The sequence below is a fragment of the Bradyrhizobium sp. HKCCYLS3013 genome (assembly GCF_051167615.1).
In the GTDB taxonomy this organism is placed as follows: Bacteria; Pseudomonadota; Alphaproteobacteria; order Rhizobiales; family Xanthobacteraceae; genus Bradyrhizobium.
Genome location: NZ_JBNPTK010000017.1, coordinates 1 through 114,132 on the forward strand (window position 1 = coordinate 1; position 114,132 = coordinate 114,132).

The following is a 114,132-nucleotide window of genomic DNA, read 5'->3' on the forward strand; positions in this document are numbered from 1 at the left end:
CTCAGATCCAGCGACGGGCGGTTGGTCAGAACCGCCCGTTCGCACATTCTGGCAGGTTTCGAACACACAAGAGTGCGTATAAGGCGTAGAGCCGTCGTGCAGGGAATGCCGGTTGACCGGCTGGACCTGTGGTGACTGCCGCCTGCTTTTTTTCTGCAGGCGGGCCATGGGTTGCGGCCAGCACCCGGCATTCCCTGCGCCCTCGACCTGAACGAGGGTGAAAATGGACGATCATGACTCGGGCACATCGTGCCGCGGGAACGACGAGTTGCATCCAGCCCTGTCAGCGCGCGCATTCGGAGGTGCCGTAATTCTACGGGCGGAACAATTAACGTGGCTGAAGCAGCCGATCGGGCATGGCAAGGGATCACAAGGAAGGTTCTGCGCGCTCATGAATTGGCCTGGGGATCCCACGCGCTCGAAGCGAACGGCCGGCGGCAGCCCGCTGGGGGCCTTCTTCCTTTGGATCGGCGGCTTCGGCGCCATCGAGGGTCTCGACGACGAAGCGCTGACCGAGCGCGATCGCCGGCGCATCCGGGCGCGGCAGGTCGATGCCGTCGCGCGCCTCGTCCCCGTGACCATCGGCATCAACTTCGCCAACGCTGCCATCATCCTCGGCGTGTTCTGGAACACCGTCTCCAATCTCTTTCTCTTCGCGTGGGGCGCCGCGATCGCCGTGGCCGGCGGCATGGCGCTGCGCGGCTGGTGGCGCGCGCGCAAGTCGCGGCCGCAGGAGGCGTCCGAACGCGCCATCTCCCGGATGACGCTGCAGGCGTTTTTCCTGGCGACCATCTGGGGATCGCTGCCGCTGATCGTGATGCCGCAGGTCGATCCGCATCTGCAGATCATCGTGGGCTCGCTGATGACCGGGATGATCTCCGGTGGCGCGTTCGCGATGTCGAGCGTGCCGCGGGCTGGTCTCGCCTACACCTGGACCCTGATGCTCGCCTCGGTGGGCTCGCTGTTCCTTTGCGGCGGCGCGACCTATCTCGTACTCGTCGTGTTCCTGCTGCTCTACACCTCGTTCATGGTCCGGCACCTGGTGTCGCACGGCAACGTGTTCCTGGAAAACCTGAAGGCGCAGATCCGGCACGAGCGCCAGAACGAGACGATCTCGCTGCTTCTGAAGGAATTCCAGGAGAACGCCGCGAGCTGGCTGTGGCAGACCGATGCCGAGGGCCGTCTGATCGACGCGCCGCAGCGCTTCGCCGACGTGGCCCAGCTTCCGCTCGATCAGCTCAAGGGCGAGCGGCTGATCGATACGCTGAAATATCTCTGCCCGACGGATACGGCGACGCTCAAGACGTTCGCCGATCGGATGGCGCAGCGGCTGTCGATCCCGGAGATCCTGATCCACGTCGTGGTCGCCGGCGGCGAGCGCCGCCGTTGGGCGCTGACGGCGCGGCCGGCGCGGGATCACGAGGGCAAGTTCGCAGGCTATCGCGGCTTCGGCCGCGACGTCACCGAGCGCTGGCGCGCCGAGCAGGCGGAAGCCGAAAGCCGCGCCAAGTCCGACTTCCTGGCGATGATGAGCCACGAGATCCGCACGCCGATGAACGGCGTGCTCGGGCTCGCCTCGACCTTGCTGGAGACCAAGCTCGACGACGAGCAGCGTCATGCGGTCATGACGATCCGCGAGTCCGGCGACAACCTGCAGCGCATCCTCAACGACATCCTCGATCTGTCCAAGCTCAACGCCGGCAAGCTCGAATTCGAGACGGTGGATTTTTCGCCGGCGGCGCTGGTCGAGGCGGTGACCGCCATCATGGGCGTCAACGCGAAATCGAAGAGCCTGCTGGTCAACGCGGATATCGATCCGAAGCTGCCGCCGGCGCTCAAGGGCGACGTGGCGCGCATTCGTCAGGTGCTGATCAATCTCGCCTCCAATGCGGTGAAGTTCACCGAGCAGGGAGGCATCACCATCGCCGTGGCCTGCCGCGCGCGCGACGATCAGAAGGCGACCATCGAGTGGCGCGTCTCCGACACCGGCATCGGCATTCCCGCCGATCGGGTCGGCAAGCTGTTCACGGATTTCGCCCAGGCCGATGCCTCGATCAACCGCCGCTTCGGCGGCACCGGGCTCGGTCTGGCGATCTCCCGGCGGATCATCGAGCAGATGGGCGGGGTTATCGCGGTGTCGTCGGTGCAGGGCGAAGGCTCGACCTTCCGCTTCAGCCTGACCTTGCCGTGGAGTGACAAGCAGGTGTCCGATCAGCGCGCCGACCGGGTCGGTGCCGGCGACCTCAAGGCGCGGATCGAGGCGCTCGGCCGTCCCTTGCGCGTGCTGATCGCCGAGGACGACGCCACCAACCGCATGGTGGTGTCGAAGATGCTGCAGGAGTTCCCGGTCGACAAATGCATCGTTCCGGATGGCTTGCAGGCGGTGAAGGCGGCCGACGAACAGGCGTTCGACCTGGTGCTGATGGACGTTCGCATGCCGGAGATGGACGGCATCACCGCGACCCGGGCCATTCGGGCCAAGGGTGGACGGCTGGCCGGGCTGCCGATCATCGCGCTGACCGCGAATGCCTTCCCCGACGATATCAAGCAGTGCCGCGAGGCCGGCATGACCGACTTTCTGGCCAAGCCGTTGCGCAAGCCGGCGATGGTGGCGGCGATGCTGAAGGCAATCGGCACGCCCGCGCCCAGCGTCGAGGCGCCGGCACTGGCGCCGTCTGATGTCCCGGCTGCGACGGCGGAGGCCTGAGCCGATAACGAGGGGAGCTAGACCGAGAAGCTGGTGCCGCAGCCGCAGGAGGCGGTGGCGTTGGGATTATTGACCCGGAACGAGGCGCCCATCAGGTCGTCGACGAAATCGACCTCCGAGCCGGCGAGAAACGGCACCGAGGCGGGATCGACCAGCACCACGGCGCGATCGCGCTCGATGACGAGGTCGTCGTCGGCCTTGGCACGGTCGATGTCGAACTTGTACTGGAAGCCGGAGCAGCCGCCGCCTTCGACCGAGATGCGCAGCATCGCGCCGGCGCTCTCCTTGCCGAGGATCTCGCCGATGCGGCGGGCGGCGCGTTCGCTGATGGTGACGGGGCCGGTCGAGGCATCAGTCATGGCAGGAGGTCTCCGAGGGTCGTGCGTCATGCCCTATTCATTTGGTCGCGGGCACTCCCCATAGTTAAGTGGGCTCCGCCGAGGAATCAAATCGCAAAAGGAACAATCGCCCGTGTCGGTCGGAATGGCTGCCCCCCGCGCTCCCTATTCCTGCGATCCCGATCGCAGCCGCGGCCGCCTGTTCGCCGAGCCGCCGTCCCGCACCCGCAGCCCCTTTCGCCGGGATTGCGACCGCGTCATCCATTCGACCGCCTTCCGCCGGCTGAAGCACAAGACCCAGGTGTTCGTCTTCCACGAAGGCGACCACTACCGCACACGCCTGACCCATTCTTTGGAAGTCGCCCAGATCGCCCGCGCGCTGGCCCGCCAGTTCGGCCTCGATGAGGACCTGACGGAGACGCTGGCCTTGGCGCATGATCTCGGCCACCCGCCGTTCGGCCATGCCGGCGAGCGGGCGCTGAACCGCTGCATGGCCGAGCATGGCGGCTTCGACCACAATGCCCAGACATTGCGCATCGTCACGTCGTTCGAGCAGCGCTACCCGGAGTTCGACGGCCTCAACCTGACCTGGGAATCGCTCGAGGGCATCGTCAAGCACAACGGGCCGTTGCGGGAGCCGATCCCGCCGGGAATCGCCGAGTTCAATGCCCGGTTCGACCTGGAGCTGTGGAGCTACGCCTCGCTCGAGGCCCAGGTCGCGGCGCTCGCGGACGACATCGCCTATGACGCCCACGACATCGACGACGGGCTGCGCGCCGGCCTGTTCACGGTCGACGACCTCAAGGAAATTCCGCTGCTCGCGGCGATGATCGCCGAGATCGACCGGCAATATCCGGCGCTCGACCCGATCCGGCGCGGCGCCGAGCTGGTGCGCGAGCTGATCTCCTACCTGATCGCCGCCGTAGCGGCCGAAGCCGAGCGCCTGATCACGCGGGCGCAGCCGATGTCGCCGCACGACATCAGGCGGCACAGCGGGCCGCTGGTGGCATTTCCGGCCGATGTCGCCGAGCACGAGGCGACGATCAAGGGGTTTCTCTGGCAGCGGATGTACCGCCATGAGCGGGTGATGCGGGTGATGCGCGACGCCGAGCGCATCGTCGCCGACCTGTATGGCCGCTACCATGAGGACGGTTCGACGCTGCCCGCAGGCTGGCTGGACGGTTGCGACGGCGAGGGCGATCGGGCTCGCCGCATCGGCCATTTTATCGCCGGAATGACGGACCGTTTCGCCTTAACCGAGCACCACCGGCTTTTTGACTCGACTCCGGATTTGCGTTAGGCGGCGGCATGGTCGAACAAGCTTCCACCCCTTACCTTTTTGCCGACATGCTCGCGCGTGTCCACGCCATCTGCGCCATCATCGCCAAGCAGGGCGGCTGGCCCGAGGGCATCGATTTCTCGCGCGTGGTGGTCGAGCCGCCGCGCGATCCGAGCCATGGCGACATGGCCACCAATGCCGCGATGGTGCTCGCCAAGGAGGCGAGGGCCAAGCCGCGCGAGCTCGCCGAACAGATTGCCGAGCGCCTGCGCGCCGACGAGCTGGTCGCCAAGGCCGACGTCGCCGGACCGGGCTTCATCAACCTGACCCTGCAGCCGACCGTCTGGGCGCAAGCGCTCGGCACGATCCTGCGCGAAGGCGCTGCCTACGGCCGCGTCGCGCCGGTGTCCGGCGCGCCGAAAGTCAATGTCGAATACGTGTCGGCCAATCCGACCGGGCCGATGCATGTCGGGCACTGCCGCGGCGCCGTGTTCGGCGATGCGCTATGCAGCCTGCTGCAGTTCGCCGGGCGCGACGTCACGCGCGAGTACTACATCAACGACGCCGGCGCCCAGGTCGACGTGCTCGCGCGCTCCGCCTTCCTCCGCTATCGCGAGGCGCTCGGCGAGGACATCGGCGCGATTCCGGATGGGCTCTATCCCGGCGACTATCTCAAGCCGGTCGGGCAGGCGCTGGCGACCGAGCACGGCGACAAGCTCAAGGCCATGCCTGAGACCGAGTGGCTGCCGATCGTACGCGACAAGGCGATCACGATGATGATGGCCGAGATCAAGGACGATCTCGCCGCGCTCAACATCCGTCATGACGTGTTCTTCTCGGAGCGTTCGCTGATCGCAGGTAGCACCAACAAGGTTGCCGACACGATCGAGTTCCTGCGCGAGCGGGGCGACGTGTATGAAGGCCGTCTGCCGCCGCCGAAGGGCGCGCCGCCCGAGGACTGGGAGGATCGCGAGCAACTGCTGTTCCGCGCTACCGCCTATGGCGATGACGTCGATCGTCCCCTGATCAAGTCGGACGGCAGCTACACCTATTTCGCCTCCGACATCGCCAATCACCGGCACAAGTTCGAGCGCGGATTCGCCGACCTGATCGACGTGTTCGGCGCCGATCACGGCGGCTACATCAAGCGCATGCAGGCCGCGGTGAAAGCGGTGACCGCCGGACAGGCGGTGCTCGACGTCAAGGTCGTGCAGCTCGTCAAGCTGTTGCGCAATGGCGAGCCGGTGAAGATGTCGAAGCGCTCCGGCGACTTCGTCACCTTGCGCGAAGTTGTTGATGAAGTGGGGCGCGATGCGGTCCGTTTCATGATGCTCTATCGCAAGAACGACGCCGTGCTCGATTTCGACCTGGCCAAGGTGATCGAGCAGTCGCGCGACAATCCGGTGTTCTACGTCCAGTACGGTCACGCGCGGGGGCATTCGATCTTCCGCAATGCGCGGGAGAGCGTGCCCGAGCTGCCGGAGGAGGAGGGGGCACGGCTGGCGTTCCTCCGCGAGGCCAACCTCGAAAAACTCTCCGACTCGGCCGAACACGACCTCTTGAAACGCCTGGCACTGTACCCACGTACGGTGGAGAGCGCGGCCCTGGCGCATGAGCCGCACCGGATCGCCTTCTACCTGTATGAACTTGCAAGCGAATTTCACGCCCTCTGGACGCGGGGGCGGGATTTGCCCTATTTACGCTTCATTATCGATGATGATGCAGAATTGACCAAGGCACGTTTGGCCATGGTTCAGGGCGTCGTCTCGGTTCTGGCGTCGGGACTTGCGATCTTGGGCGTTAATGCTCCTGATGCAATGCGCTGATTGGGGGAAACACACGACTTCAGTTGGGGGCCTCAATCTGGCAGGGTCCGCCTTAGGACGCATATGCGGCTCACCCGCAGGGACGCTTCATCACGATGGCTGATCGTTACCAGGACAGACCCTTTCCCGCTGATGGTTTTGGCCGTGGTGGAAACCAGCAGGCCGATGCCGATCCGCTCGCCGAACTCGCTCGCCTGATCGGGCAGAACGATCCTTTTGCCGCCTCGGGCCGGGCAACTCCGCAATCCCAACCGCGTCAGATGGCGCGCCCCGCGGCGCCCGCGCCAGAACAGCCGGTTCCCGGCATGCCACCGGCCGGCGCTCCGGCCTGGATGCAACGTTCCCAGCCTGCCGCCGCCAATCCCTTCGCCGACATCGGTCGCGAGCCGCCGCAGCCGGCGCCTGCGCCGCCGGCCTTTCCGGCGGGCTATCAGGATCCGCGCGGCCAGCCTGGCTTCCCGGACCAGGATTTCGCGCCCGCGCCCGCTCCCCGGCAGCAGCAGGGTTATCCGAACGCGGAGTTTGCCGACCAGCTGTCCAAGCTCGACTACAGCGTCGGCGAGTCGCGCCACGGGTTCGCCGAGAATGATCGCGACTACAACCGCGACAATGGCTTCGATGACAACGAGCCGGACTCCTCGCGCTATGACGATGCGCTGTTCGGGCAGATGGGCTCGGGACAGCAGGGGTTTCAGGGCGACAACGATTTCCAGGACAGCCAATACGGCTATCAGGACGGTTACGACGAAGGCGAGGAAGAGGAGCGGCCGCGGCGGCGCAGCGGCATGAGCACCGTGCTCGCGGTGCTGACCCTTGCGGTGGTCGGCACCGGCGGCGCCTACGGCTACAAGACCTACATCTCGTCCGGCCGGACCGGCGAGCCGCCGATCATCCGCGCTGACAACAGTCCGACCAAGATCATGGCCCAGCAGGATCCGACGCCGAAGGTGCCGGATCGGCTGCTCGGCAATGACGGCGGCGAGAAGTTGGTGTCCCGCGAGGAGACGCCGATGGATCTGAACACCCGCGGCGGCAATCCGCGCGTGGTGTTCCCGCAGATGAACCAGAATGCGGCTCCGCCGCCGGTCAGCGCCGGGGCGGCCCCGATGTCGCAGATGGCCAATGCCAATGGCATTTTGCCCAACAGTGATCCGCGTCCGATCAAGACGCTGTCCGTGACGGGAGGCAATCAGGCCGCCGCGGTCGATCCGCCGATGCCTGCGACGCCTCCAACCAAACCGGCGGCGACGCCGAAGGGCCGTAAATCGCCGGCCAACGCCAACGCGTCGGCCGCCAACGACAGCCCGATGCCGCTGACACCGCAGCCGGCCGCGCCGGCGAGCGCGCCGGCCCGGATCGCCGCCGCCGTGCCGGTCACCGAGCAGACCCAGAACGATCGGACCGGCGGTTATCTGGTCTCGATCTCGTCGCAGGCCAGCGAGGCCGAGGCGATGACATCGTACAAGGCGGTGCAGGACAAGTACGGCGCCGTGCTGGGCAAATACGAGCCGATCATCAAGCGGATGGATCTGGGTGAGAAGGGTGGCGTCAGGTACCGCGCGGCCGTTGGGCCCTTCGCGACGAAGGAAGAGGCCAACAAGATGTGCGGATCGTTGAAAACTGCCGGCGGACAGTGTTTCCCGTTTAGCAACAATTAAGGCTCGCTTGACCGCCTCCGAGGCGGGGTCTATGCGGCCCGCATGACCATGCGGGCTTTCATTACCGGCATCTCCGGACCTGATCTCAGCGACGCCGAGCGCGCGTTCATCCGCGAGTTCAGGCCCTGGGGCTTCATCGTGTTCAAGCGCAACGTCCAGTCACCCGCCCAAGTGACTGAACTGGTTGAGGAATTAAGGGCCTGCGTCGGCCGCGCCGACGCTCCCGTCCTGATCGACCAAGAGGGTGGCCGGGTGCAGCGCCTGGGGCCGCCGCATTGGCCGGCCTATCCCGCCGGCGTGGTGTTCGACCGTCTCTACGACCTTGATTCGGCCGCAGGCCTCCGTGCCGCCTGGCTCAGCGCCCGCCTGATCGCCGATGACCTGATCGCGCTCGGCATCACCGTGGATTGCCTGCCGCTCGCCGACGTCCCCGTCGCCGGTGCCGATGCCGTGATCGGGGATCGGGCCTATGGCACGACGCCAACGAAGGTCGCTGCAATTGCCCGGGCGGTGACGGAGGGGCTGGAGCAGGGCGGCGTGCTGCCGGTCCTGAAGCACATTCCGGGGCATGGCCGGGCCACCGCCGACACCCATTTCCGCCTGCCGACCGTGGACGCGCCAGAAGCGGAACTCGATGCAACCGATTTCGCCGCCTTCGGGCTGCTGGCCGACCTCCCGATGGCGATGACTGCACATGTTGTGTTTAGCGCGATCGACGCCGCCCATCCGGCCACGACTTCTGCGACAATGATCGAACGGGTGATTCGCAAACGGATCGGGTTCCAGGGTTTGTTGATGAGTGATGACGTTTCCATGAACGCATTGGCCGGATCGATCGCCGAGCGCACGCGTGCGATCGTGGCGGCCGGCTGCGACATGGTTCTGCATTGCAACGGCAAGCTCGACGAGATGCAGGCCGTGGCCGCCGAGACGCCGGAGCTGGCCGGCCAAGCCCTGATCCGCGCCGATCGTGCACTTGCGGCGCGCAAGGCACCCACAGGCTTCGATCGTGACGCCGCGCGCGGCGAGCTCGACGCCCTGATCAACCGGCTGGGACCCGCGAGCGCATGACCGCTGAAATTCTGTCGTTTGAAACCGGCCGTCCCACGACGGAGCTGGCCGAGGCCGAGCCGGCGTTGGTCGTCGACGTCGAGGGCTACGAGGGCCCGCTCGACCTGCTGCTCGCGCTGGCGCGGCAGCAGAAGGTCGACCTCGCCAAGATCTCGATCCTGGCGCTCGCCGACCAATATCTTCAGTTCATCGAGGCCGCCCGCAAGATCCGGCTGGAGCTCGCCGCCGACTATCTCGTGATGGCGGCCTGGCTCGCCTTTCTGAAGTCGCGCCTGCTGCTGCCCGAGCCGCCGGCGCAGGAAGGTCCGAGCGCCGAGGAGATGGCCACGGCACTTGCCAACCGGCTGCGCCGGCTGGAGGCGATCCGCGAGGCCGCCAATCGCCTGATGAACCGGCCGCAGTTCCAGCGTGACGTGTTCCCGCGCGGCAACCCGGAGGCCATCGCGGAGGTCCGTCGTCCCAAGTTCACCGCGACCCTGTTCGACCTGCTTTCGGCCTATGCCATCCAGCGGCAGTCGCGCGTCGTCACGTCCGTTCATATGGCCAAGCGCACCGTCTGGTCGCTCGCCGAGGCGCGCGCGTCGCTCGAACGGCTCGTCGGCATGACGGAGGTGTCGGACGACTGGGGATGTCTCGACGACTACCTGCTGGACTACGTCGTCGAGCCTGCACAGAAGGCCACCGTCTTCGCATCGAGCTTTGCGGCCGTCCTCGAACTGGTCCGCGAAGGCAAGCTCGAGCTGAACCAGAAGCAGGCGTTCGCGCCGCTGTATTTTCGTAAGCGTCCACCGATCCAGCCCGGCGCCATGGCTGCGCCGGACTTGACGGTTGAGTAACGAACAAGGAGACCCTGCCATGGCAAGCTTGGCGGAACTGCGCATGGAAGAGCCCGACGAGATCGCGATCGAGCCCGCGGCGCGCCCCGAAGAGTTGCGCATCCTCGAGGCTCTCCTGTTTGCCTCGGCCGAGCCGCTCGAGCAGGCCGCGCTCGCCAAGCGTATGCCTGAAGGTGTCGACATCAAGGCCGCACTGGCGCAGCTGCAGGCGGAGTACGCCAATCGCGGCGTCAATCTCGTGCGCGTCGCCAGCAAATGGACCTTCCGCACCGCCGGCGATCTCGCCTGGCTGATGACGCGCGAGAGCACCGAGACGCGCAAGCTGTCGCGTGCGGCGATCGAGGTGCTGGCCATTGTCGCCTATCATCAACCGGTGACGCGCGCCGAGATCGAAGAGATCCGCGGCGTCGTCACCTCCAAGGGAACGCTGGACGTTCTGCTGGAGACCGGCTGGATCAAGCCGCGCGGGCGCCGCAAGACCCCAGGCCGTCCGCTGACCTTCGGCACCACCGATGCGTTCCTGGCCCAGTTCAGCCTGGAGACCCTGGGCGATCTGCCAGGCCTGGAAGAGCTGAAGGGCACGGGCCTGCTGGATTCCCGTCTGCCGACCGGCTTCACCGTCCCGACGCCATCGGACGATCCGACGCTCCGGGAGGACGAGGAGCCGCTGGATCCGGGCGATCTCGATCTGGCGCTTGCGCCGGCGGTCGAGGCCGAACCTGGCGACGCTGAGGAGGCAGAGGTCGAAACGGCGGAGATGGAAACAGTCGCAGCCGAGACGGCGGCGGCCGAGGCTGCCGAGGGCGAGATGGGAACCGCCGAGACCGCGGTTCAGGACGACGCCTCGTCGCAGGTCGCCGTTGGCGATCTGGAACTGCCCGGCACCGATGCGGAAACCGACACGACGGAGGTGGACTTCGCCGTCGAGGAGACCGAGCTCGAGCAGGAGGACGAGGCCGTGACCGAGCTCGTCGAAACTTCTGCCGAGGCTCAGGCTCAGGTGGAGGACGAGGCAGAAGCAGAGGCCGAGATCGACGCGGCAGACCACGAGATCGACGCCGCCGATGACGAGCACGATCGCGATACCGACGAGGACGGCTCGCCGCACCGGGAGTAGCGGCTTTGGCGTCGTTAACACTCGCGTTATTACGTAGGTCCGGCCGCGATTTGGCGGACCTTAAGTGCTTGTTTTTGGGGGCGCTGACGCCTACCTTCCGGCCAGATCGGGCTCTCCGCGCGCCGCTTTCGGCTGATTGCCGCCTTGGTTCGTGTTGCTGTTTCGCAATCGAATGCTAGAAGCGAAGTGTCGCGGTCAAGTCCATGGATATGACGCGGTTTCGGCGGTAGCGTCGACGGGCAGTCGGGTGAAGGCTGCGCCGGTGTTTGGAGGGTTGCAGGATGGGTTCGCTTAGCATTTGGCACTGGATCGTCGTGATCGCGGTCGTCCTGCTGTTGTTCGGGCGCGGCAAGATTTCCGATCTGATGGGCGACGTCGCGCAGGGCATCAAGGCGTTCAAGAAGGGCATGCAGGACGACGACAAGGCGCCGGAGAAGACCGAGCCCGTCAAGTCGATCGATCATGGCGCCACGCCTTCGGCCACCCGCACGGATGTCGGCAGCAAAGCCGTTTGATCTGCGCGTGAAAGGCGCGGGCGGCGCGCCCCCGCAGGGACGGCACCGGGACCTGTTCAGGCAGGCCCGGGCAGGCGGGATCAGAGGCGTCGTCGCGTAGGCGGATTGTTTCATGTTCGATATCGGCTGGAGTGAGCTGCTCGTCATTGGGGTCGTCGCGTTGATCGCGATCGGTCCCAAGGAGCTTCCGGGCGTCCTGCGCATGGTCGGGCAATGGATCGGCAAGGCGCGCCGGATGGCCTCGGAGTTCCAGGGCCAGTTCCAGGAGGCGATGCGCGAAGCGGAAATGGCCGACCTCAAGAAGAGTTTCGACGAGGTCCGTGAGGCCGCCAGCGGTTTCACCCCGACCGGCGTGATCTCCTCGTTGCAGCGCGACGTCGACAAGGCTCTCGATATCGAGGGGATCGACAAGCCTACTGAGCCGGCGCCCGCACCGGACGCGGCCGCTGCTTCGTCCGAGCCTCCTTTGATGACCCCGACGACCCCCGAACCGCCACAGGCCGAGACCTTCGTGGAGGCTGAAGCTCATCAACCGGTGGGCGAGCCGCTGGCGATCGTACGTGAAATCAAGCCCGAGCCGGAGCCCGAAATGTCTGCGTCAGCAGAAGCTGAACGCCTGAAGGACGCCAAAGCGTCATGACCGTCGAAGATATCGAGGCCAGCAAGGCCCCGTTGATGGACCACCTGATCGAGCTGCGGTCGCGGCTGATCAAGGCGCTGCTCGGCTTCGGCGTGGCCTTCATCTTCTGCTTCTTCTTCGCCAAGCAGATCTACAACATCCTGGTGCTGCCGTTCGTCTGGGTGGCAGGTGCCGAGAACAGCAAGTTCATCTACACCCAGCTGCTCGAATATTTCATCACGCAGCTCAAGCTGGCGATGTTCGGCGCCGGCTTCATCTCCTTTCCGATCATTGCGACGCAGATCTACAAGTTCGTGGCGCCCGGCCTCTACCGCCACGAGCGCAATGCTTTCCTCCCTTACCTGATAGCGACCCCCGTCTTCTTCGTGCTCGGCGCCATGCTGGTCTATTTTGCGGTGTGGCCGATGATCGTGCGCTTCTCACTCGGCATGCAGCAGCTCGGCGGCCCCGAGACGGCGCAAATCGCGTTGATGCCAAAGGTCGGCGAATATCTGTCGCTGATGATGTCGCTGATCTTCGCCTTCGGCATCGCATTCCAGCTCCCGGTCATCCTGACCCTGCTTGGGAGGATCGGCATCGTCACGTCGCAGATGCTGAAGGAGAAGCGGCGCTATTTCATCGTGATCGCCTTCATCATCGCGGCCGTCCTGACGCCGCCCGACGTGCTCAGCCAGGCCTCGCTGGCATTGCCGCTGCTGGCCCTCTACGAGGGCGCGATCATCGCGGTCGGCATCGTCGAGAAGCAGGCGGCTGCGGCCAAGGCGGGCTCTTCGTCGGGCTCCGGCAACTTGCCGACCACGCCAGCGGAATAGGGCAGGCCCGCAAGCCCGGGCTCCATCCCGGGCGTTGCCTGTTCCCATCCGCCGCCTTTCGCGGTAGTGCAGGCCGGCCCGTGATCCACGGCGACTCGCCGACATCTTTCGTTCCCAGGACCGAACGACCATGCACGACATCAGATCGATCCGTGACAACCCGCAAGGTTTCGATGCGGCGCTGACGCGCCGGGGTCTGTCGCCCCAGTCGTCGCAACTGCTGGGCATCGACGAGCGGCGTCGCGCGGCGATCCTGGCGTCCGAGCAGGCGCAGGCCCGGCGCAACGCCGCTTCCAAGGAAATCGGCGAGGCCAAGAAGGCCAAGGACGAGGCGCGTGCGAGCGCATTGATGGAGGAGGTCGCGAGGCTCAAGACCACGATGCCGGAGCTCGAGGCCGCAGCGAAGCAGGCCGACGAGGAGCTGGCGCGCGAGCTGTCAGCGATTCCGAATCTGCCGCTCGACGAGGTGCCCGACGGCAAGGACGAGCACGACAATGTCGAGCGCCATGTGTTCGGTGCCAGGCGCAACTACGCGTTCGCGCCCAAGCCGCATGACGACATTGGCTCACCGCTCGGCATGGACTTCGAGGCCGCCGCAAAACTGTCGGGCGCGCGGTTCGTCGTCCTGAAGAAGGGACTGGCGCGGCTGGAGCGCGCGCTTGGGCAATTCATGCTCGACCTGCACACGACCGAGCACGGCTACACCGAGATCAACCCGCCGCTGCTGGTGCGTAACGACGTCATGTTCGGCACGGGACAATTGCCGAAGTTCGAGGACGACCAGTTCTGGGCCGTGAAGGGCGAGCTGATTGCGGAGCCGGATGATCGCCTCAAGACCGAGCGGCTCGGACTCATTCCAACTGCTGAGGTTGCCCTGACCAACCTCGTGCGCGAGTCCATCGTCGACGAGAAGGAGCTGCCGATGCGGCTCACGGCGCTGACGCCGTGCTTCCGCGCCGAGGCAGGCGCGGCCGGCCGCGACACCCGCGGCATGATCCGTCAGCATCAGTTCACCAAGGTCGAGCTGGTCTCGATCACGACGCCGGAAACCAGCAAGGACGAGCATGAGCGCATGCTGGCCTGCGCCGAGGAGGTGCTGCGCCGGCTCGATCTGCACTATCGCGTCATCACGCTGTGCACCGGCGACATGGGCTTCTCCTCGCAGAAGACCTACGACATCGAGGTCTGGATGCCGGGGCAAGGCGATGGCGGCGCCTTCCGCGAGATCTCCAGCTGTTCGGTGTGCGGCGACTTCCAGGCGCGCCGCATGGATGCACGCTATCGCGGAAGTGACGGCAAGCCGCGCTTCGTGCACACATTGAACGGCTCGGGCACGGCTGTCGGCCGTGCGCTGATCGCGGTCATGGAGACCTATCAGCAGGCCGACGGCTCGATCGCGGTCCCCGACGTGCTGCAGCCCTATATGGGCGGCCTCAAGGTGGTGGCCGCCGAGCCATAGCGCCGCGGCAAATTGCATCCGCCCCGGTCGCCGCCATTGCGTGGCGGCCGGCGGGTCGTATCCTCCGGTTCTGTTCAGCAATTGTTTTTCAGAAACCGGCAACATGGTCCTGCATCGGGATATTTTCTGGATCGGGCGGCAATGGGCCGTCACCGGCTCCGGCATCCAGGCGGTCGATCAGCGCCTGAAGGGAGCGTTCGACGTCGATTGCTCGAGGGTCTGGGACGAGGGGCTGCACGACTCGCTGCGCGATCAGCCCTGGTTCAACCCGGTCGACTTCGAGAAGGCGTTGAGTGTCGCGCGGGCCCGGTTTGCAGCAGTGCCGCCGACCGAGCCTTCAGCAGTGCCGGCGCCTCCTGCTCAGCAGGCAGCCGGCGTATCCGGCACGTCCAGCCTACCGTTGAGGCTGGGCATACGAGGGCAGCTCGCCAGGTTCCTGCCGCAGTGGCGGATCCGGCATTGACCGGGTGATGCCGGCGAGCGCTCGGGTTTGCCTCGCTGCGGCACAGCAGATAAGACACCCCCGAACGATGCTTTCGAAGAGACGGAAGGTTGGCCATGCGGATTCTCTGCACCAATGACGACGGGATCCATGCGCCGGGTCTCAAGGTGATCGAGGAGATCGCACGGGCCCTGTCCGACGACGTCTGGATCGTGGCGCCCGAGCTCGACCAGAGCGGCGTGTCGCATTCGCTCTCGCTCAATGATCCGTTGCGGCTGCGCGAGGTCGGCCCGCGCCACTTTGCCGTGCGCGGCACGCCGACCGACTGCGTCATCATGGGGGCCCGGCATATCCTGGGGGCGAAGCTGCCCGACGTGGTGCTGTCCGGCGTCAACAAGGGCCGCAACGTTGCCGAGGACGTGGTCTATTCGGGCACCATCGCCGGCGCGCTCGAAGGCACCATTCTCGGCTTGCCGTCGTTCGCCCTGTCGCAGGAATTCAGCATCGCCACTCGCGACAAGCCGTCCTGGGACACCGCGCTCAAATTCGGCCCGCAGATCGTGCGCAAGGTGCTCGAAGCCGGCGTGCCGAGGAATACAGTGATCAACGTCAACTTCCCCGCCTGTGCACCGGAAGAGGTCAGGGGCGTCGTGGTCACCCGCCAGGGCAAGCGCAATCTCGGCTTCTTGAAGGTCGATGAGCGGCGCGACGGCCGCGGCAACCCCTATTTCTGGATCGGCTTCGACCGGGCAGCTTCGCTCGATTTGCCCGACGAGGGGACGGACCTCGCAGCTCTCGCGGCGCACTACGTGTCAGTGACTCCGCTTCGCCTGGATCGCACGGACGAGGCGTTCTCCGGCAAGCTCAGCGACATTCTCGGCTGAAGCGCCTTCTACCCCTGCGGCTCAGCGCCTCGCAGGGCATGATCGATCGCTTTTCCGAGCGTCTCGAGCTGGAACGGCTTCTGCAGGGCCGGCCGGTCGCGATATTCTTCCGGCAACCCCGACGAGCCGTAGCCGGTTGCGAAGATGAAGGGCCGGTTGCGCGCCTTGATGAGATCGGCCACCGGCGAGATGACCTTGCCGTTGACGTTGACGTCGAGAATGGCAACGTCGAAATAGGTGCTCTCGGCGAGCCGCATCGCTTCGCCGATTTCGCCGGCCTCGGCCGCGACGGTGTAGCCGAGCTCTTCCAGCATGTCGGCCACCATCATTCGGATCATGACTTCGTCTTCAACCAAAAACACAGAGCCGCGCGGCGGCCGCGGTGCAGTCATGATGTCAGTCCTTGCCCATATCCGATTTGACGCTCGCAAATAACGGCTTATGGCGCAACGTCAACAATGTCGTCTTTCATGGCCGTGCGGCGTGGGCACGATCGCCCATAAGGTGAACGAACCGGACCCGACTTGGTTCCTCGTGCGGAACGCGGTCGTCGTCGGGACCATGACGGTGCATCCTGGTTGCGACGGGCGCGCGGAAAATCGGTGCGCAACCCTCGCCCGGCAGGTAAATTGCGCAGGAGCCCACCAACCGACATCCCGATGCCCCCAGCTGCTCCTCCCGAGAAAATGATGTTTCAGCTGACCCTGCGTCGGCGCGGGATCAGCGATCAGGCGGTGTTGCGTGCGATGGAAGAGGTGCCGCGGGAGGAGTTCGTTCTGCCGGCCGACCGCCCGGACGCCTATCGCGACAGCGCGATGGCGATCGCCTGTGGACAGACCATCAGCCAGCCCTTCGTCGTCGCCTACATGACCGAGCAGCTCAAGCTGCAGAAGTCCCATCGTGTCCTCGAAATCGGGACGGGGTCGGGGTACCAGGCCGCGATTCTGTCCAGGCTGGTCACCAACGTCCTGACGGTGGAGCGCTTCCGGACATTGGCCGACAAGGCCAGGGAGCGGTTGGAGAAGCTCGGCTGCTTCAATGTCGAGGTCATGCTCGGCGATGGCTACGCGCTGCCGCCGGGGGGCGGCCAGTTCGACCGCATCATCGTAACGGCGGCGATGGATGAGATTCCCCAGAGCCTGCTCGACCGGCTGGAGCCGGACGGTATCCTGATCGCGCCGGTCGGGCCGCAACACGGGGTGCAGACGCTCGTCAGGATCACGCGGACGGGTGATCGTCTCGACCGAAAAGAGCTCGTCGACGTGCGATTTGTGCCGGCAATTCCGGGAATTGCGCGCGAACTCTAAAGAGACGGATCAGCAGGCCGCACAACGCTTTATTCGCGGCTTAAGCGCTTATTTACCGCGGCTGTGTTTACTCGAATTCGTTGTTTGTTGCGTACGAGTGAGTAACCATGCCCGCCACTGTCGAGTTGCTTCGCTCGCGCCGCCTGCCGCAGGTTGCGGCGTTGGCGCTGATGTCATTCGGCGTCGCCGGCTGCAGCGCCGACATGTCGACGCGGCTGTCGCAGACGCAAAATCCGTTTTCAAACCCGTTTGCATCCGATTCCACCGGGTCGGTGCAGGCGCAGCCGCCCCGGCAGCACCAGCAATACAGCCAGTCCTACACGCCAGCTCCCGCGCCGGCGCCACCCTATTCGTCCGCGGCGCTGCCGCCCCCGGCGGTCGGGGCTCCGCAATCCTATCCGACGGGCGGCGGTGCCGGAGGCATGTCGTCGGGCGGGCGCGGCGTCGCATCCTATGCGCCACCCGCTGCGGTCCCCGTCGCAGCGCCCGCCGTCGCCGCACCCCAGGCCTATGCACAGCCGGCGCATTCCTATGCTCCGCCGGCTCAGCCGCGGCTCGAGACCACCGGCACCGTGCCGCCGCGTTCGGTCGCGGCCGCGCGTCCTGCCAGTGGCACCAAGATCATCGTCGGCACCAGCGATACGCTCGACATCCTCGCCAAGCGCTACCGCGTGACGCCGGCTGAGATCCTGGCTGCCAACGGCTACAAGGGGCCGCGCGCGTTGTCGCCGGGCCAGCAGCTGATCATTCCGCATCCTGGCGCGGTGGCGGCTGCGCCCGCGGCCCAGCCCGTTGCTGCGGCGCCAATGATCGCGCCGAAGCCGGTGGCGGCCGCAGCACCGTCCACCGTCCACTTCGTCAACCGCGGCGAGACACTCGCCAGCATCGCCCGCCAGAATCATCTGACGGCGGCTGAGCTCGCCCGCGCCAACAACATCGATCAGGCATCGCCGCTGAAGCTCGGGACCAGGCTGACCGTCCCTGGCAGGGCCGTAGCGGCAGCCGCGCCGGTGGCCCCGGTCGCAACCGTTCCCCAGGCGGTTGCGACCGTGCCGGCGCCAGCGCCGACGACGCGGGTTGCGGCGGCAGGTCCGGTCCAGAGCGCCCGCCTGGCCCAGGCCAATCCGGCGCCCGAGAAGGAGGAGGAGCCGGCGCGGCCGGCCGAAACCACCAGCTCGCTGCCGACCTTCCGCTGGCCGGCTCGCGGCAAGGTGATCACGAGCTACGGCGCCAAGACCAACGGCAAGTCCAACGACGGCATCAACATCGCCGTGCCCGAGGGCACCCCGGTGAAGGCAGCCGAAGATGGCGTCGTCGCTTACGCCGGCAATGAATTGAAGGGCTATGGCAACCTGGTCCTGGTGCGGCATTCCAACGGCTATGTCACCGCATATGCCCATGCGAGTGAGCTGATGGTGAAGCGCGGTGATCCGATCAAGCGCGGCCAGGTCATTGCCAAGTCGGGTCAATCGGGAGAAGTCGGATCGCCGCAGCTCCACTTCGAGATCCGCAAGGGATCGTCTCCGGTTGACCCGCTGCAATTCCTCAACGGGGCGTGAGCCGCGACGCCTGCCGTCCTCACATGCAAGGGCTCGCCTCTGGGCGAGCCCTTGTCGTTTGAGGCGGGATATCAGCCAAAGGCGTCATTGCGAGCGCAGCGAAGCAATCCAGGGTGGTGTGCGGGACTCTGGATTGCTTCGCTGCGCTCGCAATGACGGAGGCTGAGACTGGTTGCGTGCCACGCAGGCGACTGTCATCGCCTGCGATGGGGCGCGGAAGGTCGGATTACTTCGCGCTCAGCCGCACGCCGAGGCGGCCAGCCAGATCCTGCGTGAACTGCCAGGCGACGCGGCCGGAGCGCGAGCCGCGCGTCGTGGCCCATTCCAGCGCCTCGCGCTCCAACTGATCCGCGGCGACTGCGATGTCGAAATGGCCGCAATAGCCTTTGACCATCGCCAGATACTCATCCTGGCTGCAGCGGTGGAAGCCGAGCCACAGGCCGAAACGGTCGGACAGCGAGACCTTCTCCTCGACCGCTTCGCCCGGATTGATCGCGGTGGAGCGCTCGTTCTCGATCATATCGCGGGCCAACAGATGGCGTCGGTTCGAGGTGGCGTAGAGAATGACGTTCTCGGGCCGTCCCTCGATGCCGCCTTCGAGCACGGCCTTCAGCGATTTGTAGGACGCATCATTGCCGTCGAACGACAGGTCGTCGCAGAACACGATGAAGTGGAACGGCGCGGCACGCAGGATGTCCATCAGCGCCGGCAGGCTCTCGATGTCCTCGCGGTGAATCTCGATCAGCTTCAGCCGGTCGGCCGGCTTGCGCGTGACGTTGATGCTGGCATGGGCGGCCTTCACCAGCGATGATTTGCCCATGCCGCGCGCGCCCCACAACAAGGCGTTGTTGGCCGGCAGGCCGTTGGCAAAGCGCTCGGTGTTCTCGATCAGGATGTCGCGCATCCGGTCGATGCCCTTGAGCAGGTCGATCTCGACACGGCTGACGCGCGGCACCGTCGAGAGCCGGCCGTTCGGATGCCAGACGAAGGCGTCGGCCGCGTTGAGGTCAAGCGCGGGCGTGGCACCCGCATGGGTTGCCGCCAGATGCGTGGCAATGGCTTCCAGCGCACGGGCAATCCGGTCAGCCGTATCGTCGGAGGCGGGGCGGGCAGGACGTTTTGCCGCGATCTCTGGTGGCTTTTGCGCTGCAGGCCGGGTGCCTTTGGCGAGCGGTCCGAGGGCGTTTTTGGCGGGGCTACGGGACGGGGCTTTGGCTGGTTTTTTCGACATGCTGCAAGTTCCTGATGGGGCAGCCATATCGGGCCTCGCCGGCTGCCGCAAGCGGGGCGAAATGAAGGGGCGGGGCGCCTTGCTATTGGGACTGCTGCCGCTATATTCCGCGCGAAATTCGCAAGAGGCCGGCCCGCGCCGAGACATGCGTGGTTCGCCGGCTATTCCCGTCTCACCGGGCGCTGCCCACGAGGATCGACCACATGCTGATCACCCCTGCCTATGCCCAGGCCGCCGGCGCTGGCGACACCAACAGCATGCTGATGTCGCTGCTGCCGTTCGCGCTGATCTTCGTGATCATGTATTTCCTGATCCTTCGGCCGCAGCAGAAGAAGGTCAAAGAGCATGCCGACCTGGTCAAGAACGTCCGCCGCGGCGACACCATCGTGACCCAGGGCGGCCTGGTCGGCAAGGTGACCAAGGTCGTCGACGACGACCAGGTCGAGTTCGAGATCGCCGACGGCATCCGCGTGCGCCAGATGCGCCAGATGATCACCGGCGTCCGCACCAAGGGCGAGCCCGCGAAGGCAGACGCAAAGGACGACAAGAAGGACGAAAAGGCCGCGAGCTGATTGCGGCCCGGCCAGAATCAACTCCGGCCTTCGCTCTTTAGTGATGTTCTGATTTTTCGGGCCGGCTACGGCCCTTACGGACAACCTCCATGTTGTATTTCACGCGGTGGAAGGCGCTGGGCATCATTCTCACGGCGCTCGTCGTGTGCCTGTGCGCAGTGCCCAACTTCTTCTCCGAGGCGACGGTCAAGACCTGGCCGACCTGGGCGCAGCGCCGGCTGGTGCTCGGCCTCGACCTGCAGGGTGGCTCCTATCTGCTGCTCGAGGTCGACTCCAACTACATCAAGAAGGAGCGGCTCGATGCCGTGCGCGACGATGTTCGCCGCACGCTGCGCGATGCCAAGATCGGCTACACCGGATTGGTGAGCCGGGGTGATGGGGTCGAGGTCCGGATCACCAAGGAAGGCGACACGGGAACTGCGATCTCCAAGCTGCGCGATCTCTCGCAGCCGCTCGGTGGGCTGCTCGGTTCCAGCGGCCAGCGCAGCCTTGAGGTCAGCGATGCCGGCGGCGGACTGGTCCGGCTGACGATCCCGCCGGCGGCCATCACGGAACGCATCCGCCAGACCATCGAGCAGTCGATGCAGATCGTCGAGCGCCGCGTCAACGAGCTCGGCACCGTCGAGCCGGTGATCCAGCGCCAGGGCAACGACCGCATCCTGGTGCAGGTGCCGGGCTTGCAGGATCCGACGCAGCTCAAGAACCTGCTCGGGCGCACGGCCAAGATGGAATTCCGCATGGTCGACACCTCGGTGCCGGCGGATCAGGCGATGCAGGGGCGGGTGCCGCCGGATTCCGAGGTGCTGCAGAGCGCGTCGCCGCCCAACCAGCCCTATGTCGTCAAGAAGCAGGTGCTGGTCTCCGGCGGAGATCTCTCCGACGCGCAGACCGGCTTCGACCAGCGCACCAACGAGCCGATCGTCACCTTCCGCTTCAACTCGGCCGGCGCGCGCAAGTTCGCGCAGGCCACGACCGAGAATGTCGGGCAGCCGTTCGCCATCGTCCTCGACAACAAGGTGATCTCGGCGCCGGTCATCCGCGAGCCGATCACCGGCGGCTCGGGCCAGATCTCGGGCAATTTCACCGTGCAGTCTGCCAACGAGCTCGCGATCCTGCTGCGCGCCGGTGCGCTGCCGGCGCCGCTCACGGTCATCGAGGAGCGCACCGTCGGTCCGGGTCTCGGCGCCGATTCGATCGCCAAGGGCGAACTCGCCTCCTATGTCGGCTCGATCCTGGTCATCGTGTTCATGCTGGTGACCTACCGGCTGTTCGGCGTGTTCGCCAACATCGCGGTGGTCGTGAACGTCGCCATGATCTTCGGTGTGCTGTCGCTGCTCAACGCCACGTTGACCTTGCCGGGCATCGCCGGCATCGTGCTGACGGTCGGCATCGCCGTGGACTCCAACGTGCTGATCTATGAGCGCATCCGCGAGGAGCTGCGTGGCGGCCGCAACGCGATCTCGGCGATCGACGCCGGCTTCAAGCGCGCGCTGGCGACCATTCTCGACTCCAACATCACCACCTTCATCGCCGCCGCCGTGCTGTTCTACATCGGCACCGGCCCGGTGCGCGGCTTCGCCGTGACGCTGGGCATCGGCATCCTCACCACGGTCTTCACCGCCTTCACGCTCACCCGCCTGATCGTGGCGGGGTGGGTGCGGTGGAAGCGGCCGCAAAGCGTGCCAATCTAGGAGCTACTGTGACACACTGGGTTCTCATCGGGCTTGGCATCCTGATCGTGGTGCTGACGGTGGTCAGCGCGCTCGGCCTGCTACCGTCGCTGCGCATCGTGCCCGACGACACGCATTTCGATTTCACGCAGTTCCGCCGCATCAGCTTCCCGATCTCGGCGGCACTGTCGATCCTGGCGATCGTGCTGTTCTTCACCCACGGACTGAACCTCGGCATCGACTTCCGCGGTGGCACCTTGCTCGAGGTGCGGGCCAAGTCGGGCACCGCCGACATCGCCGGGATGCGTGCGAAGCTGTCGACGCTCGGCCTCGGCGAAGTGCAGCTGCAGCAGTTCGGTGCTGATACCGATGCATCGGTTCTGATCCGTATCGCCGAGCAGCCTGGCGGTGATGCCGCGCAGCAGGAGGCCGCCAACAAGGTGAAGGCGGCGATCGGTGATTCCGTCGAATATCGCCGCGTCGAGGTCGTGGGTCCGCGCGTCTCGGGCGAGTTCCTCGCCGTCGGCTTGCTTGGCCTGATGCTCGCGATCGTCTCGATCCTGATCTATCTCTGGTTCAGGTTTGAGTGGCAGTTCGCGCTCGGCGCCATGATCGCCAACGTCCACGACATCGTGCTGACTATCGGCTTCATGTCGATCAGCCAGGTCGACTTCGACCTCACCAGCATCGCGGCGCTGCTGACCATTCTCGGCTACTCGCTGAACGACACCGTCGTCATCTACGACCGTATCCGCGAGATGCTGCGGCGCTACAAGAAGATGCCGATGCCGCAGCTGCTCAACGAATCGATCAACTCGACCTTGTCGCGCTCGATCGTCACGCACGTCACGGTGACCCTGGCGCTGCTGGCGCTGCTCTTGTTCGGCGGCCCGGCGATCCACAGCTTCACCGCGGTGATGATGTTCGGCGTCGTGCTGGTCGGCACCTACACCTCGATCTTCATCGCGTCGCCGATCCTCATCTATCTCGGCGTGCATTCGGTCCGAGCCGAAGCGCAGGAGGAGAAGCCGGCGGCGAAGAAGAAGATGCCGTGATTCGAAGGAACCTTGCCTTCGGATCAGATCCGGAGGCAGCAAGCTGGTCTCGGACATGACCACTCCGAACGACACTCCGCACTTCCCGCGATCGGCGCCGATCGACGGCTATGGCAAAGGCGGCTTTGCCTTTGCCGGCATGTCGCACCGCGGCTCGCTGTTGTGCCTGCCCGACTCGATCTGGGCCTGGGATGTCACTCAGCCCGGCCAGATCGACCGATATTCGCTGCAGCGCGTTTTCGACGCGGCGAACAGAATCGACACGCTCATCATCGGCACCGGAAACGAAGTCTGGATCCCGCCCGCACCGCTGCGCGCGGCCCTGCGCGGCGTGAACGTCGTTCTCGATGCGATGCAGACCGGCCCCGCGATTCGCACCTACAACGTCATGATCGGCGAGCGGCGCCGGGTTGCGGCAGCGCTCATCGCCGTCCCATGAGCGAGACGAGCGCCAACAGCGACGCCGCGTTCTGTGCAGGCCTTGTCCGCGAGCACGATTTCGACCGCTACGCCTCGACGCTGTTCATGCCGCCCGAGCCCCGGCGTGCGCTGTTGTCGCTGTACGCATTCAACGTCGAAGTCAGCCGCATACGAGATCTGGTGTCGCAGCCGCTGCCGGGCGAAGTCCGGCTGCAGTGGTGGCACGACACGCTGACGGGTCACGAACATGGCGGCGCCGAGGGAAATCCCGTTGCGGCCGAATTGCTGCTCACCGTGCAGCGCTTCGCGCTTCCGGTCGAGCGGCTGACGCGCCTGGTCGATGAGCACCAGTTCGATCTCTATAACGATCCGATGCCGACGATGGCGGCGCTGGACGGCTATCTCGGCGACACGCGCGGCGCGCTGTTCGCGCTGGCCGCGCAGATCATTGCGCCGCCGTTTGCGGACGCCGATCATCTCGCGCACCATGCCGGCATCGCGCAAGGGTTGCTCCAGGTGATCGCGTCGCTGCCGCGCGATGCCGCCCACCGGCAGCTCTACGTTCCGCTCGATCTTCTCGCGCGGCATGCCGTCGGCCAGGAGGAGATGTTCTCCGGCAAGGCATCACCGGCGATCCAGGAGGTGATCATGGACCTGCGCGGGCAGGCCCGGCAGCATGTCGATCACACCCTCGAACTGGCGCGTCAGGCGCCGCCGGCCGTGCGGCCGGTTCTGCTGCCGCTCGCGCTGGTCCGGCGCGACCTCGCGCGGGCCGGGCCCCGCGACGATCCGTTTCAGCCGCGCCCCCGCTCGCGCCTCGCGACGCTGTGGACGCTGTGGCGGGCCGCGGGGACGGCGAGTTTTCGCGCGCGCTGACGCCGTCGCCGGCTCAAGCCGAGGGCATCGTGTTCCAGAGTGGCGGGCTGTGCAGGAGTCTCGGCATGTCCGGCGACTCGTGCCGGTGGATCGTGCAGCGGGTGTCCCAGACGACGAGATCACCGGGCCGGCAGGTGTGGGTCCAACTGAACTCGGGCCGTTCGGCAAGCTGCCAGAGATCGTCGAGCAGCGCGTCTGATTCGTCCTGCTCGAGGCCGACGACGTAGGAATGGCGACGCTGCCCCAGCGCGAGCATTGAGCGGCCGGTATCGATATGATTGCCGACCAGCGGGTGCACCGGGCCTGCGATGACGGTGCGACGGCCATCATCGGCGGTGTCGGTCGAGAGATGACGAACCTTCAGATGAGCGACGCGGCTGCGCAGCGCCGGCGAGAGCGCATCATAAGCGGCGTAGAGGCTGCAGAATGACAGTCTGTCGCCCAGCAAGCCGCCGGGAGAGGTGTAAAATAGATCCGCGTGACCGAAGCGGCGGCTGAAAGCCGCGATGTCACGTTCACCAAGACGCTGGCCGCGCACGAGCAGGACCTGGTGCTTGAGCAGCGCGCGCATGAACGAGGCGAACGCCCAATCATCGAAGGATCCGAGATCGACGTTGCAGACCTCGGCACCGAGCGTCTTTCCCGTCGGGATGACCTGGATGAGGCTGCTTTCGGCGCTTCGAGCAACGTTGCTTCTGAGACTCACTTGCGTCATCTCCCAAGTTTCACCAGCGCCTGCAAATCAACCATCGTAATTTGTCGCGGGTGTTTCGGCTCGGAGGCAATTCGCGGAAGGATCGCGGCACGATCTGCCGATTGTCGGCACACTCTGCCGCTCTGAGTCGGAAATTGGACGCTTCAAGGCGACGCACGAGGAAATATCCAGCAACCTGCAACTCATTCGCAGGCAATCTGGTGCTTGATCGTGCGGATGTCGCGCGCAAGCGAATCAGTGCGGGCGATTCGTTCCCTTGATCTGGGTCCGATGCATGATTCGCCGCGCATGATCATCGAACGGATCGCGCCGATGCATGGTGCAGCGATTGTCCCAGATGACGAGATCGCCGACCTTCCAGACATGCTCCCAGGCGAATTCCGGACGGGCTACATACGCCCACAATTCGTCGAGCAGTGCCTCCGATTCCGCCAGTTCGAGCCCGACCAGATAGGCGTTGCGCCGGCGGCCGAGATAAAGCATCTGCCGACCGGAATCGGGATGCGTGCAGACCAGCGGATGGATCGCGCCCGGCGAGGTGCGCGGATCATCGGTCGGCGTCACGCCCTGACGTACGAAGCCGCCGCTGTTGTAGGTGCCGTCGTGCTTGATCTTGAGATCCGCGATACGGCGCTTCAGTTCAAGCGGAAGCGCGTCGTACACGGCATACATGCTGCAGAACGAGGTGTTGCCGCCGACGGGCGGAATTTCCAGCGCGTAGAGCGCGCTCGCGATCGGCGGCGTGTCGAGATACGACATGTCCGTGTGCCACACCGCTTCGCCGGCGCCGAGGCTGCCGATCGCCTCGCCATTCACCTTCACGTTCGAGACGATATAGATTTCGGGCAGACCGTCGACGAAGCGGCGCCCGTTCTCCTGCACCGGCGCCCAGTCGAGATCACCGAAGCGGCGGCTGAAGGCGATCAGGTCCTGGTCCGTCAGAGCCTGGCCGCGCACCAGCAAAACGGAGTGCGTGTGAAAGGCGCGGAGCAGGGCGTCGAAGCCCGCATCGTCGAGATGCCTGAGATCGACATGTCGAATCTCCGCCCCGAGTTGCCGGCCAGTCGGGATGATCTCGATGCTCGACGACCGAGAGGTTGTCGCCGCGCGGGTCTCGACGTTCATTGCCAAATCCTCCCAAACGACATTGCAACCACAGGATACAATGGCCGGGCCGCGAAGTCTCGTCCGCTCAGGCCGAAGGCAGCTTCAGGTCGGCCTCGAAATTGAACCGGTCGCGCAGGTTCTTACGCGAGTCCAGGATGTCCTTGAGGAAGGCGCGATCACTGTCGCTCGTGAGCATCGGCTCGATCAGGTCGATCTGGTTCATCGCGACCAGCTGCAACAGCTCGGTGCGTGGCCTGCCGCTGGCGTCGCGCGGCAGGGCATGCACGACCTGGATGTGCTCCGGCGGCTTCGGGCCCTTGGCTGAAGCAAGCTCGTTCTGCAGCTGGGTTTCAAGCGTCGGCTGCTCCCCCTCGACGAAGGCATACAGCCCGACGCCGGTTCGGCGGTCGGCGAAGGCGACGATCGCGGCATCGCGCACGGCCGGGTTCTTCCGGATCATATCCATCAGCACCGGCGCATCGTTGACGAGGCGCCGTCCACCCCCCTCGCGGTCGGTGAAATTGAAGATGCCGCGCGTGATCGCGCGATACACCTTCTTGCCGGTCATCAGCCAGATGCGCGCGAACAGCGATTTGCGTGCCAGGATCTTGCGCTCCTTCGGCGTCAGCGCCTCGGGCGCGTAACTCCGCTTGTGCTTGAGCAGGTGACGCAAATCCTCATAGGCCGCGATCCGGAACAGGCGGCTGCGGCTGTCGAAGCAGGCGGCCAGCTGAAAGTCCGTCACGTAGCTATGGCCGTCGTGACCGACCAGCCAGTTCTGCTCCTTGGCGAGATCGTTGTGCGTGATTCCGGCGCGATGCAGCCGGCGCATCATCCGCTTGGCCGAGCGGAAATAGGCGACGTTGCCGTGCGGCTTGGCCAGATGCAGCGCCACGCCATTGATGAAGCCGCGGACCAGCGCGCGATCGCCCGCCCACAGCAGATCGGGGCCGGCGTTGAGCCCCCTGGCGCGCGTCAGCGCCTTGCGCTCGCGCGCGAACAAATGCCGCGCCAGCACGAACGACCACCACGGCACCTCGTCGAGCCGGCGCAGCACCGCATCGACTTCGCCGGCCTCGCTCTTGAAGCGGCCGCGCTCGACGGTCGAGAACACGTCGCGCTTGAGCAGCACGCCTTCGCTCCAACGTGCCGCCAGCACGGCGGAATCAGTCTTCGGCAAACTCATGGGGCTCTCACGCAGCGGCCGCGACGCGCAGGTGCTCGGCGATCCAGCGGTCGAGATCAGCCAGCGCGCGGGCGCTCATCGCCTGCTTCTTCGCCACCGTCTTCTCGTTGCCCTTCAGCCGCGTGCCGTCCGGCTTGCGGGTCGGGGCCGTCGCCAGCGGCGGGAACAGGCCGAAATTGATATTCATGGGCTGGAACGAGCGCGTCCCGCCGTCGATCGTCTCGATGTGGCCACCGGTGATGTGGCCGAGCAGGGCGCCGAGCGCGGTGGTCGGCGGCGGCGGCAGCAGATTGGCGCCGCGCACCTCGGCGGCGGCGTAGAGGCCTGCGATCAGGCCGATGCTCGCCGACTCCACATAGCCCTCGCATCCCGTCATCTGGCCGGCAAAGCGAAGCCGAGGTTGCGCGCGCAGACGGAGCTGCGCATCGAGCAGCTTCGGCGAGTTGAGGAAGGTGTTGCGATGCAGCCCGCCGAGCCGCGCGAATTCGGCGTTCTCTAGACCGGGGATCGTGCGGAAGATCTGCTGCTGCGGGCCGTATTTCAGCTTCGTCTGGAACCCGACCATGTTGTAGAGCGTGCCGAGCTTGTTGTCCTGGCGCAGTTGCACGATCGCGTAGGGTTTGACGGTCGGATTGTGCGGATTGGTCAGGCCGACCGGCTTCATCGGACCATGGCGCAACGTCTCGTGGCCGCGCTCGGCCATCACTTCGACCGGCAGGCAGCCGTCGAAATAGGGCGTGTTGCTCTCCCACTCCTTGAAGTCGGTCTTCTCGCCGGCGAGCAGCGCCGCAACGAAGGCGTCGTACTGCTCCTTCGTCATCGGACAGTTGATGTAGTCGGCACCAGTGCCGCCCGGACCGACCTTGTCGTAGCGCGACTGGAACCAGGCTTTGGACATGTCGATCGTGTCCTTGTGCACGATCGGCGCGATGGCGTCGAAGAAGGCGAGCGCCGTCTCGTCGGTCAGGTCACGGACGGCCTCGGCCAGCGGCTGCGAGGTGAGCGGACCGGTGGCGATGATCACGTTCTCCCAGTCCGCCGGCGGCAGGCCGGTGATCTCGCCGCGGCGCAGCTCGATGCGCGGATGGCCTTCCAGCGCGCTTGCGACGGCGGCCGAGAAGCCGTCACGGTCGACGGCCAAGGCACCGCCGGCCGGGACCTGGTTGGCGTCGGCGGCCCGCATGATCAGCGAGCCAAGCCGACGCATCTCGGCATGCAGGAGGCCGACCGCGTTATTGGCCGCGTCGTCGGAGCGGAACGAGTTGGAGCACACGAGCTCGGCCGGCGTCGCGGTCCGGTGCGCCTCGGTCATGTGGTCCGGCCGCATCTCGTGCAGCACGACGTCGACTCCAGCCTCGGCGAGCTGCCAGGCGGCTTCCGAGCCGGCGAGGCCGGCACCGACAATGTGGACGGTCTTCGAAGGTGATTTGGAGCCTGTCATGCGCGGGACAGGTAGCGCTTTTCCCGAGCGCTGCAAATGCGCCAGTGAGGCTCGGCGCGAGAAAGCGGGCGCGTGTGTCGCGGTGTGCGAACCGCCCGAAAACGGCAACGCCCGCAGCGAGGCGGGCGATGTCCGGTAGAGATCGGAAGAGGGCTGATCAGCCGTTGTAGTGACCGGCGGCAACGCGCGGGATGTCCGAGCGATCGAGACCGATGTCGGCGAGTTCGCGATCGCTGAGCTGCGACAGCTCGGCAACGTTGCGCTGATACTCACGGAACGCCTGAACCATGCGGATGAGCGAGAGCAACATGAGAAATCTCCTTTAGTTCGCGATTCAGTTCTTCGTTGGAACTTCATCGTTGAAATGAACATAGAAGGGAATGTTGCGATGCGGAAGCGTGAATGTTGCGATGCAGCTAACCCCTCGGCGCATAGCTTGAGTAACGCTTGGGTAAGAATCGGGCAGGGCGCCCAGCCGCTAAGCGAATTGCAAAAAACCACGTATTCATGCGGTTTTTCAATCGCTCGTTCGGATTGCCGGATCGCGTAATGCCAACTCCGATGCTGGACAAGTTTTGGAGGTGCCCGCCCGGCCCGTACCTCGCGAAATGCATGGGTTGATAGAATGAATATAAATTCATTATTTTGGCTTTACCTCTCGAATGGTAGGGCTCGCCATCACGGATCGCTCGCGGCGATTTCATTTCGTGCCATCTTGCGGAAGGTGCGACAAAGTGTCGCGGTGTCCGGCAATGATGCCGATGCCGCCGCACCAGCGAGGAAGAACAATGAACAAACTGTTTGGGGCCGCGCTCATCACTGCGGCAATCGTGGCGTTCGGTCCGGCTCAGGCCGCGCGGATGCATGGCGCCGGCTGCAGCGGGGCCAACCTGGAAAAGACCGAGACGGCGATCGAGGCCATGGCCGACGGCGACGCCCGATACACGGCGCAAAAAGAGATCGCGGCGGCGCAGGACGCGCTTCTGAGCGGCAAGATGGGTGCCTGCAGCATGCACCTGACCAGGGCGATGCAGGCCGGGATGAGCAAGTAGCGGGCGTATCACAGCATCATCGAACGAACGGCCGGTCGCGATGCCGCGATCGGCCTCACTCTCCCTCCTACGGCGCCCGCGCCAGCTGGGTCGCGAACGTCGCGATCGTCCGCGCATAGACCTCGCTCTTGTTCCACTGCTGGATGACCGCAAAATTCGGGCCGCCGGGCTCCCAGTCCTTGCCCTTCTGCCAGCCATAGCCCTTCAAATAGTTCGCGGTGGAGGCGAGAACGTCGGGCGCGCTGCGGATCAGGTCGCGCCGGCCATTGCCGTCGAAATCCACGGCATATTTGATCCAGGACGACGGCATGAATTGGGTCTGCCCGATCTCGCCGGCCCAGGCGCCGTGCATCTCGGCCGGTTGAAGGTCGCCGCGGTCGACGATGCGCAGCGCATCCAGCAACTCGCCGCGGAACTGCTCGGCGCGGCGGCAGTCATGGGCCAGCGTCGCGAGCGCGCGGATGGTCGGGAACTTGCCGACGTTGACGCCGAAATCGGTCTCGAGACCCCAGATCGCGACCAGCACCTCGCCGGGCACGCCGTAGCTCTGCTCGATCCGCGACAGCACCGAGCCGTATTGCTTCAGCATGTTGGAGCCGCGGGTCAGGCGCGGCGGCACCATGCGCCCGGAGAACTCCTCGAAGGTCTGGCTGAACACCTTCTGACCGCGGTCGCGGTTCAGCACGCTCTGGTCGGGCGTCACGCCCGTCAGCGCCGCATTGATCGTGTTCTGCGAGATGCCTTTGGCCGCCGCTTCGGTCTTGAACTCGGCGAGCCAGCCGTCGAAATTGCCGTTGCCGCAGGGTACCGCGGCATGCGCTGGCGCTGACAGGGGGGTGAGGGCAGCGAGACAGGCAAGAGCGGAAACGGCGAGAACGCGAGCAATCATCGAAACACCTGGACGGCAATGGATTCAAAAGGCGTTGCTGGGCGTGCTCCATGTCGGGCGTAACCGCGGCAGCAGCAAGGCCTTTCGATCACATTGGCGTCGGATTTCGTGAGCGCCGCCACACTCTGCGGCCACTCGACGCGACCGCCGGCCTGGAGGCCGGCGGCAGTGAAGATTCATCGCGGCGTCCTCACATCTGGTCACGCGAGCGCCACGGGAACAGGTTCGCCGGGAAATCCGCCGCGGGCTTGGAGCTGCGGGGGGCCGGCGGCACGATCCGGGCGGCGTCGGGATGGATCGCGATGGCCTCACGGTAGAGATGCCAGGTGGCGTGGCCGAGCACCGGGATCACGACGGCGAGGCCGAGGAAGAACGGGATCGTGCCGGCCACCAGGAGCACTGCGACGATGAGGCCCCAGGCCGCAACCGGAACTGGATTCTTGGCCGCCACGCGCAGCGAGGTGACCACCGCTTCGAGCGCGCCGGCGTGACGGTCGAGCATCAATGGGAAGGACACGATGCTGAGGCACAGCGCCAGCAGCGCGAACAGGAAGCCTGCGCCACAGCCGACCGCGATCAGCCACCAGCCTTGCGGTGTGGTGAAGACCCGCTGCAGGAAATCGCTCACACCGGTCGCGCCGCCATAGCCGAACACTGCGACGTAGATCGCCTGCGCCGTCGCGACCCAGGTGACGAACAGCGCGAGGAGCAGCGTGCCCAGTCCGAGCATCGAGCCGAACGACGGCGACCGCAGCACCTCCAGGGCGTCCCAGGCACTGGTGTCCTCGCCGCGGTCACGGCGGCTGCTGAGCTCATAGAGACCGAGCGCGGCGAACGGGCCGAGCAGGGCGAAGCCCGCCGCCAGCGGAAACAACAGCGGCACCACCGCATAGCCGAACACTGCGCGCGCCAGCACCAGGCCGAGAACGGGATAGATCGCACATAGCATCACGGCGTGACTCGGCACCGCCTTGAAGTCATCCCAGCCGAGCCGGAGCGCGCGCATCAGGCTCGACATGTCGATCGTACGAATCGTCAGCTCAGCCGCGACCTCGTCTGCCGCCCGCACGTGGGAGGCAGCATTGCTGTGGTAGGTGGCCATCGTCGTGTGCTCCCTCAACTTGCGTAGGGCGCTTCCCAACCACGCAGGCGGGCTGCGCTTCTCGTTGGAACAAGTTCGCGGATGGCCAGACGCGACGAACCTCGGGGCGGCCATTCGCGAACGGAAGTCACCAGGATAGTGCCAAAACAGGCTGCGCCTACTCACGCCTCGGTGAGGGCTGTGAATGTCGCAGTGCATTAGACTGGAACGCTCACGCAGAAGCTGGAGCATGGTCCAATAAAGTCGTTCCGCCGTCATTCCGCCTTGGGTAAGCTTCACATTGGTCGCCGTGTTCGCGTTTGGCAGGCCACGGCGGTGGCGGGGCGGCTCCGACGGGCGTCTCCGCAACGGAAGGCCGCCGGCCGAGTTCTTCTTACGATCACCATCCATTGGGAGCCATTGATGAGCGTTTTCGGAAAGATCATGGGCGCGATTTTCGGCCATCCTGCCGAGGCGACACCGGCCGGCGGCAGCACGCCCGCCGCTGGTGGTACCGCGCCGGCAGGCGGCGCGGCCGCGTCCCCGACGGCGGCCCCGGCTGCTGCGCCGCAAAATGTCGATGTGGCTGCGATCGTCGACAAGGCGGCGGCTGCCAAGCACGAGAAGCTGGAGTGGCGGACCTCGATCGTCGACCTGATGAAGGCGCTCGACATCGATTCCAGTCTCGCCGCGCGCAAGGAGCTCGCCAAGGAGCTCGGCTACAGCGGCGACACCAACGATTCCGCCAGCATGAACGTGTGGCTGCACAAGCAGGTGATGAGCAAGCTCGCGGCCAATGGCGGCAAGCTGCCGCCGGAGATCAAGCACTGAGCTTGCGCCGCTCACGGCAAGGCCAAGAAAGCGAAAGGCCCGCCATCGTGCGGGCCTTTGTCGTCTTGGATCGCGTCTGGCGTGAGGCTGCGCCAGCGCCTCAGACGTGTGCGTAGCCGGCGCGTTCCCAGGCCTCGGCGTGGAGCTGGTCGCGCTCGAAGCCGATGTCGCGCAGCGTGCGCTCGTCGAGCTGGTCGAGATAGGCGAGCTGCGTGCGGTAGTGAACGTAGCGCTTGAGAACGTCGAAAATGGCTGTGATGAACATGTGCCTCTCCCCCTTGGTCTGGTTGCTCGTTCGGCGGGGGATTGCTGATCCATCCAGGTAGCCATTGCGTTAAGGCGCGCGGTCCAATCGTTTCGCTCGGTAGTTCTACGGCCGTCAGGCCATGATGTCCCGGTTCTCCGGGTGGTCGCGGAGGTAATCGGCAACGAAGCTGCAGCCCGCGATGACCTTGCCGCGGTCGGCGCGGATCAGCGCGAGGGCGCCTTCCACGAGCTGCGAGCCGATGCCGCGGCCGCGCAGCGGTAGCGGGGTCTCGGTATGGGTGATGATCACTCCCTGCGGCGTGGCCCGGTAGTTGGCAAATGCGACGTTGCCCTCGATGTCGAGCTCGAAGCGGCTGCCGGCCTTGTTGTCACGGACATCAGTCATGCATCTCTACTTTCGCTTGGGCTTCTCGGTGAGTTTGAGGAACTCCACCAGCATCGCGCGGATCGACCACGGCTTGCCATCGACGGCGCCCCGGATGTCGTCGATCTTCCATTGGCCGGCCTCGCGCACGAGGTCGTAACGGATGACGTCATCGGCCTGTTCCTTGCGCTCGGTCCGGTGGCCGCGAATGCTGACCGCGACGGTTGCCTTGTCGCCGTCCTGCATTTCCGGCGTCACCTTGAACGAGGCGACATCGGGATCCTGCGAATTCGTGACGGGATCGAAATCTATCGCCCCGACCTCGCCCTTGGGCGTGCGGGCGTCCATCTTCGCCCATTGGGCGGCCAGCGACTTCGACAGATATTTCGCGCGCGCCGCCTTGTCCTCGATGACGAAGGTGCCGCCATCCTCGCCCTTGCCCTTGGCGACGCGGGTGTAGATCGCGGTCATGATGCCGACGGGCTCGTTGGAAGAAGGTGCCTGCGCGTGCAGCGGAGAAGCGGCGAGCACGCCAGCGAGGCCGAGAAGCAGGAAGCGACGGTCGATCATGGTTGTCCTCAAATCCGATTCGGCGCGCGGTGATACGAAGAAATGCGCGGCCGGCCACGATTTGTCGCGCGGCATCTGCATCCGTTCGAAACACGCCACCGCATGGGTGCGATGGGGAGGCCGGCCTTGCGAGGGCGAGCAGGACCGGGATAAACAGGCCCGAAGGTATCGGGCGGCTGAGATCGCCTGAAGGATCGATGAGGGGACGCTTCCATGGGTCTGTTCGTCAGTTGCAGCGGCGCGAGAGGTTGTCGATGACACCGGCACCCCTGCGGATGTCCCGCCGCGTGATGAACCTCGCGCATATCGTCACGCAAAACGGCCGCCGGCTCGGCGACCGCGTCGGCTTCGTCTGGGGCGAGAGGTCGTGGACCTGGCGCGAAATCGACGCGATGGTTTCGGCGCTCGCGGCGGCGCTGGCCGAGCAGGGGATCGCCAAGGGCGATCGCATTCTGGTGCACTCCAAGAACTGCGAGGAGATGTTCGTCTCGATGTTCGCCGCGTTCCGGCTCGGCGCGGTCTGGGTGCCCACCAATTTCCGACTGATGCCGGACGAGGTCGCCTACCTCGCGACCGCCTCGGGCGCGAAGGCGTTTCTCTGCCACGGCGACTTTCCGGATCATGCCGCCGCAGTGACGACCGCTGACTTCACGTGGCGCATCGGTGAAGGCGGCAGCTTCGGCACGGGGATCGTGGCCGACGCCATGAAGGCGCATGTCGGCGCGCACGTCGCGAACGCGGCCGTCGAGCATGACGATCCCTGCTGGTTCTTCTTCACCTCCGGCACGACCGGCCGCTCCAAGGCGGCGGTGCTGACGCATGGCCAGATGGCGTTCGTCATCACCAATCATCTCGCGGATCTGACGCCTGATACAACCGAGCACGACGCGTCTCTCGTCGTGGCGCCGCTGTCGCACGGCGCCGGCGTGCACCAGCTGATGCAGAGCGCGCGCGGTGCCAGGACCGTGCTGCTGCCGAGCGAGAAGTTCGACATCACCGAGGCCTTCCGTCTGATCCAGAGGCATCGCGTCAGCAACCTGTTCACGGTCCCGACCATCCTGAAGATGATGGTCGAGCATCCCGCAGTCGACCAGTTCGATCACTCCTCGCTGCGCCATGTGATCTATGCCGGCGCGCCGATGTATCGCGAGGACCAGAAGCGCGCGCTGGCGCGGCTCGGCAAGGTGATCGTTCAGTATTTCGGCCTCGGCGAGGTCACCGGCAACATCACGGTGTTGCCGGCCGCGGCGCATGAGGAAGAGGATGGACCGGAAGTGCGGATCGGCACCTGCGGCTATGAGCGCACGGGCATGCAGGTCTCGATCCAGGACGATCAGGGGCGTGAGCTGAAGCCGGGCGAGACCGGCGAGATCTGCGTCATCGGTCCGGCGGTGTTCGCGGGCTACTACGACAATCCGGAGGCCAATGCGAAGGCGTTTCGCGACGGCTGGTTCCGCACCGGCGATCTGGGCCACATGGACGAACACGGCTTCGTCTACATCACCGGCCGCGCGTCGGACATGTACATCTCCGGCGGCTCCAACATCTATCCGCGCGAGGTCGAGGAAAAGATCCTGACGCATCCCGATATCGGCGAGGTCGCCGTGCTCGGCGTGCCCGATCCGGTCTGGGGCGAGGTCGGGGTCGCCGTCTGCGTCGCGCGCGAAGGTGCCGTCGCGCCGAGCGAAAGCGCGATCGCCGGCTATCTCGCGACCAAGCTGCCGCGCTACAAGATGCCGAAGCGGTTCTTCTTCTGGGACGCGTTGCCCAAATCGGGCTATGGCAAGATTCCGAAGCGTCTGGTGCGCGACGAGCTCGAGGCGCGCGGCCTGCTCGATCTCACCAGGCAGGGCTGAGGCGCAATGCGATCCATCATCCAGCCCGGTACGCCCGTCGCCGACCGCATCCAGTGGGTCGCGGCGCGCGGCCGCGCTTTTTCGTTCAAGCTGGAGCAGGGCCTGCCGCTGCTCGAAGCTGCGCGCCGCGGCTTGGCGGCCCAGGGCTTTGCCGGCGGCGTGCTTGACATCAAAGGCGGTGCGCTCGGCCCGTTCGCCTATGTCATGCCGGCGCTGTCGAAGACGGCGGATCATGCCGCATTCTACAGCGAGACCTATCGGCCCGCCGGTGTGACGCGCCTGTCGACCGCGACGATGACGCTCGGCGTGCGCGACGGGGCGCCGTTCTTCCATTGCCACGCGCTGTGGACGGAACAGGGCGGCCGCGCCGGGGGAGGGCATATCCTGCCGGAGGAGACCATCGTCGCCGAGCCGTTCGAGGTCGACGCTTTCGGGCTCGATGGTGCGATCTTCACGGCAGAGCCGGACGTCGAGACCGGCTTCAAGCTGTTCGGGCCGGTCGCGGCCGCGCCAAGCGGCGCCATGACGGATCGCCGCGCCTTCGCGCTGCGGCTGCGGCCGAACCAGGATGTCGCCGGCTGCCTCGAGGCATTCTGCCGCGCGCAGGGGATCAGCGAGGCCCGCGTCCACGGCGGCGTGGGCTCGACCATCGGGGCGCGCTTCGAGGACGGCGGCGTCGTCGAGCCGTTCGCGACGGAGCTGACGATCACCGCCGGCACGATCGCGCCCGGCGACGACGGCCTTGAAGCCACTGTTGAGGTCGCGCTGGTCGACTACACCGGTGCACGCGCGCAGGGCCGCCTCGTCCGCGGCGACAATCCGGTGCTGATGACGATGGAGCTGGTGCTGGAGGTCTTGGCGTAGCGTCGGTGCGGCGGTGGCCGATGCGGCCGCGATGTGCGAGATTGCCGGTGATGTCACCGAGGTCGTGAAGGCGTCATGGCGAGGAAGCAACGCGAGATCAGGCTGCCGGCACCGTATCTGAAGCGGCTGTGGCTCGATCCTGCCAAGATCGCCGATCGCGCCGCCTATCCGTTCTGCCTGCCGTTCCTGCAGGACGAGTTCGAGCTCAGCTTCACGAGTGCGATCACGATCATCGTCGGCGAGAACGGCACCGGCAAATCGACCCTGCTCGAAGGCATCGCCGCGCTGGCCGGCTATGACGAGGCGGGCGGCGGCAAGGGTTACATGCCGGTCGACCACGGGCGTGCGATCGAACGTATGGGGGGCGCGCTGAGTGCTGCCTTGCGCGCAAGCTGGCTGCCCAAGATCACGCAAGGCTGGTTCTTCCGCGCCGAGAGTTTCTTTTCGGTGGCGCGCTATCTCGACCAGGCCGCACTGGACGATCCGCTCGGCGGGCCGCCGCCGGACTTCCTGTCCCACTCCCATGGCGAGGGCTTCCTGCGCTTCTTCGAGGAGCGCTGCCAGCGCCAGGGCATCTACATCTTCGACGAGCCGGAATCGGCGCTGTCGCCGGCGCGCCAGATCGAGTTCCTGAAGCTGATGCGGCGGATGGACGACTCCGGCCATTGCCAGGTCCTGATGGCGACGCATTCGCCGGTGCTGATGGCCTATCCGGGCGCGACTCTGCTGCGGTTGACCAAATACGGGTTGGAGCCCGTCCGCGTGCAGGACACTGATCATTTCAAGGCCATGCGTGAGTTCTGCAATGATCCGGACCGGTTCGTACAGGGCGTGTTTGCGGAGTGACGGCTCCGGACGGCTCTGGATTGCTCGCCGTGACTGACCATGTGACACCGATCTCGCGATGCCCCGGCACCCGAGCTTTGACATTCATGCCGCCCTCCCAGGTGAGAGGGCGCAGGGAAGGCCGGGTGCAGGCCGCACCCATGGCCCGCCTGCGAAAAAAATGCAGGCGGCAGGAACCACAGGATTGGCCGAGCAACCGGCCTTCCCTGCGCGACGGTTTACGACTTATACGCGCTCTCCTCGGTGCACCGGGCTTTCTGGCCACCGTCATCGGCGCGACGCCCTGAAAGGCATCGACACCCATTTGACCTCAGCGTCGGGAGGTCAGGACCACACGATTTCGCCGTCCGTCCCGCGACCCGTCGTCTTGCGCATCAGCACCGGGCCCGTGACGTCCATCGCATCCCGCCCTCCACGCCCGTGACGACCGCGAAGCGCCCCTCTCGTGAGGACGGGACGCATGCAGGAAAACAGAAATTCCGTAAAAACGAAAGAAGAATATTTTTCGCGCAGGACTGGACAAGGCTGATGCCGCTGATCCCCCGCGGAAATTTAGGTTTTGCGCGCATGGCTGTTTTGGTGTCAAAACGGCCACGTCGTGGCTCGGCCGTGTGCGCGGCGTGCCCGTCGGCCGACTCGGAACGTGACGGGAGCGAAGGAAGAGGGGGCTGCATGCCGGAGCAGATCGGTCGCCACGACAAGCTCGAACGGGCGCTGCTGGCCCTGGATGATCGCGCCATGGTGCTGGAGGAGCTCGACGGCTTCATCGCCGGCCTGCTCGTGCTCCCTGAGCCGATTCCTCCCGGCGAATGGTTCGCGGCAGCCTTCGGGCTCGGCAAGGGGCATCGCTCCGTCTTCACCAGCATCGACCATGCCAATGAGGTGCTCGGGCTGGTCATGGACTATCACCGGGAGATCGCGCTGACGCTCGCGCGGCATCCGGAGCAGTACCAGCCGCGTTTTCCCATCGACGCCTTCAACGGCGACGTCGTCTGGGAGCTGTGGATCGACGGTTTTGCGGCGGCCGTGGACCTTCGCCATGAAAGGTTCAAGGCCTATCGGCAGGTCGACGGGGAGGTGGGCGAGGCGGCGCTGCGTCTGATGGTGGCGATCGAGCTGGCGCTCGACGACGATCGTGCCGAGAACGCCAAGCTCGACCGCGAGGCGCCGGCTGATATCCGCGAGGCGGTGCTGACGCTGTATCAATACCGGCAGAGCGGGCCGCCGGTGCCCAGGTCGACCAACTTTGCCCGGCAGCCCAATCCGTTCGCCTCGTTCGGCAAGCCCGGCCGCAACGACCCCTGTCCTTGCGGTTCCGGCAAGAAATACAAGCGCTGCTGCGGCGCGAATTGAGGCGGCCACGACACGGTCTTTTTTGTTGCAACAATCCAGTGCGGTGCAAAGATAGGCCTGTCCGCGCCGGATGCGGACCAATGAAAGTGACCGAGGAAACGAGATGAGGATGGTGTTCGGCAAGGCGCTGACCGCAAGGACGGCGCTCGCGATCGCGACGACGGCCCTGACAATCACGACCCTGACGATGGCGGAAGCGCATGGGCCCACCCGGCGCAAGGTGCAGGAGCACGTGGAGATCAACGCCGCGCCCGCCAAGGTGTGGGCCGTGATCGGCAACTTCCAGGACATGAGCTGGCTCGGCATCGTCGACAAGACCGCGGGCGACAAGGGCAACGAGATCGGCGCAACGCGCAAGCTGACCCTGAAGGGCGGCGCGACCGTCGACGAGGAGCTCTACAAATACGACGCCGAGAAGATGAGCTATTCGTATCGCATCACCGCCGTCGACGTGAAGGTGCTGCCGGTGACGAACTACTCGTCGACCATCGCGGTGACGCCGAGCGCTGACGGCAAGGGCAGCGTGGTCGAATGGACCGGCGCGTTCTACCGCGGCTTCCCCAACAACGACCCGCCGCCGGAGCTGAACGACGAGGCCGCGGTCAACGCGGTCAGCGGGCTCTACAAGGGCGGGCTCGAGGGCCTGAAGAAGAAGGTGGAGGGCGGTAGCTGAAGGGGCGGATTGGTAGTTAGGGATCGATGATGTCGCCCAGCCGGCACTGCGCTCCCTCTCCCCGTTCTTACGGGGAGAGGGTTGGGGTGAGGGGCAGACGCACGGGAAGTGCTCGTGGAGAGACCTGTACCCCCTCACCCGGATTGCATCTGGCGATGCAATCCGACCTCTCCCCGCAAGCGGGGAGAGGTAAGCACCGAGTCCGCTACTCTGCCACCAGTCCTCTCTCTCATTTTGGCCGAGCCCTTCTGTTCGCAGTTGTACTCGCCCTTGGCACCGCAGCTCACGCCGAGGAAGCCTTCGTCACCAATCAGCTCAGCGACGATCTGACGATCGTCGATCTCGCGACCTCGAAGCCGGTGGCGACGATTCCGATCGGCGGCAAGCCGGCCGGAGTTGCCGTCGCCGCCGACGGCCGCTTCGCCTATATCGCGAGTCCGGACGACAAGACCGTCAGCGTCGTCGATGCTGCCGAGCGAAAAGTCGTCGGCCGCATCGAGGTCGGTGGCGGGCCGCTCGGCATAGCGGTGACGCCGGACGGTTCGACGGTCTACGTCGCCGACTGGTACAGCGCCGCGATCCGCGTGATCGATGCGAAGACCCGTAGCGTGAGCGGCAGCATCACGGTCGGCGCCTCGCCTTCGGGGCTTGCGGTGACCCCCGACGGCAAGCTGCTGCTCTCCGCCGACCGCGACGACGACATGGTCTCGGTGATCGACACGGCGACGCGCCAGCGGCTCGCGACCATCAAGGTCGGCGCGCGGCCGTTCGGTGTGACCATCGACGCCGAGGGCAAGCGCGCCTACACGGCAAATGTCGCCTCCAACGACGTCTCGGTGATCGACCTCGCCGGGCGCCGCGAGATCGGCCGGGTCAAGACCGGCTTGCGGCCCTATGCGGTGGCGCTGGCGCAGGGCAGGGGCTTCGCCACCGACCAGTATGACGGCACGGTCAGCGTGTTCGACCTGGCGAGCCTGCAGCCGCTCAAGCGCATCAGTGTCGGCGACTATCCGGAGGGCATCGAGGCGACCGCCGACGGCCAGCGCGTCATCGTCGCCAATTGGGAGAGCAACATCCTGAGCGTCATCGACGTGGCCGCGCTGAAGGTCACGGGAGAGATCAAGGTCGGCGACGGTCCGCGCGCCTTCGGCGCGTTCCTGCGGCGGTGAGGCGCTGGGCACGGACTGTAGCCCGGATGAGCGCAGCGATATCCGGGTTCTTCTGCGACGCCGGCGATGACCCCGGATGTCGCTGCGCTCATCCGGGCTTTGACGAGGCGCTCGCAAAGACGCGGGCAGGTATCGAGGTTCGTCATTGTCCCTGCATCCCGGCGCCGATGCAGGCTACGGATCTCGTCCGGCATGCACGACCAGCCGCTCCACGATCTCCTCCACCCGCGTGAACAGCATCTCCGGTCGCTGGTCGCGCAGCGCCTGCTCCGCGGCATAGCCCCATGTCACCGCGCCGAAGGCAATGCCGGCGGCGCGCGCCGCCTCGATGTCGCGGGTCTCGTCGCCGATCGCGATGGCCCGGGCCGGGTCGACGCGCAGCCGCTTCAGCACGCGGCGGAACTTGCGTGCCTTGCCGAACACCGAGGCCGAGCAATCGAAATCGGCGAACAGACCGGCGCGCAATCCGAGCTTCTGCCGCGCGTTGGCCTCGCTGTCCGACGAGACCAATGCGAGCGTCGTGCCGTTCGCGGCAAGCGTGTCGAGCATGATGTCGACGCCTGCAAACAGCGGAATGCTTGCGGCATGCGCCGTCTTCAGGCGGCGCACGTGGCGCGCGATGAAGGGCAGCTTCCAGCGCGGCACCTGAAGGAAATCGAGGATCTCGCGGGTCGAGGCATGGCGCAGCCCGTCGATGTCCTCGTCCTTCACCTGGCGAAAGCCGAAGCGCGCGGCGACCGCATTCACGTGGACCCGAAACCACGGGAAGCTGTCGGCGAGGGTGCCGTCGAGATCGAAGATGACGAGAGAATATGGCATCGCGCGGGGTGAGCGTGGCGAGGGGCTGATGATCGTCGAGGCGTGTCGTGCTGCGACAGCCCTGCGCCATAGCAATGGGAGGGGCGGGGCGCAATGAGACGCGACCATTGCGTCTCGCAGCGCCATGGCGACGTTCGATGATCAGGGGTTGAACATGTTGTGATGTGCACCTGGAGATGACGCGGTCTATGATCGCGGTGCGCCGGCGGATCAGGGTCTGCCTGCCCGATTTGATCGAAATTGTTTTCATCATTCAAGCCAGAGAGATTTCACATGGCCCTCAACAAGGTTGCTGCAGCCTATCTGTCCTACTTCGCCTATATCGACGATGCGCTCGATGCGGTTCAGCCGAGCGATTTCGTGACGATGCTGAAGTCCGTCCCGTCGGGCGCGGCGAACGGTCCGTGGTCGCTCGTCTGGGGCCCGGCGGTCAACAACGGCGTGCTCGCCTATGTCGCGCAAGGCAGCGACGGCAGCTATGCGCTGGCGTTCCGCGGCACCGATGTCGACGGCTCGGTCGCCGGCGCCTTCGAGAACGTGCTCGCCGATGCCGACGCGGTTTTCCAGGTGCCGTGGCTGTATCCGCAGCAGGCCGGCGCGCCGCTCCAGATCAGCGCCGGAATCAACGACGCGCTGGCGCTGGTCATCGCGCTCACCGATCCCACGACGGACCTGTCGCTGCTGGACTATCTGCGCGGCCTCGCGGCCAAGCAGAACCTGCAACTGATGGTGACCGGGCACAGCCTCGGCGGCGCGCTCGCCGTGGCGGCGACGGCATGGCTGCAGGATCAGCTGCCGAAGCTGAACTCGTCGCTGAAGTTCACGCTGTGGCCGCACACCTTCGCGGCTCCGACGATGTGGAACGCGGGATTCGCGGCGACCTTCGCGAAGAGCTACACCTATTACGCGGCGGTCAACAGCAACGACATCGTGCCGATGGGCTGGGCCAACCTGAACGGGATTCTCGGCACCTATCCGCCGCCGGCGCCTGTCCTGAAGGACACCAACTACTACTCGATCTACAAACCGCTCGAGTGGCTCAGCGCATCGATCCCGACCTATACCGCGATTGCGCCGAGCAATCCGGACCTGTTCACGATCACGCCGATCGTCGAGGCGAACGACTCCTGGACCGCGGAAGCCGGCTACATGCATTCCATGCAGCTGCAGTATTTCCCGCATGCGACCGGCACGAAGGCGCCGCCCCTGCCGGGAGTGACCAAGACCGGCGTGGCGCGGCCGCGGGCGGTCGCCGTCGCGGCCTGAGCGTCGCAGGGGAGCTTTTGCGGGGCTGGGTTCGCTCAGTCCTGCAAGGGGGCTCGGTGCGGCGGCCAATCAACCTTTCATCACGATTTTTGTGAGTGTGCGCTGCAGGAACGCCTTGCGCGGTGCGGTGGTTGACCCCGCACAGAAGCAAGGAGAGAGACATGCAACGCACGATCAAGATGGCCGCGCTGGCCGGAGCCACGCTGGTGATCGGCACCGCCGCAGCGTCCGCGCAGGGCTATGCCCGTTTCGGCGACTCCATGGCCTGGGTGCCGCCGGCGCAGACCACCGATTCCGAGCCGGTGTATGGCGCAGCGCCGGCGCCGGCCTACGCGCCCGGTCCGGTGGCCGGCCCAGTGGCCTGGGGCGGCGGCTACAATGGCACCAACCATCCGACCCCGGGCTCGACCCAGGGCGATGTCGGTCCGTCCGGCAACAACAACGGCACGCTGACCGGCGTCTATCGTCAGTGGTAATCGCTGTCAGATAAGTCAGCGTCCAGTCGACAAGCCCGCCGCCCGGACACGAGCGGCGGGCTTGTCTTCCGCAAGGAGCTACCGAGAGACAGCCGCGTTGGATTATTCAATCGCGGCAATGTGAGCGAAGCGTTGTGTCGCAGCATTGTCGTGACCTGCCGCGGAACCGGCAGGGTCCTTACGTTGTTTGCTCCGCGATAATTAGGAACGAAGGAGCAAGTTCATGACGCGCATGTTTGGTTTGGCGGCCTTGACCGCGGTCACGCTGGTTGCCGGCACCGCCGCCGCTTCAGCCGGCGAGTACGGCCCGGGTGGCTACGGCTATGGCGGCCAGGTCACCAGCACCTACGCCTACCGCGATTCCTTCGCCTGGGCGCCGGGTCCGGTCTATGAGGAAGGCTACGTCGCGGTCGCGCCGGGCCTGTATGACGGCCCGGGCTGGGGCGCCGGCTACAACGGCACCAACCATCCGACCCCGAGCTCGACCCAGGGCGATGTCGGCCCAAGCGGCAACAACAACGGCACGCGCAGCGGGTATTATCGCTGGTGAGTTGAGTTGGTAGAGCAACGATGAAGCCCGTCGCGCTTGGCTGAGCGGCGGGCTTTGTCGTTGCGTTACAGGGGGGAGACGATAGGCTGGGTAAGCCTTGTAACCTCGAAGTCCAGCGGACCCGCGCATGAAAGTCATTCCGCCGTTTCAGCTCGTCCCTGAACCGTTGGATGACGTCGCGCGCGAAATGCCACCTTTCAAATTGGCGCCAAAGCCGATCGGACGCAGGCACCGGCTCGGTGGAAGCCCCGATTTCATCCAGGGTGATGAATGGCCGACCTGCAAGACCTGCCGGGTCAAGATGACGTTCTACGGTCAACTCGATTCGATCAATGACGAGATATGTATCGCGGATTGCGGGATGATCTACGTCTTCCTGTGCTTCGATTGCTACGCGTCGGAGTCGTTCGTTCAATCGAACTGATGTACGATCTAGGGTCCGTGCAAGCAGCGACCTCTCGCATGGCGCACGAGCCCGTCGTCCCGACCGTCATCGCGAGGAGCGGAGCGACGAAGCGATCCAGAGTCTCGCGCCCGGCTCTGGATTGCTTCGCTTCGCTCGCAATGACGGCGCGACGGAACTACTCCGCCGCCTCGCTCGCGGCGCCGCGGCTGCGCTTCTTCGGCTTGGCCGACTTCTCCAGCACCGGCTTCAGGAATTGCCCGGTGTAGCTGCGCGGGGCCTTGACGATGTCCTCGGGCGGGCCCCAGGCGACGATCTCGCCGCCGCCGTCGCCGCCCTCGGGGCCGAGGTCGATGACCCAGTCGGCGGTCTTGATGACCTCGAGATTGTGCTCGATGACGACCACCGTGTTGCCCTGGGCGACCAGCTCGTGCAGCACTTCCAGCAGCTTCTTGACGTCGTGGAAGTGCAGGCCGGTGGTCGGCTCGTCCAGGATGTAGAGCGTGCGGCCGGTGGCGCGCTTTGACAATTCCTTGGCGAGCTTCACGCGCTGCGCCTCGCCGCCGGACAGCGTGGTGGCCTGCTGGCCGACATGGATGTAGTCGAGGCCGACGCGGCGCAGGGTCTCGAAGGTGTCGCGCACGCGCGGCACCGCCTTGAAGAATTCGGCGGCCTCCTCGACGGTCATGTCGAGCACGTCGGCGATCGACTTGCCCTTGAACAGCACGTCGAGCGTCTCGCGGTTGTAGCGCTTGCCCTTGCAGACGTCGCAGGTGACGTAGACGTCCGGCAAAAAGTGCATCTCGATCTTGATGACGCCGTCGCCCTGGCAGGCCTCGCAGCGGCCGCCCTTGACGTTGAAGGAGAACCGGCCGGGCTCGTAGCCGCGCGCCTTCGATTCCGGCAGGCCGGCGAACCATTCGCGGATCGGCGTGAACGCGCCGGTATAGGTCGCGGGGTTGGAGCGCGGGGTGCGGCCGATCGGCGACTGGTCGATGTCGATGATCTTGTCGATGTGCTCCAGGCCCTCGATGCGGTCGTGCGGCGCCGCCGCCTCGTTGGCGCCGTTGAGCTTGCGCGCGATCGCCTTGTACAGCGTGTCGATCAGCAGCGTCGACTTGCCGCCGCCGGACACGCCGGTGATCGCCGTGAACAGGCCGAGCGGAATCTCGGCGGAGACGTTCTTGAGATTGTTGCCGCGGGCGTTGACGACCTTGATGGTGCGGCGATGGTTCGGTGGCCGCCGCTCGGGTACCTCGACCTCGAGCTCGCCGGTGAGATATTTGCCGGTCAGCGACGCCGGATTGCGCATGATCTCGGCCGGCGTGCCCTCGGCGACGATGTTGCCGCCATGGGTGCCGGCGCCGGGGCCGATGTCGAGCACGTAGTCGGCGAGGCGAATGGCATCCTCGTCATGCTCGACCACGATCACGGTGTTGCCGAGGTCGCGCAGCCGCTTCAGCGTGTCGAGCAGGCGGGCATTGTCGCGCTGGTGCAGGCCGATCGACGGCTCGTCCAGCACGTAGAGCACACCCGTCAGCCCCGAGCCGATCTGCGAGGCCAGGCGGATGCGCTGGCTCTCGCCGCCGGACAAGGTGCCGGAGGAGCGCGCCAGGGTCAGGTAGTTCAAGCCGACATCGAGCAGGAAGGTCAGGCGGTCGCGGATCTCCTTGAGGATGCGGGTGGCGATCTCGGTCTGCTGCGCGTTCAGGGCCTTCGGCACCTCGGCAAACCATTCGCCGGCAGCCTTGACGGAGAGATCGCTGATTTCGCCGATGTGCTTGCCGCCGACCTTGACGCACAGCGCCTCGGGCTTCAGCCGGAAGCCTTTGCAGCCGGCGCAGGGCACGTCGTTGAAGTACTTGCCGAGCTCCTCGCGCGCCCATTCGCTCTCGGTCTCGCGGAAGCGGCGCTCGATGTTGGTGATGACGCCCTCGAACGGCTTCTTGGTATCGTAGGCGCGAACGCCGTCCTCATAGGTGAACTTGATCTCGTCGTCGCCGGAGCCGTGCAGCAGCGCGTTCTGCGTCTTCTTCGGCAGATCCTTCCACTTGGTGTCGAGCGTGAACTTGTAGAACTTGCCGAGCGCGGTCAGCGTCTGCAGGTAGTAGGGCGATGACGACTTGGCCCAGGGCGCGATCGCGCCCTTGCGCAGCGTGACGTCCTTGTCGGGGATCACGAGGTCGGCATCGACGTGCTGCTCGACGCCGAGGCCGCCGCATTCGGGGCACGCGCCATAGGGGTTGTTGAACGAGAACAGCCGCGGCTCGATCTCGGGGATGGTGAAGCCGGACACCGGGCAGGCGAACTTCTCGGAGAACAGGATGCGCTCGGGCCCGCTCTTGTCGTGGATCTTGGCCACCTTCTTCTTCTCGTCATGGCCGGGCTTGACCCGGCCATCCATCTCCTTCGAAGAGGATGGATCACCGGGTCTCGCGCCTTCGGCGCGGCCCGGTGATGACGAGGAAGGGGCTGCATCCGCGAACTCGATCACGGCCAAGCCCTCGGCGAGCTTCAGCGCGGTCTCGAAGCTCTCCGCCAGGCGCTGGCCGATATCGGGGCGCACGACGATACGGTCGACGACGACATCGATGTCGTGCGGGAACTTCTTGTCGAGCGTGGGCGCCTCGGCCAGCTCATGGAAGGTGCCGTCGATCTTGACGCGCTGAAAGCCCTTCTTGAGATATTCCGCGAGCTCCTTCTTGTACTCGCCCTTGCGGCCGCGCACGACCGGCGCCAGCAGATAGAGGCGGGTGCCTTCGGGCAGCGCCAGCACGCGGTCGACCATCTGCGACACGGTCTGGCTCTCGATCGGCAGGCCGGTGGCCGGCGAGTAGGGCACGCCGACGCGCGCCCACAGCAGGCGCATGTAGTCGTAGATCTCGGTGACGGTGCCCACCGTCGAGCGCGGATTCTTCGAGGTCGTCTTCTGCTCGATCGAGATCGCCGGCGACAGGCCGTCGATCTGGTCGACATCCGGCTTCTGCATCATCTCCAGGAACTGGCGTGCATAGGCCGACAGCGATTCGACGTAGCGGCGCTGGCCCTCGGCATAGATGGTGTCGAAGGCGAGCGAGGATTTGCCGGAGCCGGACAGCCCGGTGAACACCACCAGCCTGTCGCGCGGGATCTCGACGTCGATGTTTTTCAGATTGTGCTCGCGGGCGCCGCGGATGGTGATGGCCCGCAGGCTCGACTGGTTGGCTTGCGCGCGCTGCTTGGCCTTGAGCACTTCATCCATGGCGATCGTCCCACGGCGCAGAGTCGCGCCATCGTTGCAGGCGCGTTCTGCCGGGAGCCGGCCATCGGACGCCAGAGGGAAAAGGTATGGTCGGAACGTAGGAAGAACGTGGCCGGATTTCCAGTGCCGTCAGCGAATCATCAACAATGCGCTCAGGGAATGGCAGCGAATGGCAGGAGGCTGCGGTTCCGTCCGGCCCTGCGCGCGATCCCGCAAAGAAAAAGCCTCCGCTCTGGCAGAGCGGAGGCTGTGTGCGTTGGCCCGGAGGCGACGTTCTTAGAAGTGGTAGTTGATGCCGACCTGACCGGAATGCACGTTGAGGGTGCCGGTCGCGAGCGTGCCGAGGCCGGTGAAGGTGTAGCTCTCGCCACCGAAGCTCTTGTAGAGGTACTCGCCCTTCAGCGACCAGTTCGGGGCGAACATGTACTCGACGCCTGCGCCGACGGTCCAGCCCGAGTGGATCTTGCTGTCCGAAACGGCGACGCCGGGAGCCGTCAGCGAGATGCGGTTGTCGGCCCAGGCGTAACCGCCGGTGGCGTACAGCAGGGTCGGGCCGAAGGCGTAACCGATGCGGCCACGGACGGTGCCCCAGTCACGGATCTTCGATTCGGCGGTCACGCCAAGCGCGCCGACGGAGGCATTGATGTCAGCCCAGGCAGCATCGGCCTCGAGGCCGAACACGACAGCACCCTGCTGCCAGTTGTAGCCGACGGTGCCACCGGCGAAGCCGCCCTTCATGGCCGCAAAGTCAGCATCCTCATTGGCGTAGCCACCCATCGCACCGATGTAGAAACCGGTCCAGGTCTGCACCGGCGCGAGAACCGGGGCCTTGGTGTAGGTCGGGCGTGCGGCGAGATCAGCGGCGGCAGCGGGAGCGGCCAGGGCGGCCAGGGCCACGGTCGCGAGCAAGATCTTCTTCATTCCAGTCTCCAGTTTATTCCTCGAAGTCCGCATCGCACCGATAAGCTTACGCACGAAACAGACTCACCCGTTCAAGTTGACGAGGTTCCTATAGCCCGGTTCCGTACGGATTACCGTCACCCTGAAGACACACTCGCGGCCAAACCGCGTTTTTACGGCCCAGTTCCAGAAAGCCTATGTTACTCAATTGCTTGGTTCCGTGTGTGGCGAGCCGGCACGGTGGTATCGGTGCAACAAAAAAGGCCGGCTTTCGCCGGCCTTTCTCGGAACCTGTCGGTTGCAGGTATCAGTATTTGGCAATGACCGGGCCGCCGAAATGGTAGCTGAGGCCGACCTTGACGGTGTGGACGGTGTCCTTCCACTCGGAGCGGTTGGTCGCGAAAGCGCTGTACTGGATCGCGCTCTTGCCGAAGTCGAGATAGTTGTACTCGAGCTTGGCCGACCAGTTCGGGGCGAACATGTATTCCGCGCCGGCCCCGACCGTGTAGCCCCAGCGGGTGGTGGTCTGGCTGAAGACGTTGCCCGGCACGCCGTCGTAGCGGTGCTGCAGTTGGCCCACGGCGGCACCGCCGCTCACGAAGAACAGAGCGGGACCTGCGGCGTAGCCGAGGCGGCCCTTGATGTCGCCGAAGCTGGTCAGCTTGGTGAAGAAGGTGTCGCCCACGCCGGCATTGACCACTGCGGAGCGGCCGTTGATGTCGGCCCAGTGATAGTCGCCTTCGAGGCCGAACACGACGTTGTCGACCTGCCAATTGTAGCCGAGCACGCCGCCGACGAAGCCGCCATTGGTGTTGTAGTTCTGGGTGCCCAGGAAGCCCGGCGCATTGAAGCGGCCAAGGAAGGTTTCCTTGCTGGTGCCCCAGCCGCCGCCGCCCTGGATGCCGGCGTAGAGGCCCGACCAGCTCAGGATCTGCGCGACCATGGGCGGCGCCTTGGTGTAGGGCCGTGCCGCCATGTCGGCCGCCGACGCGGACGTGGCGGCCGCGACGCCGGCGAGGGCCGTCGTGATCACAAGCAACTTCTTCATCAAATTCTCCCCCGGGAGGTTGGAATGACAAGCGATGGGCAAGTCATACACAGGGCATCCCGGAGACGCTGTAACGCGCCCGCCACAGAAACAAAAAAGCGTTATAAATCATATATTTAGCACAAAAACGCCGCGACGCTGCCGGGCTGTTGACACGAAAAAGGCCGGCGTGGAGGCCGGCCTTTCCGAATGCGTGCGAGTGGCGGCTTTTTTCAGTAGCGGGTGCCCATCGGCGCTCCGAATCGATAGTTCACTCGGACGGTCGCCATGTCGATGTCCTGCTTAATGGTGTCGACGCGCGACAGCACGGTGGCGGTGGCCGGGAAGCTGATGTCGCGCGAGCCCATGAACAGGTGGTCGTACTCTACGGCGACCGACCAGTTCGGCGCGAAGCCGAACTCGACGCCGGTGCCGACGGTGCCGCCCCAGCGGGTCTCGCTGGCGGAATCCAGCAGCGTGCCGACCGGGAAGGGCGCAGCCGCATTCGCCGTGCCGGTGTATTTGTTGTGGGTGACGGCCGCGCCGCCCTTCACGTACCAGAGCACGTTGCCCCAGGCATAGCCGACCTGGCCGGTGAACAGGCCGATCGCATCGGTCTTGGTGGTGTTGGTGATGCCTGCAGCCAACGCAGCCGTGCTCGCGTTCGACGACTTCAGGTCGGTCCAGTCGCCCTGGGCCTCGACGCCGAACACCCAGCTCGCCGCCTGCCAGCGATAGCCGACCTGGCCGCCGATGAGTCCGCTCGAGGCATTGTGGCAGCCTTCGGACTGGGCCGGCACGACCGGCACGCCGCCGACGCGATTGAGCGTCCAGCAGTTGTGGCTCCAGTCGGCGCCGCCATTGACGCCGAGGTAGAACCCGGCCCAGCTCGGCAGCGGCGTGACATAGGCCGGCGGCGGCGCCTTGCTGTAAGGGCGCGTCGCGAAGTCGGCCGCGGAGGCCGGCGCCAGTCCCAGCGCCGCGGCTCCAGCGGTCAAGATCAAGGTCGTCTTCTGCATTCGTCTCTCCCCAGTCCCATAACTGTCCTCGCACCGGATCCCTCCGATCCGGGCCCACGCGAAGGTGGCCTGTGGCTGGTTGTAGGAGAGACTGCTTTCTAAACTCGTGATCGGCAGCAGGCGTGCGGCGGGATGTGTCGAACGTGCTTAAGCGCGGGTAAAGATCGCGGCCGTCGCGCCGATCGTGGAGCTGTCCCGAGGGCACGCATGGTGAGCGCCTGGCGCGTCAGGCCTCGAGTGCCAGTCTTCGAGCGCGCCAGTCTTCGAGTGCCTGTCCTCGAGGGTCAGTGCTTGGAGACGACGGGACCGCCCCAGCGATAGTTGACGCGGACCGTCGCCATGTCGACGTCCTGGCCGACCGCATCGGTCCGGCCCGCGGCTCCGCCGGGAACACCGGAGAAGCCCAGGGTGCGGTTGCCCATGAACAGGTGCTCGTATTCGGCTGCGACCGACCAGTTCTTGGCGAAGCCGACCTCGACACCGGTGCCGACCGCAGCCCCCCAGCGCGTGGCGCTGGACTGGTCGAGAGCCGCGCCCGTTGCCGTGGCGAGACCGTTGTACTTCTCGCTTGCGACCGCGGCGCCGCCCTTTACGTACCAGAGCACGTTGTTCCAGGAATAGCCGACCTGGCCCGTGAACACGCCGATGCCGTTGATCTTGGTCTGGTTGGTCACGGCCGGGGCGAACTGGCTGGTGTTGCTGCCCTTGAGGTTGGCCCAGTTGCCCTGACCTTCGACGCCGAATACCCAGCCGCCAGCCTGCCAGCGATAGCCGATCTGGCCGCCCGCCAGCGCGCCGGTCGCATCGTGGCAACCCTCGGCGTTGGTCGCAGCGACGCCGGCAAAAGTGACCTTGTTGGTCCAGCAGGTGCGGGAGGATGCGCCGCCGGCGTTCAGGCCGACATAGAAACCACTCCAATCATAGATCGTCGCGATCATCGCAGGCGCTTTGGTGAAGGTGCGCGCGGGCAGATCGGCAGCGATGGCCGGCGCAATCCCCAGCGCCAGCGAAGTTGTCGCCCCCAGCAACAGCCTTCTCATCGCATTCCCCAAACCAAGTCCGACGCCCGCACGCACGCTCTCACCAACGCCCACCCGCCGGACCTTGATAGCCCCTTCCGCCGTAAAAAGCCGTCACCCAAAGGACACAACGGCTCGGCAAGTACCGGTTCTGGCACGCAAAAAAAGGCCGGCGCGAGGCCGGCCTTTCGACATATTCGCTTTTGGCGTGCGATCAGTAGCGCGACATGCCCGGACCACCGAAGTGGTAGGAGATGCCGGCCTTGACGGTATGGACGGTGTCGCTCCACTCCGAGCGGTTGGTCGCGACCGGGGAGTACTGGATCGAGCTCTTGCCGAAATCGAGATAGTTGTACTCGACCTTGGCCGACCAGTTCGGAGCGAACATGTACTCGGCACCGGCGCCGATCGTCCAACCCCAGCGCCAGTCGTTCTGCACGAACACGTTGCCGGGAACGCCATCGTAGCGGTGCTGCAGATCGCCGACCGTGGCACCGCCGCTGACGAAGAGCAGTGCCGGACCCGTGGCCCAGCCGAGCCGGCCCTTGATGTCGCCGAAGCCGCGCAGCTTGGTGAAGTAGGTGTCACCGACGCCGGCGTTGATCACGGCCGAGCGGCCGTCGATGTCCGCCCAGTGATAGTCGCCCTCGAGGCCGAACACGATGTTGTCGACCTGCCAATTGTAGCCGATCACGCCGCCGGCGAAGCCGCCGGTGATGTCGTAACGCTGCGTGCCGGCAAAGATCGCCGTATTCGGCGCACCGAAGAAGGTCTCATCGCTGCGGCCCCAGCCGCCACCGCCCTGCAGACCGAGATAGAAGCCGGCCCAGGTCGGAAGCGGAGCGGGCGCCATCACCGGGGCCTTCGTGTACGGGCGGGCGGCGAGATCGGCGGCTCCCGCCGGCGTCAGCGCCCCCAAAACCATCAAGCTGACAGCTCCAAGAAAAATTCTTTTCATCCCAAGTCTCCCGCTTTGGGCGTCTCCAAAATGGTCCCCGGAGACGCACGTCTGTGAAGTTGGTGCGACCACGCTTGCGGCCCCAATCCGTCCTCAAATATACGCGATTCAACCCTGGATACCGTCTCCCAAAAGCCACAGGCGGGGAGGAAGTGGGGCGATGTAAGCTGATGAAAGTTAATCGCTTTTTCGTGATTGACGGAACTTTTTCGCGGTTCCATTGGGTTCCATCGGGTTCCTTGGAACTCGACGCACGGTTGTAGACACAGGCGCGCGAACAAAACTGGAACAATGGCCGTCCGCCTGCTATATGTGGATAAACAATGGACGAGGCGGGTGGACCGCGCGGCAACCGTATAGGGTCCGCCGCGAGAGGAAGGGTTAGCCACCGGACGCCGTGAGGCCGGTGTGGACGGCCGGTCCGATGATCGAGAACCGCGGGAGAGTGGTGATGGCGGGTAGTGTGAACAAGGTGATTCTGGTCGGCAATCTCGGCAAGGACCCCGAGATCCGGCGTACGCAGGATGGGCGGCCGATCGCCAATCTGAGCATTGCGACGTCGGAAACGTGGCGCGACAAGGCGACCGGCGAGCGCAAGGAAAAGACCGAATGGCACCGTGTGGTGATCTTCAATGAAGGTCTCTGCAAGGTCGCCGAGCAGTATCTGAAGAAGGGCGCCAAGGTTTACATCGAGGGCGCGCTGCAGACCCGCAAATGGACCGACCAGAGCGGCGTCGAGAAGTACTCGACCGAGGTCGTCCTGCAGGGCTTCAACTCGACCCTGACGATGCTCGATGGCCGTGGTGGCGGGGGCGGCAGCTTCTCCGATGACATGGGTGGCGGCGATTTCGGCAGCAGCGGTCCGTCGATGGCGCCGCCGCGCCGCGCGGTTGCTTCGGCCGGCGGTGGCGGACGCAACAGCGACATGGACGACGACATTCCGTTCTGAGCCGCCTGCGTCCTCGGTCGATACAAGGTGGCTTCCGTCCGTGTCGGGACGGGAGCCGGGGCGATCACCTCGGGTCTCGCATTGCAGGCGATCGCGCGCGTCTGACGTTTCGTTCGCTTGAGCTGTGCGTAACCTGACCACCGGGGTGTTGCATGAGCTTCGCACCGCTGCTCGCCGCCGAGCCCGCCGTCCTGCTGCACGCTGTCGCCGCGATGACGGCGTTCGCACTGGGGCTGGTCCAGTTCGCAGCCCCGAAAGGGACCTTGCCGCATCGAACGCTCGGCTGGATCTGGGTCGCTCTCATGGCCGCCGTTGCGGCCAGCTCGTTCTGGATTCACACCATCCGGCTGGTCGGTCCCTTCAGCCCGATTCACCTGCTGTCGCTCTATACGCTGGCCGTGCTGCCCGTTGCGGTGTGGGCTGCGCACCGCCATCGGGTGGGGCCCCATCGCCGGGCCATGATCACGCTGTTCTCCGGCGCCCTCGTGATTGCCGGACTGTTCACGCTCATGCCTGGACGGATCATGCACAAGGTGGTCTTCGGCCCATAGCCAAACAGGGTTCCCGGAGCCTGCCATGGGCGGCCGCGGCAACCGGTTAAGTCCCTGGAAAGGCGAGCAGAAAAAGCGCGCTCCGAACCCCCTTGGGGGTGGCTAGCGGCAGCGCCATGCGCTATATGATTCCAAGCGATTTTCGCGTGTCAAAACCGACCGGTATCCCCTTTGTCCGATAAAGAAGATGAGAAGCCCGGCGAGCCGGGCGGACCTTCCGACATTCGTCCCGTTTCCATCCTCGACGAGATGAAACGCTCCTACCTCGATTACGCGATGAGCGTGATCGTGTCGCGAGCGCTGCCCGATGCGCGCGACGGCCTCAAGCCCGTGCACCGGCGCATCCTGTATTCGATGTACGAGCAGGGGCACACGCCCGACAAGAAGTATGTCAAGTCCGCCCGCGTGGTCGGCGACGTCATCGGTAAATACCATCCGCATGGCGATCAGTCGATCTACGACGCCATGGTGCGCATGGCGCAGGACTTCTCGATGCGCGTGCCGCTGATCGACGGCCAGGGCAATTTCGGCTCCGTCGACGGCGATCCCCCCGCGGCCTATCGATACACCGAAGCGAAGCTCGCCAAGTCGGCGATTCCGCTGCTCGACGACATCGACAAGGACACCGTCGACTTCCAGGCCAACTACGACAATTCCGACCAGGAACCGTCGGTTCTTCCGGCCAAATATCCGAACCTGCTGGTCAATGGCGCCGGCGGCATCGCGGTCGGCATGGCCACCAACATCCCGCCGCACAATCTCGGCGAGGTGATCGATGCCTGCATCGCGCTGATCGACAATCCCGCGCTCACGATCGACGACCTCATCAACATCATTCCGGGGCCGGATTTCCCGACCGGTGGCATCATCCTCGGCCGCGCCGGCGTCCGCTCGGCCTATCATCTGGGCCGCGGCTCGATCATGATGCGCGGCAAGGTGACGATCGACACGATCCGCAAGGATCGCGAGGCGATCATCATCTCCGAGATTCCCTACCAGGTGAACAAGGCGACGATGGTCGAGCGCATCGCCGAACTGGTGCGCGAAAAGAAGATCGAAGGCGTCGCCGACCTGCGCGACGAAAGCGACCGCGACGGCTACCGCGTCGTCGTCGAGCTGAAGCGCGACGCCGTGCCGGACGTCGTGCTCAACCAGCTCTACAAGTTCACGCCGCTGCAGACGAGCTTCGCCGCCAACATGCTGGCGCTCGACGGCGGCCGCCCGCAGACGATGACGTTGAAGGACCTGCTGACGATCTTCGTCGCGTTCCGCGAGCGTGTCGTCACGCGCAGGACCAAGTTCCTGCTCAACAAGGCGCGCGACCGCGCTCATATCCTGGTCGGCCTTGCCGTGGCCGTCGCCAACATCGACGAGGTCATCCGGGTCATCAGGACGTCGCCCGATCCTGCGACCGCGCGCGAGGCGTTGATGTCGCGCGACTGGCCGGCGCGCGACGTCGAGGCCGTCATCACGCTGATCGACGATCCGCGCCACCGTCTTTCCGAGGACGGCACCATCCGGCTGTCGTTCGAGCAGGCCAAGGCGATTCTCGACCTGCGCCTGCAGCGCCTGACCGCGCTCGGCCGTGAGGAGATTTCCGACGAGCTCGACAAGCTCAAGGTCGAGATCAACGACTATCTCGACATCCTGCGCTCGCGGGCGCGGGTACAGGGGATCATCAAGGACGAGCTCGCCGCTGTTAAGGCGGAGTTCGGCACGCCGCGCCGCACCGTGATCGCCGAGCAGGAAGGCGAGGTCGAGGACGAGGACCTGATCCAGCGCGAGGACATGGTCGTGACCGTGTCGCATGCCGGCTACACCAAGCGCGTGCCGCTGTCGGCGTATCGGGCGCAGCGCCGCGGCGGCAAGGGCCGCTCGGGCATGCAGACCCGCGAGGAGGATTTCGTCAGCCGGCTGTTCGTGGCCTCCACGCACACGCCGGTGCTGTTCTTCTCGTCGCGCGGCCAGGTCTACAAGGAGAAGGTCTGGCGGCTGCCGATCGCGGCGCCCAACGGGCGTGGCAAGGCGCTGATCAACATCCTGCCGCTGGAGCAGGGCGAGCGCATCACCACCATCATGCCGCTGCCGGAGGATGAATCCTCCTGGGCCAATCTCGACGTGATGTTCGCGACCACCGGCGGCAACGTCCGCCGCAACAAGCTGTCGGATTTCGTCGACGTGCGCCGCTCCGGCATCATCGCGATGAAGCTCGACGAGGGCGAAGAGATCGTCAACGTGCAGATCTGCACCGAGCGCGACGACGTCCTGCTCACGGCGTCGGGCGGGCAGTGCATCCGCTTCCCCGTCACCGACGTGCGCGTCTTCACCGGTCGGACCTCGATGGGCGTGCGCGGCATCGCGCTCGCCGGCGGCGACAAGGTGATCTCGCTGTCGATCCTGCGCCATGTCGAGACGACCTCGGACGAGCGTACGGCGTACTTGAAGATGCGCCGGGCGATGTCGGGCGATGCTGCCACCGAGGAGCCGGTCGAGGCCGAGGGCGAGGAGGCGGCCGCTGGCGCGATCCAGCTGTCGCAGGAACGCTATGTCGAGATGTCGGCGCAGGAGCAGGTGGTGCTGACCGTCTCGGTCAACGGCTACGGCAAGCGCACCTCGTCCTACGAGTACCGCACCACCGGCCGCGGCGGCAAAGGCATCGTCGCGATGTCGGTCAACAACCGCAACGGCAAGCTCGTCGCCTCATTCCCGGTCGAGGATGGCGATCAGATCATGCTGGTGACGGACAAGGGGCAGTTGATCCGTTGCCCCGTCGACGGCATCCGCATCGCGGGACGCTCGACGCAGGGCGTCATCGTGTTCGACACCGCCGATGATGAGCACGTCGTTTCGGTGGAGCATATCGGCGAGGAGGCCGAGAACGGCAACGGGAACGCTGACCAGGCGAATGGCGAATAGGGCGTAGCGAATAGCGGACGACGCAGGTCTTTCGCTGTTCGCCTCACTGCGTCCGCTCGACCGAGACCATCCTGGCCTCGCGGATGGTTCCCCGGGTTCCGGCGCTGCGCAGGCAGCCCGCCTCGAAGTTGGGCCAGGCCTGCTGCGAGCAGTCGCGGCCGATCAGGCGGATGTCCAGGCGGTCCGCCTTGGCCAGCGGACGCGGCACGCTGGCTTCGACCTGGGGAGCGAAGCCGGGCAGGAGGGTGATGCCGGCAGCCACCAAGCCGGCTGCTGCGACTGCAGATAGCGCTTTGATCATGACGGTCCCCTGTCTGGGCCGTTCGGCCCGTGTTCGTTAACGATTTGATAACCAGATCGGGTTTCGAGACGTCTTCGCGGGACGGGCGAATTGGTTTCGTCTCGGCGCGAGCGTGTTTCATGTCGGATGTTCCGACGAAACAATCGCGGTAGCCGACCACGGTTCCGGCCCACCGGCGTCGCACCTCGTTCCATCGCAATGCAGTCTCTCGGCCGCTCTTTGCCCATCACAGCCACGCCAGCGCGCCTGACGGCGGCTTGCCGGCCTGTTCCGGGCGGTATAGGACGAGCGCATGCAACGCATTGCGCTCTATCCGGGCTCGTTCGATCCCGTCACCAACGGCCATCTCGATGTGGTCCGGCAGGCCGTCCACCTCTGCGACCGCCTGATCGTCGCGGTCGGCGTGCATCACGGCAAGAAGCCGCTGTTCTCGACCGAGGAGCGGCTGGCGATGGCGCATGAGATCTTCGGCCCCGTGGCAGCCGCGGCGGGCTGCAGCTTCGAGGCTTCGACCTACGACAATCTGACGGTCACGGCCGCGCAAAAGGCCGGTGCGATCATGATGATCCGGGGCCTGCGCGACGGCACCGATTTCGACTACGAGATGCAGTTGGCCGGCATGAACCAGACCATGGCACCGCAGGTCCAGACGGTGTTCGTTCCAGCCTCGGTGGGTGTCCGTCCGATCGCAGCCACGCTGGTTCGCCAGATCGCCGCCATGGGCGGCGAGATCTCGCATTTCGTGCCGCCGTCGGTGGTCGAAAGTCTCAAGGCCAAGTTCAAGTGATCCTTCAGGCACCGGCCGGTTCCGGCGGTGCCTTCCTCTCCACATCGTCTCATGTCATCGGAGTTGCCATGATCCGCGCGCTCGCTTTCGTCTTCGCTCTCGTCTTCGCATTGCCGGCGCTGGCCCAGTCGCTGCCTGCCGGCCTCGACAAGCAGAATGCCCTGGTCATCGACACCACCAAGGGCCGCATCATCATCAAGCTGCGCACCGATCTGGCGCCACAGCATGCCGAGCGGCTGAAGACGCTGGCGCGCGAAGGCTTCTACAACAACGTGCCGTTCCACCGCGTCATGGACGGCTTCATGGCGCAGACCGGTGACGGCCAGAACTTCAATGGCACCGGCGGCTCGAAGTACCCGAACCTGAAGCAGGAGTTTTCGTCAACGCCGTTCAAGCGCGGCACCGTCGGCATGGCGCGCCGGGGCGATAGCGTCGATTCCGCCAACTCGCAGTTCTTCATCTGCTTCGGCGATGCCTCCTTCCTCAACGGCCAATACACCGTGATTGGCGAGGTCGTGCAGGGCATGGACGTCGTCGACAAGCTCAAGAAGGCGCCTCCGGGCTCCTCGGGCGGTGCCGTCACCGATCCGGACAAGATGGTGAAGGTTCAGGTCGCCTCGGACATCAAGTAGAGGCAGAGCAGGGGGACACCCGGGTCTCGCGCCCGGTTCCCTCGGGCCTTAAGGAACCTTTTGCCACGTCGCGGCGGCATGCCGATTCTGCCGGCCCGCCACATCGACAGGGCCGGTGGCTTCAGCTTTAAACGCATTGGGTCTATTCTGGACCAGCATCGCGGGCCTCGTCGTGCTCGGATTGCCGTCAGGAGGGGTGACGGCCGCACATGGGAAGGCGCCGCGACATTTCAGACCCAGGATTTGCTTTGTCCTGACCCCCGTCAATTCTACCAAAACCGAGAGACCAGCATGGCTGTGACCGAAAATACCTTGATCCTCGAGACCACCCAGGGCCCCGTCACCATCGAGATGCGTCCCGATCTCGCGCCCGGCCATGTCGCGCGCATCAAGGAGCTCGTCCGCGAGGGCTTCTACGACGGCATCGTCTTCCACCGCGTCATCGACGGCTTCATGGCGCAGACCGGCTGCCCGCAGGGCACCGGCACCGGCGGCTCCGGCAAGAAGCTGAAGGCCGAGTTCAACGCCGAGCCGCATGTTCGCGGCACCGCCTCGATGGCGCGTGCGGCCAATCCAGATTCAGGCGACAGCCAGTTCTTCATCTGCTTCGACGACGCCCGCTTCCTGGACAAACAGTACACGGTCTGGGGCAAGGTCACCGAGGGCATGGAGAATGTCGACAAGATCAAGCGCGGCGAGCCGGTGCAGAACCCGGACAAGATCGTGAAGGCCTACATGGCCGCCGACGCGGCGTAACCAACGACCCTCTCCATGAACACGCCTCTCGGCGTGTTCATGGTCGGTGTGCAGTACCGCCCTCGGCTTTTGACCCTCATGGTGAGGAGCGTGCGCAGCACGCGTCTCGAACCATGAGGCCACAGTCGGGCCTCATCCTTCGAGACGCGCTGACGCGCTCCTCAGGATGAGGTTTTCGACGGTCGTTCCAGAACGACGATGCGCACAGACCTCTTCGACTTTCAGTTGCCCCCCGAAAACATCGCGCTGCGGCCGGCGAGCCCGCGCGAATCCGCGCGCATGCTGGTGGTGCAGGGCGATGGCGTGCTGCGCGACCGCACGGTCGCCGACCTGCCGGACTGGCTGGAGCCGGGCGATCAGCTCGTCGTCAACGACACCAAGGTCATCGCCGCTCAGCTCTCAGGACGCCGCATCAGCCGCGAGACCGAGGCGAAGATCGAGGCGACCCTGATCAAGCGGCTCGACGGCTCGCGCTGGCAGGCGCTGGTGCGGCCCGCCAAGAAGCTCGCGCCAGGCGATACGATCCGTTTCGGCAACGAGGGCAAGGTCTGCCTGCTCGGCCATCTCGACGCCACCGTCGAAGCCAAGGGCGAGGAGGGCGAGCTGACGCTGTCCTTTGTGTTTCATGGGCCCGCGCTCGACCAGGCGATCGCCGATCTCGGCCGGCCGCCGCTGCCGCCCTACATCGCCGGCAGGCGGCCCGCAGACGAGCAGGACGCGACCGATTATCAGACCATGTTCGCGGCCAAGGAGGGCGCGGTGGCGGCCCCCACCGCCGGACTGCATTTCACGCCGACGCTGGAACGGCGGCTGCGCGAGCGCGGCGTCGGGCTGCAGCGCGTCACCCTGCATGTCGGCGCCGGCACCTTCCTGCCCGTGAAGGTCGATGACACCGAAGGCCACCGCATGCATGCGGAGTGGGGCAGTCTGACGCCTGAGACCGCCGCTGCGCTGAACCAGGCCCGCGCCCAAGGCGGCCGCATCGTCGCGGTCGGAACGACGTCGCTGCGGCTGCTCGAGAGCGCGGCGCAGCCCGACGGCACGATCGCACCATTCGAGGCGGAGACGTCGATCTTCATCACGCCCGGTTATCGCTTTCGCGCGGTCGACATCCTGATGACCAACTTCCATCTGCCGCGCTCGACCCTGTTCATGCTGGTCTCGGCCTTCGCCGGGCTCGAGACGATGCAGGCGGCTTACGCGCATGCGATTCAAAGCGGCTACCGGTTCTATTCCTACGGCGATGCGTGTCTGCTGTTCCGCCAGCCGGACGAGCGGGTCGTCGAGCCGTAGAGCGCAGAAACGTAGGGTGGGCAAAGCGGCGCCGAAGGCGATGCGTGCCCACCGTCTATCACCCGCTTTCGCGGGTGATGACAGTGTTGGTGAGGAGGGTGCGTGGCCGCCTCACGCCATGGCCTGCTCCGGCAAGAGCTCGGCGATCTGCACCGCATTCAGCGCAGCGCCCTTGAGCAGCTGATCGGCGGCGACGAACATCGCGATCGAGTGACCTGACGGATCGGACAGATCCGTCCTGATGCGGCCCACCAGCACGTCGTCCTGGCCGGAGGCGTCGACCGGCATCGGGAAGTAGTTCTTCGCGCGGTCGTCGACCACGCGCACGCCGGGCGCGGTCGCCAGGATGCGGCGGACGTCGTCCTCGGTGATCGGCTTCTCGCATTCGAAGGTGATCGCCTCGCAATGCGCGCGCAGCACCGGCACGCGGACGCAGGTGACGCCGACGGCGATCCCTTCATCCTCGAAGATCTTGCGGGTCTCGTTGATAACCTTGGTCTCTTCGTCGTTGTAGCCGGTGTCGGGATCGATGGCGGTGTTGTGGCTGAACAGGTTGAAGGCGAACGGGTGCGGCATCACCTTGGGCGCATAGACCTGGCCGTTGAGGCTCGCGCGGGTCGACTGCACCAGCTCGTCCATCGCCGCCGCACCGGCGCCGCTGGCGGCCTGGTAGGTCGAGATGATCATGCGCTTGATGCGGTTCTTCTGGTGGATCGGCCACAGCGGCACCAGCGCCGTGATGGCCGCGCAGTTCGGGTTGGCAATGATACCCTTGTGGTCGCGGATGCGGCGGGCGTTGATCTCCGGGATGACCAGCGGAACGTTCGGGTCCATCCGGAAGGCCGAGGAGTTGTCGACCACCACGGCACCGGAGCGGACCGCAATCGGCGCAAACTTCTTGGAGATGCCGCTGCCGGCCGAGAACAGCGCGATGTCGACGCCTTCGAACGAGCGCTCGTTGAGCTCCTCGATCACGATCGTCTGGCCACGGAAGGTGAGGGTCTGCCCGGCCGAGCGGGCGCTTGCCAGCGCCTTGAGCTTGCCGACGCGGACATTACGGCGGTCCAGGGTGGCGATGAACTCGGCGCCGACGGCGCCGGTGACGCCGACGATGGCAATGGTGGGATCGTGAGGCACGTCTTCAAGTCTCCGGTTGGAATCTGGGCATAAAAAAAGCCCCGGACCTTCATCAGGCGGGGCTTCGGTTCGAAGATGGTCGCAATCGAGTTCGACTACGCGCGCACGCCTCCCGAGGCCCGCAAGGGCTTGGTGGTTTTCGTCGTGCGTTTGGTCGAGGTCGACATGGCGCCGGACCATAGGGGCGGCCGGAACCGCCGTCAACGGCCGAAAGGCACCAAAACAGCGCCATCGCGGTTGAATCGGGGGCGGTCCTGACGCAATAAGCCGGCCATGAGCTCCTCGGTCAGCGACCTTCCCAACCATTTCGAACTGCTCGGCACAGACGGCGCGGCCCGTACCGGCCGGCTGACGACTCCGCACGGCGTGGTGCGCACCCCGGCCTTCATGCCGGTCGGCACCGCCGGCGCCATGAAGGGCATCCACTGGCGCGACGTCCGCGAGGCCGGCGCCGACATCGTGCTGGGCAACACCTATCACCTGATGCTGCGGCCAACGGCAGAGCGCATCGCCGCCCTTGGCGGCCTGCAGCGCTTCACCGGCTGGGGCGGTCCGATGCTGACCGATTCCGGCGGCTTCCAGGTGATGTCGCTGTCGGGCTTGCGCAAGGTGACCGAGCAGGCGGTGACGTTCCGCTCGCACATCGACGGCGCGAAGATCGAGCTGTCACCGGAGCGCGCCATCGAGGTGCAGCGCCTGCTCAACTCCGACATCGCGATGCAGCTCGACGAATGCGTGCGGCTGCCGGCCGAGCGCGACGATATCGAGCGCGCGATGCGGCTGTCGCTGCGCTGGGCCGAACGCTGCCGCCGCGCCTTCGAGAAGGCGCCGGCAGGCTACATGCTGTTCGGCATCGTGCAGGGCGGCGATGTGCCCGCATTGCGCGTCGCCAGCGCGCAGGCGCTGGTCGAGATCGGATTCCACGGCTATGCGATCGGCGGCCTGGCCGTCGGCGAGCCGCAGGCGGTCATGCTCGAGATGATCGAGGCGACCGCGCCGGCGCTGCCGGCCGACCGTCCGCGCTACCTGATGGGCGTCGGCACGCCTGACGATCTCCTGGAGTCGGTCCGGCGCGGCATCGACATGTTCGACTGCGTGCTGCCGACCCGCAACGGCCGCCACGGCGTCGCCTACACGCGCTTCGGGCCGGTGAACCTGCGCAACGCGCGTCATGCCGACGATGACAGGCCGCTGGATGAGGAGAGCCCGTGGCCGGCGGCGCGCAGCTATGCCCGCGCCTATCTGCATCATCTGATCAAGGCGGGCGAGGCGCTCGGCGCGACGCTGCTGTCGGAAATCAACATTGCCTATTTCCAGCAATTGATGGCCGGGATGCGCGAGGCGATTGCACAGGGGCGGTTCACGGAATTCTACGAGCGCACCAAGGCCGATTGGGCGCGCGGCGACATCGCCTCGCGCGCCGGCTGACGGCCGCTTCAGGTGAAGGCCGTCAGCTTGTTGTGAGCCCGGCCCCGTGCGCCGGCCCTCATGAAATTGTGCTGATCATGCACTGCCGACCGGCTCGATGGCCGACGGCTGCGTTATCCTCAGCCATCGAACGGCCGTGACATCACGTCGCGGAACTCTCTCGCCCTGGGGCCGTTCAGTTGCAGACGAAGCGGCTTTTCACGGAGTGCTTGGTGACGAAGCCATAGCCGCAGGTGTCGCAGGTCCAGAGATAGCTGATCGCATTGTCAGCCAAATATGCCGACGCCTCCGCGGCAATCATGGAGTCGGCGCAGACCGGGCATGTCGGCAGATCGCAGCCGCGGGGATTCGGGCGGGCGGTTGCGGTCGACACGAGATCAGCGAGTGCTGACATATTGACCTCCTGGACGATCTCTTTGTTGGCGATCTCTGCTTGAACGACGTCAATTTCGAAAAGGTCGATTTCGAACAAGTCGCGTTCGAACGGGTCTATTTCCGACGAGTCCAACTTTCGCGGATATCAAATCCGTCACACAAAGAGTTTTGTCTGGGTGGTCTGTTCTTATATCTATTCTACAACGGCGCTTTCGTTTGGCACGAACGCCCCGATTGTATCACTCCGAAGATGACATCTTGCTGATGTCCGCCCGGGTTGCAGTCGACCTGCACCGTGAATCTTCATCCGGCTGAAATCAAGCATACACCGAGTTTATTGACCTTGTCGCAACACAAATGCGTTGGTTTTTCGCAATTTAGCCACGACTTGTTGTGCGCCGCGATCGTCCTAAGATCGCGCAAACGTGCTTGCGCAGCGCAACAGGCTCGCTGAAGATGGTCAGAAGCGTTGTCGACGTCGCGCGGGGCGCGCAGAGGAGTGATTTCATGGAGTCGTCAGCACAGCGTCCAGGACGCGGGCGCGTATTTGATTCAATTGTCGACGCGTTCGGCAATACGCCGATTGTGCGGTTGCGAAAGCTGCCGGAGCAACATGGAGTCAAGGCGACCATCCTCGCCAAGCTGGAATACTTCAATCCCGCCGCGAGCGTGAAGGATCGGATCGGCGTCGGCATGATCCTGGCGATGGAGCAGGCCGGCGTGATCAAGCCCGACACCGTGCTGATCGAGCCGACCTCGGGCAATACCGGCATCGCGCTGGCCTTCGTCGCGGCGGCGCGTGGCTACAAGCTCAAACTGGTGATGCCGGAATCGATGTCGGTGGAGCGGCGCAAGATGCTCGCCTTTCTCGGTGCTGAGATCGTGCTGACGCCGGCGTCGCAGGGCATGAAAGGCGCCATCGCCACCGCCGAGGAGCTGTTGCAGACGACGCCGAACTCGGTGATGCCCCAGCAGTTCAAGAACCTCGCAAACCCGGACATCCATCGCCGCACCACGGCCGAGGAGATCTGGAACGACACGGCGGGCAATATCGACGTGTTCGTCGCCGGCGTCGGCACCGGCGGCACCATCACCGGCGTCGGCCAGGTGCTGAAGTCGCGCAAGCCCGGTCTCAAGGTCGTCGCGGTCGAGCCGGAGGAGAGCCCGGTGCTGTCGGGTGGGCAGCACTCGCCGCACAAGATCCAGGGCATCGGCGCCGGCTTCGTGCCGGACATTCTCGACCGCTCGGTGATCGACGAGATCGTCAAGATCAACAGCACCACCGCCATCGAGACCTCGCGCGCGCTGGCCCGCACCGAGGGCATTCCCGGCGGGATCTCCTCGGGCGCGGCGATTGCAGCCGCGATCGAGATCGGCAAGCGGCCGGAGAGCGCGGGCAAGACGATCCTGGCGATCGTGCCGTCGTTCTCGGAGCGCTATCTGTCCACCGCGCTGTTCGAGGGGATCTGATCATGGCCGACCAGCCGCGGCGTCCGCGCACGCTCGCTGACGCCCGTACCGAGGCCGAGGCCGCGTTCAAGAAGGTGACCACCAAGCCGGTGGAGGCGCCGCCGAAGAAGGCGGCGGTTCCTGGTGTGCGCGAGCAGGTGACGTTGCGGATCGACCAGGACGTTCTCGAGCACTTTCAGTCTCAAGGGCCGGGCTGGCAGGACCGCATCAACGCGGCGCTGCGCAAGGCGGCAGGGCTCTGAGGGGCGGCTGCATTCTAACGAACAAGCCCGGAGCTCGTGCTCCGGGCTTTTTTACCGGGGGAAGACGAAGTCGCTTACCGGCGCAGCGCGCTGCCGAGCACACCGCCCATCATGCCACCGATGAAGGCGGCGCCGGCGGCGTTGCCCGAATTGTCCTGCGGCGGCGGATTGCGATAGACCGGCGCACCCTGAGGCGGCGGGCCGCCGGCAGCCACGTTGCCGGCCGGCTTGGCACGGCGCGGCCTGGCCTCGTCGCCGACTGCGGCGGTCGCCGGCGCGGGCTGCGGCTCTGCCAGCAGCGCCTTGTGCTGCAGCTTGGTCAGGAATCCAGTCGATGGATAGCCTCGGGCCGCCTGCCAGCGCTTCATGACACCGCGGGTCTGGTCGTCGAACACGCCGGTCATCCTGGTGTCGAAGCCAAGACCGGTCAGCCGCCGCTGCACGTCGCGGCGCTTGGTCTTGTCGAGGCCGATCTGATCCTCGCTGACCTGAGTGCCTTCCTCGGTGTAGGTGGCGGGATCGACGCCCTTGGCGACGTTGCGAGTGGCGGTGTTGATGGCGCCGCTCTCGATCGCGGCGATGCGCGCCATCGCCAGCGACTTGAATTGCCCGTTCGGGTAGGTCGAGAGATAGGCGTTCAGCTCTTCCGGCTTGTTGGAGTCCTTCACCGAGCGCCAGAATTCGAGCTCGGCTTCGCCTGCGGTCACGGTGGCCGTCGCGACGGCCGGCGTCGTCCCGGCCGTGGCGGCCGTTGCAGCAGGGGCCGCCGCCGGGTTGAGGTAGACGGCGCCGATCAGGTTGGTATGCCCCCAGGGCAATTGGCCCTTGCTGGTCTCCTCATTGACCTGGGCGCGCACGGCGGTCATGGCCTGCTGGATCTCGATGCCGGGCTGGGCGATGTGCGAGATCAGCGCGCGGGTGAACGGGCTGTTGGCGCCGGCCTCGCCGTCGAGGGCGGTCTGGCCCGGGCCGGTGGCGAACGCGATCAGCGTACCCTCGCCGGACTTCATCTCGGCCAGGCCGGTCTGCACCGACACGCTGCGGGTCGGCGAGTTCGACTTGATCTTGGCGGCGAACGGATTGTCGCGGCAGGCATCGAGGAAGACGAGCTTGACCTTGGCGTCGCCCATCGTCTGGTCGAGCGTCACGTCGATGTTGATGGCCGAGCCCAGCTTGACGTCCATCTCCGATTTCAGGTCCGCGTCGACCGGCAGCAGGTAGTTGGTGCCGGCGATCGCAATGCCGTGTCCGGCGTAATAGAACACCGCGATATCGGCGCCCTGCGCCTTGCGACCGAAATCGAGCAGCTTCTCGGTCATCTTGTCGCGGGTGAGATTGGTGCCCTCGACGACGTCGAAGCCGACGTTGCGCAGGGTGGCCGCCATGGCCTTGGCATCGACCGGCGGGTTCGGCAGTTGGGCCACGCTCTTATAGGCGCCGTTTCCAACGACAAAGGCGACCCGGCGGTCGGCCTTGGCGGCTTCAGCGGTCAGCACCACGCAGAGCAGGGACAGGGCGACGGTGAGATAGCGCATCAGGAGATCCCCCAACGATCAAGCGAAGCGTTCACTGCAGCATTTGTCGCGGATCGGCGCCAAAAGTCTTGTTCCCGGTCAAAAAATCACGCTTCCGCCATAAACCAGTTCGCGGGTGTTGCGCCAGATCCACGACGATCGCGTGTAGCGCGGCGGTTCCGTGATCCGGGTCACGCCGCTTGAGGGGATGCTCGGCGCCTCAGGTCCCTGCCGAACTGCCCATCGGCACCGGCCGAGGCTGCGGCGGACGCAGGTTCAGCAGGTTTCCGGCGAGAATCAACGCCGCGCCGACCACGGTCAATCCGTCGAGACGCTCCGCATAGACCAGCCAGCCGACGGTGGCGGTCAGCGGAACGCGGAGAAAATCCATGGGCACCACGATGGTGGCGTCGGCGTAGAGCAGCGCCCGCGCCATGCAGAAATGCGAGAAGGTGCCGCAGAGGGCGACGAGCAGGATCCAGCCCCAGGCGGTGGCCGATGGCGGCGTCCAGAATACGAGCGAAGGGATGAGGCCGGCGACGGATTGCACCACCAGCATCCAGAAGATGATCGACACGGTGGGCTCGGTGCGCGTCAGCAGCTTGACCAGTGCGATCGAGATACCGAAGCCGACCGCGGCGGCCAGCGCGATGAGCTGTCCCGGATTGATCGCCCCGGTATCCGGGCGGACGATCACGACCACGCCGACGAGGCCGAGCCCGATCGCCGCCAGCTTGAACAGGGTGATGCGCTCGCCGAGGAAGGCCGCGGCCAGCAGCGCCGTCCAGATCGGCATCGTGAACTCGATCGCCACCACCTGGCCGATCGGGATCAAGGTGAGCGCGAAGAACCAGCCGAGCTGCGCGCCGTAATGGACGAGGTTGCGCGCCGCGTGCTGCTTGAGCCGCGAGGTGCGCAAGGTGGCAAAGCCTCCGCTGAGGGCGATGACCGGCGAGAGCATCACCAGGCCGATCAGGCAGCGCAGCTCCATCAGCTCGAACACGTTGAGCTCGCGCATCGCTTCGCGTCCGGCCACCGCCATCACCAGCATCAGGCTGAGCCAGCCCGTCATCCACAGTGCGGCAATCAGTTTCGAAGCGGGACGATTCATGCGGTGGCGGGGAGAGCGAGGACGGCGGCGAAGGCGGGCTGTATCACCTCGCGCGCAGAGCAATGCAAACGAAATCAACGGTGCAGCGCACCAACGCCGCTGCAGGCTTTGCTCGCGACGGACGCGCGTCATCGAGAAAAACGTGGAGTGTGGCTGTGTTTCGTCCTAAAGCGACCGCCGCGATACAGCCCGCGAACAGCACAACACAGTCTAAGGCAGCCAGAGACAAGACATGACCGAACGCGCCGCTTCAGCCGACTTCGTGACCGCCTTTGCCACTGGCTGGCCGGAGCGGGAGCCTCATCTCATGGTGCTGTCGCTGACCACCCATAAAGGTGTGCAGGACTTCGCCATGACGCGGGAGCAGGCGCTGCTGGTCGCCAAGACCATCAAGCGCACCGCCGCGCAGCTTGCTCCGCCGCCGTCCGCAGGTGCGGTCCCCGGCGCCAGGCGCGGCAGTTGATCGGGATCACCGCGACAGTGAAATGTTGGCTGCGCGGAACTGGCTGTCGGCCCGGATCGACACGGACTGCCTCTTGCCGCGGGTGGCGAGCGCGATGTTGGCGTTGAAGCCGGCGGTGGTCGCGAGCAGCTGGAAGTTGCCGCCGCCGCCACGGCCCTGCAGCACGCCATTGATGCCGCGGCTGGTCTCACTCCAGGTTCCCGAGATGGCCGAGCCCTCAGCGATCACCTCGGCCTGCAGCCCGAACTTGTAGGCATCGCTGGCGCAGGTCAGGACGAGCGTCATCCGCGGTCCCGAGACGCCGTAATTGGCCCGGCACCGGATGCGCTCGGTTGAGCCGTCCTCGAGGGCAACCGTGCCGCTGCCGCCCCATGTTCCGGCCATGCCCGTGAAGGGACCAGGGTCGGCATGCCCCGGCGAGGCGGTCACGCCCGCCGTCAAAACAACGGCGGTGGCCGCGACCCGCCGCACCATCTTCAGGAGCGTGTGCGCGCCGTTACAGGCGCGAAGCCTGCCAGCGGCCGCTGCAGGGGATGCCTGCCGAGGCGCCGTTCCACTTGCCCGAGCCAGAATTGCCGTTGAGCTGCCCATTCGCATATGCGCCATTGATGGAGACCTTGACGAGGCCTTCGCGTCCAATCGAACCCGACACATTGGCGCCAGCCGCAGAAATCTTACCGTCTGCGACGATCAAGGTCGAGCTGGCCGTGGGCTCGCAGCTGCCACTGTTGGTGACGATCGTCACCTGCCACTGCCCGTCATAGGGCGACTGGGCGAATGCGGGGGCGGCCGAGCTGCCCACCAGGATCGACGCGGCGAAAGCCATTCCAATGCGGTCGAGACGCATGAATCGTTGTCCCTCAAATGTCGTTGATCACGACCTTATTTGGAAGAATTGTGACGAAAATTTGCCGCAGCGCCACAACGGATTTTTATCGAGCAATTTCAGTCCATTAACGATTAATGCGGAACCCGGCTTGGAGGCATTCGGGCGGCATTGTGCGCAAACTGCGCCTTCGCCCACGGCATGAGCGGGCGAACGCCCACATCTTTCCGCTGACCGCCCATGCTGCCGTTCGCAGGGCACCGCGAGGGCGCCAGCGGGGAGGATGTCCACAACTTATCAGGGCGATGCGATCAGATGCTCAGTGCGGGGTGAGGCTGGGCGCCTTGGTCGCGAACGGCTCGTCCTGCGGCTTGGCCGGAATCGCGCCGGTCGCCTTGGCCGATTCGACGACATCGCCGAGCAGCTTGAGCCCGAGCGGTGCGAGAGCGCGCTCCCACAGCTCGCGCGCGGTCTCTCCCTTCTTGACGAAGCACCATTCCTGGGCGGCGATGGCGCCCGCATCCATGCGGTCGGCGAGGTGATAGATGGTGCCGCCGGCGATCGGATCGCCTTCCTTGATGGTCCACTCCACCGCAGCGATGCCCCGGTGACGCGGCAGCAGCGACGGATGGTAGCCGATGCCGCCGAGCCGGGCGGCTGCGACCGCCTCGTGAGTGACGCGGGCGTGGCTATGCGCCGTGACGATCAGGTCCGTGCCGGGGGCGATCTCGCCGGCGGGCACGACCTTCGGATTGGCCTGGACCACGACCTCGATCCCGGCCGCCCGCGCCGCGGCTGCAAGCCGGTCCTCGCCATCATGAACGACGACCCGCGCGATCTCGATTCCTCTCTCGCGCAGCATGTTCAGTGTGGCGACACCGAAATGGCGGGAGCCGACGAGAGTGATGCGCATGGCCAGGGATCTTCCACGGTTGGGGGCTGGATCCGGTCGGAGGCTCTGACCGGGCGAAACGGGTCAAACCAAGCCTTGGCCTCCAGGTCAAGCGCCTGCTGGGCCGTCGTCACAGTCTGGCTTCGTCCGGCCGCCGGAGGCGCTGTGGGACCCAAACGGGAAAGGGGAAGGCCGCTCCGAGCCGGAGTTGGCGGGGCCCCTCACGCCTATTGGCGCGCCGATCGCCATGGTCGCCATCAACCTGGCCGCCATCAAGATGCAGGCCGAGACGACCGTGGCGGATGACACGCCCTCGTCGGTACCGGCGGCGGCCTCAGATGAACCGGGACGTCAGGACAGGTGCCGGAAATTCGCCTATAGGTTGTGTATAGACCGGTGCTGCATCACGCATATTGCTCGACACAGCTCAACTAAAGGCGCCGAGCTATCAACTGTACTGATGAGGACAACCGAAGATGCCGCTCCTGTCGGCTCAACGGGCGCGATCTGGTCGGTCTTCGAACGCAATTTCCTGGACCCATGGCTGAAGATGTCATCGAACTTCTGGTTGTGTTATCAGTTGGCGCGTCTGCGTAGTAAAACTGACGCTTCTGCGTATGACGAATATAATTTCTTAAAGGCCCAGGAGCACAATGCTCGAGCCGCTCCGCCGCGCGGCCGGATAGCCGGGTGCCGCGCCTGTCACCGATCCCTGGGCAACAGCACCCGGTTATTTGCCGGCGGTCATGTGGTTTCCGGCGGCGGAAGGTCGATGCCGAGCGCCGCGCACAGCGGCCCAAGATGTTTCTCGTAGCGGCGCCAGCTTCCGATCGAGCGGCGGTAGATCGGCTCGCGCACCTGCATCAGGCTCGCCGTGCGCACCATGCGCTCGGTGCGATGGAAGTCGAGGCAGGCATCCTCCCAGTCGAGCCCGCAATGGGCGAGCACGCGGCGCGACACGCCGTCGAGGTCGTCGACCAGATCCTCGTATTGAACGTCCATCAGGATGCCGGGCGGTAGCACCTTGTGCCAGTGTTCCATCACGCCCTCATAACCCCGGTAGTAGTGGCCGAGTTCGGTCAGGTCGTAGGCGAATGGCTGTGAGCCTGTGAACAGCAGCGAGTAGCAGGAAATGCAATTGTCGAGCGGGTCGCGCCGCGCGTTGATGATCCTGGCGCGCGGGAACGCCGCATGGATCATCCCGACGAACAGGAAGTTCAGCGGCATCTTGTCGACGATGCGCTCGGCTTCGGGCGCCAGCGTCCGAACGCGGGCGGTGTACTCCTGACCGATCTTCGTCATTTCCTCGGGTGGCAGCAGCGTGATCAGATCGGGATACGCCGGAACGACCTTCTGGCGGTTGGCGCATTCGCCGACGAGATCCTTGAAGGTCTCGAGCTCGCCCGCGCCGAAGACCTTGGAATGGCTGGCCAGCACCTGCTCCATCAGGGTGGTTCCGGAGCGCGGCATGCCGACGATGAAGATCGGGGCCCAGGAATCGTCGCCGTGCCCTGCAACCATGCGAAAGAACTCGGGCGTGAAGCGCGTCGCGACGTTTTTCATCATGCCGAGCCGCTGCTCGGAGTCGTAGTCGAAGGTCTTGCGCTTGAGGGTGTTGGCCTTGTGCAGATGCGAGAAGGCCAGGTCGTAGTCCTTCAGGTCGGACAACGCCTTGCCAAACGCGAAATGGGCTGCGATCTGCTTCTCCTGGTCGAGCTGGTCGACGCGTTCGATCAGCTGCCGTAGACTCGGAAGCCGGCTGTCGTCCGGCTTGAACTTCGACATGTTCGCGAGATTGAGGTGGATCGGCGCGTCGTCCGGCGCCAGCTCCAGGGCCTTCTGGAACGCCGCCGTTGCCTCCTCGAAACGGCCGAGCGCCTGGTAGGCGACGCCGAGATTGTTGTAGGAGCCGAAACGCTCCGGCTTGATCTTGATGGCCAGCAGGTTCTGCTCGATCGATTCCTCGAGCCGGTTGAGCTCGAGGAAGGCGTTGCCGAGATTGCCATAGGCGTCGGCATAGTCGGGCCGGCTCGCGATCGCCCGCTTGTAGTGCTCGATGGCGCGCTCGCGATGGCCCTGGCGCAGCAGCACGTTGGCGATGTTGTTGTGGGTCTCGGCATGCTCCGGGCTGAAGTCGAGGACCTTGAGGTAGTGTTTCGCTGCCTCGATGTCTTTTCCTGTCGTGTAGAGCAGGTTGCCGAGTGCGAAATGCGCATCGAGGTGCTGCGGCTTGTTGTCGATCGCCCGCCGGAGCAGGGCCATCGCCTCGTCGATCAGCCCCTGGTTCTGGCGAACCATGGCGAAGGCGTAGAGGATGCCGGGGTGGCTCGGCGCCAGCGCAAGTGCCGTCTCGTAATGCTGTACGGCCGTCTCATAGTGGCCGGCGGAGGCCTCGACGGCTCCGATGCTGCCATGGGCCTCGGCGGATTTGTCGTTCACCGCGACCGCGCGCACGAAGAAGTCCTTGGCCTCGTCGAGCCGGTTGGCGGTGGTGCAGATCATGCCGAGTCCGACCAGCGCGTCGAACTGGTTCGGCTGCCCCGCCAGGATCAGGTTGTAGATCGTCTCGGCATCCTTGGAGTCGCCACGGCCTTGCAGCCTCTTTGCCACGGCAGCGGCGCCTTCGACCAACGTCTGCAACGATCCGGCCTGCTGCGAAGCGAAGGAAAGCGATGCTGTCGTCGGCGTCACCACGGGCGGGGCCACGTTCACGGGCTGGGGCGGCTTGGCGCCCGCGATCGCCTCGGCAATGGTCGGCCGCACGGCTTCGCTGCCGAGCGCATCGAGCAGCGGCTTCAGCCGGTCGCCATACATCCGCCAGCGGCCGACCGATCCGGAGAACAGCGGCTTGCGGACCTGGACCAGGCTGGCCGTGTTCACCGGACGCTCGTTCTCGTGGAACGACAGGCAGGCGTCATCCCAGTCGAGCCCGCAATGCGCCACGATCTTGCGCGCATGCGCATCGAAGTCACGCACCACGTCCTCATACGCCACCTCCAGCATGACGCCGTCCGGCAGCACCTTGCGCCAATGACCCATCAGGGCATCGTAGGCGCGGTAGTAGCGGCCGAGCTCGGCGAGGTCGTAGGCGAAGGGCTGCGGCTCGGCGAACAGCTGCGTGTAGCAAGACAGGCAGGTGTCGATCGGATTGCGCCGGACGTGAATGATGCGCGCATTCGGTAGCGCGAGATGGATCAGCCCGGCGAACAGGAAGTTCGACGGCATCTTGTCGACGATGCGCTTGGTGTCCGCCGGCAGGTCGGTGAACCGCTCGAGATAGGCGCGCGCGAGGGCCTCAATGTCGGCGTCGGACAGCTTGGCGAGCATCTCCGGATAGTCGCCGCGGGCACGGTCGGTGAACAGTCCCGCGGCGGCCGCGAAATAGTTGACCTCGCCGGCGCCGTGCACGGCGGAATGGCTGGCGAGGAGCTGCTCGACCAGGCTGGTGCCGGACCGGGGCATGCCGATGACGAACACCGGCGCCTGCGATGGATCGCCATGGCCGGCGCGCGCCTGCAGCATGTCCTTGGAGAACACCGCGCGGATGCGCTCGATCTGGCGCAGCGTCTGGTTCTCGTCATAGTTGATGCGGCGGCGCTCGAGAGCATTGCCGGCGTTGAGGTGGACCAGCGATCGTTCGCCGTCCTTGATGTCGGCATAAGCCCGCCCGAGGGTGAAGTGCAGGGCGATGCGCGCATCCTCGGTGAGCGTCTCCGAGTTCGCGGCCAGATCCTGCAGGGGCGCCCAGCGCGCGTCGTCGACCGCGAACGGCTTGACCACGCCGTAGTTGAGGTGCGTGCCGATACTGCGCGGGTTGACAGCCAGGGCGGATTCATACGCGAGCGCCGCCTCGTCGAGCCGTCCCAGGATCATCAGCACGCCGGCGAGATGGTTCATCGTCGTCGCGTCGCGGGGATCGTGGGCGAGGGCCGTTCGATAGCTTGCGACGGCGTCCTCGTAGCGCTTGACGTCGCGCAGCGCATCGCCGCGGTTGCGGTGGGCGACGGCATAGTCGGGGCGCCGGCGCACCGCCTCGTCGTAATGCGCGAGCGCCAAGTCGTGCTTGCCGCGCGATTGCAGGGCATTGGCGAGATTGTTATGGGCCTCCGGGAAGTCCGGCCGTTCGGCGATGGCGCGCTCATAATGGAAGATGGCGGCAGGGACGCTCTTCATCTCCAGGTGCAGATTGCCGAGATTGTAGTGCGCCTCGGCGAGATGCGGGCTCAGGGCAAGGGCCTGCTGATAGGTGCGGATCGCGGCATCGAGCTCGCCGGCGGCCTGCTGGCAGCCGCCGATGTTGAGCAGCACGACCGGCGCATTGGGCTGGATCGCGAGCGCGCGCGTGTAGTGGGCAATGGCTTCCGAATGCCGCCCGAGCATGCGGCAGGCGTCGCCGAGGCTGGCGGCGGCTGCGGCGAAATCGGGCCGCGCGTCGAGCGCGGCCTCGTGGTGCGCGAGCGCGCGCTCGTACTGGTCGAGGCGCTGCAAGGCAAAGCCGAGCGCCTGGTGTGCATCGGCGCTGCCTGCGTCCGCGGCCAGCACCAGCTCCAGATGCCGAACCGCCCCGGCGGGATCGCCAAGGCTGGTGAGCACGCTGCCGAGCAGCAGCCGGGCCTCGGCCGAGCGTTCGTCGAGCGCGACGGCACGCTGCAGATGCGTGCTCGCTCTGGCGAGGTCGCCGAGACCTGCGAAGGTCTTGCCGAGCGACAGCTGCAGATCCGCGGCGTCGCCGGCTTCCTCTGCGGCCTGGTCGAGCAGGGCGCGTGCCTCATGCGTGTCGCCGAGCTGCAGGCGGACCATGGCGAGGCTGCACAAAGTGCGGAAATGACGGGGCTGAAGCGAAAGAACTTTCCGGTAGGCCTGCTCGGCGATGCGCAAGGCTTGATCGCTGAGCGCGGCCGCCGACGGCTGTCCGCCGTCGGACGCTGCGGGGACGAGGCGGGGGCGGAAGGCGACGGCGAGCTCGTTCATGATGACAACTTGCTGAATGTTCGACGAATGCCGTTGTCGAGGCGGATTGAAGCGAAACGGAGGCTTAGACGAGGCCGATCGCAAGCGGTCGGCTAGAACCCTTCGAGCAGTGCATGGAATTTGTCCGGCCACGTGCGGCGTCGATGGCCGGTGCTGCCACAACGCAACGAGCCGGCGTAGACCCAAGGGTCTGCGCCGGCCAATGTTGGTCAGGTTGCCGAGGGCGTCAGCCCCACATGTGATGCATCGCGTGGTGGTGGGACATGTCCGGACCGCTCGATGCGGCTGCAGCGGTTGCGGCTGGCGCCGCCGCGGCCGCCGCCGTGTGGTGGCTGCTGTGATGGCTGTGGTGGCCGCCGCAGTGATGGGTCGTGGTGGTGTTGTTGTTGCCGCCGGTGGTTCCTCCGCCGGCCGTTCCACCGCCCGTCGTGCCGCCTCCGGTCGTCCCGCCACCCGTGGTGCCTCCGCCGGCAGTGCCGCCTCCGGTGGTGCCGCCACCTGTCGTGCCACCTCCGCCCATGCCGCCGCCGGGCGTGGTCGTGCTCGCCGGGGTGCCGCCAGTGCCGTTGGCGATGTTCGGCGTGGCGCCCGCCGGCATACCGGTGCCCTGGGCAATGCCATTGACCGCCGTCGCCGTCACGAAGCTCGTCGCGGATGTGACGTAGGCCGATCCGCCGATCGCGATGTTGTTGCCCGCGATGTCTCCGGCATTGCCGATGTAGTTCGCGGCGGCAGCCTTCAACATCGCCTGATCGGTCGCCAGGGCTGCACCGGTGTCACCGTTCATGATGCCCATCAGGGCCTTCGTGGCCATGGTGGTGTCGGACTGCAGAGCGCCGGCGGCGAGCTCGTCGTCGAAGCGTCCCTTGAACACCGCGCCCTGCGCCGCATCGAATGCCGCACCGAAGTTCTGGTAGTTGGTGATCTGGTCGATCAGGGCCTGCGACGCCGTCCCCGTTCCATTGGCGACCGCAACCAGCTTCGCACCCAGCGTGTTGCCCTCGGCGAGGAAGTTGGCCCAGAAATTGGTCTGCGCCTGATTGTCCTGGAACTTCGTGACCGTGCCGGTCAGGCCGCCGGGCATCTCCGAGAAGCCGCCGCCGTGTCCCGGCATGCCGGTGCCGCCCGCCGCGGCGTTGAGGGCCGCGTCGTTCTGGAACACGTCGATCATGTCGACGATGTTGTCGGCGGAGCCGCGCAGCGCCGTCGGGCTGGCCATCGTTTCGGCGACGTTGTAGTTGTTGATTTGAAGGTTTGCCTGGCTGAGCAGCGTCATCAGATGCAGCGTCGTCGTCTGGGCATCGACAGCGGTTTGACCTGCTTCAATCGCAGCGAGCTTCGCGGGATCGTTCAGGATCGCTTGGAGGCCCTGCGCCACGGCCGTGAAGTCGGCTTGGACCTGGTTGATATTGTTGGCGCTCATGCCGCCCAGCGAAAGGTCAGCGACGGCATTGAACACCGTTCCGATGGCGGTCAGGTCGCCCGCGGCCGCTGCAGCGAGATTGGTGGCGCTGTCGTTGCCGGCGGGAAGGCTCTGGAACGCCACATCCATGGCACCCGTGTTGGCCAGGAAGGGAACGTTGTTGAGCGCGGCCGAGAGATGCGCGTCACCCTGGATCTGCGCCAGGATCTGCATCTGCACGTTGTGGATGGTCTGGTCGGCTTCGGCGAGGGTCGCCGGATTGGTTGTGTTCGGCGCCGCGTTGATCAGCGTCGTGATCTCGTTCGAGACCTGGGTGAGCACCGCGGTGTCGGTCGCGTTGAGCGTAAAGGCCTTGCCGCCGATCGTGACGTCTCCGGGATTGGCCAGCATCGCGTTGATGTCGTTCTGCACGGCATGCAGGTCGGTGGTGTAGCTGCCGAGGAACGGGTTCGAGTTGCCGCTGTTCTGCGGCGTCGACCACAGGCCGGTCGAGATGCGAACGGCGTCGTTGAAAACGACGCCGGCCTGCACGAGGTCGGTCGACAGGTTGAGCGCCGAGGCGCGAACCAGCAGATTGGACGTGCCATTCGCCAGCGCCGTCGGGTTGAAGGTATTGGCTGCCATTGATCATCTCCCCAAGTTTCAACCCGGCGTCTGCTGCTTGGCGGTTCGGCAGCACGCGGGCGTTGATCGGGCTGAGACATCTCGTTCACCTCCTCGCGGAGCGGGCGAAATGTCGCAGCCTCAGAGCACCTGGGAATTATTTGCTCCAATGGGGCCAAAAGAAGCGCCGCGGAGTCCTCAAATATGATGTTGTTCGGGCAAACGACGATTGTCGCAGCCGGGTCACGGCCGCGCTCGGAAGCGTACTAACTCCTTGAATTCCGTCGTGGCATCCTTGCAACATCACCGCTCAGCGAAGCTTCGATGCACGGTCCAGACAAGAAGTTGCCCCGATCTTGCGGCTGGTCGCCGATCTCTCCTTAGAAAAGTTCCAGCGTAACGAGGCTTCACAGTGCGGAACGGAACATGCATCTTTGCTGATCTTCAGAGGCTTCCTTTCTTCAACGCGTGTCGTCTCGCCCGGCTCATCGTCCTTCTCATTTCCCCCGGGAGCACTGCGTGAGTTGACCTCATCTGCTTGCTCCCGGGTATCCGATCCGCAGCAGCTGCTGCGGCTGCCTCATCAACCCCACATGTGATGCATCGCGTGGAGATGCGACATGTCGGGACCGGCAGCCGCGGCCTGGTTCGTATGCGCGCCCTGGCTGTGATCGTGATGATGATGATCGCTGTGATGCGCGGCGTTGCTGCCGTTGTTGGCCGTCGTACCCGTCGATGTGCCGCCAGCCGCCGCTCCGCCGGTCGACGTGCCTCCGTTCGCCGCGGTGCCACCGGCTGCCGCGCCACCGCCGGCGGTGGTTCCTGCCGCAGCTGTGCCGCCAGTGCCGTTGGCCAGGTTCGGTGTCGCGGTGACCGGAATGGTGCCGTGCGCGGTGCCCTTGATGGAGGTTGCCGTCGAGACCGTCGTGGCCGTCCCGACATAGGTGCCGCCATTGACGGGAATGTTGTTGCCTGAGACGTCCATGGCGTCCGCCGCGAAGCCTTGGCCTGCCGCGGCGATCATCGCCTTGTCTGCCGCAAGTGCTGCGCCGGTGTCGCCGTTGAGGATGCCCTGCAGGCCCTTGACGGCATGGGCCGTGTCAGCTTCGAGCGTGCCGCTGAGCAGTTCGTTGTCGAACCGCCCCTGGAATACGGCCCCCTGCGCGGCGTCGAAATTGGCGCCGAACTGCTGGTAGTTCTGGATCTGCGTGATCAGGGCCGCGCTCGCCTGCGCACCGCCGGTCGAGATTTTCTGCAAGGTGGCGTTGATGGTGTTGGCCTCGGCCAGGAATGCAGCCCAGAAATTCGTCTGTGCCTGGTTGTCCTGGAATTTGGTGACCGTGCCGGTCAGTCCACCCGGATCTTCGGCGAAGCCGCCGGAATGGCCGGCATTGCCGTTGCCGCCCGCTGCCATGTTGAGGTTGGTGTCACCCTGGACGATGTCGATGATGTCGAGCAGATTGTCGGCCGTGCCGCGCAGCGCCGCCTGATTTCCCGTGGTCGCCGCCGCGTCGTATTTGTTGAGCTGCAGGTTGATCTGACCGAGCGCGGTCTGCAGGTGGATCGTGGTCAGCGCCGCCGCGTTGGCGGTCTCGCCGGCCTCGATCTGCGCGAGCTGGGTCTTGTTGTTGAGGATGGCCGTCAGGCCCTGCGAGACCGCAGTCAGATCGGTGTTGATCTCCTGCAGGTGCGCCGCGTCGATGCCGCCGGAGGCGAGCTCGACCACCTTGTTGAAGACGAGGCCGACGTCCTTGAGGCTGGCGCCAGCGGTCGCCGCAGCAAGGCTCGCCGGATCGTCCGCGCCGGCGGGCGAGGTCTGGAAGGCGATGTCCTGGCCGCCTGTGTTGGCGAGGAAGGGCACATTGTTCAGCGCGTTCGCCAGATGGGCGTCGTTGTGGATCTCGCCCAGGATCTCCTGCTGGAGCGCATGAATGGTCTGGCTGGCGGCAGCCTGGGTGGTGGCGTTCGCGAACTGCCCCGCCGCCTGCAGCAGCGTCCCCAACTGACCCTCGACGTTGGTGAGGACTGCCGTGTCAGTGGCGTTCAGTGCGAAGGTGTGTCCGCCGAGCGTGACCTGACCTGGATTGGCCAGCATGGCGGCGATATCGGTCTGCACCGCCGTGATGTCGGCCTGATAGCTGCTCAGGAACGTCGGCGAGTTGCCGCTGTTGGCGAGGCTGAACAGGCCGAGCGAAGCGCGGACCGCATCGTTGAAGACGACGCCGGCCTGCACCAGATCGGTCGAATGCTGAATAGCAGTGGCGCGAGTCAGCAGGTTCGACGTGCCGTTGGCGAGCGCGGTCGGACTGAAGTTGACTGGCGTGGCACCACCGCCGCTGCTCGGCGGCGTCGAAGTGGTGCCGCCGGTGCCGTTGGCGATGTTCGGGGTCGCCGTCACCGGGATCGTGCCGTGGGCGAGGCCGTGCACCGAGGTCGCCGTCGAGACCGTGGTGGCCGTGCCGACATAGGTCGCGCCGCCAATCGCGATGTTGTTGCCGGAGACGTCCATGGCGTCAGCGGCGAAGCCCTGTCCGGCGGCGTTGATCGCCGCCTTGTCCGCCGCGAGAGCCGCGCCGGTGTCGCCGTTCAGGATGCCCTGCAAGCCTTTCACGGCGGCCGCCGAGTCGGCTTCCAGCGTGCCGCTGAGCAGCTCGTTGTCGAAGCGGCCACGGAAGACATTGCCCTGGGCGGCGTCGAAATTGGCGCCGAACTGCTGGTAGTTCTGGATCTGCGTGATCAATGCCGCGCTGGCTTGCGCGCCGCCCGTCGAGATCTTCTGCAGGGTTGCGTTGATGGTGTTCGCTTCGGCCAGGAACGCGGCCCAGAAATTGGTCTGCGCCTGATTGTCCTGGAACTTGGTGACCGTGCCGGTCAATCCGCCGGGATCCTCCGCGAAGCCTCCGGCATGGCCCGGCATGCCGTTGCCGCCGGCTGCCATGTTCAGGTTGGCGTCGCCCTGGATGATGTCGATGCTGTCGAGCAGGTTGTCGGCCGTGCCGCGCAACGCAGCCTGATTGCCGGTCGTTTCCGCCTTGGCATACTGGTTGAGCTCGAGGTTGACCTGTCCGAGCACCGTCTGCAGATGGATGGTCGTGAGCGCGGCCGCGTTCGCCGTTTCGCCGTTCTCGATCTGTGCGAGCTGGGTCTTGTTGTTGAGAATGTTGGTCAGACCTTGCGAGATCGCGGTGAGGTCGGTCGTGACCTCCTGAAGATTGCCGGTGTGGATGCCGCCGGAGGCGAGGTCGACGACCTTGTTGAAGACGAGGCCGACATCCTTCAGCGTGTTGCCTGCGGTCGCTGCGGCCAGGGTCGCCGCATCATCGGCACCGGCCGGCGTGTTCTGGAAGCCGACGTCCTGGCCGCCGGTGTTGGCGAGGAAGTTGACCTTGTTGAGCGCGCCGGACAGATGCGCGTCGCCGTTGATCTCCTGCAGGATCTCCTGCTGGACCGCGTGCAGCGTCTGATCCGCGGCTGTGATCGTCGCAGCATTCGTGGTCTGCGGTGCGGCCGTGAGCAGCGTCGAGATCTGCGCTTGCACGTTGGTGAGAACGGCGGTGTCGGTCGCGTTCAGCGTGAAGGCCTGGCCGCCCAGGGTCACCTGGCCGGGATTTGCGAGCATCGCCGCGATGTCGTTCTGCACGGCGTGGAGATCGGTCGTGTAGCTGCCGAGGAACGGGTTCGAGTTGCCGCTGCCGGCCTGCGAGAACAGGCCGAGCGAGGCGCGCACCGCATCGTTGAACACCACGCCGGCTTGGACGAGGTCGGTCGACATGTTGAGCGCTGAGGCGCGCACCAGCAGGTTCGACGTTCCGTTGGCCAGCGCCGTCGGGTTGAAGGTGTTATTCGCCATAGATCATCTCTCCCCAAGTTCATCCGACGCCCGGCAGGGCCCCGTACCGAAACTGGCCGGACGATGCGGAAGCGCATCGGCCCTGCGTCGGACGTGATGCGCCGCGCCTCACGCCCGTGCGCCGCTGTGTCGCGCGTTCTTCTGACGCGCGCTACTTTGTCGCACCTCGCTATATGCTCGGAGCAATCGGGCCAAAAAAGGCGTGGGGGAGTCCGCAAATATGTTGTTCTCGGGACATCGCGGATCTGTGACAGATGCGCCGCGATCGCGTGCCAAGTGATTGATTTCTGGCAGCAAGCAGCAAATGCGCGGTGCGGCGACCGGGCGCGAATTGCATCTTGTCGTCAAGATGCTGCCTGCATCTCGCCGGTGAGTGGCCGGTCTCCAGCGATCAGACGCAGGGTTGGTCTGATGCTGTCAAGGCTGCCCGGCGACGCGGGCGCGCGGCATTGTCTCAGCGCCATCGCTGGAAAAACGCCACGATGGATTGTCTATCGGGGAAGTTAGAGGCAAAGGCGCCTGGGCGTGTCGGCCGACCTCGCCGTGCGCCGTTCAGGACGGCGGCGCGGCCTGGCGCTGCGCCAGGAGCGCAGTCCTGATCTTCTGCAGCAGTGTGGTGTAGAGCTGATTCCAGGCCGGGTCATTCTGCCCGTTCGCGTCGAGCCCTTGCTTGGTCAGGCCCAGGCTGATCCGGTAGACGGCGAGGGCGCCGTCGATGTTGCCGAGCGGAAGGAAGGCATCGCCCAGACTCTGATAGGAATTTGCAAGCGCCTGCTGCAGCGACGGGTCGTTGGCGATCGTGTTGGCGAGATGGGTGATCAGCGCGGTGTTGGCGCGACGCTGCTCGAAGGCTTCGGCATGGCGGCCCTGGGCGGTGAGCACATCCGCCAGCAGAGCGTGGCACCAGGCGAGGTCGCGCTGAAAGCTGAGATTGCCGCGATGGGCCGCGGTCAGCTTCCGGATGATGGCGAGGCTGGCGGAATAGGCGGCATGCGCAGCCTCGAGGTTTCGCTGAACGAACAACACGGCGCCGATGCGGTTCAAGGCGACCGAGAGGTTGCGTTGAAACCCGGCGTCGTCCGGATTGGCTGCGGTCAGGTACCTGACGATGGCGATGCTCTGCTTGTAGTTCTGCAACGCGTCCATGAGATCGCTGGCGGTGGCTGCGCGATCGCCTTCCGCGATCCCGGCGGCAGCCTGATCCAGCAGCCTGCCAGCGGCGACCGTGACGCCGACCGCAAGGCCCCCGCGGGCGACATCGCCGCGCGGGCGTTCCAGCAGCGCGGCGAGCGCGACCGGCTCGTCGCTCTCCACGGATTCCGGCGCAGACTCTGCTCTCGAGGCTCGATCCCGATCAAAGGGCGCAGGCGGCGCCTGCTGCTGAGAGGCGCGCGGTTGCGGACGCAATCCCCGTCCGAAGCCGGGAATTCGGCGCAACATGCCCTCGACCTGCGCGGCCGTGATCAGGCGCGTGCATTCGAACTGCCGGGACGTGCCCTGCCATCGCGGGCACCACAGAAAGTCCTCATGGTCGAAGCGATGACGGGCATCATTCCAGCAACTGTTGCAGGCGTGATGGTTGATGACCCGATAGGGGGTCGCAAACTCGTTGGTCGGGTGGGTGAAGCCGCTGATCAGCACGACCGGAGTGCCGACCGCCCAGGCCAGCCATGACAGCCCCGAGGAAAGGCCGATGAAGAACGCGGCGTGCTTGAGCCAGCGGGCGCGCTCGGGCAGCGGCCGGTCGCCGGTCTGATCCTCGGCTTCGGCAGGAATCTGCGTTCGGAAAGCGCCGTGGCTGCGCTCCGCGGTCTGATCGACGCAGATCACGCGATAGCCGGTCGCGCGCAGGAAGGCCACGACGCTCTGCCAGCCCTCCGGATTGTTCCAGTGCTTGCATGCGGTCGTCGCCTGCACGGCGATGCAGACATAGGGGTCCTCGATGGGACGGCTCTCTTCGCTCAACGCGACGCGTGGCGGCTGCTCGGCCGGATCGACGCCGAGAATATGAGCTGCTGTCCGATGCAGACCGACCTGCCGGAAATCACAGGGATGATGCACGAACTCGGCATCGTCGAAGAACAGCGCGACCGAGTAGGTCGCGTAGTATCGCTCCGCCTGGACCGTGTCGTGGCTGAGGAACGTGATGTCTGGGTAGGCGGCGCGGAACAGCGGGATCAGCGGCTCGCCCATCGCACAGCTCAGGCGGCATCGATGCAGGTCCTTGAACTTCACCACATAGCTCATCCAGCCGATGATGTCGCCGATCGTGCCGACCGGGAATTGGATCAGGACGTCGCGGTCGGTGGCGTCATAGTCGTGGCACAGCAGCAGCTCGGGCCCTGACCACACTTCCAGCCTGAACGGGACGAAGTAGCGCTTGCTGCTGTTGACGTGCCCAGAACGCAGGTCGATGTCGAACAGGACGTTGGCGGTCTCGAGATCGCTCAACCGGACGCGCCAGGCGTGTCCGGTGTCGGGCAGCATGACACGACAGCCGTCGTTGAAATCGAAGCGCAGCCCTTGGGGACCCTCCTGGGTCGGCACGGTCGCTGGCGGTGGCAGTCGCGGCTTGCGTGCCTGATCAGACGCCTCGGTGCGGGCGCCGGGCTGGGCGGACGGTAACGCACTCGTCGGCACCATCGCCGGGTCCGAGGTGCGGGGAAAATTTGCAACGTTCATGTTGAGGTGCCGACGCGGTCTGCGTTCATTCGTGAGCGATGGCGCCGACCGCGGCTGTTCGGTCTTGTTACTCCACGAAGGCGCGGCGCCACTGATCGAGAACCGGCTTCATCAGATAGCTGAGCATCGTCCGGCTGCCGGTTTGAACGTAGACTTCGGCCTGCATGCCGGGCATCAGGTTGACGTTGCCGAGCCGCTTGCGCTCCTCGTCGGATAGCGTGATCCTGACCGTGTAGAAGGTAGAGCCGGTTCGTGGGTCATTGGTGATATCAGGCGACACGAACGAGACCTGGCCGCTCAATTTCGGCGTGGTGCGCTGGTTGAAGGCGTTGAAGTGGACCATCGCATCCTGCCCGGTGTGGACGTGATCGATGTCCTTGGGCTGGACGTGCCCTTCGACCTGCAGTTCGTCCGAATCGGGGACCAGCTCCATGACGGTCTCACCCGGCTTGATGACGCCGCCGATGGTGTGGATCGCGAGCTGGTGGATGGTGCCGGAGTTCGGCGCGCGCATCTCGATGCGATCGAGCTGGTCGCGCGCGGCGACGCCCTTCTCGACCAGATCGCCTTCCTTGGCCTGTGACTCGCTGAGATCCTTGACCACCTCGCTGCGGAAATCCTGATCGATCTTGACGGTCTGGAGCTCGGCTTCGCTGATCTTGGACCTCGTCTCCGCCACGCTGGACACCAATTGGCCGCGTTCACCGTCGATTCGAGCGGCTTCCCGCTGCAGCGTAGTCAGTCGCGTCAGCGGAACGAGCCGCTTGTCATAGAGCTCCTGCACGCCGGCCAGCTCGCCCTTGATCAACTCGATCTGCTTGTTCTTGGATTCGAGCTGGGACTCCATGCCGCTGATCTCGTTGTTCAGCTGGACGATGCGGCCCTGCAGCAGCTCCTTCTGGCTCTTGCGGGTCGTGGCACGGGCCTTGAACAGCGCGTTCTCCGACGCGATCACGGTGCGGACATTCGGATCGTCCTGACGTGAGGTCAGAGTGGACGGATAGTCCGGCTGATCGAGACCGTCACGCTCGGCCGAGAGCCGTGCAATCTTGGCGCGCTGCTCGTTCAATTGCTTGGTGATCGCCTGGAGCTGGGCTTGGCTCTGCGTGGCGTCGAGCCGCACGAGCAGATCGCCCGCCGCGACGCGCTTGCCGTTGTCGACCTTGATTTCCGCGACAATGCCGCCGGTCGGATGCTGAATGGCCTTCACGTTGGATTGCACCACGAGATTGCCGGGGACCACGATCGCGCCGGCTAGCGGCACGAGGGTCAGCCAGCCGCCGCCGAGAACGGCGGCGACAAGCAGCACCCGCAAGCCGAGACGCAGCTCGTTCTCGAACATGCGGCTGACGCGCGGCACCAGCGATTCGTCCGAGCCGTCGTCGAGATCAGCCGCCGTTCCTTGCGTCGCAATGAAGGTCATGCCGGTGGTCAAGGCCGTGCCGGCGGTGCCGACCAGGCGGCCGACCCGGGTTTGCGGAACGACGGGCGCATGCGCCAGGCGGGCAGGGAGGTTCTGCTGTCCCATCGGTCGCGGCGCACCGACGCCGAAATTGCCGTCGCGCCGCGCATCCTGCAGGTCGAGCACGGGCGCCGAATTGCCGCCCGCCACGCGTGCAGGCGGATGGCGCGGCGGCGGCGATAGCTCCGGCTCGTAGCCACGCATCGGTGCGGGCTGCTGCCAGTCCATCTCGCGGATGCCTTCACCGCGGCGTGCCCGGGGCGCCTGGGCACCGAGACCGAACAGCGACAGCGACGCACCGAGGGCGCGGCCCATGGTGCTGCCCTTTTTCTTGCGCGGCTTCGGCCTGCCCTGCGACGGCGGCGGACGCCGGCGCTTCTTGCCGCCGTCACGTGCACCGCGGCGTTGTCGCGGGTCCTCGTCGGAGCCGTCGTCGAATGCGCCCTGCAGCCGCTGCAGCTCGAGGATCAATGCGTCGCCCTGCGGACCGACCGCGCGAGTCTTCGGTCGTACATAGTCGTCGTCGTCGAACGGCCTGAAGTCGTTGATGTGTTTCATTGATCAAGCGCTTTCTGCTGGGGCGGCGCGACGAAGCGAGCGGGCGTTCGGATTTGGCGCCGCTGCGGGAGCAGCAACCCTGGGCGGAGCGGGGGCATGCGCGACGGCAGGTCCCGCGGCCTTGTTGGCCCCGGCGACTCGGGCAAAGATCTCCTGGCAGGGACCGAATGCGATCGCCTTGCCCTCGTACAGCACCAGCGCCATGTTGAGCGCATTCAGCGCGCTGGGACGGTGCGAAATCACGATCACGATGCTCTGGTTCTGCTGCCGCATGATCTGAATGGCGCGGCTGAGCGCGTTCTCCCCGTCGGTGTCCAGATTGGCATTCGGCTCGTCGAGGACGATGAGGAAGGGATCGCCATACACCGCGCGGGCCAGACCGACGCGCTGCCGCTGACCGGCCGACAGCGACATGCCGCCTTGGCCGATTCGCGTCGAATAGCCCTCCGGCAGCCGCAGGATGATGTCGTGCACGCCGGCGATCTGCGCCGCCTTCAGAATCGCATCCGAGCTCGCATTCTCGTCGAAGCGGCAGATGTTGTCGGCGATGCTGCCATCGAACAGCGCGACGTCCTGCGGCAGGTAGCCAATGTGGCGGCCGAGATCCTCGTTGCTCCATTGGTCGAGCGCTGCGCCGTCGAGGCGGACGGATCCATGCTGTGCAGGCCAGATGCCAACCAGCGCCTTCGAGAGCGAGGTCTTCCCAGAGGCACTCGCGCCGAGCAGTGCCAGGCCCGTGCCTGCCTTGATCGAAAACGATACGTTCTGAACGATCGGCCGGTCGGTGCCCGGCGCGGTGACCGTCAGTTCCTGCACGGTCAGCTCGCGGAACGGGCGGGGCAACGCGACCGGCGGCGCTTCCGGCCTCGCCGTGGCCTTGCAGATATCACGCAAACGCGCGATGCCCTGGCGCGCGGCGACGAGCTGTTTCCAGCTGCCAAGTGCGATCTCGATCGGGGCGAGCGCGCGGCCCATCAGGATCGACGAGGCCATCATCACGCCGCCGGAGGCCTGTTCGGAGACGACGAGCGCCGCGCCGATGCCGAGCATGCCCGACTGCAGGATGAAGCGCAGCACTTTCGCGGCGGCCCCGAGATTGGCGTAGACGTCGCTGGCGCGAATGTTGTCCTTCAGATAGCGCTCGTTGACGGCGTTCCAGCGTGCCGAGAAGCGATCGAGCATTCCGAGCGCGCGAATCACCTCGGCATTGCGCTGGGTGGCATCGGCGAGAACCTGCCGCGCGGCGCTCGTATCGCTGGCGGATTTGCTCGCCTGACGCGACAACCGGTCGGTCACCAGCGTCATCGAGATGATTCCGGCCGTGCCGATGACGGCGGTGATTCCGATCAGCGGATGAAACAGGAACATGCCGATCAGGAAGATTGGTATCCACGGCATGTCGAGGAACGCGGTCGGTCCCATGCTCGACATGAAGGCGCGGAGCTGGTCGAGATCGCGCAGCGGCTGCTGCATCAGCATCGGCTTGGTGCCGCGCAGGGGCAGGGTCGCTAGAGCATGGTGGATCGCGTCCTGCAGGCTCGCGTCGAACACGGTGGCCACCCGGCACAGCATGCGGGTGCGCAACGCGTCGAAATAGCCCTGGATCAGATAGACGGCCAGAATCATCACCGACAGGCCGACGAGCGTGGCGAGATTTTTGCTCGGAACGACGCGATCATTGACCTGCATCATATAAACCGAGCCCGAGAGCATCAGGATGTTGATGACGCCGCTGAACACGCCGATGCCGGCCATGCGCTTCACAGCCTGGCGCAACCCGCGCGTCACCGGATCGTCGCTTCCCGAGAGAAGGTCGTTGAGGGCAGCCGCGGCTTTCGTTCTCGGGCGCTCTTGAGCCAGACTCATCCAGGCGCGTCTCCCAAAACACAGTGCTTCACTCCGCGCTATTGACAGTCGATACCGACGATTTTCCGGCAACAATTGGACATGTGGGCAATTCCGTCGCAGCGTCGCGGGCACACGACCGGCGCGAGACGCAATGCGCCGGGTCGGCTCTGAAAAGGTGTGGCGTCGTTCGGAGCGATCGGGTCTGTGCGAAATCTGTCCGCGATCGTCGATGGTTGCAGCGTGATAACAGCCATCGGCACGCGACGCGTGTCACACATTCGTCCGTCTATCACCTTGGTTCCGTACTCATTGGTCGCGGTCCGGGCCGAATGACGCCACGAAGCCGAATAAATCTTCCTGCGGTGCAACGCACAGGCGTTGTCATCTCGATCATGCGGTATTCGATGATGGTGCGGAGAACGATCATGATGGCGGCGGCAACACGAGGACATGCGGCCCCGCGCACCAATCCAGGACGTGCAATCAGCTCGGCCAGGCATGGCGGCCGACGATGTGTTCTATCATCGAACGTGCGGCCGCTGTGGAACCAGTGACCCCGTCAAGCATCGGGCGCACGAGATCAACATCAGCTCCAGGGAGGACGAAGCAGATCAGTCCGCGTGCAATCCGAGCAACTCGTCACCGGCTCGGGCCACGGCAGTTGATCAACCATAGGCGTGATCCAACCGGTCACGCTCAAGCGTAGCGGGGCAACGAACGGGTGAAGAACGGCGCCGTAACGCCGAAGTCGGACGAAGTTGCTCACTTAGTAAAGCGTATCCGGGGGACGACAAAGTTGCTGAACGACATCACCATCGAGACGCGTGATGCGGGAATGGATTCGGGTCGAGGGGCGGCCCGCAGGAGTGAATACTTCATCATCCTGCGCCGGATCGGTCCGCTGAGACGAAATACGGTCGCCAGGTCGGCGGTAAATCGCGCCGATCGCGTGCGCGCAGCTCTGGAGGCGCACGCATGAAGATCCGCAAGACCGACTATGGAACGATCATCCTGCACTGGACCCTGGTTGGGGCCACTGTGATCGCGTTCTTGACGGGGCTTCGCATGGCGACCGAAGCGCCTGGACACGCGTGGATCGCCAACAATCTCGACTGGCTGCTGCCCCGGCACCGGACCTGGACCTGGCACATGCCGGCTGGGGTCGTGCTCGCGAGCGTCGCCGTCGCCTACATGATCTATATCTCGAAGTCGGGGCTCGGTCGCCGCGTCACCATCGACAAGATGCGCTTCAAGGGCCTGCTCGGCCGCCGGCCGGCGCGGCTGGGCTCGATCAGTGTGATGCTGCACTGGGTGCTTTTCATCTCCATGGCGATCCTGATCGTCACCGGAGGCATGCTCTTCTTCGGCGTGGCCTCCGGCTACGTCACCATGATGATCCACTGGTACGCGACCTGGGTGATCCCGGCCTTCGTGGTGCTGCACGTCCTGGTTCATTTCAGCATCGGCGGAAAGATGCAGCTCTATCGCGTGTTCCGGCCGGCGCCCTTGCCGCCGCCGCCGCCGAAGCTCGATCCCGTCGAACTGCTCACGATGCTGGTCGAGCAGTCCGAAAAGCTGGAGGAGGCGGAGGCGCCTCCGAAGCGGCCTGCGCCGGCCGCGCGGCCTGCAGCGCGTGAGCCGATGCCGGCGCCGCGGCGCATGGAGGAGCCGCTGCGGGCACGTTCGGAGCCGCGGGTGCCGCCAGGCCGCATGCGTCCGCCGCCGGCACCTGCCAAGGGCAACTCCCGTCGCCGCAATCCGAGCTTCCAGTCCAACCCGTTCATGGTCGCGATCGCCGCAGCCATCGTGATCGGCTCGGCGATGTTCGCCGCCGACTACTACGCCGAGGACACCGTCACGGTGTACCGAATCGCGACATCGGATGCGCCGACGCTTGACGGCGATTCGTCGGATCGTGTCTGGCGCAACATCCAGCCGCACATGGTGACGACCAACCAGGGCGACAATTTCGACGGTACCGGCGAATCGCGCGTCTGGATCAAGGCCGCGCATGACGGCACGTGGGTGTATTTCCTCGTCATCTGGGAGGACCCGACGCGGTCGCTGAAGCAGTTGCCGCTGATCAAGAAGGCCGACGGCTGGCATCTCCTGCAGAACGGATTCGACAAGGGCGACGAGAACGACTTCAACGAGGACAAGTTCTCGCTGTTGTTCACGACGCTGCCGATCACCCTGGCCGCGGACCGAACCTTTCACATGAGTTCGCAGCCGATGCCGGACAAGCCGCCGACGCTGTCGGGTCGCGGCATCCACTACACGCCGGCGCCGAATCTCTATGCCGACGCCTGGCTGTGGAAGGCGACGAGCGGCGGCCCGACCGGATGGATGGATGATGATCATTTCGGTCCGCCTGCAGAACCCACGCCGGATCAGGTCAAGGGACTCACGCCCTACAAGGGCGGGTTCGCACCGGATCCGGGGACCGCGAACTATTCCGACAATTTCGTGATCGACAGGGAGGCCGCAAGACTGGGGAATCGGGGCGTGAGACCGAAGCGCCTTCCGAAGGACGTCGCCGCGATGACCGCGGCGATGGGCGAGATCAATCTCGATCCGAACATCGGCGAGAGCGAAGGCGCACGCTGGTTCATGACCGAGGCCGAATCGGTGCCGTATTCGGCCGAGGCGGATGCCCAGACGCCGATCGGGACCGTCGTGCCCGGTGTGCTCGTCAGCGGCGAGTTCACCGGCGATCGCGCGGACATCCGTTGCGCAGCGCGTTGGGCCGCGGGCCACTGGACGCTCGAAATTGCCCGCAAAATGGACACGAAAAGCAAGTACGACGTCCCGATCAAGAACGGTGTCTTCATGCGAGTCGCTGCGTTCGACCACACCCAGATCCGACATACGAGGCAGATCCGGCCGATGCGACTTGAGGTGCAGTGATGGGTAAGATTTGCAAAATCCAGTACAACAGGGAAACGTTCTACGCGAATGTGGGCGATATCCTGCTCGACGGCGCCATCAACAGTGGCGTGGATCTGCCCCATGACTGCCGTAGCGGAATCTGCGGCTCCTGCAAGGTAACGGTCGTCGACGGCAAGCTGTTCGGCGGGATGGAAGGCGACATGGCGCATGCGTGCCAGGCGCGTGTCGTGTCCGACCTCAAGATCATCACCGAGCCCGTGCCGGATACGGTGACGATGAATTGCGAGGTGGGCGATCTCGTGCGGCTCGCGCCCGACGTCGTCGGCGTCACCCTCGAGATGCCGAAGCCGCTGCGATTCTTCCCCGGGCAATACGCCAAGGTCCAGTACCGCGGTTTTCCGACGCGCTGCTACAGCCCGACCTATCCGATGGTCGGCGCGCCCGACAGCCATTTGCTGTATCTGCACATCCGCATCCTGAAGGATGGCCTGGTGTCGTCGGCGCTCGGCCGCGACATCCAGGTCGGCCATCGCGTCAAGCTGACGGCGCCGCTGGGCACCGCGTTCTTCCGACAGAAGCATCGCGGCCGGATCATCCTGGTGGCGAGCGGCACCGGCTTCGCGCCGATGTGGGCGATCGCTGTCGCCGCCATCACCGAGAATCCGAAGCGCGAGATCGTCTTCATCGTCGTGTCGCGCACCTTGCAGTCGTTCTACATGCATCAGGCGTTGTGCCGCCTGGCGCGCTTCCCGAACGTGAAGATCATTCCGATCGTGTCGGAGCCGCAGAACGTCTCGCCCGCGATTCGCAGCGGCCGGCCGACCGAACACATGCCGGAGCTCACGCCCAACGACGTCGTCTATACCTGCGGCGCGCCGGCCATGACTGAGGCGGTCGCGAAGATGTCACGCGCGGCCGGCGCGAAGTGTCATTGCGATCCGTTCGTGTCGTCGGCGCAACCGTCGGAGACCCGCGGCGGACTCATGGATCGTCTCGCCGGATGGCTCGACAGCCAGCGCGGCCGGCCGGCGATGTTCCAGCCGGCCGAATGACATCGAGGCAGCCACGGCCCGTGGCCGCCTCGCGAAAGTCTAGCCGGCCACGAAGCTGAGCAGGGTGCCCGTCGCTGACGCCGGCGGAACAACGAGGCTCGCGCCGCTGCGCACCGCCGCCGCGCCAAGCGCCTTTTCCGTCGTTGCGAGATCATGTGAAGCCAGCACCAGGCCGGCGCCGCCGCGCTCCGGCAGGCCGGCGAGCGACACGCCGGGATAACGCGCTGCGAGCTGCTCCCGGGTCAAGAACACGAAATCGGCGCGATCGCCGCCCGAGGTCACGGTCACGGCGCCGTCGGCCTCGGCTCGCCCGTCGCGATCGATCAGGCGCGACAGATGGGCTGCGTCCTTGGTCGGATCCGGCGTCACGATCAGGGCCTGCTTCAGCTGCTTGGCGGCGTTGGCATGGCGCATCAATTCAGGAATCCAGACTGTTTCGCGCGTCTTGTGCTGGCATGCGAAGATGCGCAGGCCGCCCGGAGCCTCCGCGACCGGCCATTGAAACACCCGGAATTTCGCTGCCGAGATGGAGCCGTCGGGCAGGGGCACCGGCCGTTCGAAATCGATCGGGCCAATCGGCTCAAAACCCTTGGCGCGGATTTCCTCGGCGCCGGCCGCCGAGTCGATCGCGGTGAAGGCGATGCGCTCGATGCCTTCGCCGCGCTGGGCGAGGAAATTGCGGGTCGGAACGTTGTGGTCGGTCTCGGCGAGGATGCCGAGCAGCTCGATGTAATCAGGATCGAGCATGATGGTGTAATTGCCGGACCCCATCTTGGCGCTGTGCGTGCCGCGCGGAGACAGCGTGAAGCCCAGCCGCCTCCAGGTCTCCGCCGCGGCGTCGAGATCCTTCACCACGACGACCGCGTGATCGATACCGATGACATTCTTGAGGGCCACGCGTTTGTCTCCTTGCAGCGAAGTTGGCATATTGGCGGCCGAACTATGCCCAATCGACCCATGCGCCGCAACCGGCGCGGATGGGCGCTCGGCGCAAGGCAAGACCGTCTTCCTGGAGGGCGGTTGATCAGCAGGGATGAGCTGTTCACGATGAGCATGACGATGGAAAACGTTCAATGGCCGCCGTCCTTGTGGGCTGCGCAGACCCCGTCTGGACCTGACCTGTCCGAGCTTCAGGGCAGTGTGCAGGCCGATGTCGTGATCATCGGCGGCGGCTTCACCGGATTGTCGACGGCGCTGCATCTGCGCGAGGCCGGTGTCGATGTCGCGATCGTCGAAGCCATGGAGCCGGGCTGGGGCGCCTCGGGTCGGAACAACGGCCAGGTGATCCCGACACTGTCGCGCCCGGATCCCGAGGATCTCATCGCCCGTCACGGCGCCGCCGGCGAGCGCTTCGTTGCGATGCTGCGCGACAGTGCCTCAGCGCTGTTCGAGACCGTCAGGCGCTACGGCATCGACGCCGAGCATGAGCAGGCCGGCTGGGTCCAGCCGGTGCATACGCCCGGCCGCATCAAGATCGCCGAGCGCAGGTTCAAGCAGTGGTCGAAGTTCGGCGCGGAAGTCGAGCTGCTGTCACGCGACCAGACGCGCGACATGCTCGGCTCGGATGCATGGCATGGGGGCTTCTGGAACAGGACCGGCGGTCACATCAATCCGCTGGCGCTCGCGCGCGGGCTGGCGCGAACCGTGCTGAGCCTGGGGGGCCGCATCTATGCGCGCTCGCCGGCGATCGATTTCGAGCGGCGCGGGAATCGTTGGATCGTCCGCACCGCGCAAGGCGAGGTGTCGGCGCGCGCGCTGGTGCTGGCGAGCAATGCCTATAGCGGCGAGTTCTCCAAGGCTCTCGCACCCGAGATCGCGCATGAGGTGATGCCGGTGCTGTCCTGGCAGATGGCGACGCAGCCGCTGTCGGACAATGTGCGGAAGACCATCATCCCGGCGCGGCAGGCGATGTCCGATACTCATGGTGAGCTCTATTTCGCCCGCTACGATGCGCGCAACCGCCTGGTGACGGGCGGCGCCGTGATCGGTCCCGGCAACAAGTCCGAGCGGCTGAAGGCGAGGGTCGCCGAGCGCCTGCAGCGCCTGTGGCCGCAGATCGGCGAGGTCCGGTTCGACTATGTCTGGAATGGCTATGTCGGCATGACCACGGACTACATGCCGCGAATTCACCGCCTCGGTCCCGATGCCTATGGCTGGACCGGTTGCAACGGCCGGGCAGTCGCACTGACGATCCCCCTCGGTGCGGAGCTTGCGAAGGCGGTGCGCGGCGTGCCCGCGAACGAGCTGGCCTTGCCGTTCACGGAGCCGGTCACCATTCCGGCGCACGCCCTGCTGCGTCCATTCGCGCCACTGATGCTGCTCCTGTACCGGTACCGCGACGCGCGCGAGATCGGCTAAGACGTGGGATGTTGGGTCCGGGCGAAGTCGCCGCCCGGAATGGCCTCCAGCAGCGCCTGCGTATAGGCATGCTGCGGGTTGCCGAACACGTCGTGCGTGGGCCCATGCTCGACGACGACGCCGTCCTTCATGACCGCGACCAGATCGCAGATCTGGGCTGCGACCCGCAGGTCGTGCGTGATGAAGATGATCGACAGGTCGAGCCGTTCGCGCAGGCTGGTCAGCAGCTTCAACACCTGCGCCTGAACGGAGACGTCGAGCGCGGACACCGGCTCGTCCGCGACCAGCACCTTGGGCTTCAGCGCCAGCGCGCGCGCAAGCCCGATGCGCTGGCGCTGACCTCCGGAGAACTCATGCGGAAAGCGGTCGGCGGCGGACGGGTCGAGCCCCACCAGGCTGAACAGCTCGCGCGCCTCGGTCAGCGCCTGCGCTCGCGCGGTGCCGTGCACGATCGGTCCCTGCGCCACCAGCTCGACCGCCTTGCGCCGCGGATTCAACGAGGCGAACGGGTCCTGAAACACCATCTGCATCTGCTGGGTTCTGTTTCTGACCTCGCTGCGCGAGAGGCGTGCCCAGTCCTCGCCGTCGAGCAGGATCGTTCCTGTGTCGGGATCGATCAGGCGAATGATGCAGCGGGCGAGGGTGGATTTGCCGGAGCCGGACTCGCCGACGATGCCGAGCGTTGCCCCCTTCGGCAGTGAAAGCGAAACGTCCCTGATTGCATGGGTAGTGCGCTCGCCGCGGCCGAGGAAGCCGCCGGTGCGATAGGTCTTCGAGATACCGGAGATGGCGAGGATCATCTGGTCCGATAATCTGCGTGCCGGAGGGGCCGCCACGGGTGGCACCGCAGCGATCAGTTGCCTGGTGTAGTCATGCTGCGGCCGTTGCAGGACATCCGCCGCCGCGCCCTGTTCGACGACGCTGCCATGCTGCATCACGACGACGCGGTCGGCGATCTCGGCGACGACCCCGAAGTCATGCGTGATGAACAGCACCGCCGTCCTGCGCCGCTGCTGCAGCTCTCGGATGAGCTTGAGGATCTGGGCCTGCGTCGTGACGTCGAGCGCCGTCGTCGGCTCGTCGGCGATCAGCAGCTTCGGATCAAGCGCCAAGGCCATGGCGATCATGGCGCGCTGGCGCTGGCCGCCGGACAGCTCGTGCGGATAGGCCTTCGCCGCGCGCGGCGGATCGGGAATGTTGACGTCGGACAGGAGCGACAGCACGCGCGATTTGATCTCGGCTTTCGACAGATCGGTATGGATGTCCAGCACCTCGCCGATCTGGTCGCCGATCGTGCGCAACGGATTGAGCGCGGTCATCGGCTCCTGGAACACCATCGCGACCTCGGCGCCACGCATGCTGCGCATCTCTGCCGCCGTGGCGGTGCAGAGATCGCGCCCGGCAAACAGGATGCGTCCGCCGTCGGTGCCCACACCGTCGGGCAGCAGCCGCATGATGGCATTGGCCATCATCGACTTGCCGGAGCCGGATTCTCCGACGATGCAGACGATTTCGTTCTCGGCGACCGAAAGCGAGACCTCGGAGATCGCATGCGTGCGGTCGGCGCCCTTCGGCAAACGCACGCTGAGGCGGTCGACGGTCAGAATGGGCTGTGCGGGACTCATCGCTGTTTCAGCCGGGGATTCAGTGCGTCATTGAGCCCCTGGCCGACCAGCGACACCGCGAGCACAGTGACGAGAATGGCGACGCCCGGGATCGCGGAGACGTACCACTGCACGCGCAGCACGTCGCGCCCGAGCCCGATCAGGTTGCCCCAGGAGGCGACATTGGCGTCGGACAGCCGTAGGAAGGCGAGCGCGCTCTCCAAGAGGATCGCGACCGCCATCACGACACCGGCATAGACGATCACCGGCGGCAGCGCGTTCGGCAGGATCTCGCGCAGGATCAGCTGGGTGTCGCGCATGCCGAGGGTGCGGCCGGCCTGGACGAATTCGCGGCTGCGCAGCGACAGGAACTCCGCCCGTGTCAGCCGGGCCGGTGCCGGCCAGGAGACGATGCCGACGGCAATCGTCACCGTCGTCAAAGTCGAGCCGAACACCGCGACCAGGACCAGCAGCAGGACGAAGTTCGGCAGCGTCTGGAAGGCTTCGGTGATGCGCATCAGGATGTTGTCGACCCAGCCGCCGTAGTAGCCCGCGAGCGCACCGACCAACACGCCGATCGCCACGGCAATGAGCGTGGCGACGCCGCCGATCAGGAGCGAGATGCGGGCGCCGTAGAAGATCTGGGCGGCGATGTCGCGGCCGGAATTGTCGGTGCCGAGCAGGAAGCGCGGATTGGCGAGCGGCCAGATCAGGGGCCGGCCGGCGAGCGCGAGCGGATCGCGTGGATAGAAATAGCCGGCGCTGAGCGCCATGCCGATGACGATCAGCAGGAGCACGAGGCCCAGGACGGCAGCGGGACTGCGGAAATAGCGTTTGACCGCGTCCATGCGCTAGCTCTCCGCCGTGATGCGCGGATCGAGCCGCGCGTAAAGCAGATCGGTCACGAAGTTGACGGCGATCACGAGCAGCGCCGAGACGAAGACGATGCCGAGCAGGGTGTTGAGGTCGCGCTGGACGACCGACTCATAAGCGAGACGTCCGAGGCCGGGCAGCGAGAACACCGTCTCGACCACCACGGAGCCGCCGAGCATCGTGCCGGCCTGGAGTCCGATCAGCGTCACCATCGGCAGCAGCGCGTTGCGCAGCACGTGGCGGGTGACGATGCGGGTCTCGTCGAGGCCCTTGGCGCGCGCGGTGCGGACGAAATCGAGGTTCAGGACCTCGAGCATGGAGGCGCGCATGATGCGGAGATAGATGGCGAGGAAGATCAGGCCGAGTGTCAAGGACGGCAACACCAAGTGTCGTGCGATATCGAGCACGCGCCAGACGCCGGTCGTGACCGCGCCGATATCCTCGAAGCCGCCGGCGGGCAGCCACTGCAGGTAGATCGAGAACACGACGATGGCCATCAGTCCGAACCAGAACGACGGGGTGGCATAGAAGATCAGGCCCACCGTGGAGATCAGCGTATCCGGCCAGCGGTTGACGCCGCGCGCGGCGATCACCCCGAAAACAAGACCGAAGAAGAAGGCAAAGGACAGCGCCGATGTCATCAGCAGCAGCGTCGGTGGCAGCCGCTCCAGGATCACGGCAGCGACGGGCTTGCCGTAGATCGCGGAGAACCCGAGATCGAGACGCACCAGCCGCCACAGATAATTGGCGAGCTGCATCGGGACCGACAGGTCCAGTCCATAGAAGCGACGCAACTCGCGAGCGGTGGCGGCATCGCCGCCGCCCATCTGCGCCATCATCGCGTCGACCGTATCGCCGGGCGCGAGTTGCAGCAGCAGGAAGACGCCGATCAGGATCAGGAACAGGGTGGGGATCGAGGCGGCGAGCCGCCGCCCCGCAAGGCTCAAGATGCGCATGGCCTCATCCTGACGGATTCCGGCTCAGGCGGAAAGCCACAGATCGTGCCAGCTCGACGATCCCCAGCGCGGCGTGTTCGAGTGGTTGCGCGCCTTGGCCGTGATCACGGTGACGAAGATCTGCTCGATCGGCATCCACACCGGCAGCTCGGTATTGGCCTCGCGCACGAAATCGGCATAGAGCGCCTTGCGCTTGGCCGGATCGACCTCGGTCGCCGCGTCATCGATGATCTTGTCGATCTTGGGATCGTCCCAACCCCACTGATTGGTCCACGGCGCGCCCTTGGGCTGGCCGGAGCGATACCAGACCGTGGTCGAAACCGCGGGGTCGTTGCGGTACTGGTGCCAGCCGGTCGCGAGATCGAAGGCGTGCTCGTCATAGACCTGCTTGAGAAAGCCGCCGCCATCGTTGCGCACGATCTCGATCGCGATGCCGACCTCGCCAAGCGACTGCTGAAGGAAGGTCGACCACAGCGAGATGTCCTCACCCCACGGCGCAGGCAGCAGCCGCAGCGAGAAGCGGGTTCCGCCGGCGCCGGGCTTGTAGCCGGCTTCGTCCAGGAGCGCCGCCGCCTTGGCCTTGTCGTAGGGATATTGCGGCGTATTGGCGCCGGGGTAGAAGTCGGTCGAGGTCGACGGGATCGGACCGGTGCCCAGCTTGGCGAAATCGCCGAGGAAGTTCTCGATGAAGAAGGGAACGTTGATCGCATGCGCGATGGCACGGCGGACCTTCACGTCCGCCAGCTCCTTGCGGCGGACGTTGAACTCGAGCGTGTTGGTGCGCGCGTTGCCCTCATTGCCCTTGGTGGACACGATGAAACGCTTGTCCTTGCCGAGCCGCGCCATGTCGGAGATCGTCAGGCCCGAGAACGGGCTGTAGTGCAGCTCGCCAGCCTCCATCTGCGCCGCCGCCGCGGCACGGTCGGTAATCACCTTCCACACGATGCGGTCGAGATAGGGTGCGTTCGGCCGCCAGTAGTCGGCATTGCGCTCGGCGATGATATACTGGCCGCGCTCGTACTTCACGAATTTGAACGGACCAGTGCCGATGGGGGCGAGGTTGGCGGGGTTCTGCCTGATGTCGCCGCTCTCGTAGATGTGCTTGGCCGAGACGTAGCCGAGATCGGGCAGGGCGCGCAGCAGCAGGTTGAGCGGCATCGGCCGCTCGTAGCGGAAGATCGCGGTTTGCGGATCTGGCGTGTCGACCGCAGTCAGGAACAACTGCAGGGTCGATCCGTAGTTGAGGATCTTCTTCCACATGTTCATCGCGGTGAAGGCAACGTCCTCCGACGTGAACGGCTTGCCGTCATGCCAGGTGATGCCCTTGCGCAGCTTGAAAGTGACGGTCTTGCCGTCCGGCGTCGCCTCCCAGCTCTCGGCCAGCACGCCGACCGGCTGGCCATTGGCGTCGAGGTCGACGAGGTTCTCCTGGATCTTGCCGCCGATGATGTAGACACCGGTCGAAGCCTGGAGGCTCGGATTGAGCTGGCGCTGCTCGGCGCCGTAGTGAACGTTGAACACGCCACCCTTGCGCGGCGTCTCCTGGGCGAAGGCGCGGAATGGATTGACCACGTTCGCTGCGATGGCAGCGGAGGTCAGGAGGGCGGTCCGGCGGCTGATCTCGAAACGGCTCGAATTCATCAAGGTCTCCCGAAGGCCAAGCGGGACGCTGGCCGATGGTGCAATCGGGGCGAAGATTACGCGGATCGCGGGTCCAAGTCATTTGCGAATTGCCATGCAGTTCTGCGGCATTCTCGTGCGGCCCATGCAGCCGGCGGCACCGTGGCATACATTGCTCGTATACGAACGAATGAGAGAAGACCTTCGTCGACAAGGCCCTGAATGTGGTGGGGATTGCCGGCGGCGATTGAGCGACCGGAAGCAACTTTGACGTGGCGCCGCAGAGAGCACGCTATCTTAAGTCGGCGTCCCGCGTCTGCATTCGATCGGTAGCCGCAGCACGAATGCGACACCGGTCTCGCTCGGCCGCAGCGAGATCTCGCCGCCATGGTTTGCCATGATGGCGCGCACGATCGCCAGCCCCATGCCGGTACCGCCGCTGTCGCGCCGGGTCGTGAAGAAGGCGTCGAAGATGCGGTCGCGGTTGTCAGGCGAGATCGGATCGCCGTCATTGCTGGCGATGACGATCAGCATCTCCTTGCTCTCCTCGGCCTCGAGGCGGATGCGCAGGGCGCCATGCCGGACGGCGTTGTCGACGAGATGCGTGAGCACGATGAGCACGGTTTCGTTCGGCAATGTCGTGCTACGTTCGACCGGCCCTGATGTCTCGATGACAACCGACGGGAAACGCGATCGCAGCGTGCCGACGGCCTCGGCGATGCTACCGGCCTCGACCGCCGACACCGTCTCCGCCCGTGCCAGCTCGCGCAAGCGCTGGGCCAGTGCCGCGAGGCGGTCGGCGTCGCCAAGGATGTTGGTGAGGAACGTCTCCTGCTCGGCGCGCGTCAAGGTCTCAGAAGGGCTGGCCAGAGAGTCGAGCAGCAGCTCGGCTGCGCCCTTGATCGAGGTGAGCGGTGATTTGAGTTCGTGGGTCAGATGCGCGGAAAAGCTCCTGATGTAGTTGGAGCGTTGCGCCAGTTGCTCGGCCATGGCGAAGAAGTGCTCGGCGAGCTCCGCGAAGTCGCGGGTGCCGTAATGGGCGAGCGGACGGAAGCCTGCGGGATCGTTGCGTCCGATCCGGCCGGCGCGATCGACCAGCTCGCGCATCGGGCGCGTGATCGTGCGCGCCACGATGAGGCCGACCAGCAGCGTCGTGAGGACAATGGTGGAGCCGGCCGCGATGAACTTGCCGCGCTCCTGATAGAGATGCTCGAAGATGTTGCGCGGCGTGCGCGAGGTATAGATGACCCCGGCGACGTGATCGTCGACGATCACGGGCATCGCCGAGAACACATGGACGCCGACGCCGCGGCTGATCGAATAGATCGGTGGCGGGGCCTTGTCGGGAATGCGGATGCGGAGCGCGGCGCTGTAGCGTCCCTTCAGGGCGGCGGCCACCTCGTCGATATGGGCGAGGGATTTGCCCATCTCGTCGCGGCCGGCGATCACGACGCCCTGGGGATCGAGTACGCGATACCCGGCCAAGGTGACCTTCTGCGTCTCCCTGACGATCGGCAGCAGGCGCGCGCCGATCGCGACGTAGGCCGGATCCGCTGGATGGACCGCATCGCGTGCGTCGGGCCGGCGGACGAACAGATCGTTGGCCAGGAGATCGAGCAGGGGGCGAATCGGCGTCACCTCGTCGGAGGCATCCGGACGTGACTCGGGCGGGATCTCGGCGCCGAGCGGCACGCCGGCGGCAAGGCGCGCGGAAACCTCCTCGGCAAAGACCGCCGCCAGCACGCGGCTCTGCGCGATCAGCTCCGCCTGGGTCTGGCGGATCAGCTGGTTGTCATAGATGCGAAAGAAGAACAGCCCGACCAGCGGCAAGGTGCCGACCAGCGCCAGAACGCCGAAGACGATCTGTCCCAGCGACGGCCGCCATTTTGCCTTGGGCTTGGGCGCGATCATGGGGCGCCGCAGCGGCCGAGCCGGAAGCCGACGCCATGCACCGTCTCGATGGCGTCCTCGCAATGCGCGGCTGCCAGCTTGGCCCTGATGTTGCGGATGTGGCTGTCGATGGTGCGGTCGGAAACCTGGATGTTGAGCTGATAGGCGGCGCTCATGATCTGCTCGCGGCTGAACACGACGGCAGGGCGCGTCATCAGCGTGCGCAGGATGCTGAATTCCAGGGCGGTAAGTGTCAGCGGCGCGTCGCCGAAGCGCGCCAGATGCTGCTGCGGGTCGAGACGAAGCCTGCCATGCGCCAGCTCCTCCGGTTCGGGCGCACGATCCGCCCCACCGGATGAGACCCTGCGGAGAATGACGTTGACGCGGGCGACGAGCTCGCGCGGACTGAACGGCTTGGTCACGTAGTCGTCGCCGCCGATCTCGAGCCCGAGAATACGGTCGATCTCCTCGTCGCGCGCCGACAGGAACAGGATCGGCACCTGCGAGGTCCGGCGAATCCGCCGGCAGACCTCGAGGCCGTCGTACTCCGGCATGCCGACGTCGAGCACGATCAGGTCCGGACGGTCTTCGGCGAACCTGGCCAGCGCGGCGCGGCCGTCGGCGGCTTCCTTCACCGCCATGCCGGCCTTGCTCAAGGCCACGCGCAGGACCTCGCGGATATGCGGGTCGTCGTCGACGATGAGGATTCGGGGAGACACGTGCTTTCCTCCGCGGCGAGGCATCAGCTTGGTTTCTGCGACACGGGATGTGTATCGAGATAGCGCTGCAGGCGCCAGCCGCGAAAACTCCAGGATCGCCAGGACGCCATGCTGCTTTGCTGTTGCGCGAGGAGCCGATCGCGGTCGCTCGCCAGTCCCCGGTCCGTCGGTCGCAACAGCATCGCCCGCTCGATGGCCGGCAGCGCCTCTGGCCCGAGCCAGACGAGATAGGAGCCGTCGATGAGAGGGCCGCTCTGCCCCGCCTCACGACTATGGGAGACATTGAAGTCTGCGATCGGCCGGTCGAAATTGATCAGTGCACAGCCGTAAATGGTCGCCGAGAGCACCAGGATGTTCATGCGGACGAGCCACGCGTTGGACTTGGCGAGAGCGATCCTGAGCACGATGAGGATCAGGCCGATCGCAACCAGGATCATCCATATCAAGGCCGCGATCCGCCAATAGGTCAGAGCATAAGTCTCGATATACATGTGAAGCCGTTGGATCGAGGATACGACCAGTATCACGTTCTGTGCCACCCAGAGATAGACCAGCGGCCGGACCAATCGCGACTCGTTTGCCGTGGTCTCGGAGCGGACGGCGACGATGACGAAGGCCGCCGCGAGCAGCGCTGTGACGATCAAGGGATAGGCGCCCCGGTGCGCATAGGCCGCATAGGTCATGCCGTCCGGAAGCGCGGCATGTCCCCACAGATAGGCGCCGTCGAGCGCCGTCTGGAGAGCAAACAGGATGTTGAACAGGATCAGCGCCCGAAGCACCGTTTCAGGGCCGAGCACGGTCGCCAGGATTGACGGCTGATCGGGTTCGCTTTCGATCGGCGGGCTCCAAGTCTTGGTCCGCTCGCGCCAGCGAAGATTGATGAACGGCCAGACCATGGACAACGTGACGAGCCAGAAGATCGCGCGCCCCATCGTGAGTTGGGAAGCGACCTGCTCGGGACTGAGAACGGCGAACCAGCGCTCAATGACCGGATTGGCTGCCGCGAACAGAGCCAGGAACACGCAACCGAGTGCCAGCGGGATGCTCCAGACAAGGAGAGTTCGCATGACCATGTTCGTGCGTAGCGTCACGATCGCATCCGGTATCAGCCGAAACGGTCCGATGAGCAGCAATTGCCGTGCGGCGGTCAGCGGAAGCCGGAAGCCGCGCGCGGATCGGTTGGTCGCCAGCGCGACGGCCGACAGCGTCGTGAGCAGCAGGACAGGAAAAGAAAGCAGGTTCAGTTCCTCGATGGCGGGAGCCAGGCCGGCACCGAAGAGAACTGCGGCTCCGACCAGACGGCCTCGAGTGGTCTTGGCAAGGTTGGCAAGAACGCTGGCCGCGGCAAGCGCGGCGAAGAACAGCGGAAACGCCAGGCCGATCGGCCGGCCGTCGTAGAGCAACGGGTCGGCGAGGCCGACGAGGCCTGTAGCGAGGGCGAATTTGAGCCACATGGAATCGGGCGCGACGGGTGCAGCCGTCGGCTCGGCAAGGGTGGTCATGGAGGAATCCTTGGTTTGGGTCATCGCTCGGGCCGGAAGGCACAAGCCGATGAGCCCAGCATGACGCCTGCCTATGCAGCGGCTCACGAGGGGATCTGCAGCATTTCAGGATTTGTTTGCAGATTTGGTGCAGACGCGATTCTGCTGCTGGCGCGGGCGAAACGTGATTGTTACGCAATGGCCGTCTTTCCCCTGGGATGATCGGCTGCACACATGCTTGGACGTATCAGGACCGCGGTTCTCTGGATCCTTGCTCTGCTCTTCATTTTAGTCACGCTGAACAGCAACGAGCCCTATCTGGTTCGGCTGCGGGGCAGCGGCCATGTGGCCCTGCTCCTCATCGGGCTTGCTGTCCCGCTGCTGCTGATGCTCGGCGGCCGGTGGCGGCAGGGGGCCGCCGGACGCGCGCTCGTGCTGGCATGGTGCGTTCCGCTGATCATGCTGACGTCGACGCAGTTCATGTTTGCCTGGCGCAAGTACGAGACGTTCCGCACGCCCCCCGACGTGGCGCGTCTGCTCGGCCGGCATTTCATCGTCGGCTACACGGCCGTGGGCGACGCAGCCGCGTTGGCGCGGCAGGGGTTGATCGCGGGCGTCTATATTACTCACCACAACGTCCGTGGCCGGACCGAGCCGCAACTCCGTACCGAGATCGCGCGGTTGCAGGACGCGCGCCGGAGTGCCGGGCTGCCGTCCCTGCTGGTCGCGGCGGATCAGGAGGGAGGCGCCGTCGCGCACCTGTCTCCGACACTGCCGAACATGCCCGGCCTCGCCACGCTGGCCGATCTGCCGGCCTCGCGGCGAGCGCAGGATGCGTTCGCGATGGGGCGCGCCCAAGGTGAGGCGCTCGCGGCTGCCGGCATCACCTTCAACCTGGCGCCTGTCGTCGACCTTCGCCCGAGCTGGACACGCAACCGACTGGACTTTCACACCTTGATCGGCCGCCGCGCGATCTCCAACGATCCCGCGGTGGTTGGCGACATTGCGCTCGGCTACGTCCGTGGCCTGGAAGCTAGCGGTGTCCGCGCGGCCATCAAGCATTTCCCTGGTCTGGGTCGCGTCGCAGCCGATACGCATCATTTCTCGGCACAGCTCGGCACACCGGCAGATGTCCTGGAACGGTCGGATTGGCGGCCATTTCGACAGGTGCTGCAGGGCTCGCACGCGGCGATGATGGTCGGTCACGTGACGGTCGATGCGGTCGATCCGGAGCGGCCTGCCTCACATTCCAAAGCCGTGCTCGAGGGACTCATTCGCGGCCGCTGGAACTATCAGGGTGTGATTGTGACGGATGATCTCGTGATGGGGGCGATCTACGGCCGCGATCTCTGCAAAGCTGTCGTGGAGGCTCTGAACGGCGGTGCCGACCTGTTGCTGGTGGCCTATGACGGCACCCAGTTTCATCGCGTGCTGGCCTGCGCCAAGGAGGCTCTGGCGCAAGGACGCATCGACCTCGATGCCCTCAGCCGAAGCGATGAGCGGCTGAAGCGCTGGGCGCCGGCGGTTGACAGATCAGAGCCGTCGAATGTGTCCACGGTTCTGCAAGAGACTGGAGCCGAGCATCAGAAAATCGTCGACTGAAGGGCAGGACAGCGCGAGTCCTCAGCGCGGGCCGTTGCCGGTCCAGTTGCGCCAGGCGACGTTCGAGAGGCTTCTCAGGTCGGTCGCCAGCGGGCGTCGTACTTGTTTGTCGTGCTGGGCAATGAGGTGCTCGGACTCGCGTATCTTGAGCTGGAGTTCCGCGACCTGCCGCTTGGTGTGTTCGAGCGCCTTCGCATCGGCGCTCTCGCCCACCGTGAACCGCGCCGTCTCAATCTGCTTCAAGGCAGCACGATTCTTTTTGAGCTGGGCGCGATGCCAGGCAACCTTGCTGTCACTGTCCGCAACCATGGTGGACTCCCGCGAAATGCCGCGAAGACTAAACGACCGATTTCTGATTCGCGACAGCCTAGGCCCGGCATCGGCAACATCGGAATACCGATCTGCCGAATCATCGTCTCGATGACTTGAACTTGGCCAGCTCAATCCAACCTCGCGGCGCGTCTCATCTCATCGATCAGTTCGGACGCTTCAGCCTTCGTCATCTCCGCTTGCGTGGGGGCAGGGCGACCGGCCTGCTCGCTGAGCGTCTTCAAGCAGGACGCGTGGGCATCGGTCATCGGATCGGCTCCGGAACCCCAGTCCTCGGGTTCTTTCTGCAGCCGTTCAGCCATGGGGCTCTGCCGTTCTTGGCGGGCTCAATGCGCCAGCTTGCAGAATGTTCCCATTTTGTTCTATGGTGTAATGATCATCGTCTGAGGGGGGCTCCATGCGCGATCTCGATCTGGTTCGAGCCGAAATCGACCGTCTGCGCCTTCAGGTCGGGCGGCAGCGTCGCGAAATCGTGCAACTGCGGCGGGGCGGCGTGCCGGCGGCGGCGGCCGAAGCGCTGTTGCAGCGGATGTTGGGAACGCTTGAGGGACTGCGGCAACAACGCGAGCAGCTCAAGCTGGAAGAGGCGAGCAGGCTGCCTCCCAGGCAGAGAGGGGCCCGGCACGCATGACATTCCGGCGACAAGGTCGAGCGATCCGCTGCTCGTCGGTATTCAGCTCGCCGAGACGGCCATGGCGGGTCCGCGCCCGGTTATGAGGAGGTCCGCGTCCTTGGCTTGGGCAGCGAGGGCAAAGGTGGGTCGGCGGTCCCGTGCCGCTCGCCAACCTGGGGCGTGTGAGCTTCGGGCAATACGATGTCCGGCGGTACGGCCGTCAGCTCTTCCGGAGTGGCCTCGCATGATTTGATCTCGAAATTGTTGTCCAGAATTTTCTCGCCATGCGTGCCGAACGTGATGAGATCGGCCTGTTCCGCGGCCTCCCAGACCTCGCGCTCGGTGGGAAACGGGCGGGTCATCTGTTCGTCATTCTCAAACAATGCGTAGGGCACGAGCGCCTCCAGATTGCGATCCGCCGACGCAGCGATGCCGTGCCGCCCGACGCCGCCCATCCATTTCAAGGCAGGGACGTCCAACAAACTGCGGCACGTGCGGGCTGGTTCCACCCCCCGGGAGAGCGTCAAGCGATTGACCAGTTGTGACGGTCCTCGCGCTTTCCAGGTGGAACATGCCCGCCAGCGGGAGGTTGCCCGCGGTGCGAATGGCCAGGAGAGTTCAATGGATATCAAGGGAAAGAAGATCGCGATCCTCGCAACCAACGGGTTCGAGCAATCCGAGCTCGAAGTGCCCCGCGATCGCCTCAAGCAGGCGGGCGCGACCGTCGAGATCGTCTCGCTCGCGCCGGGCGAGATCAAGGGATGGAATGAGAAGGACTGGGGACGGCCCGTCAAGGTCGACAAGACGTTGGATCACGCTTCTGCTGCGGACTACGACGCCGTCGTGCTACCGGGCGGCCAGATCAATCCGGATCTGTTGCGGCTCGAGCCGAAGGCGCTACGGTTCATCAAGGAGATCTTCGAAGCCAAGAAGATCGTCGCGGCGGTCTGTCATGCGCCGTGGCTCCTGATCGAGACCGGCATCGCCAAGGGGCGCAAAATGACGTCGTACAAATCGATCAAGACGGACGTTGCCAATGCCGGCGCGCAGTGGCAGGACGCGGAGGTCGTCGTCGATCAAGGCGTGATCACCTCGCGCAATCCCGGCGATCTGGAAGCCTTCAGCGCCAAGATCATCGAGGAGGTCAGGGAAGGCCGCCATCTCAAGCGCAGCGCGGCTTGAAGCTGAGATCGGAAGCCGGGAGAAATCCCGGCCACCTCAGGAGGGACAGGCCCAGCGCCCGAGGGGTCGAACGCTGGGCCGCAGTCCACACGGAGTGCCTCCAGCGAGATGGGGGAACGCCGCCAGAGGCACGGACATGACTCGCGGCGGGCTGGGTCGTTCCTAATTCCTATGTTCGGCCCTTCGCCCGCGTGACTTCGATGATAGCCTCGCAAGGTTCAGTGAGGAATCGGAACTTCGCTGCTCATCCCGGGTTTGCCGCTTTTGGCCAGGCCGCGGAGATGCGTCGTGAGCGAGAAGGCAAAAATCCAGGACTACAAATCTCCGGCTGGCGGTTGGGGGTCGGTGCACGCGGTCGCGAGCATCCTCACGCAGGAGGAGGTGACGCTGCTCGGCAGCGAGATCCTGCTGAAACAGAACAAGCCGGGCGGCTTCATGTGCGTCAGCTGCTCCTGGGCCAAGCCGGCAAAGCCGCACCCGTTCGAATTTTGCGAGAATGGCGCCAAGGCGACCGCGTGGGAAATCACCGGCAAGACCGTCGGACCGGAGTTCTTTGCTCGGCACAGTCTGACAGAGTTGCGAGGCTGGTCGGATCATCAGCTCGAAGAGCAGGGGCGTCTCGCTCATCCCATGCGCTACGACGCTGCGGCGGATCGCTATGTTGCCGTGAGCTGGGACGAGGCCTTCCGCGACATCGGGGCGGAGTTGAACAGGCTCGATCCACGGTCGGTCGTGATGTACACGTCGGGCCGGGCCTCGCTCGAGACGAGCTACATGTATCAGCTGTTCGGCCGGATGTACGGCACCAACAATTTTCCCGACAGCTCCAACATGTGCCACGAGTCGACGTCGGTAGCGCTGCCTGAGGTGATCGGCGTGCCCGTCGGCACGGTGCTGCTGGAGGATTTCGACAAAGCGGATTGCATATTTTTCTTCGGCCAGAACACGACGACGAACTCGCCGCGCATGCTGCATCCGTTGCAGCGGGCGGCGCAACGCGGCGTACCCATCATCACCTTCAACCCGCTGCGTGAGCGAGGGCTGGAGCGCTTCACCGATCCGCAGAACCCGATTCAGATGGTGCTGACCGGCGGGACGCGGATCAGCACGCAATATCATCAATTGCGCGTCGGCGGAGATGGGGCGACGCTGCTCGGATTGTGCAAGGCGGTCATCGAGGCGGATGACGCGGCGGTCGCCACGAAGAGCCCGCGTGTGCTGGATGTCGCCTTCATCGAGCAGCACACGTCCGGCTTCGAGGCCTTTGCGACCTTCTGCCGGCAGGCGTCGTGGAGCGATATCGAGCGGTCTTCCGGCCTCGAGCGCGCCGCTATTCTGGAGGCAGCCAAGGTCTACGCGAACTCGCACGCTGTGATCGCCAATTACGGCATGGGAATTACGCAGCATCGGCATGGCGTCGAGACGGCCAAGATGATCGTGAATCTCCTGCTGTTGCGCGGCAATATCGGCAAGCCCGGGGCCGGCATCTCGCCTGTCCGCGGCCATTCCAACGTGCAGGGTCAGCGCACCGTGGGAATCTCCGAGAAGACCAAGCTGGTGCCACTCGACAAACTGGCCGATCTCTATTCCTTCGAGCCGCCGCGATGGGACGGTCTCAGCACGGTGGATGCCTGCCAGGGCATCATCAAGGGCGACGTGAAGGGCTTCATCAGTCTCGGCGGCAACTTCCTGCGCGCCGTCCCGGAACGTTCGCTGATGGAGCCGGCGTGGTCGAAGCTGCGGCTGTCTGTGCAGATCGCAACCAAGCTCAATCGCAGCCACATCGTCGCAGGCGAGGTGACCTATCTGCTGCCGTGCCTCGGCCGCATCGAAATCGACCGACAGGCCAGCGGAGATCAGGCGGCCTCGATGGAGGACTCCACCACCTGCATTCACGGCTCGCGCGGGCAGCGCCAACCCGTCGCCGAGACCCTGTTGTCCGAACCAGCCATTGTCGCCGGTCTCGCCAAGGCCACCCTGAAGCCAAATCCGCACGTCGACTGGGATGCCTGGGTGGGCGACTACGCGCGCGTCAGAGACGCGATCGAGCGGACCTATCCCGAGCAGTTCAAAGACTTCAACAAGCGCCTGTTTGAGCCCGGCGGCTTTCCGCGGCCGCTTGGCGCCCGCGAACGCAAATGGAAGACGCCGACCGGCAAGGCGAACTTCACCGTGCCCAAGGCGGCGCTCAATCCTCCGGAGGAAGGCAATGGCGTGTATCAGCTGATGACCTTGCGCGCCGACGGCCAGTTCAACACCACCATCTACAACGAGGACGACCGTTTTCGCGGCGTCACCGGTGGCCGTCAGATCGTCTTCATGAACGCGAGCGACATGGCTGATCTGGGCATCAAGCAGGGCGAACCGGTTCGGCTCTCGACCGAGGCCGATGACGGCGTGGAGCGCTCGCTGGGCGGGCTCCAGGCAGTGGCGTTCGACATTCCGCGCTACAGCGTTGCGGCCTACTACCCCGAATGCAACGGATTGATTCCGCTATGGCACTATGCGGAGGGCAGCAAGGTGCCCGCCGCCAAGTCGATCCCGGTCCGGATCTCGCGCGACATGGCCTGAGCTACCCGGGGCGGTCAGCCCGCAGCCCGTTGTCGTGCGTCGTCCGGAGCCGCCGTTGCGCAAGGGCTCGTGATCTCCGGCGGGGTCGCGCCGGGGCGGAGCGGGACGACCAGCCGGCACACCAATCCCTCTGGACGCCAGTCGAAGGAGGCGCGCCCACCGAGCTGGCTTTCCACACTGGCCATCAGGCTGCGCGTGCCGAAGCCGCGCGAGGTCGGTGCGCGCACCAAGGGACCGCCGGTTTCAATCCAGATCAGATCCAGGCGCTCATCCTGGATGGTCCATTTGACCGAGAGATGTCCGGAGCGGACCGACAGCGCGCCGTATTTGGCCGAGTTTGTCACCAGCTCGTGCAGCGCCAACGCCAGCGTCTGTGCGGTCGCAGGCTCGAGTTGCAGCTCGGCACCGTCAAAGGCGACCTGGCCGCCCGGTGCATAGGGTGCAAGTTCTTCGGCCACCAACCTGCTTATCTTCGCACCTTCCCAGCTTGATAGCGAGAGGATGGTGTGAACGCGGGCCAGTGCGCTGATGCGCCCCTCTACCGCGTTGACATAGGTCTTCACGCTGTCCGCCTTGGTGAGCCGCACGATCGACTGGGCCAAGGTCAGCGCATTCTTGGCACGATGATCCACCTCGCGGGTCAGCAGGTTCTGTCGTTCCTCGGCGCGCTTGCGCTCGGTGATGTCGATCGTGACCCCGCTGACGCGGATCACGCGGCCAGTCCTGTCGGTGGTCGCCGCGGCCGTTCCAACGCACCACCGCTCTTCGCCATCGGGCCGGTTGATCCGGAACTCAGCCTCATACGAAGCCGTGCCACGGCTGAATTCCGCGACCACCTGGCGGGCGCGCTCGGCATCCTCCCGGTGCAGCAGCGCCATGATGTTCACGGTGTTCAGCTCGAAGTTCTGCGGCGTGACGCCGAAGATGCGGTACTGGCCCTCATCCCACATCCAGTCGCCATTGACACCGTCCCAGTCCCATGAGCCCATCCGGCCGGCCGCGATCGCCATGCTCCGACGCTGCTCGCTCTCGACGAGCTTTGCTGTTGATCGCTCAAGCTCGGCCGTGCGGGCCCGTACCCGGTCCTCCAGCTCAAGGTTCAGATGTTCCAGCTCGCGTGTCTTGCGATAGAGCTCGGCAAAGACCTTGATTTTGGCGCGCAGCACCTCCGGCACGACGGGAACCGGCACGTAGTCGACGGCGCCCATCTCATAGCCACGCAGGCGATCGAAGTCGCTTACCTGGATGGCGGAGATGAAGATGATCGCAATCTTCTGGAACCTCGGATGCTCACGGATCATTTGCGCCAGCTCGAAACCGTCGAGCTCAGGCATGCAGACGTCGACGAGGATCACGGCGATCTCGTTCTTCAACAGAATTTCGAGCGCCTCGCGACCAGAGGTGGCGACTACGAGGTTTTCGCCGAGTTCCTTCAGGATGACCTCGTAGGCCAGCAGCTTCGCGGGCTGATCGTCGACCAGGAGGATGTTGACCTTCGCATGTTCCATCATGATGAGCCGTTCAGCGGTGCAGCCACATGCGAATCGCAAGAAGCAGCTGCTCGGTGTTGACGGGTTTTGCCAGATAATCGGAGGCGCCAGCCTCGAGACACTTTTCGCGGTCTCCCTTCATGGCTTTCGCGGTCAACGCGATGATGGGGAGCCGGACGAAGGCGGGGTTTTGCCTGATGACGCCGATTGTCTGATAACCATCCATCTGCGGCATCATGATGTCCATGAGGACGATCGCGATTGCAGGATTGCTCTGCACCAGGTCGATCGCTTCGCTGCCGGTGGTCGCCGTCAGCACTTTCATGCCGCGGCGTTCCAGCACGCTGGAGAGAGCAAAGATGTTGCGGGCGTCGTCGTCGACCAGCAGCACCGTCTTGCCGATCAGATCCTCGTCGGAACTGTTCAGCTTCTCGAGCATGCGCTGCTTCTCGAGCGGCAGTTCCGTAATCACGCGGTGCAGGAACAACGACGTCTCGTCGAGCAGCCGCTCCGGCGATTCGACGCCCTTGACGACGATGCTCCGCGCCATCGTATGCAGTTCCGCATCCTCCTCGGCCGACAATTCCCGCCCGGTGAAGACGACCACCGGAACGCTCGACAAGAATTCGTCGGAGCGCAATTGATCGAGGACGTCGAACCCGCTCATGTCGGGCAGCCGCAGATCGAGAACCACGCAATCGCACGGGGCGCTACGCAGCGTATCGAGCGCCGCAGCTCCCGTATCCGCCGCGATGATCTCGATGTCGTCGTGATCCAACAGCTGGCGGATGCTGAGCTGCTCGGCCGCGTTGTCCTCGACGATCAGCAGCCGCTTGCGTCGCGGCTTGGCGTATTCCTTGATCTGCGACAGGGCCGCGCTGACGCCTTCTGTTGTCGTGGGCTTGCTGACAAAGGAGAAGGCGCCACGCGCCAAAGCGTGCTGGCGATCTTCGTCGAGCGTGATGATCTGCACCGGGATGTGCCGTGTCAGCGGATTATGCTTGAGCTGGCTCAGAACGGTCCAGCCGAGCATATCCGGCAGGAAGACGTCCAGAGAGATCGCGGCTGGTTGATACTGCTTGGCGAGATCCAGCGCTTCGGCGCCGCGGCCGGCGATCAGGACCTTGAAGCCCTTATCGCGCGCGAGGTCGATCAGGACGCGCGCGTAGTGTGGATCGTCCTCGACCACGAGCAGGATCGTATCGCCGGGTTCGAGATCGAGACGATCGTCCGGCGGCGGCTCGATCCCGCGCTCCGGCGCGGCCGCTTGCTGCAGGGCTGGAGGTTGAACGTAGGGAACGGGCGATGCGGGACTGACGCGCGGCGTCGTTGCGGGACCTGAATATTTGAGCGGCAGATAGAGCGTGAAGGTGCTGCCTTTGCCGGGGGCGCTCTTGAGATGGATCTCGCCGCCCAGGAGGTTGGCGAGCTCGCGGCTGATCGCGAGCCCGAGACCGGTGCCGCCATATTTGCGGCTCGTGCCGGCATCCGCCTGCTGGAACGCCTCGAAGATCAGCTTCTGCTTGTCTTGCGGAATGCCGATGCCGGTGTCCGAGACCTCGAACGCGATCACGGCCGGCGCAGTGTTGAGCACCGGATGTTCTGCGCTCCATCCGCCGAGCGCCGCAGACACCTTCAAGCGCACCCCTCCTTCGGCGGTGAACTTGAAGGCGTTCGAAAGCAGGTTCTTCAGCACCTGCTGCAAGCGCTTGGAATCCGTGACGATGCTGCGGGCCAGGTTCGGGTCGACGTCGATGTTGAAGGCGAGCAGGCGGTTTTCTGCCTCGTGGCGGAACGGACGTCCCACGGTATCCAGGAGGTTGGTGGTGAGGATCTCCTCGGCATCGACCGTCACGGTGCCGGACTCGATCTTGGAGAGATCGAGGATGTCGCTGATCAGATTGAGCAGATCGGTGCCGGCGCCATGGATGGTGCGGGCGAACTCGACCTGCTTGAGAGTGAGATTGCCGTCCGGATTCTCGGTCAGCTGCTGGCCGAGGATCAGGATGCTGTTGAGCGGCGTGCGCAGCTCGTGCGACATGTTGGCGAGGAACTCGGACTTGTACTTGGATGTCAGCGCGAGTTCGGTCGCCTTTTCCTCGAGCGCGCGGCGGGCCTGCTCGATCTCCTGGTTCTTGCGCTCGACCTCGACGTTGCGCTCGGCGAGCTGTTGCGCCTTCTGCTCGAGCTGTTCGTTGGTCTGCTGCAGCTCGCGCTGCTGGGTCTGAAGCTCCGCGGCGAGCTGCTGCGACTGCTTCAACAGTCCCTCGGTCTGCATCGTGGCTTCGATCGAATTGAGCACGATGCCGATGGAGTCGGTGAGCTGCTCGAGGAACGTCATCTGCGACGTCGTGAATGGGCTGAGCGACGCCAGCTCGATCACCGCCTTGACCTGGTTCTCGAACAACACCGGCAGCACCACGAGGTTCTTCGGGACGGCGCGGAGCAGGGCGGAGCCCACGGGGATGACGTCGGCTGGGATCTCCGAGACCAGCCGCTGGCGTTTGTCGATCGCGCATTGCCCGATGAGGCCCTCGCCGAACTGGACATGCGTCCGGTGAGGATAGATGCCGTCATCGGCGTATGAGGCGAGCAGGCGCAGCTGTGGCGCGGACTCAGTCTCGACCTGATAGATCACACCGCGATGGGCGTTCACCAGCGGCGTCAGCTCGGTCAGCAGCAGGCGGCCGACGGTGGTCAGGTCGCGCTGGCCCTGCAGCATGTTGGTGAACTTGGCGAGGTTCGTCTTGAGCCAATCCTGCTCGGTGTTGAGGTCGGTGGTGAGCCTCAGATTGGTGATCATCGTATTGATGTTGTCTTTGAGCTCGGCCACCTCGCCGCGGGCATCGACCTGGATGGAGCGGGTGAGATCGCCCTTGGTCACGGCCGTCGCGACCTCGGCGATAGCGCGCACCTGGGACGTCAGATTGGCCGCGAGCAGGTTGACGTTGCCGGTCAGGTCCTTCCACGTGCCGGCCGCGCCGGGCACGTTGGCCTGACCGCCGAGCCTGCCCTCGACGCCGACCTCGCGGGCCACGCTCGTCACCTGGTCGGCGAAGGTCGCCAGCGTCTCCGTCATGTTGTTGATGGTGTCGGCGAGCGCTGCGACCTCGCCCTTCGATTTGACCGTGAGATTCTGCTTGAGATCGCCGTTGGCGACGGCGGTCACGACCTTGACGATGCCGCGGACCTGCTCGGTCAGGTTCGCGGCCATGAAGTTCACGGTATCGGTGAGGTCTTTCCAGGTGCCGGCAACGCCCGGCACCTGCGCCTGTCCGCCGAGCTTGCCTTCGGTGCCGACCTCGCGCGCCACGCGCGTCACCTCGCCGGCGAAGGCGTTGAGCTGATCGACCATGGTGTTGATGGTGTTCTTCAGCTCCAGGATTTCGCCCTTCACGTCGACGGTGATCTTGCGCGACAGGTCGCCGCGCGCCACCGCGGTGGTGACCTCTGCGATGTTGCGGACCTGCGTGGTCAGGTTGGCCGCAAGCAGGTTGACGTTGTCGGTCAAATCCTTCCAGGTGCCGCCGACCCCGGGCACAACGGCCTGGCCGCCCAGCCGGCCCTCGGTGCCGACCTCGCGCGCGACGCGCGTCACTTCGGCCGCGAACGAGCGCAACTGCTCCACCATCGTGTTCAGGGTGTC

General features: G+C 65.4%; 98 protein-coding genes (1 of these 98 only partly in view). 51 read left to right on the top strand and 47 right to left on the bottom strand.

All coding sequences use genetic code 11. The features are described from left to right. Window positions 1-391: 391 nt before the first annotated feature. Window positions 392-2,707 (top strand): hybrid sensor histidine kinase/response regulator, encoded by a 2,316-nt coding sequence (locus ACQR1F_RS25665; RefSeq protein ID WP_316236407.1) that lies wholly within the window; start codon window positions 392-394, stop codon window positions 2,705-2,707. A gap of 17 nt (window positions 2,708-2,724) precedes the next feature. On the opposite strand, the gene erpA is transcribed toward ACQR1F_RS25665, so the two are convergent. Beyond that, on the bottom strand, window positions 2,725-3,066 hold the full coding sequence (gene erpA, locus ACQR1F_RS25670) for an iron-sulfur cluster insertion protein ErpA (RefSeq protein WP_315711699.1): 342 nt from the start codon (window positions 3,064-3,066) through the stop codon (window positions 2,725-2,727). 112 nt (window positions 3,067-3,178) lie between these two features. Here erpA and ACQR1F_RS25675 point away from each other — a divergent pair, with 112 nt between their 5' ends. From ACQR1F_RS25675 to surE, 12 genes are all read left to right on the top strand, one after another. Next, the gene (locus ACQR1F_RS25675; RefSeq protein ID WP_434914081.1) at window positions 3,179-4,345 is read left to right on the top strand and encodes a deoxyguanosinetriphosphate triphosphohydrolase; all 1,167 of its coding nucleotides are present in this window, start codon (window positions 3,179-3,181) and stop codon (window positions 4,343-4,345) included. An 8-nt stretch (window positions 4,346-4,353) separates the two neighbouring features. Beyond that, window positions 4,354-6,150 carry an arginine--tRNA ligase gene (gene argS / locus ACQR1F_RS25680; RefSeq protein WP_434892048.1) on the top strand — a complete coding sequence of 599 codons (1,797 nt, stop codon included), beginning with the start codon at window positions 4,354-4,356 and terminating at the stop codon, window positions 6,148-6,150. A 95-nt stretch (window positions 6,151-6,245) separates the two neighbouring features. Next, the gene (locus tag ACQR1F_RS25685) at window positions 6,246-7,808 is read left to right on the top strand and encodes an SPOR domain-containing protein (RefSeq protein WP_434914082.1); all 1,563 of its coding nucleotides are present in this window, start codon (window positions 6,246-6,248) and stop codon (window positions 7,806-7,808) included. Window positions 7,809-7,850: 42 nt separating this feature from the next. Further along, window positions 7,851-8,879: a beta-N-acetylhexosaminidase gene (gene nagZ / locus ACQR1F_RS25690; protein ID WP_434914083.1), complete on the top strand. Its 1,029-nt coding sequence runs from the start codon at window positions 7,851-7,853 to the stop codon at window positions 8,877-8,879. Then, complete coding sequence (locus ACQR1F_RS25695) at window positions 8,876-9,715, top strand: segregation and condensation protein A (RefSeq protein ID WP_315751001.1); 840 nt, start codon at window positions 8,876-8,878, stop codon at window positions 9,713-9,715. Before nagZ ends, ACQR1F_RS25695 begins: the two co-directional genes overlap by 4 nt. 19 nt (window positions 9,716-9,734) lie before the next feature. Continuing rightward, on the top strand, window positions 9,735-10,832 hold the full coding sequence (scpB, locus tag ACQR1F_RS25700) for an SMC-Scp complex subunit ScpB (RefSeq protein ID WP_434914084.1): 1,098 nt from the start codon (window positions 9,735-9,737) through the stop codon (window positions 10,830-10,832). Between the two features lie 281 nt (window positions 10,833-11,113). Further along, window positions 11,114-11,347 (top strand): twin-arginine translocase TatA/TatE family subunit, encoded by a 234-nt coding sequence (locus ACQR1F_RS25705; protein ID WP_006614346.1) that lies wholly within the window; start codon window positions 11,114-11,116, stop codon window positions 11,345-11,347. A 112-nt stretch (window positions 11,348-11,459) separates the two neighbouring features. Then, entirely contained in the window at window positions 11,460-11,987 is a 528-nt protein-coding gene (tatB, locus tag ACQR1F_RS25710; RefSeq protein WP_434872858.1) for a Sec-independent protein translocase protein TatB, read from the top strand. Continuing rightward, complete coding sequence (tatC, locus tag ACQR1F_RS25715) at window positions 11,984-12,799, top strand: twin-arginine translocase subunit TatC (protein ID WP_316178562.1); 816 nt, start codon at window positions 11,984-11,986, stop codon at window positions 12,797-12,799. Before tatB ends, tatC begins: the two co-directional genes overlap by 4 nt. Window positions 12,800-12,929: 130 nt before the next feature. Next, window positions 12,930-14,258 carry a serine--tRNA ligase gene (gene serS / locus ACQR1F_RS25720; RefSeq protein ID WP_434914085.1) on the top strand — a complete coding sequence of 443 codons (1,329 nt, stop codon included), beginning with the start codon at window positions 12,930-12,932 and terminating at the stop codon, window positions 14,256-14,258. A 103-nt stretch (window positions 14,259-14,361) separates the two neighbouring features. Beyond that, the gene (locus ACQR1F_RS25725) at window positions 14,362-14,721 is read left to right on the top strand and encodes a hypothetical protein (RefSeq protein WP_316178943.1); all 360 of its coding nucleotides are present in this window, start codon (window positions 14,362-14,364) and stop codon (window positions 14,719-14,721) included. Window positions 14,722-14,816: 95 nt separating this feature from the next. Beyond that, entirely contained in the window at window positions 14,817-15,584 is a 768-nt protein-coding gene (gene surE / locus ACQR1F_RS25730; protein ID WP_315799823.1) for a 5'/3'-nucleotidase SurE, read from the top strand. A gap of 8 nt (window positions 15,585-15,592) precedes the next feature. Here surE and ACQR1F_RS25735 read toward each other — a convergent pair whose 3' ends face one another. Further along, complete coding sequence (locus ACQR1F_RS25735) at window positions 15,593-15,976, bottom strand: response regulator (RefSeq protein ID WP_315799824.1); 384 nt, start codon at window positions 15,974-15,976, stop codon at window positions 15,593-15,595. 267 nt (window positions 15,977-16,243) lie between these two features. On the opposite strand from ACQR1F_RS25735, the gene ACQR1F_RS25740 reads away from it, so the two are divergent. Beyond that, on the top strand, window positions 16,244-16,891 hold the full coding sequence (locus tag ACQR1F_RS25740; protein WP_316236697.1) for a protein-L-isoaspartate(D-aspartate) O-methyltransferase: 648 nt from the start codon (window positions 16,244-16,246) through the stop codon (window positions 16,889-16,891). A 107-nt stretch (window positions 16,892-16,998) separates the two neighbouring features. Beyond that, complete coding sequence (locus tag ACQR1F_RS25745) at window positions 16,999-18,450, top strand: peptidoglycan DD-metalloendopeptidase family protein (protein ID WP_434914086.1); 1,452 nt, start codon at window positions 16,999-17,001, stop codon at window positions 18,448-18,450. A 226-nt stretch (window positions 18,451-18,676) separates the two neighbouring features. Here ACQR1F_RS25745 and ACQR1F_RS25750 read toward each other — a convergent pair whose 3' ends face one another. Next, window positions 18,677-19,681, bottom strand: coding sequence for an ATP-binding protein (locus ACQR1F_RS25750; RefSeq protein WP_316236412.1), 1,005 nt, complete (start codon window positions 19,679-19,681; stop codon window positions 18,677-18,679). A 203-nt stretch (window positions 19,682-19,884) separates the two neighbouring features. Between ACQR1F_RS25750 and yajC the strand changes: the two genes are divergently transcribed. The 5 genes from yajC (at window position 19,885) to ACQR1F_RS25775 (ending at window position 24,274) form a co-directional block, all read left to right on the top strand. Beyond that, on the top strand, window positions 19,885-20,253 hold the full coding sequence (gene yajC / locus ACQR1F_RS25755) for a preprotein translocase subunit YajC (RefSeq protein WP_172108587.1): 369 nt from the start codon (window positions 19,885-19,887) through the stop codon (window positions 20,251-20,253). Window positions 20,254-20,342: 89 nt separating this feature from the next. After that, complete coding sequence (gene secD, locus ACQR1F_RS25760) at window positions 20,343-21,944, top strand: protein translocase subunit SecD (RefSeq protein WP_434914087.1); 1,602 nt, start codon at window positions 20,343-20,345, stop codon at window positions 21,942-21,944. Window positions 21,945-21,952: 8 nt separating this feature from the next. Continuing rightward, complete coding sequence (gene secF / locus ACQR1F_RS25765) at window positions 21,953-22,978, top strand: protein translocase subunit SecF (protein ID WP_434914088.1); 1,026 nt, start codon at window positions 21,953-21,955, stop codon at window positions 22,976-22,978. Window positions 22,979-23,033: 55 nt separating this feature from the next. Continuing rightward, window positions 23,034-23,417 (top strand): Mth938-like domain-containing protein, encoded by a 384-nt coding sequence (locus tag ACQR1F_RS25770; protein ID WP_315799829.1) that lies wholly within the window; start codon window positions 23,034-23,036, stop codon window positions 23,415-23,417. Further along, the gene (locus ACQR1F_RS25775) at window positions 23,414-24,274 is read left to right on the top strand and encodes a phytoene/squalene synthase family protein (RefSeq protein WP_434914089.1); all 861 of its coding nucleotides are present in this window, start codon (window positions 23,414-23,416) and stop codon (window positions 24,272-24,274) included. The genes ACQR1F_RS25770 and ACQR1F_RS25775 overlap by 4 nt, the downstream gene beginning before the upstream one ends. 13 nt (window positions 24,275-24,287) lie before the next feature. On the opposite strand, the gene ACQR1F_RS25780 is transcribed toward ACQR1F_RS25775, so the two are convergent. The 5 genes from ACQR1F_RS25780 to ACQR1F_RS25800 all read right to left on the bottom strand — a co-directional run bounded on the left by ACQR1F_RS25780 (window position 24,288) and on the right by ACQR1F_RS25800 (window position 29,033). After that, window positions 24,288-24,980: a TauD/TfdA dioxygenase family protein gene (locus ACQR1F_RS25780; RefSeq protein WP_434914090.1), complete on the bottom strand. Its 693-nt coding sequence runs from the start codon at window positions 24,978-24,980 to the stop codon at window positions 24,288-24,290. Window positions 24,981-25,223: 243 nt separating this feature from the next. Next, on the bottom strand, window positions 25,224-26,114 hold the full coding sequence (locus ACQR1F_RS25785) for a TauD/TfdA dioxygenase family protein (RefSeq protein ID WP_434914091.1): 891 nt from the start codon (window positions 26,112-26,114) through the stop codon (window positions 25,224-25,226). Window positions 26,115-26,181: 67 nt separating this feature from the next. Next, window positions 26,182-27,282: a serine/threonine protein kinase gene (locus ACQR1F_RS25790; protein ID WP_316178574.1), complete on the bottom strand. Its 1,101-nt coding sequence runs from the start codon at window positions 27,280-27,282 to the stop codon at window positions 26,182-26,184. 7 nt (window positions 27,283-27,289) lie between these two features. Continuing rightward, a complete protein-coding gene (trmFO, locus tag ACQR1F_RS25795; RefSeq protein WP_434914092.1) occupies window positions 27,290-28,723 on the bottom strand; it encodes a methylenetetrahydrofolate--tRNA-(uracil(54)-C(5))-methyltransferase (FADH(2)-oxidizing) TrmFO in 1,434 nt (477 codons plus the stop codon). 157 nt (window positions 28,724-28,880) lie between these two features. After that, on the bottom strand, window positions 28,881-29,033 hold the full coding sequence (locus ACQR1F_RS25800) for a DUF1127 domain-containing protein (RefSeq protein ID WP_006614327.1): 153 nt from the start codon (window positions 29,031-29,033) through the stop codon (window positions 28,881-28,883). A 442-nt stretch (window positions 29,034-29,475) separates the two neighbouring features. Between ACQR1F_RS25800 and ACQR1F_RS25805 the strand changes: the two genes are divergently transcribed. After that, window positions 29,476-29,775: a hypothetical protein gene (locus ACQR1F_RS25805; RefSeq protein WP_434886166.1), complete on the top strand. Its 300-nt coding sequence runs from the start codon at window positions 29,476-29,478 to the stop codon at window positions 29,773-29,775. Window positions 29,776-29,842: 67 nt separating this feature from the next. On the opposite strand, the gene ACQR1F_RS25810 is transcribed toward ACQR1F_RS25805, so the two are convergent. Both ACQR1F_RS25810 and ACQR1F_RS25815 read right to left on the bottom strand, forming a co-directional pair. Continuing rightward, window positions 29,843-30,664: a lytic murein transglycosylase gene (locus ACQR1F_RS25810; RefSeq protein ID WP_315799836.1), complete on the bottom strand. Its 822-nt coding sequence runs from the start codon at window positions 30,662-30,664 to the stop codon at window positions 29,843-29,845. Between the two features lie 190 nt (window positions 30,665-30,854). Beyond that, window positions 30,855-31,766: a DUF2189 domain-containing protein gene (locus ACQR1F_RS25815; RefSeq protein WP_316178578.1), complete on the bottom strand. Its 912-nt coding sequence runs from the start codon at window positions 31,764-31,766 to the stop codon at window positions 30,855-30,857. 402 nt (window positions 31,767-32,168) lie between these two features. Here ACQR1F_RS25815 and ACQR1F_RS25820 point away from each other — a divergent pair, with 402 nt between their 5' ends. Then, window positions 32,169-32,576, top strand: a complete 408-nt coding sequence (locus ACQR1F_RS25820) for a DUF3597 domain-containing protein (RefSeq protein WP_434914093.1) — start codon at window positions 32,169-32,171, stop codon at window positions 32,574-32,576. Window positions 32,577-32,676: 100 nt separating this feature from the next. On the opposite strand, the gene ACQR1F_RS25825 is transcribed toward ACQR1F_RS25820, so the two are convergent. The 3 genes from ACQR1F_RS25825 to ACQR1F_RS25835 all read right to left on the bottom strand — a co-directional run bounded on the left by ACQR1F_RS25825 (window position 32,677) and on the right by ACQR1F_RS25835 (window position 33,777). Then, window positions 32,677-32,841 (bottom strand): DUF1127 domain-containing protein, encoded by a 165-nt coding sequence (locus tag ACQR1F_RS25825; RefSeq protein ID WP_434914094.1) that lies wholly within the window; start codon window positions 32,839-32,841, stop codon window positions 32,677-32,679. 114 nt (window positions 32,842-32,955) lie between these two features. Then, entirely contained in the window at window positions 32,956-33,228 is a 273-nt protein-coding gene (locus ACQR1F_RS25830) for a GNAT family N-acetyltransferase (protein WP_434914095.1), read from the bottom strand. Between the two features lie 6 nt (window positions 33,229-33,234). Next, window positions 33,235-33,777: a DUF3828 domain-containing protein gene (locus ACQR1F_RS25835; protein WP_434914096.1), complete on the bottom strand. Its 543-nt coding sequence runs from the start codon at window positions 33,775-33,777 to the stop codon at window positions 33,235-33,237. Between the two features lie 254 nt (window positions 33,778-34,031). Between ACQR1F_RS25835 and ACQR1F_RS25840 the strand changes: the two genes are divergently transcribed. The 6 genes from ACQR1F_RS25840 (at window position 34,032) to ACQR1F_RS25865 (ending at window position 40,538) form a co-directional block, all read left to right on the top strand. After that, entirely contained in the window at window positions 34,032-35,633 is a 1,602-nt protein-coding gene (locus ACQR1F_RS25840) for an acyl-CoA synthetase (RefSeq protein WP_434914097.1), read from the top strand. A 6-nt stretch (window positions 35,634-35,639) separates the two neighbouring features. Beyond that, window positions 35,640-36,497, top strand: coding sequence for a PCC domain-containing protein (locus ACQR1F_RS25845; RefSeq protein ID WP_434914098.1), 858 nt, complete (start codon window positions 35,640-35,642; stop codon window positions 36,495-36,497). A 75-nt stretch (window positions 36,498-36,572) separates the two neighbouring features. Continuing rightward, window positions 36,573-37,343 carry an AAA family ATPase gene (locus tag ACQR1F_RS25850; protein WP_434914099.1) on the top strand — a complete coding sequence of 257 codons (771 nt, stop codon included), beginning with the start codon at window positions 36,573-36,575 and terminating at the stop codon, window positions 37,341-37,343. Between the two features lie 672 nt (window positions 37,344-38,015). After that, entirely contained in the window at window positions 38,016-38,696 is a 681-nt protein-coding gene (locus ACQR1F_RS25855; protein WP_434914138.1) for a UPF0149 family protein, read from the top strand. Between the two features lie 103 nt (window positions 38,697-38,799). After that, a complete protein-coding gene (locus ACQR1F_RS25860; RefSeq protein ID WP_316215881.1) occupies window positions 38,800-39,369 on the top strand; it encodes an SRPBCC family protein in 570 nt (189 codons plus the stop codon). Window positions 39,370-39,524: 155 nt separating this feature from the next. Then, complete coding sequence (locus tag ACQR1F_RS25865) at window positions 39,525-40,538, top strand: cytochrome D1 domain-containing protein (RefSeq protein WP_434914100.1); 1,014 nt, start codon at window positions 39,525-39,527, stop codon at window positions 40,536-40,538. Between the two features lie 174 nt (window positions 40,539-40,712). On the opposite strand, the gene ACQR1F_RS25870 is transcribed toward ACQR1F_RS25865, so the two are convergent. Next, complete coding sequence (locus tag ACQR1F_RS25870; protein ID WP_315799846.1) at window positions 40,713-41,357, bottom strand: HAD hydrolase-like protein; 645 nt, start codon at window positions 41,355-41,357, stop codon at window positions 40,713-40,715. A gap of 273 nt (window positions 41,358-41,630) precedes the next feature. Between ACQR1F_RS25870 and ACQR1F_RS25875 the strand changes: the two genes are divergently transcribed. The 4 genes from ACQR1F_RS25875 (at window position 41,631) to ACQR1F_RS25890 (ending at window position 44,073) form a co-directional block, all read left to right on the top strand. Then, entirely contained in the window at window positions 41,631-42,623 is a 993-nt protein-coding gene (locus tag ACQR1F_RS25875; RefSeq protein WP_315799847.1) for a lipase family protein, read from the top strand. A gap of 161 nt (window positions 42,624-42,784) precedes the next feature. Beyond that, window positions 42,785-43,099, top strand: a complete 315-nt coding sequence (locus ACQR1F_RS25880; protein WP_316215879.1) for a hypothetical protein — start codon at window positions 42,785-42,787, stop codon at window positions 43,097-43,099. Between the two features lie 223 nt (window positions 43,100-43,322). Then, a complete protein-coding gene (locus ACQR1F_RS25885) occupies window positions 43,323-43,649 on the top strand; it encodes a hypothetical protein (protein ID WP_434839851.1) in 327 nt (108 codons plus the stop codon). A gap of 127 nt (window positions 43,650-43,776) precedes the next feature. Further along, on the top strand, window positions 43,777-44,073 hold the full coding sequence (locus ACQR1F_RS25890) for a hypothetical protein (RefSeq protein ID WP_434914101.1): 297 nt from the start codon (window positions 43,777-43,779) through the stop codon (window positions 44,071-44,073). Between the two features lie 157 nt (window positions 44,074-44,230). On the opposite strand, the gene uvrA is transcribed toward ACQR1F_RS25890, so the two are convergent. The 6 genes from uvrA to ACQR1F_RS25920 form a co-directional block, all read right to left on the bottom strand. After that, entirely contained in the window at window positions 44,231-47,293 is a 3,063-nt protein-coding gene (gene uvrA / locus ACQR1F_RS25895; RefSeq protein WP_315799850.1) for an excinuclease ABC subunit UvrA, read from the bottom strand. A gap of 276 nt (window positions 47,294-47,569) precedes the next feature. Beyond that, window positions 47,570-48,214 (bottom strand): outer membrane protein, encoded by a 645-nt coding sequence (locus tag ACQR1F_RS25900; protein ID WP_315799851.1) that lies wholly within the window; start codon window positions 48,212-48,214, stop codon window positions 47,570-47,572. A gap of 286 nt (window positions 48,215-48,500) precedes the next feature. Beyond that, window positions 48,501-49,241, bottom strand: coding sequence for an outer membrane protein (locus ACQR1F_RS25905; protein ID WP_315799852.1), 741 nt, complete (start codon window positions 49,239-49,241; stop codon window positions 48,501-48,503). Window positions 49,242-49,453: 212 nt separating this feature from the next. Beyond that, entirely contained in the window at window positions 49,454-50,239 is a 786-nt protein-coding gene (locus ACQR1F_RS25910; RefSeq protein WP_315799853.1) for an outer membrane protein, read from the bottom strand. Between the two features lie 284 nt (window positions 50,240-50,523). Beyond that, window positions 50,524-51,279: an outer membrane protein gene (locus ACQR1F_RS25915; RefSeq protein ID WP_315799854.1), complete on the bottom strand. Its 756-nt coding sequence runs from the start codon at window positions 51,277-51,279 to the stop codon at window positions 50,524-50,526. Window positions 51,280-51,472: 193 nt separating this feature from the next. Continuing rightward, the gene (locus tag ACQR1F_RS25920; RefSeq protein WP_315799855.1) at window positions 51,473-52,216 is read right to left on the bottom strand and encodes an outer membrane protein; all 744 of its coding nucleotides are present in this window, start codon (window positions 52,214-52,216) and stop codon (window positions 51,473-51,475) included. A gap of 451 nt (window positions 52,217-52,667) precedes the next feature. Here ACQR1F_RS25920 and ACQR1F_RS25925 point away from each other — a divergent pair, with 451 nt between their 5' ends. From ACQR1F_RS25925 to gyrA, 3 genes are all read left to right on the top strand, one after another. After that, window positions 52,668-53,165 carry a single-stranded DNA-binding protein gene (locus ACQR1F_RS25925; RefSeq protein WP_315711764.1) on the top strand — a complete coding sequence of 166 codons (498 nt, stop codon included), beginning with the start codon at window positions 52,668-52,670 and terminating at the stop codon, window positions 53,163-53,165. Window positions 53,166-53,317: 152 nt separating this feature from the next. Beyond that, window positions 53,318-53,716: a DUF2306 domain-containing protein gene (locus ACQR1F_RS25930; protein WP_434872846.1), complete on the top strand. Its 399-nt coding sequence runs from the start codon at window positions 53,318-53,320 to the stop codon at window positions 53,714-53,716. Window positions 53,717-53,887: 171 nt separating this feature from the next. Then, entirely contained in the window at window positions 53,888-56,632 is a 2,745-nt protein-coding gene (gene gyrA / locus ACQR1F_RS25935) for a DNA gyrase subunit A (protein WP_434914102.1), read from the top strand. 43 nt (window positions 56,633-56,675) lie between these two features. On the opposite strand, the gene ACQR1F_RS25940 is transcribed toward gyrA, so the two are convergent. Continuing rightward, window positions 56,676-56,933, bottom strand: coding sequence for a hypothetical protein (locus ACQR1F_RS25940; RefSeq protein ID WP_434914103.1), 258 nt, complete (start codon window positions 56,931-56,933; stop codon window positions 56,676-56,678). Between the two features lie 292 nt (window positions 56,934-57,225). Between ACQR1F_RS25940 and coaD the strand changes: the two genes are divergently transcribed. The 4 genes from coaD to queA all read left to right on the top strand — a co-directional run bounded on the left by coaD (window position 57,226) and on the right by queA (window position 60,401). After that, entirely contained in the window at window positions 57,226-57,720 is a 495-nt protein-coding gene (gene coaD / locus ACQR1F_RS25945) for a pantetheine-phosphate adenylyltransferase (RefSeq protein WP_316178610.1), read from the top strand. 68 nt (window positions 57,721-57,788) lie between these two features. Then, window positions 57,789-58,352 (top strand): peptidylprolyl isomerase, encoded by a 564-nt coding sequence (locus tag ACQR1F_RS25950; RefSeq protein WP_315711771.1) that lies wholly within the window; start codon window positions 57,789-57,791, stop codon window positions 58,350-58,352. 291 nt (window positions 58,353-58,643) lie between these two features. Continuing rightward, window positions 58,644-59,108, top strand: a complete 465-nt coding sequence (locus tag ACQR1F_RS25955) for a peptidylprolyl isomerase (protein ID WP_315799860.1) — start codon at window positions 58,644-58,646, stop codon at window positions 59,106-59,108. A gap of 198 nt (window positions 59,109-59,306) precedes the next feature. Continuing rightward, window positions 59,307-60,401 carry a tRNA preQ1(34) S-adenosylmethionine ribosyltransferase-isomerase QueA gene (gene queA / locus ACQR1F_RS25960; RefSeq protein ID WP_316178612.1) on the top strand — a complete coding sequence of 365 codons (1,095 nt, stop codon included), beginning with the start codon at window positions 59,307-59,309 and terminating at the stop codon, window positions 60,399-60,401. A 111-nt stretch (window positions 60,402-60,512) separates the two neighbouring features. Here the strand turns inward: queA and ACQR1F_RS25965 are convergent, their stop codons facing one another. Beyond that, the gene (locus ACQR1F_RS25965) at window positions 60,513-61,538 is read right to left on the bottom strand and encodes an aspartate-semialdehyde dehydrogenase (protein ID WP_315799862.1); all 1,026 of its coding nucleotides are present in this window, start codon (window positions 61,536-61,538) and stop codon (window positions 60,513-60,515) included. A gap of 273 nt (window positions 61,539-61,811) precedes the next feature. Here ACQR1F_RS25965 and tgt point away from each other — a divergent pair, with 273 nt between their 5' ends. Further along, the gene (tgt, locus tag ACQR1F_RS25970) at window positions 61,812-62,966 is read left to right on the top strand and encodes a tRNA guanosine(34) transglycosylase Tgt (RefSeq protein WP_316178614.1); all 1,155 of its coding nucleotides are present in this window, start codon (window positions 61,812-61,814) and stop codon (window positions 62,964-62,966) included. A 175-nt stretch (window positions 62,967-63,141) separates the two neighbouring features. On the opposite strand, the gene ACQR1F_RS25975 is transcribed toward tgt, so the two are convergent. Then, window positions 63,142-63,360, bottom strand: a complete 219-nt coding sequence (locus ACQR1F_RS25975) for a hypothetical protein (RefSeq protein ID WP_315711782.1) — start codon at window positions 63,358-63,360, stop codon at window positions 63,142-63,144. A gap of 488 nt (window positions 63,361-63,848) precedes the next feature. On the opposite strand from ACQR1F_RS25975, the gene cysK reads away from it, so the two are divergent. Together cysK and ACQR1F_RS25985 are read left to right on the top strand one after the other, a co-directional pair. Beyond that, entirely contained in the window at window positions 63,849-64,811 is a 963-nt protein-coding gene (gene cysK, locus ACQR1F_RS25980; protein ID WP_434914104.1) for a cysteine synthase A, read from the top strand. 2 nt (window positions 64,812-64,813) lie between these two features. Further along, window positions 64,814-65,053, top strand: coding sequence for a BrnA antitoxin family protein (locus ACQR1F_RS25985; protein WP_315799865.1), 240 nt, complete (start codon window positions 64,814-64,816; stop codon window positions 65,051-65,053). Window positions 65,054-65,127: 74 nt separating this feature from the next. Here ACQR1F_RS25985 and ACQR1F_RS25990 read toward each other — a convergent pair whose 3' ends face one another. Further along, window positions 65,128-66,588, bottom strand: coding sequence for a caspase family protein (locus ACQR1F_RS25990; protein WP_315799866.1), 1,461 nt, complete (start codon window positions 66,586-66,588; stop codon window positions 65,128-65,130). A 199-nt stretch (window positions 66,589-66,787) separates the two neighbouring features. Beyond that, window positions 66,788-67,678 carry a DMT family transporter gene (locus tag ACQR1F_RS25995; protein ID WP_316178619.1) on the bottom strand — a complete coding sequence of 297 codons (891 nt, stop codon included), beginning with the start codon at window positions 67,676-67,678 and terminating at the stop codon, window positions 66,788-66,790. A gap of 232 nt (window positions 67,679-67,910) precedes the next feature. On the opposite strand from ACQR1F_RS25995, the gene ACQR1F_RS26000 reads away from it, so the two are divergent. After that, window positions 67,911-68,141, top strand: a complete 231-nt coding sequence (locus ACQR1F_RS26000; protein WP_315799868.1) for a hypothetical protein — start codon at window positions 67,911-67,913, stop codon at window positions 68,139-68,141. Between the two features lie 6 nt (window positions 68,142-68,147). Here ACQR1F_RS26000 and ACQR1F_RS26005 read toward each other — a convergent pair whose 3' ends face one another. The 9 genes from ACQR1F_RS26005 to ACQR1F_RS26045 all read right to left on the bottom strand — a co-directional run bounded on the left by ACQR1F_RS26005 (window position 68,148) and on the right by ACQR1F_RS26045 (window position 87,274). Further along, entirely contained in the window at window positions 68,148-68,615 is a 468-nt protein-coding gene (locus tag ACQR1F_RS26005; protein ID WP_315799869.1) for a hypothetical protein, read from the bottom strand. Window positions 68,616-68,637: 22 nt separating this feature from the next. Then, on the bottom strand, window positions 68,638-68,988 hold the full coding sequence (locus ACQR1F_RS26010; protein ID WP_315751045.1) for a hypothetical protein: 351 nt from the start codon (window positions 68,986-68,988) through the stop codon (window positions 68,638-68,640). A gap of 298 nt (window positions 68,989-69,286) precedes the next feature. Beyond that, window positions 69,287-69,880, bottom strand: coding sequence for a formyltransferase family protein (locus tag ACQR1F_RS26015; RefSeq protein ID WP_434914105.1), 594 nt, complete (start codon window positions 69,878-69,880; stop codon window positions 69,287-69,289). A gap of 723 nt (window positions 69,881-70,603) precedes the next feature. Then, window positions 70,604-74,830 carry a sulfotransferase gene (locus ACQR1F_RS26020; protein WP_434914106.1) on the bottom strand — a complete coding sequence of 1,409 codons (4,227 nt, stop codon included), beginning with the start codon at window positions 74,828-74,830 and terminating at the stop codon, window positions 70,604-70,606. Window positions 74,831-75,056: 226 nt separating this feature from the next. After that, window positions 75,057-76,877, bottom strand: coding sequence for a hypothetical protein (locus ACQR1F_RS26025; protein WP_434898770.1), 1,821 nt, complete (start codon window positions 76,875-76,877; stop codon window positions 75,057-75,059). 562 nt (window positions 76,878-77,439) lie between these two features. Further along, window positions 77,440-80,706, bottom strand: coding sequence for a beta strand repeat-containing protein (locus ACQR1F_RS26030; protein WP_434839858.1), 3,267 nt, complete (start codon window positions 80,704-80,706; stop codon window positions 77,440-77,442). A gap of 552 nt (window positions 80,707-81,258) precedes the next feature. Then, a complete protein-coding gene (locus ACQR1F_RS26035; RefSeq protein WP_434914107.1) occupies window positions 81,259-83,388 on the bottom strand; it encodes an autotransporter strand-loop-strand O-heptosyltransferase in 2,130 nt (709 codons plus the stop codon). A 67-nt stretch (window positions 83,389-83,455) separates the two neighbouring features. Beyond that, window positions 83,456-85,408 carry an HlyD family type I secretion periplasmic adaptor subunit gene (locus tag ACQR1F_RS26040; RefSeq protein WP_434914108.1) on the bottom strand — a complete coding sequence of 651 codons (1,953 nt, stop codon included), beginning with the start codon at window positions 85,406-85,408 and terminating at the stop codon, window positions 83,456-83,458. Between the two features lie 3 nt (window positions 85,409-85,411). Further along, complete coding sequence (locus tag ACQR1F_RS26045; protein WP_316178628.1) at window positions 85,412-87,274, bottom strand: type I secretion system permease/ATPase; 1,863 nt, start codon at window positions 87,272-87,274, stop codon at window positions 85,412-85,414. A 778-nt stretch (window positions 87,275-88,052) separates the two neighbouring features. Here ACQR1F_RS26045 and ACQR1F_RS26050 point away from each other — a divergent pair. Genes ACQR1F_RS26050 through ACQR1F_RS26060 form a run of 3 tightly spaced genes read left to right on the top strand, consistent with a single transcriptional unit; the run spans window position 88,053 to window position 91,197 of the window. Next, window positions 88,053-88,235 carry a hypothetical protein gene (locus ACQR1F_RS26050; protein ID WP_315799877.1) on the top strand — a complete coding sequence of 61 codons (183 nt, stop codon included), beginning with the start codon at window positions 88,053-88,055 and terminating at the stop codon, window positions 88,233-88,235. After that, the gene (locus ACQR1F_RS26055) at window positions 88,232-90,163 is read left to right on the top strand and encodes an ethylbenzene dehydrogenase-related protein (protein ID WP_315799878.1); all 1,932 of its coding nucleotides are present in this window, start codon (window positions 88,232-88,234) and stop codon (window positions 90,161-90,163) included. Before ACQR1F_RS26050 ends, ACQR1F_RS26055 begins: the two co-directional genes overlap by 4 nt. Continuing rightward, window positions 90,163-91,197: a 2Fe-2S iron-sulfur cluster-binding protein gene (locus ACQR1F_RS26060; RefSeq protein ID WP_315799879.1), complete on the top strand. Its 1,035-nt coding sequence runs from the start codon at window positions 90,163-90,165 to the stop codon at window positions 91,195-91,197. The genes ACQR1F_RS26055 and ACQR1F_RS26060 overlap by 1 nt, the downstream gene beginning before the upstream one ends. Window positions 91,198-91,236: 39 nt before the next feature. Here ACQR1F_RS26060 and ACQR1F_RS26065 read toward each other — a convergent pair whose 3' ends face one another. Then, window positions 91,237-92,094, bottom strand: a complete 858-nt coding sequence (locus ACQR1F_RS26065) for a VOC family protein (protein ID WP_434881573.1) — start codon at window positions 92,092-92,094, stop codon at window positions 91,237-91,239. Window positions 92,095-92,244: 150 nt separating this feature from the next. On the opposite strand from ACQR1F_RS26065, the gene ACQR1F_RS26070 reads away from it, so the two are divergent. Next, window positions 92,245-93,555, top strand: coding sequence for an NAD(P)/FAD-dependent oxidoreductase (locus ACQR1F_RS26070; RefSeq protein WP_434886149.1), 1,311 nt, complete (start codon window positions 92,245-92,247; stop codon window positions 93,553-93,555). On the opposite strand, the gene ACQR1F_RS26075 is transcribed toward ACQR1F_RS26070, so the two are convergent. The 7 genes from ACQR1F_RS26075 to ACQR1F_RS26105 form a co-directional block, all read right to left on the bottom strand. Beyond that, window positions 93,552-95,180 carry an ABC transporter ATP-binding protein gene (locus ACQR1F_RS26075; RefSeq protein WP_315799882.1) on the bottom strand — a complete coding sequence of 543 codons (1,629 nt, stop codon included), beginning with the start codon at window positions 95,178-95,180 and terminating at the stop codon, window positions 93,552-93,554. The two genes, ACQR1F_RS26070 and ACQR1F_RS26075, sit on opposite strands and share 4 nt — an antisense overlap. After that, window positions 95,177-96,007: an ABC transporter permease gene (locus ACQR1F_RS26080; RefSeq protein WP_315799883.1), complete on the bottom strand. Its 831-nt coding sequence runs from the start codon at window positions 96,005-96,007 to the stop codon at window positions 95,177-95,179. The genes ACQR1F_RS26075 and ACQR1F_RS26080 overlap by 4 nt, the downstream gene beginning before the upstream one ends. Window positions 96,008-96,010: 3 nt before the next feature. Then, entirely contained in the window at window positions 96,011-96,988 is a 978-nt protein-coding gene (locus tag ACQR1F_RS26085; protein WP_316215860.1) for an ABC transporter permease, read from the bottom strand. Window positions 96,989-97,012: 24 nt separating this feature from the next. Continuing rightward, window positions 97,013-98,629: an ABC transporter substrate-binding protein gene (locus ACQR1F_RS26090; protein ID WP_316178640.1), complete on the bottom strand. Its 1,617-nt coding sequence runs from the start codon at window positions 98,627-98,629 to the stop codon at window positions 97,013-97,015. 276 nt (window positions 98,630-98,905) lie between these two features. Then, window positions 98,906-100,519 (bottom strand): ATP-binding protein, encoded by a 1,614-nt coding sequence (locus ACQR1F_RS26095; protein ID WP_434848642.1) that lies wholly within the window; start codon window positions 100,517-100,519, stop codon window positions 98,906-98,908. Then, window positions 100,516-101,217 carry a response regulator transcription factor gene (locus tag ACQR1F_RS26100; RefSeq protein WP_315799887.1) on the bottom strand — a complete coding sequence of 234 codons (702 nt, stop codon included), beginning with the start codon at window positions 101,215-101,217 and terminating at the stop codon, window positions 100,516-100,518. The genes ACQR1F_RS26095 and ACQR1F_RS26100 overlap by 4 nt, the downstream gene beginning before the upstream one ends. A 23-nt stretch (window positions 101,218-101,240) precedes the next feature. After that, window positions 101,241-102,719 carry a DUF4153 domain-containing protein gene (locus ACQR1F_RS26105; RefSeq protein WP_434914109.1) on the bottom strand — a complete coding sequence of 493 codons (1,479 nt, stop codon included), beginning with the start codon at window positions 102,717-102,719 and terminating at the stop codon, window positions 101,241-101,243. A gap of 213 nt (window positions 102,720-102,932) precedes the next feature. Here ACQR1F_RS26105 and ACQR1F_RS26110 point away from each other — a divergent pair, with 213 nt between their 5' ends. Next, on the top strand, window positions 102,933-104,300 hold the full coding sequence (locus tag ACQR1F_RS26110; protein WP_434914110.1) for a glycoside hydrolase family 3 N-terminal domain-containing protein: 1,368 nt from the start codon (window positions 102,933-102,935) through the stop codon (window positions 104,298-104,300). 21 nt (window positions 104,301-104,321) lie between these two features. On the opposite strand, the gene ACQR1F_RS26115 is transcribed toward ACQR1F_RS26110, so the two are convergent. Together ACQR1F_RS26115 and ACQR1F_RS26120 are read right to left on the bottom strand one after the other, a co-directional pair. Then, window positions 104,322-104,609, bottom strand: coding sequence for a hypothetical protein (locus ACQR1F_RS26115; RefSeq protein WP_315799890.1), 288 nt, complete (start codon window positions 104,607-104,609; stop codon window positions 104,322-104,324). A gap of 131 nt (window positions 104,610-104,740) precedes the next feature. After that, entirely contained in the window at window positions 104,741-104,932 is a 192-nt protein-coding gene (locus tag ACQR1F_RS26120) for a DUF3072 domain-containing protein (RefSeq protein ID WP_315799891.1), read from the bottom strand. Between the two features lie 95 nt (window positions 104,933-105,027). On the opposite strand from ACQR1F_RS26120, the gene ACQR1F_RS26125 reads away from it, so the two are divergent. Then, the gene (locus ACQR1F_RS26125; RefSeq protein ID WP_434914111.1) at window positions 105,028-105,261 is read left to right on the top strand and encodes a hypothetical protein; all 234 of its coding nucleotides are present in this window, start codon (window positions 105,028-105,030) and stop codon (window positions 105,259-105,261) included. An 80-nt stretch (window positions 105,262-105,341) separates the two neighbouring features. On the opposite strand, the gene ACQR1F_RS26130 is transcribed toward ACQR1F_RS26125, so the two are convergent. Next, complete coding sequence (locus ACQR1F_RS26130) at window positions 105,342-105,698, bottom strand: hypothetical protein (protein WP_434914139.1); 357 nt, start codon at window positions 105,696-105,698, stop codon at window positions 105,342-105,344. A 166-nt stretch (window positions 105,699-105,864) separates the two neighbouring features. Here ACQR1F_RS26130 and ACQR1F_RS26135 point away from each other — a divergent pair, with 166 nt between their 5' ends. Further along, a complete protein-coding gene (locus ACQR1F_RS26135) occupies window positions 105,865-106,425 on the top strand; it encodes a type 1 glutamine amidotransferase domain-containing protein (protein ID WP_434895223.1) in 561 nt (186 codons plus the stop codon). A gap of 288 nt (window positions 106,426-106,713) precedes the next feature. Beyond that, complete coding sequence (locus ACQR1F_RS26140; protein ID WP_434914112.1) at window positions 106,714-108,996, top strand: FdhF/YdeP family oxidoreductase; 2,283 nt, start codon at window positions 106,714-106,716, stop codon at window positions 108,994-108,996. A 14-nt stretch (window positions 108,997-109,010) separates the two neighbouring features. Here the strand turns inward: ACQR1F_RS26140 and ACQR1F_RS26145 are convergent, their stop codons facing one another. Both ACQR1F_RS26145 and ACQR1F_RS26150 read right to left on the bottom strand, forming a co-directional pair. After that, the gene (locus tag ACQR1F_RS26145; protein WP_316236699.1) at window positions 109,011-110,504 is read right to left on the bottom strand and encodes an HWE histidine kinase domain-containing protein; all 1,494 of its coding nucleotides are present in this window, start codon (window positions 110,502-110,504) and stop codon (window positions 109,011-109,013) included. A gap of 13 nt (window positions 110,505-110,517) precedes the next feature. Beyond that, on the bottom strand, window positions 110,518-114,132 hold the 3' portion of the coding sequence (locus tag ACQR1F_RS26150) for a HAMP domain-containing protein (RefSeq protein ID WP_315800421.1). 2,565 nt of this gene lie beyond the right edge of the window; 3,615 of the gene's 6,180 nt are visible here — the last part of the coding sequence; its start codon lies beyond the right edge, outside the window; its stop codon occupies window positions 110,518-110,520.

Bases quoted from the DNA above. Each gene is read 5' to 3' on its own strand.
- ACQR1F_RS25665 (WP_316236407.1), top strand. From the start codon at position 392: ATGAATTGGCCTGGGGATCCCACGCGCTCGAAGCGAACGGCCGGCGGC.
- erpA (WP_315711699.1), bottom strand. From the start codon at position 3,066: ATGACTGATGCCTCGACCGGCCCCGTCACCATCAGCGAACGCGCCGCC.
- argS (WP_434892048.1), top strand. From the start codon at position 4,354: ATGGTCGAACAAGCTTCCACCCCTTACCTTTTTGCCGACATGCTCGCG.
- ACQR1F_RS25685 (WP_434914082.1), top strand. From the start codon at position 6,246: ATGGCTGATCGTTACCAGGACAGACCCTTTCCCGCTGATGGTTTTGGC.
- nagZ (WP_434914083.1), top strand. From the start codon at position 7,851: ATGACCATGCGGGCTTTCATTACCGGCATCTCCGGACCTGATCTCAGC.
- ACQR1F_RS25695 (WP_315751001.1), top strand. From the start codon at position 8,876: ATGACCGCTGAAATTCTGTCGTTTGAAACCGGCCGTCCCACGACGGAG.
- scpB (WP_434914084.1), top strand. From the start codon at position 9,735: ATGGCAAGCTTGGCGGAACTGCGCATGGAAGAGCCCGACGAGATCGCG.
- ACQR1F_RS25705 (WP_006614346.1), top strand. From the start codon at position 11,114: ATGGGTTCGCTTAGCATTTGGCACTGGATCGTCGTGATCGCGGTCGTC.
- tatB (WP_434872858.1), top strand. From the start codon at position 11,460: ATGTTCGATATCGGCTGGAGTGAGCTGCTCGTCATTGGGGTCGTCGCG.
- tatC (WP_316178562.1), top strand. From the start codon at position 11,984: ATGACCGTCGAAGATATCGAGGCCAGCAAGGCCCCGTTGATGGACCAC.
- serS (WP_434914085.1), top strand. From the start codon at position 12,930: ATGCACGACATCAGATCGATCCGTGACAACCCGCAAGGTTTCGATGCG.
- ACQR1F_RS25725 (WP_316178943.1), top strand. From the start codon at position 14,362: ATGGTCCTGCATCGGGATATTTTCTGGATCGGGCGGCAATGGGCCGTC.
- surE (WP_315799823.1), top strand. From the start codon at position 14,817: ATGCGGATTCTCTGCACCAATGACGACGGGATCCATGCGCCGGGTCTC.
- ACQR1F_RS25735 (WP_315799824.1), bottom strand. From the start codon at position 15,976: ATGACTGCACCGCGGCCGCCGCGCGGCTCTGTGTTTTTGGTTGAAGAC.
- ACQR1F_RS25740 (WP_316236697.1), top strand. From the start codon at position 16,244: ATGCCCCCAGCTGCTCCTCCCGAGAAAATGATGTTTCAGCTGACCCTG.
- ACQR1F_RS25745 (WP_434914086.1), top strand. From the start codon at position 16,999: ATGCCCGCCACTGTCGAGTTGCTTCGCTCGCGCCGCCTGCCGCAGGTT.
- ACQR1F_RS25750 (WP_316236412.1), bottom strand. From the start codon at position 19,681: ATGTCGAAAAAACCAGCCAAAGCCCCGTCCCGTAGCCCCGCCAAAAAC.
- yajC (WP_172108587.1), top strand. From the start codon at position 19,885: ATGCTGATCACCCCTGCCTATGCCCAGGCCGCCGGCGCTGGCGACACC.
- secD (WP_434914087.1), top strand. From the start codon at position 20,343: ATGTTGTATTTCACGCGGTGGAAGGCGCTGGGCATCATTCTCACGGCG.
- ACQR1F_RS25770 (WP_315799829.1), top strand. From the start codon at position 23,034: ATGACCACTCCGAACGACACTCCGCACTTCCCGCGATCGGCGCCGATC.
- ACQR1F_RS25775 (WP_434914089.1), top strand. From the start codon at position 23,414: ATGAGCGAGACGAGCGCCAACAGCGACGCCGCGTTCTGTGCAGGCCTT.
- ACQR1F_RS25785 (WP_434914091.1), bottom strand. From the start codon at position 26,114: ATGAACGTCGAGACCCGCGCGGCGACAACCTCTCGGTCGTCGAGCATC.
- ACQR1F_RS25790 (WP_316178574.1), bottom strand. From the start codon at position 27,282: ATGAGTTTGCCGAAGACTGATTCCGCCGTGCTGGCGGCACGTTGGAGC.
- trmFO (WP_434914092.1), bottom strand. From the start codon at position 28,723: ATGACAGGCTCCAAATCACCTTCGAAGACCGTCCACATTGTCGGTGCC.
- ACQR1F_RS25800 (WP_006614327.1), bottom strand. From the start codon at position 29,033: ATGTTGCTCTCGCTCATCCGCATGGTTCAGGCGTTCCGTGAGTATCAG.
- ACQR1F_RS25805 (WP_434886166.1), top strand. From the start codon at position 29,476: ATGATGCCGATGCCGCCGCACCAGCGAGGAAGAACAATGAACAAACTG.
- ACQR1F_RS25810 (WP_315799836.1), bottom strand. From the start codon at position 30,664: ATGATTGCTCGCGTTCTCGCCGTTTCCGCTCTTGCCTGTCTCGCTGCC.
- ACQR1F_RS25815 (WP_316178578.1), bottom strand. From the start codon at position 31,766: ATGGCCACCTACCACAGCAATGCTGCCTCCCACGTGCGGGCGGCAGAC.
- ACQR1F_RS25820 (WP_434914093.1), top strand. From the start codon at position 32,169: ATGAGCGTTTTCGGAAAGATCATGGGCGCGATTTTCGGCCATCCTGCC.
- ACQR1F_RS25825 (WP_434914094.1), bottom strand. From the start codon at position 32,841: ATGTTCATCACAGCCATTTTCGACGTTCTCAAGCGCTACGTTCACTAC.
- ACQR1F_RS25830 (WP_434914095.1), bottom strand. From the start codon at position 33,228: ATGACTGATGTCCGTGACAACAAGGCCGGCAGCCGCTTCGAGCTCGAC.
- ACQR1F_RS25835 (WP_434914096.1), bottom strand. From the start codon at position 33,777: ATGATCGACCGTCGCTTCCTGCTTCTCGGCCTCGCTGGCGTGCTCGCC.
- ACQR1F_RS25840 (WP_434914097.1), top strand. From the start codon at position 34,032: ATGACACCGGCACCCCTGCGGATGTCCCGCCGCGTGATGAACCTCGCG.
- ACQR1F_RS25845 (WP_434914098.1), top strand. From the start codon at position 35,640: ATGCGATCCATCATCCAGCCCGGTACGCCCGTCGCCGACCGCATCCAG.
- ACQR1F_RS25850 (WP_434914099.1), top strand. From the start codon at position 36,573: ATGGCGAGGAAGCAACGCGAGATCAGGCTGCCGGCACCGTATCTGAAG.
- ACQR1F_RS25855 (WP_434914138.1), top strand. From the start codon at position 38,016: ATGCCGGAGCAGATCGGTCGCCACGACAAGCTCGAACGGGCGCTGCTG.
- ACQR1F_RS25860 (WP_316215881.1), top strand. From the start codon at position 38,800: ATGAGGATGGTGTTCGGCAAGGCGCTGACCGCAAGGACGGCGCTCGCG.
- ACQR1F_RS25865 (WP_434914100.1), top strand. From the start codon at position 39,525: ATGCAATCCGACCTCTCCCCGCAAGCGGGGAGAGGTAAGCACCGAGTC.
- ACQR1F_RS25870 (WP_315799846.1), bottom strand. From the start codon at position 41,357: ATGCCATATTCTCTCGTCATCTTCGATCTCGACGGCACCCTCGCCGAC.
- ACQR1F_RS25875 (WP_315799847.1), top strand. From the start codon at position 41,631: ATGGCCCTCAACAAGGTTGCTGCAGCCTATCTGTCCTACTTCGCCTAT.
- ACQR1F_RS25880 (WP_316215879.1), top strand. From the start codon at position 42,785: ATGCAACGCACGATCAAGATGGCCGCGCTGGCCGGAGCCACGCTGGTG.
- ACQR1F_RS25885 (WP_434839851.1), top strand. From the start codon at position 43,323: ATGACGCGCATGTTTGGTTTGGCGGCCTTGACCGCGGTCACGCTGGTT.
- ACQR1F_RS25890 (WP_434914101.1), top strand. From the start codon at position 43,777: ATGAAAGTCATTCCGCCGTTTCAGCTCGTCCCTGAACCGTTGGATGAC.
- uvrA (WP_315799850.1), bottom strand. From the start codon at position 47,293: ATGGATGAAGTGCTCAAGGCCAAGCAGCGCGCGCAAGCCAACCAGTCG.
- ACQR1F_RS25900 (WP_315799851.1), bottom strand. From the start codon at position 48,214: ATGAAGAAGATCTTGCTCGCGACCGTGGCCCTGGCCGCCCTGGCCGCT.
- ACQR1F_RS25905 (WP_315799852.1), bottom strand. From the start codon at position 49,241: ATGAAGAAGTTGCTTGTGATCACGACGGCCCTCGCCGGCGTCGCGGCC.
- ACQR1F_RS25910 (WP_315799853.1), bottom strand. From the start codon at position 50,239: ATGCAGAAGACGACCTTGATCTTGACCGCTGGAGCCGCGGCGCTGGGA.
- ACQR1F_RS25915 (WP_315799854.1), bottom strand. From the start codon at position 51,279: ATGAGAAGGCTGTTGCTGGGGGCGACAACTTCGCTGGCGCTGGGGATT.
- ACQR1F_RS25920 (WP_315799855.1), bottom strand. From the start codon at position 52,216: ATGAAAAGAATTTTTCTTGGAGCTGTCAGCTTGATGGTTTTGGGGGCG.
- ACQR1F_RS25925 (WP_315711764.1), top strand. From the start codon at position 52,668: ATGGCGGGTAGTGTGAACAAGGTGATTCTGGTCGGCAATCTCGGCAAG.
- ACQR1F_RS25930 (WP_434872846.1), top strand. From the start codon at position 53,318: ATGAGCTTCGCACCGCTGCTCGCCGCCGAGCCCGCCGTCCTGCTGCAC.
- ACQR1F_RS25940 (WP_434914103.1), bottom strand. From the start codon at position 56,933: ATGATCAAAGCGCTATCTGCAGTCGCAGCAGCCGGCTTGGTGGCTGCC.
- coaD (WP_316178610.1), top strand. From the start codon at position 57,226: ATGCAACGCATTGCGCTCTATCCGGGCTCGTTCGATCCCGTCACCAAC.
- ACQR1F_RS25950 (WP_315711771.1), top strand. From the start codon at position 57,789: ATGATCCGCGCGCTCGCTTTCGTCTTCGCTCTCGTCTTCGCATTGCCG.
- ACQR1F_RS25955 (WP_315799860.1), top strand. From the start codon at position 58,644: ATGGCTGTGACCGAAAATACCTTGATCCTCGAGACCACCCAGGGCCCC.
- queA (WP_316178612.1), top strand. From the start codon at position 59,307: ATGCGCACAGACCTCTTCGACTTTCAGTTGCCCCCCGAAAACATCGCG.
- tgt (WP_316178614.1), top strand. From the start codon at position 61,812: ATGAGCTCCTCGGTCAGCGACCTTCCCAACCATTTCGAACTGCTCGGC.
- ACQR1F_RS25975 (WP_315711782.1), bottom strand. From the start codon at position 63,360: ATGTCAGCACTCGCTGATCTCGTGTCGACCGCAACCGCCCGCCCGAAT.
- cysK (WP_434914104.1), top strand. From the start codon at position 63,849: ATGGAGTCGTCAGCACAGCGTCCAGGACGCGGGCGCGTATTTGATTCA.
- ACQR1F_RS25985 (WP_315799865.1), top strand. From the start codon at position 64,814: ATGGCCGACCAGCCGCGGCGTCCGCGCACGCTCGCTGACGCCCGTACC.
- ACQR1F_RS25990 (WP_315799866.1), bottom strand. From the start codon at position 66,588: ATGCGCTATCTCACCGTCGCCCTGTCCCTGCTCTGCGTGGTGCTGACC.
- ACQR1F_RS25995 (WP_316178619.1), bottom strand. From the start codon at position 67,678: ATGAATCGTCCCGCTTCGAAACTGATTGCCGCACTGTGGATGACGGGC.
- ACQR1F_RS26000 (WP_315799868.1), top strand. From the start codon at position 67,911: ATGACCGAACGCGCCGCTTCAGCCGACTTCGTGACCGCCTTTGCCACT.
- ACQR1F_RS26005 (WP_315799869.1), bottom strand. From the start codon at position 68,615: ATGGTGCGGCGGGTCGCGGCCACCGCCGTTGTTTTGACGGCGGGCGTG.
- ACQR1F_RS26010 (WP_315751045.1), bottom strand. From the start codon at position 68,988: ATGCGTCTCGACCGCATTGGAATGGCTTTCGCCGCGTCGATCCTGGTG.
- ACQR1F_RS26015 (WP_434914105.1), bottom strand. From the start codon at position 69,880: ATGCGCATCACTCTCGTCGGCTCCCGCCATTTCGGTGTCGCCACACTG.
- ACQR1F_RS26020 (WP_434914106.1), bottom strand. From the start codon at position 74,830: ATGAACGAGCTCGCCGTCGCCTTCCGCCCCCGCCTCGTCCCCGCAGCG.
- ACQR1F_RS26025 (WP_434898770.1), bottom strand. From the start codon at position 76,877: ATGGCAGCCAATACCTTCAACCCGACGGCGCTGGCGAATGGCACGTCC.
- ACQR1F_RS26030 (WP_434839858.1), bottom strand. From the start codon at position 80,706: ATGGCGAATAACACCTTCAACCCGACGGCGCTGGCCAACGGAACGTCG.
- ACQR1F_RS26035 (WP_434914107.1), bottom strand. From the start codon at position 83,388: ATGAACGTTGCAAATTTTCCCCGCACCTCGGACCCGGCGATGGTGCCG.
- ACQR1F_RS26040 (WP_434914108.1), bottom strand. From the start codon at position 85,408: ATGAAACACATCAACGACTTCAGGCCGTTCGACGACGACGACTATGTA.
- ACQR1F_RS26045 (WP_316178628.1), bottom strand. From the start codon at position 87,274: ATGAGTCTGGCTCAAGAGCGCCCGAGAACGAAAGCCGCGGCTGCCCTC.
- ACQR1F_RS26055 (WP_315799878.1), top strand. From the start codon at position 88,232: ATGAAGATCCGCAAGACCGACTATGGAACGATCATCCTGCACTGGACC.
- ACQR1F_RS26060 (WP_315799879.1), top strand. From the start codon at position 90,163: ATGGGTAAGATTTGCAAAATCCAGTACAACAGGGAAACGTTCTACGCG.
- ACQR1F_RS26070 (WP_434886149.1), top strand. From the start codon at position 92,245: ATGAGCATGACGATGGAAAACGTTCAATGGCCGCCGTCCTTGTGGGCT.
- ACQR1F_RS26075 (WP_315799882.1), bottom strand. From the start codon at position 95,180: ATGAGTCCCGCACAGCCCATTCTGACCGTCGACCGCCTCAGCGTGCGT.
- ACQR1F_RS26080 (WP_315799883.1), bottom strand. From the start codon at position 96,007: ATGGACGCGGTCAAACGCTATTTCCGCAGTCCCGCTGCCGTCCTGGGC.
- ACQR1F_RS26085 (WP_316215860.1), bottom strand. From the start codon at position 96,988: ATGCGCATCTTGAGCCTTGCGGGGCGGCGGCTCGCCGCCTCGATCCCC.
- ACQR1F_RS26090 (WP_316178640.1), bottom strand. From the start codon at position 98,629: ATGAATTCGAGCCGTTTCGAGATCAGCCGCCGGACCGCCCTCCTGACC.
- ACQR1F_RS26095 (WP_434848642.1), bottom strand. From the start codon at position 100,519: ATGATCGCGCCCAAGCCCAAGGCAAAATGGCGGCCGTCGCTGGGACAG.
- ACQR1F_RS26105 (WP_434914109.1), bottom strand. From the start codon at position 102,719: ATGACCACCCTTGCCGAGCCGACGGCTGCACCCGTCGCGCCCGATTCC.
- ACQR1F_RS26110 (WP_434914110.1), top strand. From the start codon at position 102,933: ATGCTTGGACGTATCAGGACCGCGGTTCTCTGGATCCTTGCTCTGCTC.
- ACQR1F_RS26115 (WP_315799890.1), bottom strand. From the start codon at position 104,609: ATGGTTGCGGACAGTGACAGCAAGGTTGCCTGGCATCGCGCCCAGCTC.
- ACQR1F_RS26120 (WP_315799891.1), bottom strand. From the start codon at position 104,932: ATGGCTGAACGGCTGCAGAAAGAACCCGAGGACTGGGGTTCCGGAGCC.
- ACQR1F_RS26125 (WP_434914111.1), top strand. From the start codon at position 105,028: ATGCGCGATCTCGATCTGGTTCGAGCCGAAATCGACCGTCTGCGCCTT.
- ACQR1F_RS26130 (WP_434914139.1), bottom strand. From the start codon at position 105,698: ATGGGCGGCGTCGGGCGGCACGGCATCGCTGCGTCGGCGGATCGCAAT.
- ACQR1F_RS26135 (WP_434895223.1), top strand. From the start codon at position 105,865: ATGGATATCAAGGGAAAGAAGATCGCGATCCTCGCAACCAACGGGTTC.
- ACQR1F_RS26145 (WP_316236699.1), bottom strand. From the start codon at position 110,504: ATGGAACATGCGAAGGTCAACATCCTCCTGGTCGACGATCAGCCCGCG.